The 112949-nt window shown below is 70.5% G+C and carries 106 protein-coding genes, 3 pseudogenes and 2 riboswitches (2 of these 111 cut by a window edge); of the genes and pseudogenes, 59 read left to right on the top strand and 50 right to left on the bottom strand.

Annotated elements, in window-relative coordinates; translation table 11 throughout:
* A protein-coding gene (locus ACX28W_RS08010; RefSeq protein ID WP_458998052.1) for an arsenate reductase family protein crosses the window boundary here: on the bottom strand, window positions 1-196 show its 5' portion. 164 nt of this gene lie to the left of the window's left edge; 196 of the gene's 360 nt are visible here — the first part of the coding sequence; its start codon is at window positions 194-196; its stop codon lies off the left edge, out of view.
* A gap of 222 nt (window positions 197-418) precedes the next feature.
* Between ACX28W_RS08010 and ACX28W_RS08015 the strand changes: the two genes are divergently transcribed.
* From ACX28W_RS08015 to ACX28W_RS08030, 4 genes and pseudogenes are all read left to right on the top strand, one after another.
* On the top strand, window positions 419-727 hold the full coding sequence (locus tag ACX28W_RS08015; protein ID WP_362081702.1) for a hypothetical protein: 309 nt from the start codon (window positions 419-421) through the stop codon (window positions 725-727).
* Window positions 670-879: pseudogene (locus ACX28W_RS08020) on the top strand (cobyrinate a,c-diamide synthase); the annotation flags it as partial. The gene ACX28W_RS08015 and the pseudogene ACX28W_RS08020, both read left to right, overlap by 58 nt.
* 160 nt (window positions 880-1039) lie before the next feature.
* Window positions 1040-1585 carry a hypothetical protein gene (locus ACX28W_RS08025; protein ID WP_458998053.1) on the top strand — a complete coding sequence of 182 codons (546 nt, stop codon included), beginning with the start codon at window positions 1040-1042 and terminating at the stop codon, window positions 1583-1585.
* A gap of 5 nt (window positions 1586-1590) precedes the next feature.
* Window positions 1591-2973: a DUF2252 domain-containing protein gene (locus tag ACX28W_RS08030; protein ID WP_458998054.1), complete on the top strand. Its 1383-nt coding sequence runs from the start codon at window positions 1591-1593 to the stop codon at window positions 2971-2973.
* 49 nt (window positions 2974-3022) lie between these two features.
* Here the strand turns inward: ACX28W_RS08030 and ACX28W_RS08035 are convergent, their stop codons facing one another.
* On the bottom strand, window positions 3023-4663 hold the full coding sequence (locus ACX28W_RS08035; protein WP_458998222.1) for an alpha/beta fold hydrolase: 1641 nt from the start codon (window positions 4661-4663) through the stop codon (window positions 3023-3025).
* Window positions 4664-5034: 371 nt separating this feature from the next.
* Here ACX28W_RS08035 and ACX28W_RS08040 point away from each other — a divergent pair, with 371 nt between their 5' ends.
* A complete protein-coding gene (locus tag ACX28W_RS08040) occupies window positions 5035-5322 on the top strand; it encodes a hypothetical protein (protein WP_458998055.1) in 288 nt (95 codons plus the stop codon).
* A 53-nt stretch (window positions 5323-5375) separates the two neighbouring features.
* On the opposite strand, the gene pspAB is transcribed toward ACX28W_RS08040, so the two are convergent.
* From pspAB to glnA, 3 genes are all read right to left on the bottom strand, one after another.
* Window positions 5376-5969 (bottom strand): PspA-associated protein PspAB, encoded by a 594-nt coding sequence (gene pspAB, locus ACX28W_RS08045; protein WP_458998056.1) that lies wholly within the window; start codon window positions 5967-5969, stop codon window positions 5376-5378.
* Between the two features lie 2 nt (window positions 5970-5971).
* Complete coding sequence (gene htpX, locus ACX28W_RS08050) at window positions 5972-6892, bottom strand: zinc metalloprotease HtpX (RefSeq protein WP_458998223.1); 921 nt, start codon at window positions 6890-6892, stop codon at window positions 5972-5974.
* 190 nt (window positions 6893-7082) lie between these two features.
* The gene (glnA, locus tag ACX28W_RS08055; protein ID WP_362087752.1) at window positions 7083-8492 is read right to left on the bottom strand and encodes a type I glutamate--ammonia ligase; all 1410 of its coding nucleotides are present in this window, start codon (window positions 8490-8492) and stop codon (window positions 7083-7085) included.
* Window positions 8493-8691: 199 nt separating this feature from the next.
* Between glnA and ACX28W_RS08060 the strand changes: the two genes are divergently transcribed.
* Complete coding sequence (locus tag ACX28W_RS08060) at window positions 8692-9159, top strand: RDD family protein (RefSeq protein WP_458998057.1); 468 nt, start codon at window positions 8692-8694, stop codon at window positions 9157-9159.
* An 88-nt stretch (window positions 9160-9247) separates the two neighbouring features.
* Here the strand turns inward: ACX28W_RS08060 and ACX28W_RS08065 are convergent, their stop codons facing one another.
* The 4 genes from ACX28W_RS08065 to lipB all read right to left on the bottom strand — a co-directional run bounded on the left by ACX28W_RS08065 (window position 9248) and on the right by lipB (window position 12754).
* Window positions 9248-9952, bottom strand: a complete 705-nt coding sequence (locus ACX28W_RS08065; protein ID WP_362087746.1) for a DUF4191 domain-containing protein — start codon at window positions 9950-9952, stop codon at window positions 9248-9250.
* Window positions 9953-10039: 87 nt separating this feature from the next.
* The gene (locus ACX28W_RS08070) at window positions 10040-10237 is read right to left on the bottom strand and encodes an SCO2195 family GlnR-regulated protein (protein WP_458998058.1); all 198 of its coding nucleotides are present in this window, start codon (window positions 10235-10237) and stop codon (window positions 10040-10042) included.
* A gap of 325 nt (window positions 10238-10562) precedes the next feature.
* The gene (lipA, locus tag ACX28W_RS08075) at window positions 10563-11528 is read right to left on the bottom strand and encodes a lipoyl synthase (protein ID WP_362087741.1); all 966 of its coding nucleotides are present in this window, start codon (window positions 11526-11528) and stop codon (window positions 10563-10565) included.
* 422 nt (window positions 11529-11950) lie between these two features.
* Window positions 11951-12754, bottom strand: coding sequence for a lipoyl(octanoyl) transferase LipB (gene lipB, locus ACX28W_RS08080; protein ID WP_458998059.1), 804 nt, complete (start codon window positions 12752-12754; stop codon window positions 11951-11953).
* A 274-nt stretch (window positions 12755-13028) separates the two neighbouring features.
* Between lipB and ACX28W_RS08085 the strand changes: the two genes are divergently transcribed.
* Window positions 13029-14468, top strand: a complete 1440-nt coding sequence (locus ACX28W_RS08085) for a regulator (protein WP_458998060.1) — start codon at window positions 13029-13031, stop codon at window positions 14466-14468.
* Window positions 14469-14471: 3 nt separating this feature from the next.
* Here ACX28W_RS08085 and ACX28W_RS08090 read toward each other — a convergent pair whose 3' ends face one another.
* On the bottom strand, window positions 14472-15923 hold the full coding sequence (locus tag ACX28W_RS08090) for an NAD(P)/FAD-dependent oxidoreductase (protein ID WP_458998061.1): 1452 nt from the start codon (window positions 15921-15923) through the stop codon (window positions 14472-14474).
* 256 nt (window positions 15924-16179) lie between these two features.
* Window positions 16180-17028, bottom strand: coding sequence for a peptidoglycan recognition protein family protein (locus tag ACX28W_RS08095; protein ID WP_458998062.1), 849 nt, complete (start codon window positions 17026-17028; stop codon window positions 16180-16182).
* 187 nt (window positions 17029-17215) lie between these two features.
* Between ACX28W_RS08095 and ACX28W_RS08100 the strand changes: the two genes are divergently transcribed.
* Window positions 17216-18400, top strand: coding sequence for a MarP family serine protease (locus ACX28W_RS08100; RefSeq protein WP_458998063.1), 1185 nt, complete (start codon window positions 17216-17218; stop codon window positions 18398-18400).
* Between the two features lie 53 nt (window positions 18401-18453).
* On the opposite strand, the gene ACX28W_RS08105 is transcribed toward ACX28W_RS08100, so the two are convergent.
* Window positions 18454-18942: a GNAT family N-acetyltransferase gene (locus tag ACX28W_RS08105; protein ID WP_458998064.1), complete on the bottom strand. Its 489-nt coding sequence runs from the start codon at window positions 18940-18942 to the stop codon at window positions 18454-18456.
* A gap of 71 nt (window positions 18943-19013) precedes the next feature.
* Between ACX28W_RS08105 and ACX28W_RS08110 the strand changes: the two genes are divergently transcribed.
* Window positions 19014-19931 carry a TIGR01777 family oxidoreductase gene (locus ACX28W_RS08110; protein ID WP_458998065.1) on the top strand — a complete coding sequence of 306 codons (918 nt, stop codon included), beginning with the start codon at window positions 19014-19016 and terminating at the stop codon, window positions 19929-19931.
* A 136-nt stretch (window positions 19932-20067) separates the two neighbouring features.
* A complete protein-coding gene (locus tag ACX28W_RS08115) occupies window positions 20068-20289 on the top strand; it encodes a hypothetical protein (RefSeq protein ID WP_458998066.1) in 222 nt (73 codons plus the stop codon).
* On the opposite strand, the gene ACX28W_RS08120 is transcribed toward ACX28W_RS08115, so the two are convergent.
* The 10 genes from ACX28W_RS08120 to ACX28W_RS08165 form a co-directional block, all read right to left on the bottom strand.
* The gene (locus ACX28W_RS08120) at window positions 20256-20774 is read right to left on the bottom strand and encodes a DUF4240 domain-containing protein (protein ID WP_458998224.1); all 519 of its coding nucleotides are present in this window, start codon (window positions 20772-20774) and stop codon (window positions 20256-20258) included. The two genes, ACX28W_RS08115 and ACX28W_RS08120, sit on opposite strands and share 34 nt — an antisense overlap.
* 168 nt (window positions 20775-20942) lie before the next feature.
* Entirely contained in the window at window positions 20943-21932 is a 990-nt protein-coding gene (locus ACX28W_RS08125; protein ID WP_458998067.1) for a helix-turn-helix transcriptional regulator, read from the bottom strand.
* A 79-nt stretch (window positions 21933-22011) separates the two neighbouring features.
* Complete coding sequence (aceE, locus tag ACX28W_RS08130) at window positions 22012-24714, bottom strand: pyruvate dehydrogenase (acetyl-transferring), homodimeric type (protein WP_458998068.1); 2703 nt, start codon at window positions 24712-24714, stop codon at window positions 22012-22014.
* A gap of 307 nt (window positions 24715-25021) precedes the next feature.
* Entirely contained in the window at window positions 25022-25645 is a 624-nt protein-coding gene (locus ACX28W_RS08135; RefSeq protein WP_458998069.1) for a GntR family transcriptional regulator, read from the bottom strand.
* Between the two features lie 430 nt (window positions 25646-26075).
* On the bottom strand, window positions 26076-27866 hold the full coding sequence (sucB, locus tag ACX28W_RS08140; protein ID WP_458998070.1) for a 2-oxoglutarate dehydrogenase, E2 component, dihydrolipoamide succinyltransferase: 1791 nt from the start codon (window positions 27864-27866) through the stop codon (window positions 26076-26078).
* Window positions 27867-27992: 126 nt separating this feature from the next.
* Window positions 27993-29381, bottom strand: a complete 1389-nt coding sequence (gene lpdA, locus ACX28W_RS08145; RefSeq protein ID WP_458998071.1) for a dihydrolipoyl dehydrogenase — start codon at window positions 29379-29381, stop codon at window positions 27993-27995.
* A 319-nt stretch (window positions 29382-29700) separates the two neighbouring features.
* On the bottom strand, window positions 29701-31230 hold the full coding sequence (locus tag ACX28W_RS08150; RefSeq protein ID WP_458998072.1) for a leucyl aminopeptidase: 1530 nt from the start codon (window positions 31228-31230) through the stop codon (window positions 29701-29703).
* Window positions 31231-31492: 262 nt separating this feature from the next.
* Complete coding sequence (locus tag ACX28W_RS08155) at window positions 31493-32284, bottom strand: adenosylcobinamide-GDP ribazoletransferase (protein ID WP_458998073.1); 792 nt, start codon at window positions 32282-32284, stop codon at window positions 31493-31495.
* Window positions 32285-32316: 32 nt separating this feature from the next.
* On the bottom strand, window positions 32317-32961 hold the full coding sequence (locus tag ACX28W_RS08160) for a response regulator transcription factor (protein WP_458998074.1): 645 nt from the start codon (window positions 32959-32961) through the stop codon (window positions 32317-32319).
* A complete protein-coding gene (locus tag ACX28W_RS08165; protein WP_458998075.1) occupies window positions 32949-34904 on the bottom strand; it encodes a sensor histidine kinase in 1956 nt (651 codons plus the stop codon). The genes ACX28W_RS08160 and ACX28W_RS08165 overlap by 13 nt, the downstream gene beginning before the upstream one ends.
* Window positions 34905-35093: 189 nt before the next feature.
* Between ACX28W_RS08165 and ACX28W_RS08170 the strand changes: the two genes are divergently transcribed.
* The 3 genes from ACX28W_RS08170 (at window position 35094) to ACX28W_RS08180 (ending at window position 37720) form a co-directional block, all read left to right on the top strand.
* Entirely contained in the window at window positions 35094-35654 is a 561-nt protein-coding gene (locus ACX28W_RS08170) for an LGFP repeat-containing protein (RefSeq protein WP_458998076.1), read from the top strand.
* A 128-nt stretch (window positions 35655-35782) separates the two neighbouring features.
* A complete protein-coding gene (locus ACX28W_RS08175) occupies window positions 35783-36787 on the top strand; it encodes a DUF6777 domain-containing protein (RefSeq protein ID WP_458998225.1) in 1005 nt (334 codons plus the stop codon).
* A 165-nt stretch (window positions 36788-36952) separates the two neighbouring features.
* Window positions 36953-37720, top strand: coding sequence for a hypothetical protein (locus ACX28W_RS08180; protein ID WP_458998077.1), 768 nt, complete (start codon window positions 36953-36955; stop codon window positions 37718-37720).
* On the opposite strand, the pseudogene ACX28W_RS08185 reads toward ACX28W_RS08180, so the two are convergent.
* A pseudogene (locus ACX28W_RS08185) lies at window positions 37657-38174 on the bottom strand (hypothetical protein). The gene ACX28W_RS08180 and the pseudogene ACX28W_RS08185 overlap by 64 nt on opposite strands.
* A gap of 154 nt (window positions 38175-38328) precedes the next feature.
* Entirely contained in the window at window positions 38329-39438 is a 1110-nt protein-coding gene (cobT, locus tag ACX28W_RS08190) for a nicotinate-nucleotide--dimethylbenzimidazole phosphoribosyltransferase (protein WP_458998078.1), read from the bottom strand.
* 113 nt (window positions 39439-39551) lie between these two features.
* Between cobT and ACX28W_RS08195 the strand changes: the two genes are divergently transcribed.
* Entirely contained in the window at window positions 39552-40625 is a 1074-nt protein-coding gene (locus ACX28W_RS08195) for a class I SAM-dependent methyltransferase (RefSeq protein ID WP_458998079.1), read from the top strand.
* Between the two features lie 7 nt (window positions 40626-40632).
* Here the strand turns inward: ACX28W_RS08195 and ACX28W_RS08200 are convergent, their stop codons facing one another.
* Window positions 40633-41832, bottom strand: coding sequence for a bifunctional adenosylcobinamide kinase/adenosylcobinamide-phosphate guanylyltransferase (locus ACX28W_RS08200; RefSeq protein WP_458998080.1), 1200 nt, complete (start codon window positions 41830-41832; stop codon window positions 40633-40635).
* A 113-nt stretch (window positions 41833-41945) separates the two neighbouring features.
* On the opposite strand from ACX28W_RS08200, the gene ACX28W_RS08205 reads away from it, so the two are divergent.
* A complete protein-coding gene (locus tag ACX28W_RS08205) occupies window positions 41946-42158 on the top strand; it encodes a hypothetical protein (protein WP_099500908.1) in 213 nt (70 codons plus the stop codon).
* 67 nt (window positions 42159-42225) lie between these two features.
* Here the strand turns inward: ACX28W_RS08205 and ACX28W_RS08210 are convergent, their stop codons facing one another.
* Together ACX28W_RS08210 and ACX28W_RS08215 are read right to left on the bottom strand one after the other, a co-directional pair.
* Window positions 42226-42927 carry a class I SAM-dependent methyltransferase gene (locus tag ACX28W_RS08210; RefSeq protein WP_458998081.1) on the bottom strand — a complete coding sequence of 234 codons (702 nt, stop codon included), beginning with the start codon at window positions 42925-42927 and terminating at the stop codon, window positions 42226-42228.
* 83 nt (window positions 42928-43010) lie between these two features.
* Window positions 43011-43637, bottom strand: coding sequence for a DUF3043 domain-containing protein (locus ACX28W_RS08215; RefSeq protein WP_458998226.1), 627 nt, complete (start codon window positions 43635-43637; stop codon window positions 43011-43013).
* Between the two features lie 259 nt (window positions 43638-43896).
* On the opposite strand from ACX28W_RS08215, the gene ACX28W_RS08220 reads away from it, so the two are divergent.
* The 4 genes from ACX28W_RS08220 (at window position 43897) to ACX28W_RS08235 (ending at window position 47165) form a co-directional block, all read left to right on the top strand.
* Window positions 43897-44694 carry a PspA/IM30 family protein gene (locus ACX28W_RS08220; protein ID WP_458998082.1) on the top strand — a complete coding sequence of 266 codons (798 nt, stop codon included), beginning with the start codon at window positions 43897-43899 and terminating at the stop codon, window positions 44692-44694.
* Between the two features lie 30 nt (window positions 44695-44724).
* A complete protein-coding gene (gene pspAA, locus ACX28W_RS08225) occupies window positions 44725-45003 on the top strand; it encodes a PspA-associated protein PspAA (RefSeq protein WP_458998083.1) in 279 nt (92 codons plus the stop codon).
* 261 nt (window positions 45004-45264) lie between these two features.
* Complete coding sequence (locus ACX28W_RS08230) at window positions 45265-46485, top strand: sensor histidine kinase (RefSeq protein WP_458998084.1); 1221 nt, start codon at window positions 45265-45267, stop codon at window positions 46483-46485.
* Window positions 46482-47165, top strand: coding sequence for a response regulator (locus tag ACX28W_RS08235; protein WP_458998085.1), 684 nt, complete (start codon window positions 46482-46484; stop codon window positions 47163-47165). Before ACX28W_RS08230 ends, ACX28W_RS08235 begins: the two co-directional genes overlap by 4 nt.
* 88 nt (window positions 47166-47253) lie before the next feature.
* Here ACX28W_RS08235 and nadA read toward each other — a convergent pair whose 3' ends face one another.
* On the bottom strand, window positions 47254-48438 hold the full coding sequence (gene nadA, locus ACX28W_RS08240; RefSeq protein ID WP_458998086.1) for a quinolinate synthase NadA: 1185 nt from the start codon (window positions 48436-48438) through the stop codon (window positions 47254-47256).
* Between the two features lie 330 nt (window positions 48439-48768).
* On the opposite strand from nadA, the gene ACX28W_RS08245 reads away from it, so the two are divergent.
* Entirely contained in the window at window positions 48769-49125 is a 357-nt protein-coding gene (locus ACX28W_RS08245; protein WP_458998087.1) for a HesB/IscA family protein, read from the top strand.
* Between the two features lie 100 nt (window positions 49126-49225).
* Here the strand turns inward: ACX28W_RS08245 and ACX28W_RS08250 are convergent, their stop codons facing one another.
* Window positions 49226-50773, bottom strand: a complete 1548-nt coding sequence (locus ACX28W_RS08250; protein ID WP_458998088.1) for a hypothetical protein — start codon at window positions 50771-50773, stop codon at window positions 49226-49228.
* A 137-nt stretch (window positions 50774-50910) separates the two neighbouring features.
* Complete coding sequence (locus tag ACX28W_RS08255; RefSeq protein WP_458998089.1) at window positions 50911-51120, bottom strand: hypothetical protein; 210 nt, start codon at window positions 51118-51120, stop codon at window positions 50911-50913.
* Between the two features lie 134 nt (window positions 51121-51254).
* Between ACX28W_RS08255 and ACX28W_RS08260 the strand changes: the two genes are divergently transcribed.
* Window positions 51255-52229 (top strand): carbohydrate kinase family protein, encoded by a 975-nt coding sequence (locus tag ACX28W_RS08260; protein WP_458998090.1) that lies wholly within the window; start codon window positions 51255-51257, stop codon window positions 52227-52229.
* A gap of 33 nt (window positions 52230-52262) precedes the next feature.
* Here the strand turns inward: ACX28W_RS08260 and ACX28W_RS08265 are convergent, their stop codons facing one another.
* Complete coding sequence (locus ACX28W_RS08265) at window positions 52263-53639, bottom strand: aminotransferase class V-fold PLP-dependent enzyme (RefSeq protein WP_458998091.1); 1377 nt, start codon at window positions 53637-53639, stop codon at window positions 52263-52265.
* Between the two features lie 271 nt (window positions 53640-53910).
* Here ACX28W_RS08265 and ctaC point away from each other — a divergent pair, with 271 nt between their 5' ends.
* The 4 genes from ctaC (at window position 53911) to ACX28W_RS08285 (ending at window position 58436) form a co-directional block, all read left to right on the top strand.
* Window positions 53911-54903 carry an aa3-type cytochrome oxidase subunit II gene (ctaC, locus tag ACX28W_RS08270; protein ID WP_458998092.1) on the top strand — a complete coding sequence of 331 codons (993 nt, stop codon included), beginning with the start codon at window positions 53911-53913 and terminating at the stop codon, window positions 54901-54903.
* Entirely contained in the window at window positions 54900-56636 is a 1737-nt protein-coding gene (ctaD, locus tag ACX28W_RS08275; protein WP_458998093.1) for an aa3-type cytochrome oxidase subunit I, read from the top strand. Before ctaC ends, ctaD begins: the two co-directional genes overlap by 4 nt.
* Window positions 56633-57031 carry a cytochrome c oxidase subunit 4 gene (locus ACX28W_RS08280; protein WP_458998094.1) on the top strand — a complete coding sequence of 133 codons (399 nt, stop codon included), beginning with the start codon at window positions 56633-56635 and terminating at the stop codon, window positions 57029-57031. Before ctaD ends, ACX28W_RS08280 begins: the two co-directional genes overlap by 4 nt.
* 145 nt (window positions 57032-57176) lie before the next feature.
* Window positions 57177-58436: a L,D-transpeptidase gene (locus tag ACX28W_RS08285; protein ID WP_458998095.1), complete on the top strand. Its 1260-nt coding sequence runs from the start codon at window positions 57177-57179 to the stop codon at window positions 58434-58436.
* A 122-nt stretch (window positions 58437-58558) separates the two neighbouring features.
* On the opposite strand, the gene ACX28W_RS08290 is transcribed toward ACX28W_RS08285, so the two are convergent.
* The gene (locus tag ACX28W_RS08290) at window positions 58559-58960 is read right to left on the bottom strand and encodes a response regulator (RefSeq protein ID WP_458998096.1); all 402 of its coding nucleotides are present in this window, start codon (window positions 58958-58960) and stop codon (window positions 58559-58561) included.
* Window positions 58961-59153: 193 nt separating this feature from the next.
* Here ACX28W_RS08290 and ctaE point away from each other — a divergent pair, with 193 nt between their 5' ends.
* The 6 genes from ctaE to ACX28W_RS08320 all read left to right on the top strand — a co-directional run bounded on the left by ctaE (window position 59154) and on the right by ACX28W_RS08320 (window position 66408).
* Window positions 59154-59774 carry an aa3-type cytochrome oxidase subunit III gene (gene ctaE / locus ACX28W_RS08295; protein WP_458998097.1) on the top strand — a complete coding sequence of 207 codons (621 nt, stop codon included), beginning with the start codon at window positions 59154-59156 and terminating at the stop codon, window positions 59772-59774.
* Between the two features lie 64 nt (window positions 59775-59838).
* Window positions 59839-60648, top strand: a complete 810-nt coding sequence (qcrC, locus tag ACX28W_RS08300) for a cytochrome bc1 complex diheme cytochrome c subunit (protein WP_458998098.1) — start codon at window positions 59839-59841, stop codon at window positions 60646-60648.
* Window positions 60645-61709 (top strand): cytochrome bc1 complex Rieske iron-sulfur subunit, encoded by a 1065-nt coding sequence (gene qcrA / locus ACX28W_RS08305; RefSeq protein ID WP_458998099.1) that lies wholly within the window; start codon window positions 60645-60647, stop codon window positions 61707-61709. Before qcrC ends, qcrA begins: the two co-directional genes overlap by 4 nt.
* Window positions 61706-63349 carry a cytochrome bc1 complex cytochrome b subunit gene (gene qcrB, locus ACX28W_RS08310; RefSeq protein ID WP_458998100.1) on the top strand — a complete coding sequence of 548 codons (1644 nt, stop codon included), beginning with the start codon at window positions 61706-61708 and terminating at the stop codon, window positions 63347-63349. The genes qcrA and qcrB overlap by 4 nt, the downstream gene beginning before the upstream one ends.
* Before the next feature lie 158 nt (window positions 63350-63507).
* Window positions 63508-64572 (top strand): anthranilate phosphoribosyltransferase, encoded by a 1065-nt coding sequence (trpD, locus tag ACX28W_RS08315; RefSeq protein WP_362066979.1) that lies wholly within the window; start codon window positions 63508-63510, stop codon window positions 64570-64572.
* A gap of 172 nt (window positions 64573-64744) precedes the next feature.
* A riboswitch (SAM riboswitch) is annotated at window positions 64745-64861 on the top strand.
* A 185-nt stretch (window positions 64862-65046) separates the two neighbouring features.
* Window positions 65047-66408: an aminotransferase class V-fold PLP-dependent enzyme gene (locus ACX28W_RS08320; RefSeq protein ID WP_458998101.1), complete on the top strand. Its 1362-nt coding sequence runs from the start codon at window positions 65047-65049 to the stop codon at window positions 66406-66408.
* Window positions 66409-66713: 305 nt separating this feature from the next.
* Here ACX28W_RS08320 and ACX28W_RS08325 read toward each other — a convergent pair whose 3' ends face one another.
* Together ACX28W_RS08325 and ACX28W_RS08330 are read right to left on the bottom strand one after the other, a co-directional pair.
* The gene (locus tag ACX28W_RS08325) at window positions 66714-66995 is read right to left on the bottom strand and encodes an Lrp/AsnC family transcriptional regulator (RefSeq protein WP_362066975.1); all 282 of its coding nucleotides are present in this window, start codon (window positions 66993-66995) and stop codon (window positions 66714-66716) included.
* A complete protein-coding gene (locus ACX28W_RS08330) occupies window positions 66992-67723 on the bottom strand; it encodes a rhomboid family intramembrane serine protease (RefSeq protein ID WP_458998102.1) in 732 nt (243 codons plus the stop codon). The genes ACX28W_RS08325 and ACX28W_RS08330 overlap by 4 nt, the downstream gene beginning before the upstream one ends.
* Before the next feature lie 154 nt (window positions 67724-67877).
* On the opposite strand from ACX28W_RS08330, the gene ACX28W_RS08335 reads away from it, so the two are divergent.
* From ACX28W_RS08335 to ACX28W_RS08355, 5 genes are all read left to right on the top strand, one after another.
* Window positions 67878-68117 (top strand): hypothetical protein, encoded by a 240-nt coding sequence (locus ACX28W_RS08335; protein WP_054231545.1) that lies wholly within the window; start codon window positions 67878-67880, stop codon window positions 68115-68117.
* Between the two features lie 34 nt (window positions 68118-68151).
* A complete protein-coding gene (locus ACX28W_RS08340) occupies window positions 68152-69501 on the top strand; it encodes an NYN domain-containing protein (protein WP_458998103.1) in 1350 nt (449 codons plus the stop codon).
* A 361-nt stretch (window positions 69502-69862) separates the two neighbouring features.
* Complete coding sequence (locus ACX28W_RS08345) at window positions 69863-70897, top strand: C40 family peptidase (protein ID WP_458998104.1); 1035 nt, start codon at window positions 69863-69865, stop codon at window positions 70895-70897.
* Between the two features lie 269 nt (window positions 70898-71166).
* Complete coding sequence (locus ACX28W_RS08350) at window positions 71167-72198, top strand: C40 family peptidase (protein ID WP_458998105.1); 1032 nt, start codon at window positions 71167-71169, stop codon at window positions 72196-72198.
* Window positions 72199-72238: 40 nt separating this feature from the next.
* A complete protein-coding gene (locus tag ACX28W_RS08355; RefSeq protein WP_458998106.1) occupies window positions 72239-73441 on the top strand; it encodes a hypothetical protein in 1203 nt (400 codons plus the stop codon).
* A 69-nt stretch (window positions 73442-73510) separates the two neighbouring features.
* On the opposite strand, the gene ACX28W_RS08360 is transcribed toward ACX28W_RS08355, so the two are convergent.
* Window positions 73511-74743 carry a glycosyltransferase 87 family protein gene (locus tag ACX28W_RS08360; RefSeq protein ID WP_458998107.1) on the bottom strand — a complete coding sequence of 411 codons (1233 nt, stop codon included), beginning with the start codon at window positions 74741-74743 and terminating at the stop codon, window positions 73511-73513.
* A 163-nt stretch (window positions 74744-74906) separates the two neighbouring features.
* Between ACX28W_RS08360 and ACX28W_RS08365 the strand changes: the two genes are divergently transcribed.
* A complete protein-coding gene (locus ACX28W_RS08365) occupies window positions 74907-76049 on the top strand; it encodes a glycosyltransferase family 4 protein (protein WP_458998108.1) in 1143 nt (380 codons plus the stop codon).
* Window positions 76050-76315: 266 nt separating this feature from the next.
* Window positions 76316-77005: pseudogene (locus ACX28W_RS08370) on the top strand (GMC oxidoreductase); the annotation flags it as partial.
* A gap of 239 nt (window positions 77006-77244) precedes the next feature.
* Here ACX28W_RS08370 and ACX28W_RS08375 read toward each other — a convergent pair.
* On the bottom strand, window positions 77245-79041 hold the full coding sequence (locus ACX28W_RS08375) for an AMP-dependent synthetase/ligase (RefSeq protein ID WP_458998109.1): 1797 nt from the start codon (window positions 79039-79041) through the stop codon (window positions 77245-77247).
* A 295-nt stretch (window positions 79042-79336) separates the two neighbouring features.
* Here ACX28W_RS08375 and ACX28W_RS08380 point away from each other — a divergent pair, with 295 nt between their 5' ends.
* The 6 genes from ACX28W_RS08380 to ACX28W_RS08405 all read left to right on the top strand — a co-directional run bounded on the left by ACX28W_RS08380 (window position 79337) and on the right by ACX28W_RS08405 (window position 84876).
* Window positions 79337-80134 carry a metallophosphoesterase family protein gene (locus tag ACX28W_RS08380; protein ID WP_458998110.1) on the top strand — a complete coding sequence of 266 codons (798 nt, stop codon included), beginning with the start codon at window positions 79337-79339 and terminating at the stop codon, window positions 80132-80134.
* 107 nt (window positions 80135-80241) lie between these two features.
* Entirely contained in the window at window positions 80242-80682 is a 441-nt protein-coding gene (locus tag ACX28W_RS08385; protein WP_458998111.1) for an SRPBCC family protein, read from the top strand.
* 131 nt (window positions 80683-80813) lie between these two features.
* Window positions 80814-81983: an ArsA family ATPase gene (locus ACX28W_RS08390; protein WP_458998112.1), complete on the top strand. Its 1170-nt coding sequence runs from the start codon at window positions 80814-80816 to the stop codon at window positions 81981-81983.
* A 103-nt stretch (window positions 81984-82086) separates the two neighbouring features.
* Entirely contained in the window at window positions 82087-82557 is a 471-nt protein-coding gene (locus ACX28W_RS08395; protein ID WP_458998113.1) for a DUF5304 domain-containing protein, read from the top strand.
* A gap of 54 nt (window positions 82558-82611) precedes the next feature.
* Window positions 82612-83565: an ROK family glucokinase gene (locus ACX28W_RS08400; protein ID WP_458998114.1), complete on the top strand. Its 954-nt coding sequence runs from the start codon at window positions 82612-82614 to the stop codon at window positions 83563-83565.
* Window positions 83566-84075: 510 nt separating this feature from the next.
* A complete protein-coding gene (locus ACX28W_RS08405) occupies window positions 84076-84876 on the top strand; it encodes an endonuclease/exonuclease/phosphatase family protein (RefSeq protein WP_458998115.1) in 801 nt (266 codons plus the stop codon).
* Window positions 84877-84983: 107 nt separating this feature from the next.
* Here ACX28W_RS08405 and ACX28W_RS08410 read toward each other — a convergent pair whose 3' ends face one another.
* Together ACX28W_RS08410 and ACX28W_RS08415 are read right to left on the bottom strand one after the other, a co-directional pair.
* Window positions 84984-85607 carry a hypothetical protein gene (locus ACX28W_RS08410; protein WP_458998116.1) on the bottom strand — a complete coding sequence of 208 codons (624 nt, stop codon included), beginning with the start codon at window positions 85605-85607 and terminating at the stop codon, window positions 84984-84986.
* Complete coding sequence (locus ACX28W_RS08415; protein ID WP_458998117.1) at window positions 85600-86418, bottom strand: alpha/beta hydrolase; 819 nt, start codon at window positions 86416-86418, stop codon at window positions 85600-85602. The genes ACX28W_RS08410 and ACX28W_RS08415 overlap by 8 nt, the downstream gene beginning before the upstream one ends.
* A 249-nt stretch (window positions 86419-86667) precedes the next feature.
* Here ACX28W_RS08415 and ACX28W_RS08420 point away from each other — a divergent pair, with 249 nt between their 5' ends.
* From ACX28W_RS08420 to ACX28W_RS08440, 5 genes are all read left to right on the top strand, one after another.
* Window positions 86668-87405, top strand: a complete 738-nt coding sequence (locus ACX28W_RS08420) for a lysophospholipid acyltransferase family protein (protein ID WP_458998118.1) — start codon at window positions 86668-86670, stop codon at window positions 87403-87405.
* Window positions 87406-87438: 33 nt separating this feature from the next.
* Window positions 87439-88665, top strand: a complete 1227-nt coding sequence (macS, locus tag ACX28W_RS08425) for a MacS family sensor histidine kinase (protein WP_458998119.1) — start codon at window positions 87439-87441, stop codon at window positions 88663-88665.
* Between the two features lie 53 nt (window positions 88666-88718).
* On the top strand, window positions 88719-89366 hold the full coding sequence (locus ACX28W_RS08430) for a response regulator (protein WP_458998227.1): 648 nt from the start codon (window positions 88719-88721) through the stop codon (window positions 89364-89366).
* A gap of 165 nt (window positions 89367-89531) precedes the next feature.
* Complete coding sequence (locus ACX28W_RS08435; RefSeq protein WP_458998120.1) at window positions 89532-90560, top strand: 6-phosphofructokinase; 1029 nt, start codon at window positions 89532-89534, stop codon at window positions 90558-90560.
* A 453-nt stretch (window positions 90561-91013) separates the two neighbouring features.
* Window positions 91014-92009 carry a 2-hydroxyacid dehydrogenase gene (locus ACX28W_RS08440; RefSeq protein WP_458998121.1) on the top strand — a complete coding sequence of 332 codons (996 nt, stop codon included), beginning with the start codon at window positions 91014-91016 and terminating at the stop codon, window positions 92007-92009.
* Here the strand turns inward: ACX28W_RS08440 and ACX28W_RS08445 are convergent.
* Both ACX28W_RS08445 and ACX28W_RS08450 read right to left on the bottom strand, forming a co-directional pair.
* The gene (locus ACX28W_RS08445) at window positions 91961-93841 is read right to left on the bottom strand and encodes an anthranilate synthase family protein (RefSeq protein WP_458998122.1); all 1881 of its coding nucleotides are present in this window, start codon (window positions 93839-93841) and stop codon (window positions 91961-91963) included. The genes ACX28W_RS08440 and ACX28W_RS08445 overlap by 49 nt on opposite strands.
* 118 nt (window positions 93842-93959) lie before the next feature.
* Complete coding sequence (locus tag ACX28W_RS08450) at window positions 93960-94016, bottom strand: trp operon leader peptide (protein ID WP_071528813.1); 57 nt, start codon at window positions 94014-94016, stop codon at window positions 93960-93962.
* Window positions 94017-94193: 177 nt separating this feature from the next.
* Between ACX28W_RS08450 and ACX28W_RS08455 the strand changes: the two genes are divergently transcribed.
* The 3 genes from ACX28W_RS08455 to ACX28W_RS08465 all read left to right on the top strand — a co-directional run bounded on the left by ACX28W_RS08455 (window position 94194) and on the right by ACX28W_RS08465 (window position 97254).
* Entirely contained in the window at window positions 94194-95345 is a 1152-nt protein-coding gene (locus ACX28W_RS08455; protein ID WP_458998123.1) for a glycoside hydrolase domain-containing protein, read from the top strand.
* 143 nt (window positions 95346-95488) lie between these two features.
* Window positions 95489-96841, top strand: a complete 1353-nt coding sequence (locus ACX28W_RS08460; protein ID WP_362066926.1) for a class II 3-deoxy-7-phosphoheptulonate synthase — start codon at window positions 95489-95491, stop codon at window positions 96839-96841.
* A 131-nt stretch (window positions 96842-96972) separates the two neighbouring features.
* Window positions 96973-97254 carry a (2Fe-2S)-binding protein gene (locus tag ACX28W_RS08465; RefSeq protein WP_458998124.1) on the top strand — a complete coding sequence of 94 codons (282 nt, stop codon included), beginning with the start codon at window positions 96973-96975 and terminating at the stop codon, window positions 97252-97254.
* Window positions 97255-97444: 190 nt separating this feature from the next.
* Here the strand turns inward: ACX28W_RS08465 and bfr are convergent, their stop codons facing one another.
* On the bottom strand, window positions 97445-97924 hold the full coding sequence (gene bfr / locus ACX28W_RS08470) for a bacterioferritin (protein ID WP_458998125.1): 480 nt from the start codon (window positions 97922-97924) through the stop codon (window positions 97445-97447).
* Between the two features lie 156 nt (window positions 97925-98080).
* On the opposite strand from bfr, the gene ACX28W_RS08475 reads away from it, so the two are divergent.
* A complete protein-coding gene (locus ACX28W_RS08475) occupies window positions 98081-98713 on the top strand; it encodes a sulfite oxidase-like oxidoreductase (protein ID WP_458998126.1) in 633 nt (210 codons plus the stop codon).
* A gap of 22 nt (window positions 98714-98735) precedes the next feature.
* On the opposite strand, the gene ACX28W_RS08480 is transcribed toward ACX28W_RS08475, so the two are convergent.
* The 6 genes from ACX28W_RS08480 to thiO all read right to left on the bottom strand — a co-directional run bounded on the left by ACX28W_RS08480 (window position 98736) and on the right by thiO (window position 104643).
* The gene (locus ACX28W_RS08480; RefSeq protein ID WP_458998127.1) at window positions 98736-99266 is read right to left on the bottom strand and encodes a DUF4396 domain-containing protein; all 531 of its coding nucleotides are present in this window, start codon (window positions 99264-99266) and stop codon (window positions 98736-98738) included.
* Window positions 99267-99339: 73 nt separating this feature from the next.
* Window positions 99340-100209 carry a deoxyribonuclease IV gene (locus tag ACX28W_RS08485; protein WP_458998128.1) on the bottom strand — a complete coding sequence of 290 codons (870 nt, stop codon included), beginning with the start codon at window positions 100207-100209 and terminating at the stop codon, window positions 99340-99342.
* Between the two features lie 68 nt (window positions 100210-100277).
* Window positions 100278-102248, bottom strand: a complete 1971-nt coding sequence (gene pknB, locus ACX28W_RS08490; protein WP_458998129.1) for a Stk1 family PASTA domain-containing Ser/Thr kinase — start codon at window positions 102246-102248, stop codon at window positions 100278-100280.
* Window positions 102249-102472: 224 nt separating this feature from the next.
* Window positions 102473-103267, bottom strand: coding sequence for a thiazole synthase (locus ACX28W_RS08495; RefSeq protein WP_458998130.1), 795 nt, complete (start codon window positions 103265-103267; stop codon window positions 102473-102475).
* A 3-nt stretch (window positions 103268-103270) separates the two neighbouring features.
* On the bottom strand, window positions 103271-103471 hold the full coding sequence (gene thiS / locus ACX28W_RS08500) for a sulfur carrier protein ThiS (RefSeq protein ID WP_458998131.1): 201 nt from the start codon (window positions 103469-103471) through the stop codon (window positions 103271-103273).
* Window positions 103468-104643, bottom strand: a complete 1176-nt coding sequence (gene thiO, locus ACX28W_RS08505) for a glycine oxidase ThiO (RefSeq protein WP_458998132.1) — start codon at window positions 104641-104643, stop codon at window positions 103468-103470. Before thiO ends, thiS begins: the two co-directional genes overlap by 4 nt.
* A riboswitch (TPP riboswitch) is annotated at window positions 104641-104752 on the bottom strand. Its footprint overlaps the gene before it by 3 nt.
* A gap of 93 nt (window positions 104753-104845) precedes the next feature.
* Here thiO and ACX28W_RS08510 point away from each other — a divergent pair.
* The 6 genes from ACX28W_RS08510 (at window position 104846) to ACX28W_RS08535 (ending at window position 109809) form a co-directional block, all read left to right on the top strand.
* Complete coding sequence (locus ACX28W_RS08510; RefSeq protein WP_458998133.1) at window positions 104846-105244, top strand: hypothetical protein; 399 nt, start codon at window positions 104846-104848, stop codon at window positions 105242-105244.
* 32 nt (window positions 105245-105276) lie between these two features.
* A complete protein-coding gene (locus tag ACX28W_RS08515) occupies window positions 105277-106503 on the top strand; it encodes an NAD(P)/FAD-dependent oxidoreductase (protein ID WP_458998134.1) in 1227 nt (408 codons plus the stop codon).
* Between the two features lie 101 nt (window positions 106504-106604).
* Window positions 106605-106976 (top strand): Rv2175c family DNA-binding protein, encoded by a 372-nt coding sequence (locus ACX28W_RS08520; protein ID WP_458998135.1) that lies wholly within the window; start codon window positions 106605-106607, stop codon window positions 106974-106976.
* Between the two features lie 92 nt (window positions 106977-107068).
* Window positions 107069-107725, top strand: coding sequence for a thiamine phosphate synthase (thiE, locus tag ACX28W_RS08525; RefSeq protein ID WP_458998136.1), 657 nt, complete (start codon window positions 107069-107071; stop codon window positions 107723-107725).
* A 123-nt stretch (window positions 107726-107848) separates the two neighbouring features.
* Window positions 107849-108772, top strand: coding sequence for a methylenetetrahydrofolate reductase [NAD(P)H] (gene metF / locus ACX28W_RS08530; protein ID WP_458998137.1), 924 nt, complete (start codon window positions 107849-107851; stop codon window positions 108770-108772).
* A 56-nt stretch (window positions 108773-108828) separates the two neighbouring features.
* Window positions 108829-109809, top strand: coding sequence for an SCO2102 family sporulation regulator (locus ACX28W_RS08535; RefSeq protein WP_458998138.1), 981 nt, complete (start codon window positions 108829-108831; stop codon window positions 109807-109809).
* Window positions 109810-109848: 39 nt separating this feature from the next.
* Here the strand turns inward: ACX28W_RS08535 and ACX28W_RS08540 are convergent, their stop codons facing one another.
* The 3 genes from ACX28W_RS08540 to ACX28W_RS08550 all read right to left on the bottom strand — a co-directional run.
* Entirely contained in the window at window positions 109849-111345 is a 1497-nt protein-coding gene (locus ACX28W_RS08540) for a phytoene desaturase family protein (RefSeq protein WP_458998139.1), read from the bottom strand.
* Between the two features lie 44 nt (window positions 111346-111389).
* Window positions 111390-112004 carry a DUF4126 domain-containing protein gene (locus ACX28W_RS08545; RefSeq protein WP_458998140.1) on the bottom strand — a complete coding sequence of 205 codons (615 nt, stop codon included), beginning with the start codon at window positions 112002-112004 and terminating at the stop codon, window positions 111390-111392.
* 414 nt (window positions 112005-112418) lie between these two features.
* Window positions 112419-112949, bottom strand: the 3' portion of a protein-coding gene (locus ACX28W_RS08550) for a TetR/AcrR family transcriptional regulator (protein WP_458998141.1). 99 nt of this gene lie beyond the right edge of the window; 531 of the gene's 630 nt are visible here — the last part of the coding sequence; its start codon lies beyond the right edge, outside the window; it ends in the stop codon at window positions 112419-112421.

Consider the following 112949-nt stretch of genomic DNA (forward strand, 5'->3'; position numbering starts at 1 on the left):
GGTCTTGGGCGACGGCCTCCTGGGTCCGGGTGATGTCCCAGGGCTCGAGCCCCAGCCGGTCCAGCACGTCCCGGATCTCGTCCTCGGTCGGTACGTCCTCCAGGTAGCGGCGCACGGTGTAGTCAGCGCCTTCCGCGTCGAGCAGGCTGATGGCGCCGCGGCACTTCGAACAGGCCGGATTGATCCAGATCTCCATGCCTCACATGGTACGAGCCCGAGTGGTGTTGTTCGAATTCCTGCCGTCTCATGCGCACCTCGCGAACCAGGTGTGACGCAGTGGCAATTCCCTTTCCCACCTGGACGTTTGGTGGGACTTCGGGCTCCCTGGATGTCAGTGGCAGCCAGTAAACTGGAAGCAGTGTTCGAGGGTGTCGCCGGGAGGTCCGGACGGTGCCCTGACCGCGACAGGAGGATGCCCGTGCCCGCTGCCGCACTGAAGCCGCTGCCTACCCAGTCCACGTCGAAGAGGGCGGTCCTGATGGACCTGCCGTACGAGCCCGTGGAGAAGCGCCCGCTGCCGCCGGGGCGTGCGCGTGAGTGGTACGTCACGCACAACCGTCGGCTCAAGGCGATGCGCCTCGCGATCGCTCTGCTCGACTCCGGTGTCTATGTGCCGAATCAGGCCCGCAACGAGAAGATACGCAGCACCGCGGAACTCATCGGTGTCCATCCGCCGTCGGACACCACGTGCCACATGGTGCGGGCGTTGATGCGTTACTCGCGCTGAGCGCGGGGTCGGTGCCGGGGGCGGCGGGGGCGGGTTTCTTCGCCCCCGCCGCCCCTACCCGTCCCATCCCGTTCCTGGGGGCTGCCGCCCCCAGACCCCCGCTTCGGCCTGGACGGCCTCGTCCTCAAACGCCGGACGGGCTGAGATGTCGGGCGGAGCCCCCAAGGCCCGCCCTCCCGGCCTCACCCGATTGCCGCAGCCGGAATGCGCCCTCCCCGTGGACGGCCTTGACTTGAGACAACCGCAGTTGATGCGACCGCTGCCGACGCCACCGCGAGGTGCGGAATCCGCAGGAGCAAGCCGGGAGACGTGATGGCGAGGCACGGGATACGAGGGCTGAGCATACGACGGCTGAGCGTACGAGGACCGATCCTGGGGGCGGCCACCGCCGCCGTCCTGGCCGCGTCGCTCACCGGCTGCACGGACGACACCAGCACCCCCTCCGACGCCGCCTCCCAGGCCGCCTCCGCCGCCTCCTCCCTCGCTTCCGAGGCCGCGGAGGCCCTGGCCTCCGCCACCGCCGAGGCCGGCCGCAGGCTCGACGAGTTCAAGAACGGACTGGACGCCAAGGACGAGGTGCGGCTCGGCGACCGAGTGGGCACCGACTCCGACGGCCGCTCCACCGTCGACGTCACCGTCACCAACCCCACGTCCTCGCCCAAGACGTACGTCGTCCAGGTCGACTTCCGCGACCGGAGCGGCAACCTCCTCGACGTCGCCGTCGTCACGGTGGACGACGTCGCCGCGGGCGCCACGAAGAACGCCACCGCCCGCAGCACCCACCAACTCACCGGAGACGGTGACGGTGACAATGACGGCGCGATCACGGCCGACGTCGCCCGTGCCGTGCGGAACTGACCACCGTGGCCCAGCACAGCGCCCCCGCCACCAACGACCGGGCCACCGACCGGGCCACCAACGACCGGGCCGCCCGCGGCAGGGCGGCCCGCAAACGCGTCTCCCGTTCCGATCACGCCACCTGGATCCCCGCCGTCGACCGCCCCGATCCCGTCGCCGTCCTGGAACGGCAGGCCAGGGACCGGCTGCAGGAACTGCTGCCGATCCGGTACGGGCGGATGACCGCGTCGCCGTTCGCCTTCCTGCGCGGAGGCGCCGCCGTCATGGCCGCCGACCTCGCGGCCTCACCCCACACCGGCCTCATGGTGCAACTGTGCGGAGATGCCCACCTCCTCAACTTCGGCCTGTACGCGTCTTTGGAGCGTGCCCTGCTCTTCGACCTCAACGACTTCGACGAGACGTATCCGGGCCCCTTCGAGTGGGACGTCAAACGGCTCGCGGCCAGCGTCGCGGTGGCCGCTCGCGAGAACGGGCACAGGGAGACGCGGGTGCACCGCGCGGCCGAGGCCGCGGCCGCCGAGTACCGCAAGGGCATGCGGCGGCTCGCTGGGCGGGGCGAACTGGCCGTCTGGTACGAGCGCATCGACGCCGACCGACTGCTCCCGCTGGTCCGCTCCGCCCGTAACCGGCGGCGCGTCGAGTCGAGCCTCACGCACGCCCGCCGCCGCACCAGCCTGCACGCGCTGGGCAACCTCACCGAGACCGTCGACGGACGGCGTCGCATCGTTCAGGATCCGCCCCTGCTCGAACCGGCCGGAGCCCCCGACATGGCGGCACTGCGCAAGATCTTCAGCGACTACCGCTCCACCCTCACCGAGGAACGCCGCCTCCTCCTCGACCGCTACCGTTTCGTGGACGCCGCCCGCAAGGCCGTCGGCGTCGGCAGCGTAGGCACCCGCTGTTTCGTCGTGCTGCTCGCCGGACGGGACACGGACGACCTGCTGTTTCTGCAGATCAAGGAAGCCACCAGGTCCGTACTCGAAGAACATCTGCCCAGCGGTCCGTACGTCCACCCCGGCCACCGTGTCGTCGCGGGTCAGCGGCTGTTGCAGGCGGCGAGCGACGTTTTCCTCGGCTGGATGACCGGCCCGCAGGGACGCGCCTTCTACTGGCGGCAGCTGCGCGACATGAAGGGCTCCGCGGACGTCGCCGGCATGACCCCGGACAGCCTCCTCGAATACGCCCGCCTGTGCGGCGCCGCCCTGGCCCGCGCCCACGCCCGCTCCGGCGACCGGATCGCCATCGCCGCGTACCTGGGCGGCACCGACACCTTCGAACGCGCCGTCGCCGACTTCGCCCTGCGCTACGCCGACCAGAACGCGAAGGACCACGCGGTACTGGTCGCGGCGGTGGCCGCGGGCGTGGTCACGGCGGCCCCCGGACTCTGAGGCCCGCACGGCCCCAGTAAGCCGGTGGGCGCCGCGCGGCCCCGTGTCCTCAGCCGTACAGGTCCAACAGCCCGGCCACGTACGCCGTGAGCCGTTCGCCCAGCACGTCGGGGGTCAGCTCCGCGCGCCCCAGCTCCCGCCACGGCACCGCGAGCTTCTCGGCGTCGGGGGAGTAGGCCAGGGCGTCCAGCAGGCGCCAGAACAAGTGGCTGTCGTCGTCGGCCGGTCGGCGTCCCCCGTGCGCCTCGTACCGCTCGCGGAATCCCAGCCCGTACGCCTCTCCGTGCAGCAGCGCCAGGGCCGTGGAGCAGTGGGCGACATCCAGATCCGCCGGCCCCCACGAGGTCTCCACCCAGTCGACGACCCCGCTGATCCGCAGGGTGTCGCCCGCGCCGCTGAACAGCACGTTCCCGGGGTGGAAGTCCCGGTGCAGGAAGCATCCTTCGTACGCGGGAGGTTCGCGCCGGATCACGTCCACGGCCCGGTCCCACAGGGCACCCGCCGGTGTGCGGACGCGCTCGGGCGACGTCCACGGCTGGTAGACGCGCGGCCGATTCTCCGGAACCACCGCGTGAATGCGGACGAGCTGACGCGCCAGCAGGTCGATCCGCCGCTCCAGATCGTCCTCGTCGACCCGCACCGAACCCGGCAGCAAGGACATCAACAGCGAGGGATGGTCGCAGTGTTCGGCGTCGGCGTCGACGGCGTACAGCTCGGGCGCGGGCACGTCCTGATACGGGGCGAGCAGGGTGAGAACGGACGCCTCGCGGGCCAGCAGCCCCGGAGCGTGCCGCCGGAAGAAGGGCTTCACGAACGACCGCAGCACCAGCCCCGTACCGTCGTCGAGGGTGAGCCGGCGCATCTGTGAGCTCCAGCCGCCGCGCAGCGCGACGCTCTCCCGTACACTCCCGCCGCCGTCCGGCAGCCGCTTGGCCACCCAGCCCCGGGTCGCGGCCCATCCCCGCTCGGCCAGCCCCACGAGCACGGCGTCCACGAACCGCTGCCGGTCGGCGGCGTGATCGCGGAACCACAGGCCCACCATGTGGTCGGCGTCCGGGAGTTCGAGCAGGGTGAACTGGGCGTGGGTGGTGAGCGCGTCCGTCACGGCCTCGGTGACGGCGGGCGGGATCACGGCGTCGGTGCCGGGTACGGCGAGCACCGCACGGCCGTCGTACTCGCGCAGCACGTCGAGCGCGGGAGCGTCCCGCCAGCTGTCCGGCGTACGGATGATCTCGCTGAAGCGACTGTCGCCCTCGCCGAACGGAACCGGCCAGGCCGCCGCGTCGTACACCGCGGGCGCGCACAGCCCCAACGCCACCACCCGCTGCCCGTAGTGCCCCGCGAGATCGGCCACCGTCTGGCCGCTCATGCTGAACCCGACGAGGATCAGCGGACCGCCTGCGGGCACCTGGGCGTCGATGACGGCGACGGCCTGCTCGAAGCGTCCGCGCAGGCTCAACTCCCGTAGCTCGCCCGAGCTTTCACCGTGTCCGGAGAAGTCGAAGGCGAGGCCTCGGCAGCCGCGCGCGACGAACTCCTCGAGCAGCGGGACCAGCCGCTCCTTGCTGCCGTTGCCGGCACCGTGCAGCAGGACGGCGGTGGCCGGGGCCTCATGGTCATCACCGCCACCACCGCCGCTGACACAGCTCAGTCGTTCGCCGTCGTGGTCGTGCGTGAAGGAGGAGAGCATCCCCCATTCACGCACAGCCGTCCGGTCGGTCGCTCAGGAGGCGGAGTATCGCTTTCGATCTTCGCCCGCGAGGCCGCTGCCGCGTCGCGCAGCGCGTCCTCCTGCCCCTGGCTCGGCGAGGTCCGCACCGACTGGTAGCCATGCCGGAGGGGGCGCAGTCCGGAGAAATTCGGATGCGGGCGTTCTCCTCCCGTCCTTACGCTGGACAGGCGTCCCGAAGCCGCTGGACATCGCTTCCCGCCGGACAGGCATCAGGTGGCGGACTCAGGGCTACTCTCTACGCACCGACGGACGGGCACCCACCCCCCAGTGCCCCGTCGGCACATCCACCCATCCAGACCCAGTCATCCACGCACACAAGGAGTCCCGTCATGGGCACCTTGATCATTTCCGCGACCGCGATCCTGGTCGTCCTGGGCTTCTCGAACCACGTCCTGTGGCTCGCGGCGATCGCCCTGCTCTTCCTGTACGTCCGCCACGGCCGCACCGGAAGCGCGGCGAGCTCATCCGCGGCCCCCTCGGGCACGTCCGGTTCGCCGGCCCGTACGGACTCCAGCTACCGCGCGTACCGTCAGCGCCGTGACCAGCAGGCCAAGTGGGAGCGCCGCTACCGCCGCGAGCGTCCGCTGGAGGCCCGCCGCCAGAATCGCAAGCAGTAAGTAGTACCCCTGCAACAGCGGTACCCGGCACAACAGCGGTACCCGGCCCCGGATCACAGGCCCGGGGCGCCCCAGACGGGGAACCACCGGCTCAGGTCCTGCTCGATCCGCAGATCGTCGGCGAGCGCGGCCTTGATCTGCAATTCGAGCGCGTTGTCGCGCCGCCGGCCCGCACCGGCCGACGGCGCGAAGGGGTAGAAGGTCCCGCGCTTGTAGAGATAGACGAGCCCGAGCCGCCGCTGCCCGGCGGCCTCGCCCTTCTCGAAACCCACCACCGAACAGAGCAGCTGCGGCCCGAACCCGCTGCTCTCCAGCGCGCTGTTGACCGCGTGCAGATCGCTGACCAGTGCGGGCAGATCGTCGGGCGCACGCCGCGATACCAGCCACGAGTACCCGTACTCGTCCTGGGTGAGCTCCACCGGCGAATCGATGCGTGCCGCGTCCGCGTCGAGCAGTTCCCGCACGTCCCGGTGCGTCTGGGCGAAGGCCGCGCCCTCGACGGTGGCGAAGCACACCGCTCCCGTCCCGGTCGGAGTGAACCCGGTGGCGGCCTGCAGGGCCACGGCCGCCGACGGCAGCCCGAAGAGCTGGTCGAGATCGGGTGCGACGGCCTTGGTGCGTCCGAGCAGAATGTCCAGGATCCCCATGCTCAGGTGGCCTTTCCGGGCTTCGCCGCCTCGCCCAACTCGGCCGAGATACGCCCCAGCTGCTCGAGCCGCTGCTCCAGGCTCGGGTGGGTGGAGAAGAGCTTCGCGAACCCCGGCTCGGCGCCGAGGGCGGGCGTGAAGTAGAAGGCGTTGAACGCCTGCGCCGTCCGCAGATCCTTGGTCGGAATCCGCGCGATGTCCCCGGAGACCTTCGTCAGCGCGGACGCGAGCGCCGAGGGCCGTCCGGTGAGCAGGGCCGCGGCCCGGTCGGCGGCCAGTTCGCGGTATCGGGACAGGGCCCGGATGAGCAGGAAGCTGATCGCGTACACGGCCGCGGAGACGGCCAGCACCGTCACGAAGACCACCGCGGTGTTCTGGTCCCTGCGCCCTCCGCCGAGGAGCTGCGAGTAGAAGGCGAACCGCACGATCAGCCCGGCGATCACCCCGAGGAACGAGGCCACGGTGATCACGGCGACATCCTTGTGCGCCACGTGCGACAGCTCGTGCGCGAGGACACCTTCGAGCTCGTCCGGCTCCAGCCGCCGCAGCAGCCCGGACGTCACACACAGCACCGCGTGATCGGCGTTCCGCCCGGTCGCGAACGCGTTCGGCATGTCCAGATCGGAGACGGCCACGAGCGGCTTCGGCATGTCGGCCACGGCACACAGCCGGTCGACGACCCCGTGCAGCTGCGGATACTCCTCCCGCTCCACGATCCGCCCGCGCATCGCGTACAGCGCGATCCGGTCCGAGAACCAGTACTGCGCGCCGAGCATCCCGGCCGCGACGACCACGACCAGCACCCAGGACTTCAGCAACACGATCAACGCGGCGACGAACGCCACGTACAGCAATCCGAGCAGAAACATCGTGATCGTCATCCGCACGGTCAGCCGTCGATCGCTCCGGAACCGGCTCTGCATCATGCATCACCCCGCACTCAGGCACTCGTCCCGATTCCATTGTGCGCCCGCGCTGCCCCATGAACGGGCCCCGAACGGCTCCACAGGGAGCAAAGAACCGCCCGGACAAAGAACCGCTGCAACGACGGAGCCCCGCCACCACCCGAAGGCGATGACGGGGCTCCGTACGAAAGACGAAAGCCGGGTCGGCTCACACGTCGTAGTACAGCTCGAACTCGTGCGGGTGCGGACGCAGCTGGAGCGGCGCGATCTCGTTCGTGCGCTTGTAGTCGATCCACGTCTCGATCAGGTCGGACGTGAAGACGTCGCCCGCGAGCAGGAACTCGTGGTCGGCCTCGAGGCGGTCCAGGACGGCCGGGAGCGAGGTCGGGACCTGCGCGACGCCCGCGTGCTCCTCGGGAGCCAGCTCGTAGAGGTCCTTGTCGATGGGCTCGGCCGGCTCGACCTTGTTCTTGATGCCGTCGAGGCCCGCGAGGAGGAGCGCCGAGAAGGCGAGGTACGGGTTGCCGGAGGAGTCGGGCGCGCGGAACTCGACGCGCTTGGCCTTCGGGTTCGAGCCCGTGATCGGGATACGCATCGCAGCGGAACGGTTGCGCTGCGAGTAGACCAGGTTGACCGGAGCCTCGAAGCCGGGAACCAGACGGTGGTACGAGTTCACCGTCGGGTTCGTGAAGGCGAGGAGGGAGGGGGCGTGCTTGAGGATGCCGCCGATGTAGTAGCGGGCGGTGTCCGAGAGGCCCGCGTAGCCCGCCTCGTCGTAGAACAGCGGGTCGCCGTTGCTCCACAGCGACTGGTGGACGTGCATGCCCGAGCCGTTGTCACCGAAGATCGGCTTCGGCATGAAGGTCGCGGTCTTGCCGTTGCGCCAGGCGACGTTCTTCACGATGTACTTGAAGAGCTGGAGGTCGTCGGCCGCGGCGAGCAGCGTGTTGAACTTGTAGTTGATCTCGGCCTGACCGGCGGTGCCCACCTCGTGGTGCTGGCGCTCGACCTGGAGGCCGGACTTGGCCAGTTCCAGGGAGATCTCGGCACGCAGGTCGGCGAAGTGGTCGACCGGCGGGGTCGGGAAGTAGCCGCCCTTGTAGCGGACCTTGTAGCCGCGGTTGTCCTCCAGCGCACCGGTGTTCCAGGCGCCCGCCTCGGAGTCGATGTGGTAGAAGGCCTCGTTCGACTTGGTGTCGAAGCGCACGCTGTCGAAGACGTAGAACTCGGCCTCGGGACCGAAGTACGCGGTGTCGGCGATACCGGTCGACGCGAGGTAGGCCTCGGCCTTCTTCGCCACGTTGCGCGGGTCACGGGAGTACTGCTCGCCCGTGATCGGGTCGTGGATGAAGAAGTTGATGTTGACCGTCTTGTCGCGGCGGAAGGGGTCGACACGCGCGGTGGACAGGTCGGCGCGGAGGGCCATGTCGGACTCGTGGATGGCCTGGAAGCCGCGGATCGAGGAGCCGTCGAAGGCGAGCTCCTCGGTGGGGTCGAAGATCTCCGCCGGCAGCGTGAAGTGCTGCATCACACCCGGCAGGTCGCAGAAGCGGACGTCGATGAACTTGACGTCCTCGTCCGCGATGAACTTCTTGGCTTCGTCGGCGTTCTGGAACATCCAGCTCCTCCTACTCCCGCCCACAGTGGACCGGGGTGGTAGTTCGTTCGTGCGGCCAGTGCGGTGGCACACGCTGATCCCGACACTAGGGACGGGTGATTTCTCAAGCGTGACCCATTTGTTTCGCCCAAGTTAACCGAACCTGTTCGGCCGGGCCCCTCCTGTCCGTATGCCAAAACGGGCGCAGTACGGTGGACGGGTGGACAACAGGCAAGCAATCGGATCGTGGCTCTCCGGACCCCGCGCGGCCTTGGAGGACGCGGGCGCCGACCTCGGATACCGGGGCGAGCAGCTCGGACTGCCGGAGCACGGCCCCGGCTCCATCGCCCGCCCGGGACGCCGCCTAGGCGCCCTCGCCGTCGACTGGGCCCTGTGCCTGTTGATCGCATACGGGCTGCTCACCGACGGCTACGACGCGGCGACCGGCAACTGGGCCCTGCTCGTCTTCCTCGTCCTCGGCATCCTCACCGTCGGCACGGTCGGCTTCACCCCCGGCAAGCGCCTGTTCGGCCTGCGGATCGTCCCCGAGGGCGGCGGCCGGCTGAACCCCCTGCGCGCCGTGCTGCGCACGCTGCTGCTGTGCGTCGCCGTCCCGGCGCTGATCTGGGACCGCGACGGCCGAGGACTCCACGACCGGCTGGCGCGCACCATCGAGGTGCGGATCTAGCACTTCCCGTACGACGATCCAGTGCTTCTCGTACGACGAAGGGGGCGCCCGGAGAGATCCGGGCGCCCCCTTGCGTGTCGGAGGGATATCAGCGGGCCTTCGGCCCGCCACCGCGTGGCATCCGCATGCCCTTGGGCATCGGACCCTTGGGAAGCGGCATATTGCTCATCAGGTCGCCCATCGCACGCAACCGGTCGTTGGTCGTGGTGACCTGCGGGCCGCTGAGCACGCGCGGCAGCTTCAGCATCGTCGTGCGGAGCTTCTTGAGCTCCACCTGACCCTCACCGGTGCCCACGAGCACGTCGTGCACCGGCACATCGGCGACGATCCGCGCCATCTTCTTCTTCTCGGCGGCCAGCAGGCTCTTCACCCGGTTCGGGTTGCCCTCGGCCACCAGCACGATGCCGGCCTTACCGACCGCGCGGTGCACCACGTCCTGGCTGCGGTTCATCGCCACCGCCGGAGTCGTGGTCCAGCCCCGCCCGATGTTGTCCAGCACGGCCGCGGCTGCGCCCGGCTGGCCCTCCATCTGCCCGAAGGCGGCTCGCTCGGCCCTGCGCCCGAAGACGATCGCCGACGCGAGGAAGGCGAGTAGCAGACCGAGAATGCCCAGGTAGTACGGGTGGTCGATCAAGAGGCCGATCGCGAGGAAGACACCGAAGGTGACGATTCCGACTGCCGCGAGTACAAGACCGATCTTGGAGTCGGCCTTGCGAGTCATCTTGTAGGTCAGAGCGATCTGCTTGAGTCGCCCGGGGTTCGCAGCGTCCGCTGCAGTTTCCTTCCTCGCCATGCCACGAAGTCTACGTGGCCCGACAAGCGCCGACGACGGCAGTGTCCGGGCGGACGGCGGCAGTGCCCGCCCAGGGACCGGCGACGGTCACGAACGCGTCGCCACGGCCTCCAGCACGCGCTGCGCCTCGACCCGGTCCTTGGCGCGGCGGCGGTCCTCCAGGACGGAGGTCCAGGCGTTGCGGCGAGCGGTGCGCTGACCGCCGCTCATGAGCAGCGATTCGACGGCACGGAGTGCATCGGTGAGCGACGGGATGGCGGTGGCGCGTACGGGCGCGGCCTGCATGATGGAGGTCCCCCCTAGGGATGGCGGCTCTGGATGGGGTTGTACGTGGCGTAAGACCAGGGTCACTGATTGGTGTTACCAGGGCATGACCGACCGGTCAAACACCAATGAAGCCTTGACGCAGCAGGCCCCGTCCTTGACGCGGCCCTGACGGGCGCCCCAGCTGCGGGGACGGGTGGGACCGCATCGAACGAGCCAGTGTTGAGGGGGAGTTGCTTGTGCGCCGATTCACACACGAGAGGTGGCACTGAGTGCCACCTCTCGGGTTGTACGGTGTGTCGGTCCGATGGGGCCGAACGGGTCATAGGGCGTGCTGTACGTCGCCTCAGACCGCCTGCGAGGCGACGTAGGCGCCCCGCTTCTCGATCGCCATCTGGTAGAGCCGGCCGGCCCGGTAGGAGGAGCGGACCAGCGGGCCCGACATGACGCCGGAGAAGCCGATCTGCTCGGCCTCGTCCTTCAGCTCCACGAACTCGTGCGGCTTGACCCAGCGCTCCACGGGGTGGTGGCGCACGGAGGGACGCAGGTACTGCGTGATGGTGACCAGCTCGCAGCCCGCCTCGTGCAGCTGGCGCAGCGCCTCGCTGACCTCCTCGCGGGTCTCGCCCATGCCGAGGATCAGGTTCGACTTCGTGACCAGACCGTAGTCACGGGCCTCGGTGATGACCTTCAGTGAGCGCTCGTAGCGGAAGCCCGGGCGGATGCGCTTGAAGATCCTCGGGACCGTCTCGACGTTGTGCGCGAAGACCTCGGGGCGGGAGGAGAAGACCTCGGCGAGCTGGGCGGGCTCGGCGTTGAAGTCGGGTGCGAGCAGCTCGACCTTGGTGCGGCCGCTCTCGCGGTTCGCGGTCTGTGCGTGGATCTGGCGGACCGTCTCGGCGTACAGCCAGGCGCCGCCGTCCTCCAGGTCGTCGCGGGCGACGCCGGTGATGGTCGCGTAGTTCAGGTCCATCGTGACGACGGACTCGCCGACGCGGCGGGGCTCGTCGCGGTCGAGTGCCTCGGGCTTGCCGGTGTCGATCTGGCAGAAGTCGCAGCGCCTCGTGCACTGGTCGCCGCCGATGAGGAACGTGGCCTCGCGGTCTTCCCAGCACTCGTAGATGTTGGGACAGCCGGCCTCCTGGCAGACCGTGTGCAGGCCCTCGCTCTTCACGAGGTTCTGCATCTTCGTGTACTCGGGACCCATTTTCGCCCGGGTCTTGATCCACTCGGGCTTGCGCTCGATGGGGGTCTGGGCGTTCCGGACCTCCAGGCGCAGCATCTTGCGTCCGTCGGGTGCGACTGCGGACACATCGGCTCCCTGTAGCTTCGATTCTTCGGCGTACACCAGGGTACGCCCGTGCGGTTCTCGGCCCCCGGGGTGGGCAACCTTGCGGACCGCGGGTGCATTCCCGGGGTTTCCTCGCCCCCGCCGCCCCTACCCTCCCCCAAGCTCTCGGCTTCGCTCGAGCAGGGGGGACCCCCATCGTCCCCTGGGAGCTCCGCCCCCAGACCCCCGTTCGGCCTGGACGGCCTCGTCCTCAAACGCCGGACGGGCTAAAAACCTTCAAGCGCCGCCCGGCATCATCCAGCCCGTCCGGCGTTTGAGGACGAGCCCTTCGGGCGAAGCGGGGGTCCAGGGGGCGCAGCGCCCCTGGCGGGGGTCTGGGGGCGCAGGCCCCAGGTAGGGATGGGACGGGTAGGGGCGGCGGGGGCGAGAAACCGGTCGGCCCGCTACGCCGACGCCCGCTCCACCACCCGCGGCGCCAGCTCCGCGTTCTCCAGCACATCTCGCAGGTGCCGCTCGGCAACGGGCAGCACCTCGCCGATGGTGAGGTCGCGTCCCAGCTCGTACGCCAGCGACGTCACCCCCGCGTCACGGATCCCACACGGGATGATCTTGTCGAAGGAGGACGTGTCGGGATTCACATTCAGGGCGAACCCGTGCATGGTGACCCCCTTGGCGACACGGATGCCCATCGCGCAGATCTTGCGGTCCTCGCGCCGCTGCCCGGCGTTGGAGGGCGCGTACTCCGGACCGTTGAGCCGCGGGTCGAACTCCTCGTCGGTCAGCCGCGGGTCGAAGTCGAGGGAGAGTCCGCCGAGCGAGGGGCGCGGGCGCTGGTCCACCGGGTCGCCGAGGACCCAGACGCCCGCCCGGCCCTCCACCCGGCTGGTCTCGACGCCGAACTCCGCGCAGACGCGGATCATCGCCTCCTCGAGGCGGCGCAGATGCGCCACCACGTCGACCGGGCGCGGGAGCTTCTGGATCGGGTAGCCCACGAGCTGGCCAGGGCCGTGCCAGGTGATCTTGCCGCCGCGGTCCACGTCCACGACGGGGGTGCCGTCGAGTGGGCGCTCGCTGTCCGCCGTGCGCCGGCCCGCCGTGTAGACGGGCGGGTGCTCGAGGAGGAGACAGGTGTCGGGGATCTCGTCCAGGAAGCGGGCAGCGTGCACACGGCGCTGCTCGTCCCAGGCCTCCTGGTACTCGACGGCCTCGGCACCGAATCCCATGCGGACGAACCGCAACTCACTCACGGCAAGCGCCTCCCTAGCAACCCGCTCCAGAAACCGTTGTCCGGTACGCGAAAGAACCTTTCGTCAGGTACGTAACGCGCCCACGCCACTGTACGTCCGGGCTCTGCCCGTCAGCCCAGGGGCCAATCCTCACACGATCGGATGAATAGACACCAAAGTGTGCGATCACGTGCTCACGCTCCGCTACATTCGCGCAGTCCATGAGGCCATAAGGGCTGCTCACAGGCAATCCGGGCACGAAGTGGGGCCCGGAAGGCAGGAGACCGCACCGCAGATGACGGAACGACCCGCGCAGCGCACTCCCAACCGCCAGCTCGCCGCGCTCATCACAGAAGCGGGGTTCTCCAACGCAGGTCTCGCCCGTCGCGTTGACCAGCTCGGGCTCGAACACGGCCTCGATCTGAGATACGACAAGACATCGGTGACCCGGTGGCTGCGCGGGCAGCAGCCACGAGGGACCACCCCCGCACTCATCGCCGAGGTGTTCACCCGCCGCCTCGGCCGCCGGCTCAGCGCCCAGGACCTCGGGCTCGACGCGTGCGCGCCGGTCTACGCGGGCCTCGAGTTCGCCGCGACCCCCGAGGAGGCCGTCGACATCGTCAGCGGGCTGTGGCGCAAGGACTCCGGCAGCCACGCCGAGCTGCGCAAGATCGCCTTCACCCCGGCGGGACTCGTCGTCCCCAGCCGGGACTGGCTGATCGGAAGGGCCGACGACCGAGTCGGCCGCGGCGACCCGACGAGCGCCCGCATCCCCGCACCGGGACGGCCCGCTGTCCCCCGCCAGCGCCACCAGACCGAGCGCGGCCCCGGCCAACGGGTCACCGGCGGCGACATCGCCGCACTGCGCTCCGTCGGCGAACTCTTCCGCTCCCTCGACCACGCCTACGGCGGCGGCCACGCCCGCCAGGCCCTCGTCCGCTACCTGGAGCACGAGGCCGAGCCGATGCTGCGCGGCGCGTACGGCGAGCAGACCGGGCGGCGCCTGTTCGCCGCCGCGGCCGACCTCACCCGGCTGGCCGGCTGGACCTCGTACGACATCGCCGCGCACGGGCTCGCGCAGCGCTACTTCGTCCAGGCGCTGCGGCTGTCGCAGGCGGCCGGGGACCGGGCGTACGGCAGTTATGTCCTGGTGACGATGAGTCGGCAGGCGGTCTACCTCGGCCACGGGCGCGAGGCCGTGCAGCTCGCCCGGGTCGCACAGCAGGGCGTCGGCTCGGCCGCGCCGCCCGTGGTGCAGGCACTGCTGCACTCCGTCGAGGCGCGCGGGCACGGGGTACTGGGGGAAGTGCGGGCCTGCACGGCATCACTGGTTCGCGCCGAGCGGGCCCTCGAATCCGCCCGGCCGGGGGATGAAGTCCCGTACTGGGCGCGGTTCTTCGACGAGTCGCAGCTCGCCGACGAGTTCGGGCACTGTCACCGGGACCTGCAGCAGTACCGGGCCGCGGCGCAGCACGCCGAGCGCTCGCTGCAGTTGCGGGCACCCGGGTTCGCGCGCAGTCGGCTGTTCTGCCGGGTGGTGCTCGCCTCGGCACGGCTCGGGCTCGGGGAGCTCGACCAGGCATGCCAGTTGGGCGCGGAGGCCGCGGGGCAGGCGATGGAGATGCGGTCGGTCCGGGCCATCGAGTACGTACGGGACTTCGAGCGGCGGCTCGAGCCGTACCGGGACGCGGCACCCGCGCGCGGGTACCGGGATCGGGTGGCGGCACTGGGCTGATCCTCAGGCCGCCGTCTCCAGGGTCTCCTCCGCGGTGGCCGGCCAGGCACCCAGGTCCATGAGAAGGGCGCGGGCGGCCCGGCGGCCCGAGTACAGGGCGCCCTGGACCGTACTGGTGTCGCGGTGGTCCCCGCAGACGTACAGGCCCGCCAGGAGGCGCACCGGGCGGCTCAGGTCGGCCGGCGGGGGCATCGCGGGGACCGCGTCGGGGGTGTGATGGACCGCGAGGAGCTCCCAGCGGGTCGTCGACGTCCCGTAGAGACGGGCCAGCTGGGTGCGGACCGCCGCGTCCAGATGGGCGGCGGCCGGGGGAGTGCCCAGCACGGTCGAGGAGATGAGGGCGCGTCCGGCCGGGGCGCGGGACGGGTCGACCTGGCTGGTGACCGCGGTGTGCGCCACCGGGCCGCTCCGGTCGGAGTCCAGGATCAGGGCCGGGTCGGTCAGCGGGGGCTCGTCCGTGGTGTGGTGCAGGACCGTCACCGGGTGGAACGCCGGGACGCGCAGACCGGGCAGCAGCCGGGCGGCGGCGCGGGCTCCGGTGGCGAGCAGGACGGCCCGGCAGGTGAGTTCGCCGTGGTCCTTCGTCGTCACCCTGGTCGTGGAGACCGCGGTGACCTGGACGCCCGTGTGGACGGTGCCCGGGGGAAGGGCGGCCGCGAGGAGTTCCGGCAGGGTGTCCGCGCCCCCCTCCGGCAGACACAGACGGCCCGACGCGAAGGCGTGCAGGGCGAGGTCCGCGCAGCGGCTGGAGGTGTCCAGGGCCGGGTCGCAGAGAAGCGCGGCGAGCAGCGGGCGCAGGAAGCCGTCGACCGCGCGGGGCGGCAGGCCCCGGGTGGTCAGTGCCTGTGCGGCGGAGAGGTCCGGGCGGGCGAGCAGACGCTCCGGCGGAGTGGCGGCGAGGCGGGCGAGAGCGGTGGCCAGACGGGTCTGGTCGAGGGAACCGCCGAGAGGTCCGGGCCTTCCCGGGACCCGTCCGGGCCTTCCCGGGACCCGTCCGGGCCTTCCCGGGGCCCGGCTCTGGCTCCGGGGTGGCCGTCCCGGGTCCCGGGACGGCCGGGCGGAGCCCAGGGGCAGGGGAAGGCGGGGGGCGCTTGCGAGGGCGCGTGCGGCGGTGAGTGCGCCCCTTGCGCGCCGGGGGGTGGTGGGGGCGCCGGCGCGGTGGTGGCGGCCGTCGCTGTGCAGCAGTACGCCCGGGGAGAACGGGCGCAGGGCCAGGGCGTCCAGGCCCGGAGTGCGGCGCAGCTCCGGGTACGAGGTGACGAGGAGCCGGCCTACGCGGTCGAGCCGGAAGCCGTCCACCTTCTCTGTCGACATGCGGCCGCCCACGGTGGGGGCGGCCTCCAGAACCGTGGTCGTGAGGCCTGCCCTCGTCAGGTGCTGGGCGGCCGCGAGTCCCGCGACTCCGGCCCCGACGATGACGACGTCCACGTCCGCTTGGCATACGGGCTTCAGCACGTGCCCCTCCTCGAGGTTTGCGCGGCCGGTGGGAACGTCATGCCCCCGACAGGCCTCTGGAATGCCCGAGTTCGGGTCGAGGGTAGGTGCGGTGGGCGTGGGGGGAAGCCGCGCGGGGGCCGTGCACGGGCGCATGGGGGAGCGGGCCGTGCGCCGGGAGGGGTCCGGGGCGGAGCCCCGGAAGGATGATGGGGGTCCCTCGAGCGGAGCCGAGAGCTTGGGGGAGGGTAGGGGCCGCGGTGGCGAGAAGCGTGGGTCACCGGCCTTGCAGCCGCGCCGCCAGTTGCCGGATCTCCGGAAGACGGGCCGTCAGCGCCGCGCCGGGACAGCTGGTCATGAAGCCGGCGTTGTGCCCGGCCAGAGTGGGCAGCACCGCCGCGGTCCCGGCGCTGTAACGACTGAGGCTGTTACTGGAGACGAGCCGGACGGTGGCCCGTGGATCGACATCCGACAGCCCCAGCTTCCACGCGGCGACCGCGGCGATCGCCTCGGTCATCGCACGCGGCACCGGCGTACCCGACGTAAACGTCCCGATGGCCGCGATCCCCGTGGTGCGGTGGTTGAAGCCCTGAGTGTGGGCACCGGTGACGGCCCGGTCGGCCCCGCCCGCGCGCCCCTCGTAGATGTTGCCGCAGCGGTCGACGAGGAAGTTGTAACCGATGTCGTCCCAGTTCCGGGCGCCGATCTGACCGGCGTAGAGGGAGCGGATGATGCGGGGCACGTCGGTGCAGGCGTACCCGTTGGGCGAGTCGGTGTGGTGCACGAAGACCGCGACGACCCGGTCGTCGTAGCGGGCGGGCGGCTGCGGGCGCGCGCTCTCGGCGTCCAGCCAGCGCGCCCGCGGCACAATGGCCGGCCGCACCGCGGGGTGCACGATCGCGGGCCGGGCGACGACCGCGCGGTCGGGACGGACCGTCGGCCGGTCCACCCCGGCCGCGCACAGCACCAGCGCGAGAGCGGCGAACAGACCGGGCACACAGCCGAGCGCGATCAGAGCGGAACGCGGCAGCTGCCCCCCTCTTGGGGGCAGCGCACGACGGACCGCACGGCGCACTCGCTCCGCATCCCAGGTCCATGCCCCCCGCGCCTTCCGGAAGACACGCATGCGCTCACCCTGACCCGGTTCCGTTCCATCCGCGATGTGTGCTGTGCCACCTGGTGGAACCATCGTCCTGGTCCGGGACGTTTTTATGGATCCACGCACGCGTTGCCGCTTCCCGGCCGCACGCGCGCGTGCCTGATCACTGGGCCCGCCCCACGCGTACTAGGGGGCCCGAGAGAAAGGCGGCTCCGTGGACCTGCTCGACATCCTGCTGTTGCTGGTGATCCTGGCCTACGCGGCGTCCGGCTACCGGCGCGGGCTGGTCGCCGGCTGTGTCTCGCTGGCCGGTTTCGTGGGCGGTGCCGTCATCGGCGTATGGGTACTGCCGTGGATGATGGACCTGGTGAGGGCGGGGACGCCGGAGGCGACCGTGACGGCCGTGCTGACGGTGCTCGTGCCCGCCGTGGTGGGCCACGAGCTGATGGGACGCCTCGCGCTGAAGCTGCGCCGCGAGCTGGACCGCGGGCCGCTGCGGGTGGCGGACGGGATCGGCGGGGCCGCGGCGAACACGGTGGCCGTCCTGCTGGTGGCCTGGGTGGCGGCGAGCGTCCTGGGCGCGTCCTCGTCCGCCGTGATCACGCAGTCGATCCGCAACTCGGCGCTGCTGGGCGCCGTGCAGAACGCGATGCCGGAGACCACGCCCACCTGGTTCTCGCGGGCCACCTCGGCGCTGACGGAGGCGGGCTTCCCACAGGTCTTCAACCCGTTCGAGAACGAGCCGACGGCGGGCGTCGCGAAGCCCTCCGGCGACAGCGTGACGGCGGCCGCGACGAACGCCGCCAAGCTGAGCACGGTGAAGATCGAGGGCATCGCGGGCAACCAGGGCCGCGAGGGCAGCGGGTTCGCGTACACGGCGGAGCATGTGATGACCAACGCCCATGTGGTGGCGGGCATCGACCGTCCCACCGTGCGCGTGGGCGGCGTGGGCCGCGCGTACGAGGCGCGGGTGGTGCTCTTCGACCCGCAGAAGGACGTCGCGGTCCTGTACGTCCCGGACCTCAAGGCGCCGATCCTCCGCTTCGACAACAGCGCCTCGCGCGGCGACTCGGCGGTCGTCGCGGGCTATCCGCAGGACGGCGGCCTCGACCTCCAGGCGGCCACGGTCGCGAGCAAGATCAACGCGCGCGGCCAGAACATCTACAACACGGACAACGCCACCCGGGAGATCTACTCGATCCGCTCCACCGTCCGGCCCGGCAACTCCGGCGGCCCCCTCCTCACCACCGACGGCAGGGTCTACGGCGTCGTCTTCGCCCGCTCCACCTCGGACATCGAAACGGGGTACGTCCTGACGGCGGACGAGGTCGCGGACGAAGCCCAGCGTGCGGCGAGCGCGACAGCGCCGGTGGACACGGGGGACTTGGTGACGTCCTAGAGGTCCTGGGGCGTCCAGGATGTCCAGGGCATCCTGGACGGAAACGCTCCCGGTCAGAGGCTGCGGCCCATGAATACGTCGTCCACGTACGCGCCGTCCAGCAGGAACTCCTCGGGCAGGATGCCCTCCACCACGAACCCCTCGGACTCGTACAGCTTCCGCGCCGGGGTGTTGTGGCCGAGGACGCGCAGCGCGATCCGCCGGGCGCCCTGCCGCCGGGCCTCGTCCTGAACGCCCCGCAGCAGCGCCCGCCCGACGCCGAGGCCGCGCACCTCCTCGGCGACCGCGAGTCCCTGGATCTGCCGGACATGGGAGTTGCAGGCGAGGGGGGTCGGGTAACCGAGCCGGATGTAGCCGACCACGGTGTCGTCGATCTCGGCCACGAGATGGTTCCCCGGCCCGAACCGGTCGCTGTAGAAGGGTTCGTACGGCGGTTGCGGGCGCGGCTGCACGGCGTGCAGCGTGGACCAGGTGGAGCGGTCCAGTCGGCCGAGCGCGTCTTCGTCGCCGAGGGTGGCGAGGCGTATGTGCGGTGCGTGCATGACAGTCACTGTACGACCGGCCTACGGACTCCCGACCCGTGTTTTTCCGGGTCGCGCGGCAGGATGGACCCATGAACGACTCACCGCTTGCCCCGGGTTCCCGCATGGCGATCGCCGGCGCGTCCGGCCTGATCGGTTCGGCGCTGGCGCGCTCCCTGACCGCGGACGGACACGAGGTGGTCCGCCTCGTCCGCCGCGCCCCCCGCGCGAAGAACGAGGTCCGGTGGGATCCCGAGGCGCACCGGATCGACACCGCGGGGCTCTCCGGATGTGTGGCGGTGGTCAATCTCGCGGGGGCGGGGGTCGCTTCGCGGCGCTGGACGGAGGCGTACAAGCGGAAGATCCGCGACAGCCGGGTGCTCGGGACCGCCACGCTCGCCGAGGCGGTGGCGTCCCTCGACGAGCCGCCTCGTGTCTTCGTCAACGGCAGCGCGATCGGCTTCTACGGCGAGACGGGCGAGCGGGCGGTGGACGAGTCGGCGCCGCCCGGGGACGGATTCCTTCCCTCCTTGTGCGTGGAGTGGGAAGAGGCGGCGGCCGCGGCGCAGGAGGCGGGCGTCCGTACGGTCTTCCCCCGTACGGGGCTGGTGGTGGCCCGTGAGGGCGGGGCCTGGGGGAAGCTGTTCCCGCTCTTCAAGGCCGGCCTCGGTGGTCGGATGGGGGACGGTCGTCAGTACTGGAGTTTCATCTCCCTGCACGACGAGGTGGCCGCGATCCGGCACCTCATCGACACGGAGTCGCTGTCCGGGCCGGTCAATCTGACGGCGCCGGGTCCTCTGACCAACCGTGAGATCACGGAGGCGATGGGCCGTGTCCTGCACCGCCCCACCGTCTTCACCGCGCCGACCCCGCTGCTCCGCCTCGCCCTCGGTGACATGTCCGGCGACATCCTGGGCAGCCAACGCGTCCTGCCCGCACGCCTCCTCGACTCCGGCTTCACCTTCGCCTTCCCGTCGATCGACGAGGCGCTGACGGCGGCCTTGCGCTGACCGGGGGGCTCTCCACCCCGACCGCGTCCACAGAAACCCCACAGGCGAGTCAAGGGACCCTCAGATCCCCGCTCCCTAACCTCTTCCTCGTAAGACCGACCGGTCTGAGTCGCACAGCCGACTGGAGGTGGGGAACATGAGCAACAAGACGAAGAAGACGGCCCGTTGGGCCAACGCCCTGCGCAGCCCGTGGACCGTGGCCTGCGCCGTCGTGACGGTCGTCATAGGACCGGCCGCGGTCACGGCCTCGGCGCTGGACCGGGCGAACGCGGCACCCCCGTACCACCAGTACGAGGCACTGCCCCCGTACGCCGTCACCGCACCTCAACCCCTGAAGCGCTCCCACAGCTTGGGATAGCGCTCCGCGAGGACGGACTCGTTCTCGAAGTCGAGCGGGACGCCCTCGGGCTCGGGAGGCGCCGGCGGAATCCCCAGATCGGGCGCGACGACGCCGGTGAGCTGCTCGTACGCCTCGTCCGCGGCGTACCCCAGCTCCTCGCCATCGCCGTCGAGGTCTTCGTCGAAGTCGAGGAGCAGGTCGGCGAGCGAGTCGGGGTCGTGCACCGCGCCCTCGAACACCTCCCGCCCCTGGCCGATCAGCCAGCACCGGAAGAAGTCGAACGCGTCGTCGCTCGCCCCGTCGAGCAGCACCCACGCCGCGCCCCACAGATCCCAGCGGTACGCGCGGTTGTAGCGGGCCTCGAAGTGACGGGCGAAGTCGAGGACCTCGTCCGGGTCCAACTGGACGAGCCGGTCGACGAGCAGGTCGGCGTGATCCTCGGGGTCGCCCTCGACGGCCTCGCGGGTCGTGTCCACCAACTCCCAGAACTCCGTCTCGTCCATCACGGGTCAAGCATCGGGCCTGAGGGGGAGGGACGCACGTGGAGTGCCGCAGATTGTTATGCGCGCACATGCCGACGGTAAAACCGCCACATGCGGGGCGCTTTCGGAAGCCACCGGTTCGGAGGTCGGCGGTTCGGAGCCACCGGTCCGGAGCCACCGGTCCGGAGGTCACCCGTACAGCGCCGCCAGCCGAGCCGCGTCCCCCGCGAAACGCGCACGCAACGCAGCCGGGGCCAGCACCTCCACCTCCGGCCCCAGTCCCGTCAGCTGCGTATGGGCGACCTCCTCGGACTCGACGGGGAGGGTGACGGTCACCCGGCCCCGCCCGTCGGGGGCACCGCACCCGCCCAGCGCCTCCCTCGCGGACGCGGGGTCGACGACGTACGGGAGTCTCCGCACGCCCTCGGGAGACAGCCGTACGACGACCTCCGCCCGCAGGAGGGACCGCGCGAACCGCTCGGCCCGCTCCGCCCAGAACCCGGGCAGGTCGAACCCCTCCTCCCGGGTGAAACGCTCCGCAGCGGCGGCCACCTTCGTGAACCGGTCGATCCGGTAGACCCGGTATATCCGAGAGGCCCCGTCGGTCCCCGGCTCGGGCACCCGCGCGCAGAGGTACCAGACACCCGCCTTCAGCACGAGTCCGTACGGCTCCAGCTCCCGCTCCACGTCCGCGTCGCCGCGCCGATAGCGCGCGATGATCCGCCGGTCGTCCCACACCGCGTCCGCGACCGCGGGCAGCAGCTCGGGCGTCCCGGGCTCGTCGAACCAGGCGGGCGCGTCCAGATGGAACCGCTGAGCCGCCGTCCGCGAGGCGTCCCGCAGGGAGGGCAGGAGGGCCGCGGACACCTTCAGGCGAGCTGCCGACGCCGTGTCCGCCAGGCCCATCTCGCGCAGCGCCCCCGGCACCCCGCTCAGAAACAGTGCCTCCGCCTCGCTCCGCGCCAGCCCCGTCAGCCGGGTCCGATAGCCGTCGATCAGCCGATAGCCGCCGGCCCGCCCCCGGTCCGCGTACACCGGAATCCCCGCCTCCGACAGCGCCTGCGCGTCCCGGGTGATCGTCCGCTCGGACACCTCAAGCTCCCGCGCCAGCTCGGCGGCGGTCATCGACGGCCGGGACTGGAGCAGCAGCACCATCTTGATCAGGCGGGCAGCGCGCATACGTCTCATGATGCCGGGCCCCACTGACAGCGAAGGGGCGCGGCAGTCGCCGCGCCCCTTCACCTGAAAGCCGTACTGCCTACAGCCCGTAGCGCTCCCGCGCCTCCTTGACCGCCGAGGCCTTGACCTCACCGCGGCGCGCGAGCTGCGCCAGTGCCGCGACGACGATCGACTGCGCGTCGACGCCGAAGTGACGGCGGGCCGCCTCACGGGTGTCGGACAGACCGAAGCCGTCGGCACCGAGCGAGGAGTAGTCCTGCTCGACCCACTGTGCGATCTGGTCCGGGACCTGGCGCATGTAGTCGGAGACCGCGAGCACCGGGCCCTCGGCGCCGTGCAGCGCCTGGCGGACGAACGGCACCCGCTCCTCGCCGCGCAGCAGCGCCGCGTCGGCCTCCAGAGCGTCACGCCGCAGCTCGGTCCAGGACGTCGCCGACCACACGTCCGCCGCCACGCCCCACTCCTCGGCGAGCAGCTTCTGGGCCTGAAGGACCCAGTGGATCGCCGTGCCGGAGCCCAGCAGCTGGATGCGCGCGGCGTTGGCGGCCGGGGTCAGCCCCGCCGACTCCGCCGTGTTGAAGCGGTACAGGCCCTTGACGATGCCCTCGTCGATACCGAGGCCGGCCGGCTTGGCGGGCTGCGGCATCGGCTCGTTGTAGACCGTCAGGTAGTAGAAGACGTTCGGGTCCTCGCCCGGGGCCGCCTCGCCGTACATCCGGCGCAGACCGTCCTTGACGATCGCGCCGATCTCGTACGCGAACGCCGGGTCGTACGACAGTGCCGCCGGGTTGGTCGCGGCGATGACCGGGGAGTGGCCGTCGGCGTGCTGCAGACCCTCGCCCGTCAGCGTCGTACGGCCGGCCGTGGCGCCGACCAGGAAGCCGCGGCCGAGCTGGTCGCCCAGCTGCCACATCTGGTCGGCCGTGCGCTGCCAGCCGAACATCGAGTAGAAGATGTAGAAGGGGATCATCGCTTCGCCGTGCGTGCTGTACGCGGTGGACGCGGCGATGAAGTCCGCCATGGAACCGGCCTCGGTGATCCCCTCGTTGAGGATCTGGCCGTCCTTGGCCTCCTTGTAGTACATCAGCTGGTCGCGGTCGACCGGTTCGTACGTCTGGCCCTTGGGCGAGTAGATGCCCAGGGACGGGAAGAGGCTCTCCATGCCGAAGGTGCGCGCCTCGTCGGGGACGATCGGCACCCAGCGCTTGCCGGTCTGCTTGTCGCGGACCAGGTCCTTGAGGAGACGGACGAACGCCATCGTCGTCGCCATGTTCTGCGTGCCGGAGCCCTTGTCGAAGGACGCGAACGTCTTGTCGGCGGGGGCGGGCAGCGGGGCGAGGGCGTGCGTACGGCGGGCCGGGGCCGGACCGCCGAGGGCCGCGCGGCGCTCCTGGAGGTAACGGACCTCGGGAGCGTCGGCGCCCGGGTGGCCGTAGGGGACCACGCCGTCGACGAACTGGCTGTCGGAGATGGGCAGTTCGAGCAGGTCACGCATATGCTTGAACTCGTCCACCGACAGCTTCTTCATCTGGTGGTTGGCGTTCTTGGACGCGAAGCCCTGGCCGAGCGTGAAGCCCTTGACCGTCTGCGCCAGGATCACCGTCGGCGCGCCCTTGTGGGCCAGGGCGGCGCGGTAGGCGGCGTACACCTTGCGGGACTCGTGACCACCGCGGGAGAGGTGGAAGCACTCGAGGATCTTGTCGTCGCTCAGCAGCTTCGCCAGCTCGACGAGCGCGGGGTCCTTGCCGAAGAAGTCCTGGCGGATGTAGGCGGCGTCGCGGGTCTGGTACGTCTGCACCTGGGCGTCCGGGACCTCGCGGAGGCGACGGACGAGCGCGCCGGTGGTGTCGAGCTGGAACAGCTCGTCCCACGCCGAACCCCACAGGGACTTGACGACGTTCCAGCCGGCGCCGCGGAACTGGGCCTCCAGCTCCTGCACGATCTTGAAGTTGGCGCGGACCGGGCCGTCGAGGCGCTGCAGGTTGCAGTTGATGACGAAGGTCAGGTTGTCCAGACCCTCGCGGGAGGCCAGTGCGAGTGCCGCCGTCGACTCCGGCTCGTCCATCTCGCCGTCGCCGAGGAACGCCCACACGTGGGACTGGGAGACGTCCTTGATGCCGCGGCTGGTGAGATAGCGGTTGAAGCGGGCCTGGTAGATGGCGGAGAGCGGGCCGAGGCCCATCGACACCGTCGGGAACTCCCACAGCCAGGGCAGGCGCCGCGGGTGCGGGTAGGAGGGCAGGCCGTTGCCGCCGGCCTCCTGACGGAAGTTGTCGAGGTGCTGCTCGGTCAGCCGGCCGTCGAGGAAGGCGCGGGCGTAGATGCCGGGGGAGGCGTGGCCCTGGATGTAGAGCTGGTCGCCGGACCCGTCACCCTCCTTGCCCTTGAAGAAGTGGTTGAAGCCGGTCTCGTAGAGCCAGGCGGCGGAGGCGAAGGTGGCGATGTGGCCGCCCACGCCGTGTTTCGCGCCCCGGGTCACCATCGCGGCCGCGTTCCAGCGGTTCCACGCGGTGATCCGGGCCTCCATCGCCTCGTCGCCGTCCACGACGGGCTCGGCGGCGGTGGGGATGGTGTTGACGTAGTCGGTCTCAAGCAGCTTGGGCAGCGCGAGACCGTTGCCCTCGGCGCGCTCCAGTGTGCGGCGCATCAGGTACGCGGCACGGTGCGGCCCGGCCGCCTTGGTGACGGCGTCCAGGGAGGACTGCCATTCGGCGGTCTCCTCGGGGTCGCGGTCCGGGAGCTGGTCGAGCTCGCTCGGCTGGATTGCGGTGGGGTCGGTCATTGCGCCGCCTTCCGGATGCGGAGGGGGGTTCCCTCATCGGCAAGGGGTTTTCGGGGGTGCCCTTGGTCTTTGGCAGGACAGGGCGGCGGGCTTTGGTGGAAGCCCGCCGATCACTGTAACTCCCTGATCGATGATCGATCAAAGGCTTGAGCGGCAAAATCTCTTGATCGCGAGAAAGTAGGCACGGGGTGCCTCTCCCGCAGGCACCGGGTGCCTTGAAATCCAAGGGAAATCGAAGAGTTTCCGCAGGTGAGCGCAGGTGAGCGCAGGTAAGCGTATGCGAGCTCACAGGGTCACAGGACCCGTGTCACGGCCGCGGCGCGCAGCCCAGCACATGCGCCTTGACCAGCTCGGCGATCAGCGGATCCCGGCGCCGGAAGGCGTCCACGAGTGCCTCGTGCTCCTCGGCGTACGACTGCTGGACCGTGCCCAGCCAGCGGATCGACAGGGCCGTGAAGACCTCGATGCCCAGGCCCTCCCAGGTGTGCAGGAGGACGGAGTTGCCCGCGGCGCGGACGAGTTCGCGGTGGAAGGCGACGGTGTGGCGCACCTGGCCGGTCCCGTCCGCCAGCCGGTCGGCCTCGTACAGCGCCGTGACGTGCGGTTCCAGGGCCGAGCAGTCCTGGGCGAGCCGATCGGCCGCCAGCTCGGCCGCGATCGCCTCGAGACCGGCCCGTACCGGATAGCTCTCCTCCAGGTCGGCGGCCGTCAGGTTGCGCACCCGTACGCCCTTGTTGGGCGCCGACTCGATCAGCCGCAGCGACTCCAGCTCGCGCAGCGCCTCCCGCACCGGGGTCTGGCTGACCTCCAGCTCGGTCGCGATCCGGCGCTCCACGATCCGCTCGCCCGGCTTCCAGCGCCCGCTGACGATCCCCTCCACGATGTGCTCGCGGATCTGTTCGCGCAGCGAGTGGACGACGGGCGCGGTCATGAAGGCTCCTTTGGGAGGGCGCTGTCGGGCGACGGGCGGTACCCGAGGGCGTTTGACCTTTAGACAATAAGGCCGCGTCCCTGCCGGGGAGAGGCGCACGGGGGCGCTTTCGCGCAGGTGAGACGAGACTTACACGCTGTCAGAACGGCTGCGGCTGTAAAGACCCGTATCGGGTGCGGCCCGGAGGCGTCACGAGCGACGTGGCGGCCGCCCGGGCCATGATCCGTGACGGCGAGGGGGCCTCGACGCCACGTACGACGTCCTCAGGGCGTACCGGACACAGCGCCTCACGCCCGCGGCCAAGCTGTCGATCCCGACCGTGTGGGTGGAGACGCTGCTGGGCTGGTCGGACAAGACGCTGAAGCAGCGGTAGAAACGCGGCGCCCCCGCCCGGAAGGTTCCGGACGGGGGCGCCGCACAAGCGGTCGGGTTACAGGCCGAGCTCGACCTCGAACTCGCCCGCCTCCAGGATCGCCTTGACCGAGGTCAGGTAACGGGCCGCGTCGGCGCCGTCCACCAGACGGTGGTCGTAGGACAGCGTCAGGTACGTCATGTCGCGGACGCCGATGACCGTACCCTCCTCCGTCTCGATGACGGCCGGACGCTTGACCGTGGCGCCGATGCCCAGGATCGCGACCTGGTTCGGCGGCACGATGATCGTGTCGAAGAGCGCGCCGCGCGAGCCGGTGTTGGAGATGGTGAAGGTCGCGCCGGACAGCTCGTCCGGGGTGATCTTGTTCGCCCGGACCTTGCCCGCCAGCTCGGCGGTGGCCTTGGCGATGCCGGCGATGTTCAGGTCGCCCGCGTGCTTGATGACCGGGGTCATCAGGCCCTTCTCGGAGTCCACCGCGATACCGATGTTCTCGGTGTCGAAGTAGGTGATCGTGCCCTCTTCGACGTTGATCCGGGCGTTGACGGCCGGGTGGGCCTTCAGCGCCTGGGCCGCCGCCTTCACGAAGAACGGCATCGGGGAGAGCTTGACGCCCTCGCGGGCCGCGAAGGAGTCCTTCGCCTTCCCGCGGAGCTTCATCAGGCGGGTGACGTCGACCTCGACGACCGAGGACAGCTGGGCCTGCTCGTGCAGGGCCTTCACCATGTTGTCGCCGATGACCTTGCGGATGCGGGGCATCTTGACGGTCTGGCCGCGCAGCGGGGAGACCTCCAGGACCGGGGCCTTCTTGGCAGTCGGAGCGGCGGCAGCGGCCGGAGCCGGAGCGGCAGCGGCGGCCTTCGCGGCCTCGGCGGCGGCGAGGACGTCCTGCTTGCGGATACGGCCGCCGACGCCGGTTCCCTTGACGGTGGCCAGGTCGACGCCGCTCTCGGAGGCGAGCTTGCGCACCAGCGGGGTCACGTACGCGCCCTCGTCGGTGGCCTGCGCGGCGACGGGCGCCGGGGCGACGGGGGCCGGGGCGACGGGGGCGGGCGCGACCGGAGCGGCCGGGGCCGCGGGCTGGACCGGGGCCGGGGCGGCGGCGGCCGGGGCGGCCGGAGCAGCGGGGGCCGGAGCCGGAGCGGCGGGAGCCACCGGCGCGGGCGCCGGAGCAGGAGCCGCGGGGGCGGCCGGGGCCGGGGCGGCGGCAGCGGGAGCCGGGGCGGCGGCCGGAGCCGAGCCCGGGGCGCCGACGACGGCCAGCTTCGCGCCGACCTCCGCGGTCTCGTCCTCGCCGACCACGATCTCCAGCAGGACGCCGGCGACCGGCGACGGGATCTCGGTGTCGACCTTGTCCGTGGAGACCTCGAGCAGCGGCTCGTCCTCCGCGACCTCCTCGCCGACCTCCTTCAGCCAGCGGGTGACGGTGCCCTCGGTGACCGACTCGCCCAGTGCGGGCAGTACGACGTCGGTACCGGTGGCGCCACCGGCCGGAGCGGCGGGGGCGGGGGCCGGGGCGGCCGGAGCCGCGGGGGCCTCGGCGACCGGAGCCGGAGCGGCCACAGCGGCCACGGGCTCGGCGGCCGGAGCCGGGGCGGCGACGGGCGCGCCCGTGCCGTCGTCGATGACGGCCAGCTCGGCGCCGACCTCGACCGTCTCGTCCTCGGCGACCTTGATGGAGGCGAGCACACCGGCGGCGGGGGAGGGGATCTCGGTGTCGACCTTGTCGGTCGACACCTCCAGCAGCGGCTCGTCGGCCTCTACGCGCTCGCCCTCGGCCTTCAGCCAGCGGGTGACAGTGCCCTCGGTGACGCTCTCACCGAGCGCCGGAAGGGTTACGGAAACCGGCATGGTTTCTGTTGCTCCTTACGAAATGGTGCGGAAGTCTGTGGTCGTCGCGCCCAGAAGCGACGCGGTGACTGAGGTACAGCCGGTGGCCGGCGTACGGCCGATGGCTGACGTCCAGCCGGTGGCTGATCAGTCGTGCGAGTGCAGCGGCTTGCCCGCGAGGGCCAGGTGGGCCTCGCCGAGCGCCTCGCTCTGCGTCGGGTGAGCGTGGATGAGCTGGGCGACCTCGGCCGGCAGCGCCTCCCAGTTGTAGATCAGCTGGGCTTCGCCGACCTGCTCGCCCATGCGGTCGCCGACCATGTGGACGCCGACCACGGCACCGTCCTTCACCTGGACGAGCTTGATCTCGCCCGCGGTGTTGAGGATCTTGCTCTTGCCGTTGCCCGCGAGGTTGTACTTCAGAGCGACGACCTTGTCCGCGCCGTAGATCTCCTTGGCCCTGGCCTCGGTGATGCCCACGGAGGCGACCTCGGGGTGGCAGTACGTCACCCGGGGCACGCCGTCGTAGTCGATCGGAACGCTCTTCAGACCGGCCAGGCGCTCCGCTACCAGGATGCCCTCGGCGAAGCCGACGTGCGCGAGCTGGAGCGTCGGGACCAGGTCACCGACGGCGGAGATGGTGGGCACGTTGGTGCGCATGTACTCGTCGACCAGGACATAGCCGCGGTCCATCGCGACGCCCTGCTCCTCGTAACCGAGACCGGCCGAGACCGGGCCGCGGCCGACGGCGACGAGCAGGACCTCGGCCTCGAACTCCTTGCCGTCGGCGAGGGTGACCTTGACACCGTTCTGGGTGTACTCGGCCTTCGAGAAGAAGGTGCCCAGGTTGAACTTGATGCCGCGCTTGCGGAACGCGCGCTCAAGAAGCTTGGAGGAGTTCTCGTCCTCGACCGGGACGAGGTGCTTGAGGCCCTCGATCACCGTCACGTCGGTACCGAAGGACTTCCACGCCGAGGCGAACTCGACGCCGATGACGCCTCCGCCGAGCACGATCGCGGACTGCGGGACGCGGTCCAGGACCAGGGCGTGGTCCGAGGAGATGATGCGGTTGCCGTCGATCTCCAGGCCCGGCAGCGACTTCGGCACGGAGCCGGTCGCGAGCAGCACGTGGCGGCCCTGGATGCGCTGGCCGTTGACGTCGACGGAGGTCGGGGAGGACAGTCGGCCCTCACCCTCGATGTACGTCACCTTGCGGGACGCGATGAGACCCTGCAGACCCTTGTACAGGCCGGAGATGACGCCGTCCTTGTACTTGTGGACGGCGGGTACGTCGATGCCCTCGAAGGTGGCCTTGACACCGAACTGCTCGCTCTCGCGGGCTTGGTCGGCGATCTCACCGGCGTGCAGCAGAGCCTTGGTGGGGATGCATCCCCGGTGCAGACAGGTGCCGCCGACCTTGTCCTTCTCGATCAGGGCGACGTCCAGGCCCAGCTGCGCTCCGCGCAGCGCCGCGGCGTAACCGCCACTGCCACCGCCGAGGATCACTAGGTCGAAAACGGTGCTGGCGTCGTTCGCCACGTCACGTCCTCCATGCATGTGCGCCGTACGCCGGTCTGCAGTGACCGGGCGGCGGCTGGTCTCCGGCCGCTCTTTCTTCGGCCCTGTGGTGGGGGCCCTGTCCTGCCGAGAACCCATCTTCGCACCTGTCGAGGGCGTTCGAGACGCCGGGCCGGTGTGTGACACGTCCCACCGCGACGCCCGGAGGGAAAAAACGACCCCGGGTGCTTGCACACCCGGGGTCGTGAAGTGCCCCGACAGGGGCGTGGGGCTGTGACGTCATACGGCTCCGCCGCGAGGCCCGCCCTCCGGACGGACGACGGGAAGGTGACGACAGGACCTAGCCGAGATCCCCCGCCGCAGTGAGCTCAGCCAGCCGCACCAACGTCCGCACCGCCGACCCCGTCCCGCCCTTCGGCGTGTAACCGAACGGCCCCGACTCATTGAACGCGGGCCCGGCGATGTCCAGATGCGCCCACGTGATCCCCTCGCCGACGAACTCCCGCAGGAACAGCCCCGCGACCAGCCCGCCGCCCATCCGCTCACCCATGTTGGCGATGTCGGCGGTGGGCGAGTCCATCCCCTTGCGCAGGTGCTCCGGCAGCGGCATCGGCCAGGACTCCTCACCGACCTCCTCCGCGGCCTCCACGATCGACGCACGGAACGCGTCGTCGTTGGCCATCACACCGAACGTGCGGTTGCCGAGCGCCAGCACCATCGCCCCGGTCAGCGTCGCCACGTCGATGATCGCGTCCGGCTTCTCCTCGGACGCCTTCCACAGCGCGTCGGCGAGGACGAGGCGGCCCTCGGCGTCGGTGTTGAGGACCTCGACGGTCTTGCCGCTGTACATGTGCAGCACGTCACCGGGGCGGGTCGCGGTACCGGAGGGCATGTTCTCGGCCAGCGCGAGCCAGCCGGTGACGTTGACCTCCAGGCCGAGGCGCGCGGCGGCGACCACGGCGGCGAAGACCGCGGCCGCGCCGCTCATGTCGCACTTCATCGTCTCGTTGTGCCCGGCCGGCTTGAGGGAGATGCCGCCCGAGTCGTAGGTGATGCCCTTGCCGACGAAGGCGAGGTGCTTCGTCGCCTTCGCGGAGGTGTACGACAGCTTCACCAGGCGGGGACCGGCGGCCGAGCCGGCGCCGACGCCGAGGATGCCGCCGAAGCCGCCCTTCGCGAGGGCCTTCTCGTCGAGCACCTGCACCTTGATGCCGTGCTCCTTGCCGGCCGCGGTGACGACGGCCGCGAAGGACTCGGGGTTCAGGTCGTTCGGCGGGGTGTTGATGAGGTCGCGGGCGCGGTTGAGCTCCTCGGTCACGGCGGTGGCGCGTGCGATCGCCGCCTTGTACACCGCGTCGCGGGGCTTGCCGCCGAGCAGCGTGACCTCGGCGAGCGGGGCCTTGCCGTTCTTGGCGTTGCTGCCGTTCCTGCCGTTCTCCTTGTACGCGTCGAAGGCGTACGCGCCCAGGGCGGCGCCCTCGGCGAGGGCGCCCGCGTCGGCGGCGTCCGTGAGCGGCAGGGCGAGGACGGCCTTCTTGGCACCGGCGAGCGCGCGGGCCGCGGCACCGGCCGCGCGGCGCAGCGCCTCGGCGCCGTACGTGTCGTCCTTCTCCGGGACCGCTCCCAGGCCGACGGCCACGACGACGGGTGCCTTGAAGCCGGACGGCGCGGGCAGCTTCGTCACCTCGCCCTCGGCGCCGGATGCGCCGAGGGTCTCCAGGATTGCGGCGAGTGCGCCGTCGTACGCCTTGTCCACGGCCTCGGCGCCCGGTGCGACGACGGGGCCCTTGGCGCCCTTAGCGACACCGACGACGATCGCGTCGGCGCGCAGGCCGGACGCCGCGGCGGTGCTGAGAGTCAGAGCAGTCACGGTGGTGAGATCTCGCTTCCATTGAAGTCGCTGTGGCCGAGTAGGGATGGGTCGACCGGGCCCTGACGAATGACCCTAATCCGGCCTTGGGCAGTGGTCTTTACCTGGGCAGGCAAGTCTGCGTAACGAGCCTACGCGCGCTGCCGGGTTTCACTCATTCCGGCGGGCGTTCACCGGCCGGTGGTGTGATGGCCACTTCTCACCCCTCACTCCCGGTGCCTTCAGTCACACTCATCGTCTCAAGGGGTGCGGGCGATGGTTCTCAGCCCAGTGACAGAACCACCAGCGCGGTCGTCGCGGCCGTCTCGGCAAGGCCCCCGAACACGTCGCCCGTGACGCCGCCGAAACGCCGCGTGCAGTGGCGGAGGAGCAGTTCGGCGACCGCGCAGGCGGCGAGGACCGCCACAGCGGCGCGCACCAGGTCGTACGTCCCCAGGAGCGCGCCCGCGCCCGCCGCGCCGACCACGACGGCCGCCGTCACCAGCAGCGCGCCGCGTACCGCGACCGTGCCCGCCACCGCCGCACCCAGGCCCTCGGGGCGGGCCGCGGGCACCCCGGTGCGCGCCGCGAGGGTGAGGGCGAGGCGGGCCGCGGTCGCGGAGACGACGGCCGCGAGGGCACCCCGGGCCCACGAGGAGTCGTACGCCTGCGAAAGCGCGGCCACTTGGGCGAGCAGCACGAAGAGCAGGGTGATCACGCCGAACGGGCCGATGTCGGACTGCTTCATGATGCGCAGCGCGTCCTCGGCGGGCTTGCCGCTGCCGAGGCCGTCCGCGGTGTCGGCGAGCCCGTCCAGGTGCAGGCCACGAGTGAGCGCGGCCGGCACGGCGGCGGTCGCGACGGCGGCGAGCAGCGGCCCCGCGCCCATCGCCAGCAACACCAGGCCCACGAGGGCCGCGCCCGCCCCGACCACCAGCCCGGCCAAGGGAGCGCACAGCATCCCGCCGCGCGCCGCCTCACGATCCCAACGGGTCACCCTGACGGGAAGCACGGTGAGAGTGCCGAAGGCGAAGCGAAGGCCGTGGGGGAGCGGGGCGAGAGGGGTCCTGGGCACCGGCGCAGGTTACCCGGGGCGGTCGCCTCTGGCTATCGGCGGTCTCGGGCGGTGAGGTAGGCGAGGACCGCCAGGACACGGCGGTTGTGTTCGGCGCTTGTGGTGAGTCCCAGTTTCGCCATGATCGAGGCGACGTGGGTCTCCACGGTTCGTTCGGTCAGCCACAGCCGCCGCGCGATGCCCAGGTTGGTGTGGCCTTCCGCCATCAGGGTCAACACTTCCAGCTCGCGTGGGGTCAGTGAGGCCAGAGGGTCGCGGTGGGCGCCGATCATGCGGGAGACGACTTCGGGATCGAGGGCGGAGCCGCCCGCGGCGACGCGGAGCAGGGCGTCCAGGAAGTCGTCCACGTCGAAGACGCGGTCCTTGAGGAGGTAGCCGAAACGGCCCTGGGCGACGAGTTCCACGGCGTTGCGGGTCTCGATGTGCTGGGAGAGCAGCACGATGCCGAGGTGGGGAAAGGAATCCCGGATCCGCCGGGCGGCGCGGGCTCCGTCATCAGTGAGGTCCGGTGGCATCCGGATGTCGATGACGGCCAGGTCGGGGCGGTTCTCGGTGACGGCGGTGACGAGAGCCGGCGCGTCGGCGGCACGGGCGACGATGTCGTGGCCCGCGTCCGCGAGCAGCCGTGCCAGGCCCTCCCGGAACAGGGCCGAGTCCTCGCCGATCACGATACGCATGGCAGCACCGCCTCCACGGTCGTACCGCCGCCGGGGGTGCTGGTGACGTGCAGCAGTCCGCCGAGAGCGGCGACCCGGTCCTTGAGCCCTGACAGCCCCGATCCCCTGCCCAGGTCGGCGCCACCACGCCCGTCGTCCCGGATGGTCACGTACAGCGCCCCGTTGCCGTCCTCGCCGACGACCACTCCGACACTGGTGGCCTCGGCATGCTTGACGGCGTTGGTGACGGCCTCGCTGGCGACGTAGTACGCGGTGGTGGCGACGTCGTCCGGGAGCGGGCGCCCGTCGAGCCGCCAGTCGAGCCGCACCGGGGCGCGTATCGCCAGCGCCTCCAGCGCGGGGCCCAGCCCGTCGTCGAGGGAGCTCGGCCGTAGACCGTGCGCGAGTTCGCGCAATTCCGCTACCGCTGTGCCCAGTTCGGCCACGGCCTGATCGAGAAGCCCGTCGACGTCGACGCTGCCGTCGTCGAGATGGCGCTGTGCCAGCCGCAGCGCCATGCCGAGGCTGACCAGCCGGGACTGGGCGCCGTCGTGCAAGTCCCGCTCCAGGCGGCGTCGTTCGCGGTATCCGGCCCTCAGCAGCCGGCTGCGGCTGGCCTCCACATCACTGAGCGCCTGGCTGAGTTCGAGCCGCAGTCGCACGGTTTCGACGAGGAACGCGCTGGCGGTGGCGACCTCGCGCGGGCAGGGCCCGTCGATGATCCCGATGGGGCGCCTGGCGAGTCGTACCTCGGCGCCCCGGGTCACGGGTGTCCCCGCCGTGTCGTGGAACTCCGTGCCGCCCGGCAGCAGATACCCGACCCGCAGCCGCGGTTCGCGCAGCGCCTCCCGCAGCACCTCCTCCAGTTGCTCGGGCCGCGCCCGTCCCGCGTGCACCTCGCGCTCCAACTCGGCGACCGCAGCCAGCGCCCGCTCCCGTACGGGATAGAAACGCCGGTCCACCCACCGGCGTACCCGGTTCTTCACCGGTACGAGGACGATGGCGACCAGCGCCGTCACCGCGGCCGCCGCTACCGCGCTGCCCCGCCCCAGCGCCAGGCCACCGGTGAACGATGCGGCGCTGTAGACCGCGAGCAGTCCGGCGGTCAACAGGCCCCAGGCCACCACGGCGCTGGTGGCGCGGTCCACGTCGTAGAGATCGTGGCGCAGGATCGCGAGCGCGGTGAGTGAGGGCACCCCGAGACTGAGTGCGGCCAGGCCCACCCAGATCAGTGCGGTGAGCTCGCCGAACAGCAGGTAGTTGACCCAGCACAGCAGCAGCGTGCCGGGGAGTGCGACGACCCCCAGCGCGAACCACTTCAGCTGCGCCCGCTCGACCGGGCCCGCTGTGCGGTAGCGGTGCCGCATCACCAGCGCCGAACAGACGAGCAGTGCCATGAGCAGCCCGAGCAGCGGCAGCAGAAGACTCCAGATGACGGACTCGGGCAGCGTGGGCAACGGATGCCCGTACTCCTCGAACGGAGGGTCGTACGAGGTCGGGTCGAGGGCGGCCACGACGATGAAGAGGCAGGCGACGATCAGCACCCCGTACAGCACCACCCGCGGGAAGCGCCCCGGGGGCAGCCGGCCGCCGGGGAAGAACAGCATCAGCAGCAGGACCGGTAGGTACCAGAGCGTCCACAGGCCCGCGGACAGCTGGTGAACCGTCTCGGCACCCGGCAGGGGGCGGGAGCGGTCCACCGAAGCATAGGTGTCGAGGAGGGTTTCCAGCGGTGGTACGAAGCCGACGAGGGTGAGCAGGAATCCCACCAGGTTGGCGGGGCGGCGGTGGGAGACGAAGACGCCGAGGCCGGTGGAGAGCGCGCCGGCGATCACGGCCGCGAGCAGCCCGAACAGGACCGCGGCCGAGACGGCCGGCGCGACGGCCGTCAGAGCGCAGTCCGCCACGATCACCACGGCGGTGAGCAGGGCGGTGGTCAGGGAGAGGCGACGAGGCCAGGGCATGGACCAACGGTAGAGGCGGAGCGGAGCCCTCGGTATCCGTACTGACACGCAGAGTGGTTCCCGTGTCAGCTCCGATGCGGTGGCCCCGGCCGCTCGGGGACAGTCCAGGGACGGACATCCGCCGCGGATTCACCGGACGCGTGAACCGCCGGACGGATCTCGAACCGGACCCTCACCTGGGAGACCACCATGCGTACTGTCACCGCCCGCCGCTCTCTCGCAGCCGCGGCCGTCGCCGTAGCCGCCGCGTTGACCGGCACGGTTCCCGCCGCCGCGGACTTCTCGGCGGCGGGCGAGTGCAAGCCCGTCAGCCGCAACGAGTACATCGCCGACCGCTGGGACGACCTCGGAGGCGCGAACGGCTGGCTCGGATGCCCGGTCGCCACCACGAAGAACGTCACCGTGGGTGGAGTGTGGAAGGGCAAGCGCCAGACCTTTGAGAACGGCCAGATCACCTGGTCGCCCAGCCAGGGCACTCAGATGGTCATCGCCGCCTGGGAATGGCGCGGCTACGCCTTCGCCGACTGGGGGACGACCGCCCCGTACAGCTACGACCGGTTCCTCCTGCGCCACTACAGCTCCTACGAGCCCCGGGGCGAGCAGCGCGAACTGCGCGGTGGCACCTCGGGCCGTGCCTGGGTGCAGAAGCACACCAGCGGGAGCTACCGCTTCATCGTCGAGGGCTGCGACAAGGGCACCTTCGGGTTGACGTGCCGGCAGGGCTGGACGCTGTCGGCCAGCACCCGCTGAATCCCGCTGATTCCGCTGAATCAAGATCACAACCTCGGAGGAGGGGCAAGCGCATGGGACACATACGGGGGACCGGGCGGCCGGGATGGACCGCACGTGGCGGAGGGACCAGGCGTGCGAGGCGCGCGGTGGTCGGCTTGGCGGCGATCGTCATCACTGTCGCTCTCGGCCTGACGAGCACCGCGTGCGGGGCGGTGCTCGGCAAGGTCGCCGTCAAGGCGATCGCCCGCGGTGCGCCGGCCGCCGCACCCTTCTTCGAGGATGCCGCCAGGCTGGCCATGGATGTTCCGATCAGCGAGGCGCTGGCCCTTGGCGGCGGTACGAAGAAGGGCGACGAGGCGGGGCTCTACGGCGGAACACGAAAGCAGTGGAGCTGTTCCAAGGGCACGCTCATCGAGTTCCTCAAGGCCCCGGCCAACCGTCAGAAGGCTCTGGAATGGGCCAAGGTCCAGGGCCTCGGCGATGTCGACCGGATCGAGGGCTTCATCAAGAAGCTGACGCCGGTCCTGCTGCGCAACGACACGCTGGTGAAGAACCACGACTACAAGAAGGGTAGGGCGATCCCCTTCGACGCCCTTCTGGAAGCGGGCATCGCCGTCCTGGTGGACCTGAACGGGAAGCCGGTCGTGCAATGCGGTTGTGGTAATCCGCTGGGGGCCTTCGAGCACGATGTCGACCGCGCCGACGTGAAGTTCAAGGACAAGAACAAGAAATGGACGTCGTACGACCCTGGCAAGGTCGTCAAGGTCGAGCCCACGGAGGACAGGGACGAGGTCGAGCGCTACGAACTCGTCGACGTCGACAAGAAGGACGCGGGACTCGAACGGCGTGCCGGAACCGATGGCGCGCAAGACGAAGCTCTGCCCGACGACCCGAGCGACGGGAACGGTCAAGGGACACCGTCGCCGACCGGGACACCGTCGCCGACCGATTCCCTGTCCCCGACCGATTCCCTGTCCCCGACCGGCTCCCTGTCCCCGACCGGCTCACTCTCCCCCTCACCGTCACTTTCGCCGAGCGATGGTTCGGCGGGGATGGCGACCGGTGCACCCGTCACAGGCGGGACCGATGCCGGTACAACGGAAGGTGGCCTCCTCGGCGGTGCCGACGGAAATCAAGCCGGAGCAAGCTGAGTTGACATGCCACAGGCCGCCAAGGCGGCAGCGGGGCCGTACGCTCCAGGCGCCCGGGCGGGGGACTGTTGCTCTCCCCGCCCGGGCGCCGCGGCGCGCTACCGGTATGGCGGCCATGGGCAAGGCCACGAATGGACTTGGATGAACTTGGATAAAGTTCGCAATATGGGTCATTGGCTGGAGCGGAACGTCGTGGAGCCGGGAAAGTTGCCGCTCCTGCTGGCGCTCGCCTCCTTCGTGCTGACCTTCGTGATCACCCGGGTCGTCGTCCGGCTCATCCGCGCCGGCAAGGGACCGTTCGGCAACGTCAAGGCGGGTGGGCTGCACATCCACCACGTGGTCCCCGGTGTCGTCCTGACCGTGGTCGGCGGCTTCGGCGCGGTGGCCAGTGCCCGGCACGGATTCGGCGCGGCCGCGTTCGCCGTGCTGTTCGGGATGGGCGCGGGCCTGGTGCTCGACGAGTTCGCGCTGATCCTGCACCTCGACGATGTGTACTGGTCCGAGGAGGGCCGCAAGAGCGTCGAGGTGGTCCTGGTCACGGCGGCGCTGGTCGGGCTCGTACTGGGCGGCTTCCTGCCGTTCGGCGTCAACGACCTCACTGAGGAGGAGCTCCAGAACCGCGGCGGGGTGATCCTGAGCGTGGCCTTGAACTTCGTCTTCTCGCTGCTCGCCCTGAGCAAGGGCAAGGGCCGCATCGCGATCTTCGGTGTGATCGTCCCGTTCGTGGCCCTGATCGGCATGATCCGGCTGGCCCGCCCCGGCTCGCCGTGGGCCAGGCGCTTCTACCGCCGCCGGCCGCGCGCCCGTGCCAAGTCGATCCTGCGTGCCTACCACCACGACCTCCGCTGGTCGGGCCCGAGCCGCAGGATTCAGGACTGGATCGGCGGCAAACCGGACCCGGAGCCCGTCCGGTCCCTGCCCGGACGCCGCTGACGCCGCGCGGAGATCCCGCACAGCACGACGACCGCGGCGATCGCCGCGATCACCACCCCCGCCGTCCGGTACGCCCGACAGCGCCACGCGACGAAGACGGCGAGGCCGACCACGGCCGGCGTCGCGGCGTACGCGATGACGAGCATCCGCCACCGGCCCGGACAGATCTCGGCGATCCCGAACACGACGAGGATCTGGAGCAGCGCGCCCCGCACCGGCAGATCCAGGGCCGGTACGAAGAGGGAGACCAGGGCGAGCCGCAGCGGCTCTTCCGCCCGTACGGCGCCGATGTTCTGCACGAACCGGAAGCGTTCTGGTTCTGCACCACCTGGAGGAGGGCGGTCAGGACGACGGCCCCGAGGGTCACCGGAATCGCCCGCCAACGCCGTTCGGCGAGTGCCTCGCGCACGGTGACGTACAGCGGTCCCCATTCGGCGCGGGCGAGGCGGCTCATCCTCCGGTCCTCGTCTTCCCCGCGACTCGATCTGCCACCACCGCGAGAAGAAGCTGAGCAACGACCGCCACAGCCGCAGCACCGGTCCGGCGCCGAGGCGTGCCCGCTCGGCCGGGGCGGCGGATTTCGGCGGTACCGAATCAGCCCTACGCGATTACTCGCTCTGCTCCGGATCCTCGGCCGCCTCCGGGTCCTCGGACGCTTCCGCGGCCTCCGGTGCAGGCTGCTCCGGAAGCTCGGCGGCCAGTGCGGCCGCGGCCTGGACCAGCGGCAGCGCGAGCAGGGCGCCCGCGCCCTCGCCGACGGTGACCCCGTGGTCGAGGAGGGGCTCGAGGGCCATCCGGTCCAAGGCCTTGGCCTGGGCCGGCTCCCCGCTGTTCTGCCCGGCCAGCCACCAGTCCGGCGCCCGGAAGGCGACCCGCTGCCCGACGAGGGCGCACGCGGCCGAGACGACCCCGTCGAGGATGACCGGCATCTTCCGCACGGCGCTCTGCAACAGGAACCCGGTCATCGCGGCGAGATCAGCCCCGCCGACCGCCGCGAGCAGCTGCAGCTGATCCCCGAGCACGGGCCGGGCCCGCCGCAGCGCGTCCCGTACGGCGGCGCACTTGCGCATCCACGCGAGGTCGTCGATGGCCCGCCCGCCCCGCCCGGTGACGACCGACGCGTCGGTTCCGCACAGCGCGGCGATCAGCACGGCCGCCGCGGTGGTGCCGCCGACGCTCACATCGCCGAGCACCACCAGATCCGTACCGGAGTCCGCCTCCTCGTCCGCGACGGCGACCCCCGCCAGGAAGGCGGCCTCCGCCTCCTCGAGAGTCAGCGCGTCCTCGACGTCGATCCGCCCCGAACCGCGCCGCACCCGATGCCGTACGACCTCGTCGGGCAGCCCCTGTGGGTCGCAGTCCAGCGCCATGTCGACCACACGCACCGGCACGCCCAGCCGGCGGGCCAGGATCGACGCCGGGCTCGCGCCCTCCAGGACCTCCCGCACCAGCTGTTCGGCGCTGCCCGCGGGCCGCGCCGACACGCCGAGTTCGGCGACCCCGTGGTCGCCCGCGAACAGCACCACACGCGGGTGCTCGATCTGCCGTACCGGCACCGCGGACTGCGCCGCCGCCAGCCACTCACCCAGGTCGTCGAGGCGGCCCAGCGCCCCGGGCGGCACGATCTGGCGCTCCCGGCGCGCCTCGGCGTCGCGGCGTACGCCTCCGTCGGGGCGCTCGATCAGATCGGTGAAGTCGTCGAGATTAAGCGAGCTCATTCGCCGAACAGTACCGGCCCCGATCGAACACGTCCGCGCCACGTCGTTGCACCCCGGATCGCCATTCGATACGTACCGTTTGTATCGGATTGTCGTATGGCCGAGGAGCGCCCATGCCCCCCACGCCCACCCCCCACTCGCCCACCGCACGCCGCGCCGCCTACGCGGCCGAACTCGCCCAGGGCACCGACCGGTTCCACGAACCGCGCCGCGAGGACTGCCCCTGGTGCGGTTCGAAGCGGCTGCGCACCCGGCTGCGTACGCCGGATCTGGTGCAGCGCAAGCCCGGTACGTTCGTTGTCGACGAGTGCGCGGACTGCGCTCACGCCTTCCAGAACCCGAGGCTCACGGCGGAGGGGCTGGCCTTCTACCACCGGGAGTTCCACGAGGACGCCCACGACGGCTTCGCCGTACGGCTCCTCGGCGCCCGCGGACACCGTGGCCGCCATCGCGCCGCCGCCCGCGCGCTGCTGCCGTACGCCGACCCGGAGAGCTGGCTCGACGTAGGCACCGGGCACGGGCACTTCCCTGCCGTCGCCAAGGAGGTCCACCCGTACACGGCCTTCGACGGGCTCGACCCCACCCGGCGGGTCGAGCGGGCGCGGGCGGCCGGGCGGGTCGAGGAGGCGCACCGCGGCCGGCTCACCGACGCCCGCACCGCCGGGCGCCTGCGCGCCCGCTACGACGTCGTCAGCATGTTCCACCACCTGGAACACACCCCCGATCCGCGCGAGGAACTCCGCGCCGCCATGGCGGTCCTGCGGCCCGGCGGGCACCTGCTCGTCGAAGTCCCGGACCCCGACTGCGCGTTCGGCGCGCTGCTGGGCAAGTGGTGGGTGTCGTACGGCCAGCCGCGCCACCTCCACCTCATGCCGCTGCCCAACCTGCTGGACGAACTGGAGTCCCTCGGCTGCGAGATCGTCGCGACGGACCGCCGCGAACCACACATCCCGTACGACCTCGCGGGCGCCCTCGCCCTGGCGCTCGGCCGCCTCCTGCCCGACCTCGACGCGCCCTGGCGTTCCACCCCGCCGACCACTCTCCGGCGCAAGCTGCACACGGTCCTGACCGGGGCGTCCACCCCGCTGCTGGCGTCGGCCTCGGCCCTCGACCACACCCTCGCGCCCTTCCTCCGCCGCACCCGCTTCTCGAACGCGTACCGGGTCATCGCCCGGCGGGGGGCATGAGACGGCGTCAGCCCCGCAGCGGCAGCGCCTGCCCCGCCACCACCAGCAGCACGTGTTCGCACTCGGCCGCGAAAGCCGCGTTCAGGCGGCCGAGTTCGTCGCGGTAGCGGCGGCCGGAGGCGGTGGCGGGGACGATGCCGGAGCCCACCTCGTTCGAGACGGCGACGAGGGTGCGGCGGGTGCCGCGGACGGCGGAGGTGAGTTCCTCGACGCGGGCACGCAGCGCGCGTTCACCGCCGCCGGCCCACTCCGCGTCGTCCCAGGCGTTCACGGAGTCCATCGCGTCCGTCAGCCACAGGGAGAGGCAGTCGATGAGGAGCGGAGGGCCGCCCTCCGCCAGCAGCGGGACCAGGTCGCAGGTCTCGGCGGTACGCCAGGAGCCGGGTCGCCGCTCACGATGGAGGCTCACCCGGGCCGCCCACTCGTTGTCCCCGTTGCGCGTACCGCCCGTCGCCACGTACAGCACCTCGGGGAAGGCCTCGAGCCGACGCTCCGCCTCCACCGACTTGCCCGAGCGCGCCCCGCCGAGCACGAGCGTGCGGCGCGGCACGTCCGGTACGTCCTCGTACACGCCCACGTCCAGCGTCATCCCGTCCGGCACCGCCCGCGCGCCCGCCGCCGCGAGGCGCCGCCGCAGTTCGGGGCCCGGCGGCACATCGTGGTCGAGGTGCACCGCGATCACGTCCGTCGTCGGCCCGACGGCCCCGACGGCGCGCAGCTTCGCCAGGGCGTCCGGCCGCCCCACCACATCGGCGAGCACCATGTCGTACGAGCCGCCGCGCGCGTCAAGCCCGGCGGGCGCCGCGCCCGGCGGGAGATACAGCAGCCGCCGCCCGTCCGGCCCGGTCACCGCGTACCCCGTACCCGGCGCGTCCAACGGTGTCGCCCGCACCCGGTGCCCGGTCAGCAGCGCCAACTCGCTGCCGTCCGGAACCCGCCCGGGCTGCGGCAGCCCCGCCGGCACCTCCACCGCGGGCCCGTCGTGCGGATGCGACAGCAGCACCTGCCGTACGCCGCCCAGCGAGCGTCCGGCGCGCGCGGCCGCGAACGCGGCGCCGGGCGTGAGGTCGAGCAGCAGCGTGCCGTCCACGAGCAACGCGGTCGCCGCCCGCGCGTCCTCGCCGAGCGCGCTCGCGCAGGCCGCGCAGGGACAGTCGGGGCGGGGCAGGCCCTCGGGGGCGCCGGTGCCGAGCAGAGTCAGTTCCACGGGGTTGATTTTTCCGTGTCCCCGCAGGTCTTGCGCGTCCGACTAGGCTTCGGGCAGGAGTCGGATCTTGTCCGGCTTCCGCTGTGCAGTGTGCTCACACCCTGGAGGCGTACATGGCGGCATGGACGTGGCGGTTCGAGAAGTCCGACGGGACAGAGGTCCAACCGGCGGTGCAGCCCGAGGAGTTCACCACGCAGGGGGACGCGGAGTCCTGGATCGGCGAGGTGTGGAAGGACCTTCTGGAGGGCGGTGCGGACCAGGTGTTCCTCTTCGAGGACAGCACACAGATCTATGGGCCGATGAGTCTGCACGCCGAGCCGGAGTAGGCCGGTAGGGGAGTGCCGGGGTTGCCGGGACCGTCCCCGGCAGCCCGACCTTCCCGGGATCGCCGCCTCAGCCGCGCACTCCGCAAAGATGCAGCAGCGCCGCCACCTGACGGTACGGATCCGTCCGCCCGGCGCGCTCCTCCGCGGCCAGCAGAGTCTCCACGTCCTCGGGGACGGGCGCCCCGTCGGGCGCGGTGTCCGTGAACACCCGCACGCCGTACCAGGCGTGCAACGGCGCCCCGATCCCCTCGAGGGCCGACGTCAGTGTGGCGAGCCGGTCGGCGCGGACGGCGAGGCCGAGCCGATTGACGTAGGCGTCGGTGTCGAACGCGGCCAGCGTCGACGTCCAGTCCCCCGACAGCCCGGGCCGCATGGCCAGCGCGTCGGCGTTGCGCACCAGCAGCGAGAGCAGCCCGCCCGGGGCCAGCATCCGGGCCAGGCCCGCGAGCAGCGCGTCCGGCAGCTCGACGTACATCAGTACGCCGTGGCACAGCACCACGTCGAAGCTGCCGGGCAGAAAGTGGACACCGGTCTCGCGGCCGTCGCCCTCGATGAACCGCACCCGGCCCTGGATGCCCTCGGGCTCGGCGGCCAGCGCCTCCCGGGCCACGGCGAGCATCTTCGCGTCCTGCTCGAGCCCGGTCACCTGATGACCGGCCCGAGCCAGCCGCAGCGCCTGCGTGCCCTGTCCCATCCCGACGTCGAGCACCCGCAGCCGCTGCCCCACCGGGAACCGCCCGGCTATCTGCTCGTCGAGCTGCCGGGCCACCAGCTCCTGTCGTACGACATCACGCAGCCCGCCCAGCTTGCTCAGCCAGGCATCCGCCGCGCCCCCGGAGAAAGACGTCGCGCTCAGGGCCGCTCTCCGCGCTTGACCTGCGGCTTCGGCAGCCTGAGGCGACGCATCTGGAGGGTGCGCATCAGCGCGTAGGCGACCGCGCCCTTCTTGGGCAGGTCGGGGAAGCGCGCGTTCAGCTGCTTCTTCAGGCGGATCGCGAGACCGATCGAGTCGACCACGATCATCACGATCACGACGAGCCACAGCAGCAGCGCGACGTTCTGCAGCGAGCCCACCCGCACCATGCTCAGGACGAGGATGATCACGGCCATCGGCAGGAAGTATTCCGCGATGCAGAAGCGCGAGTCCACAAAGTCGCGCGCGAACTTCCGCACCTGTCCCTTGTCGCGGGCGGGCAGATAACGCTCGTCCCCGCTGGCCAGCGCCTGACGCTGGCGCTCCATCTGGGCACGGCGATCGTCGCGCTGCCGCTTGGCCGCCTCCTTGCGCGTCGTCGGCGTATTGGCGACGCTACGACGCTGGGTCTGGGCCTCACTGCGCTTGGGAGTGGGGCGGCCCTTGGGGGCCTGCGGGTCACGGGTCTGCTTGGAGTCGGTCACCGGCGCCTTGTCGGCGGGGGCCTTCTCTTCCTTGGCACGGCTACGGAACACAAAACACAAGGGTACGTGGTGCCGCGGCATGGACGTCATGCGAGTGGGGAACGATCCGGCAACACCGTACGTCTGTAGTGGGACAGAGGGGACGTTGCGCACGGGGGGAGACGGGGGCAGACCCCGAGGCCCACCTACTCCCTACGCCGGAGCACCGCCGTCCGCAGTCGTCCTTGGGGATGAGCGCATCCGTCCCCGAACAGTGCGGTAATGGATGCAGGGCCCGTACTGTGGGTTCTGTTGCAGTACCTGGGAGCTGGAGTCCGTCAGAAGGGGGCGCGCGAAGCCCATGAGCGGTGTCATGAAGCGTATGGGGATGATCTTCCGCGCGAAGGCGAACAAGGCCCTTGACCGGGCCGAGGACCCGCGCGAGACCCTCGATTACTCGTACCAGAAGCAGCTGGAGCTGCTCCAGAAGGTGCGCCGCGGCGTCGCGGATGTGGCGACCAGCCGCAAGCGCCTCGAACTGCAGCTCAACCAGCTCCAGAACCAGTCCTCCAAGCTGGAGGACCAGGGCCGCAAGGCGCTCGCGCTCGGCCGCGAGGACCTGGCCCGCGAGGCCCTGTCCCGCCGGGCCGCCCTCCAGCAGCAGGTCACCGACCTGGAGACGCAGCACCAGACCCTCCAGGGCGAGGAGGAGAAGCTCACCCTCGCGGCCCAGCGGCTCCAGGCCAAGGTCGACGCCTTCCGCACCAAGAAGGAGACCATCAAGGCCACGTACACCGCGGCCCAGGCGCAGACCCGGATCGGGGAGGCCTTCTCGGGCATCTCCGAGGAGATGGGCGACGTCGGCATGGCCATCCAGCGTGCGGAGGACAAGACCGCGCAGCTCCAGGCCCGCGCCGGCGCCATCGACGAACTGCTCGCCTCCGGGGCCCTCGACGACCAGTCCGGCATGGCCAAGGACGACATCCAGGCCGAGCTGGACCGGCTCTCCGGTGGTACGGATGTAGAGCTGGAGCTGCAGCGCATGAAGGCCGAGCTGGCCGGTGGCTCCTCGTCGCAGCAGGCGATCGAGGGCGGCACGGGCCAGTCCCAGTCCTCGTCACAGCAGCCCCAGGACACCCCGCGCTTCGACAAGCAGTAACCACCGGGTCCCAGGCCTGAGGAGGGCGACATGATCGTACGGATCATGGGGGAGGGGCAGGTGAGGCTGGACGACAGCCACCTCACCGAACTGAACAAGCTCGACGACGAGCTGCTCGCGGAAGTGGAGGGCGGCGACGAGGCGGGCTTCCGTCGCACCCTTGCCGCGCTTCTGGACTCCGTCCGCCATCTCGGCGCCCCGCTGCCCGACGACGCGCTCGAACCCTCGGAACTGATCCTCCCGTCCCCGGACGCGACCCTCGAAGAGGTCCGCGAGATGCTGAGCGACGACGGCTTGATCCCCGGCTGACGATCCCCCCGTCCCAGGCCTCTCAGCCCGTCATGGGGGTCCCCCCTGCTCGAGCGAAGCCGAGAGCTTGGGGGAGTTTGAGGACGAGGCCGTCCAGGCCGAACGGGGGTCTGGGGGCGGCAGCCCCCAGGGATGATGGGGGTCCCCCCCTGCTCGAGCGAAGCCGAGAGCTTGGGGGAGGGTAGGGGCGGCGAGGGCGAAGAACCCACACCCCGGTGGCCCCCGTTCCGCCCCCTGCAAGGGCCCCGTACCGTAATCGAAGTGAGCACCCTAGAACGCACGAGGTGCAGACTCCGCGCCCACCCCATGGTCCTGGACGCCGCACTGGCAACCGCTGTGCTGGCCTGCATGATGGCCAGCTCCGTCATCGACCCGCACGGGGAGCAGGGCACGACCTGGGGCGTCCGCACCCCGAACGCCCTCAGCCTCACCTTGATGGTGCTCGGCGCCGCGGCCCTCGTCTTCCGCCGCCGCGCCCCCATGGCGGTCCTCGCCGCGACGGGCGCCCTCTCCGTCCTGGAACTGGTGGCGAGCGACCCCAGGGCCCCGGTGGTGATGTCCGCCGTCGTCGCCCTCTACACCGTCGCGTCGATCAAGGACCGCCCGACCACCTGGCGGGTCGGCCTGCTCACGATGACGGTGCTGACGGCGTGCGCGATGCTCGTCGGCCCGCTGCCCTGGTACGCGCAGGAAAACCTCGCCATCTTCGCCTGGACGGGCATGGCCGCCGCCGCGGGCGACGCCGTCCGCAGCCGCCGCGCCTTCGTGCACGCCATCCGCGAACGCGCCGAGCGCGCGGAACGCACCCGTGAGGAGGAGGCGCGCCGCCGCGTCGCCGAGGAACGGCTGCGCATCGCCCGCGATCTGCACGACGTCGTCGCCCACCACATCGCCCTCGTCAACGTGCAGGCCGGAGTCGCCGCGCACGTCATGGACAAGCGACCCGACCAGGCGAAGGAGGCACTGGCGCACGTCCGCGAGGCCAGCCGCTCGGCGCTCAACGAACTCCGCGCCACCGTGGGCCTGCTGAGGCAGAGCGGCGACCCGGAGGCGCCCACCGAGCCCGCCCCCGGCCTGGCCCGCCTCGACGAACTCGCCGACACCTTCCGCAACGCGGGACTTCCCGTCGAGGTCGCCCGCGCCGACCACGGCACCAGCCTCCCCGCCGCCGTCGATCTGGCCGCGTACCGCGTCATCCAGGAAGCACTCACCAATGTGCGCAAACACGCGGGCCCGGAGGCGAAGGCCGAGGTCAGCGTCGTACGCGTAGGCCCGAACGTGGAAGTGACCGTCCTCGACAACGGACCGGGACACGACGACGGACCGGAAGAGGGCGGTGGGCACGGGCTGCTCGGGATGCGCGAGCGGGTCACCGCGCTCGGCGGCAGCTGCACGACCGGTCCCCGGTACGGAGGCGGCTTCCGGGTCCATGCGATCCTTCCGGTCAAGAACCGCACGCCTGCCCTGGGAGGCTCCGCATGACCATCCGTGTCCTGCTCGTCGACGACCAGGCGCTGTTGCGCAGTGCGTTCCGCGTCCTCGTCGACTCCGAGCCCGACATGGAGGTCGTGGGCGAGGCGTCCGACGGCGCGGAGGCTGTGCGGCTCACCCGGGACACACGCGCCGACGTGGTGCTGATGGACATCCGGATGCCCGGCACCGACGGGCTCGCCGCCACCCGGCTGATCAGCGCCGATCCCGGGCTCACACACGTACGGGTGGTCATGCTGACGACCTTCGAGGTCGATGAGTACGTGGTCCAGTCGCTGCGCGCCGGCGCGTCCGGGTTCCTGGGGAAGGGGGCCGAGCCCGAGGAACTCCTCAACGCCATCCGGATCGCGGCGGGCGGCGAGGCGCTGCTGTCCCCGGCGGCCACCAAGGGCCTGATCGCCAAGTTCCTCGCGCAGGGCACCGGTGCGGACGAGGCGCGGGACCCCGCCCGCGCCGAACGGCTCGACGCGCTCACCGGACGCGAGCGCGAGGTCCTCGTCCAGGTCGCCGGAGGCCACTCCAACGACGAGATCGCCGAACGCCTCGAAGTCAGCCCGCTCACCGTGAAAACACACGTCAACCGCGCCATGGCCAAGCTCGGCGCCCGCGACCGGGCGCAACTCGTCGTCATCGCGTACGAGTCCGGGCTGGTACGTCCAAGGGTGGAATGACAGGTGCCGGACTCGGCAAGGCGAACGCGGTCGAGGGGCACCTCGTACACCCGGGGTGCCCCTCGACCACGTACGAGCAGCGCGCGCGTTACGGCAGCGCCAGCATCCGCTCCAGCGCCAGCTTCGCGAACGCCTCCGTCTCCTTGTCCACCTCGATGCGGTTGACGAGGTTGCCCTCGGCCAGGGACTCCAGGGTCCAGACGAGGTGGGGGAGGTCGATGCGGTTCATGGTCGAGCAGAAGCAGACCGTCTTGTCGAGGAAGACGATCTCCTTGCCCTCGGGAGCGAAACGGTTCGCCAGCCGGCGGACCAGGTTCAGCTCGGTGCCGATGGCCCACTTGGAGCCGGCCGGAGCCGCCTCCAGGGCCTTGATGATGTACTCCGTGGAGCCGACGTAGTCCGCCGCGGCCACGACCTCGTTCTTGCACTCCGGGTGGACGAGGACGTTCACGCCGGGGATGCGCTCCCGGACGTCGTTCACCGAGTCCAGGCTGAAGCGGCCGTGGACCGAGCAGTGACCCCGCCACAGGATCATCTTCGCGTCGCGCAGCTGCTCGGTGGTGAGGCCGCCGTTCGGCTTGTGGGGGTTGTAGAGGACGCAGTCCTCCAGCGTCATCCCCATGTCACGGACGGCGGTGTTGCGGCCCAGGTGCTGGTCGGGGAGGAAGAGGACCTTCTCGCCCTGCTCGAACGCCCACTCCAGGGCCCGCTGGGCGTTGGAGGAGGTGCAGATCGTGCCGCCGTGCTTGCCCGTGAACGCCTTGATGTCCGCGGAGGAGTTCATGTACGAGACGGGCACGACCTGCTCGGCCACCCCGGCCTCGGTCAGCACGTCCCAGCACTCGGCGACCTGCTCGGCCGTCGCCATGTCGGCCATCGAGCAGCCGGCCGCGAGATCGGGCAGGACGACCTTCTGGTCGTCGCTCGTCAGGATGTCCGCGGACTCCGCCATGAAGTGCACGCCGCAGAAGACGATGTACTCGGCCTCGGGGCGCGCGGCCGCGTCGCGGGCCAGCTTGAAGGAGTCACCCGTGACGTCTGCGAACTGGATGACTTCGTCGCGCTGGTAGTGGTGGCCGAGCACGAAGACCTTGTCCCCGAGCTTCTCCTTGGCCGCACGGGCGCGCTCCACCAGGTCCGGGTCGGACGGCGAGGGCAGGTCGCCGGGACACTCGACGCCCCGCTCGCTCCTCGGGTCGGCCTCGCGGCCGAGCAGCAGCAGGGCGAGGGGCGTCGGCTGTACGTCGAGCTCCTGGGTCTGGGCGGTGGTCACGACACGCACCCTTTCTGTTCTGCGGCTCGCCGGACCGCGGGAGCGATCCGGCGGGTCATGCCGGGACAAGCCTTTTCGTCGAAATGACGCTATCTATCATAACCGCTTCACGTCATGTTGACGATGCGCATAGCGTCGATGTGACGTGAATCCCGGGCTGTCGGGCTGTCGGGCTGTCCACAGGGCGCTGTTCGCTCTCCTGCGCATGTGCGAGCATGAAGAGGACAGAAGACAGAACGGAAAGGCAGACTCTCGGCCCGGAATGAATCCGCGGCCCCGGCGGTTGCACCTGTCGGCAAGCAGTCTCCGTACAACCCGGGAGAGAAGCAGATGTCCGTATCGGACGAGACCACTACCGTGAACGACGGCATCATCCTGTCCGACGCCGCCGCCTCCAAGGTCAAGGCCCTGCTCGACCAGGAAGGCCGCGACGATCTGGCGCTGCGCGTCGCCGTTCAGCCCGGCGGCTGCTCCGGCCTGCGGTACCAGCTCTTCTTCGACGAGCGCTCCCTCGACGGCGATGTCGTCAAGGACTTCGGCGGCGTCAAGGTCGTCACCGACCGCATGAGCGCTCCGTACCTGGGCGGCGCGTCCATCGACTTCGTGGACACCATCGAGAAGCAGGGCTTCACGATCGACAACCCGAACGCGACGGGCTCCTGCGCCTGCGGTGACTCCTTCAGCTAAGCCCCCGGCCCCCGGCCGAACACTACGTACGAAGGCGGCGTCCCCCTCCGACAGGGACGCCGCCTTCGCGTATCAGCAGTCGCGGCCGCCTTCGCCATCGCTACCGCGCCTGGGGAGTCTCCGGCGACGCGCCCGGCACCTTCCCCTCCGGGATCGCCCTGCCGTCCGTCCCCACCACCTCGCGGTCGCCGAGTGGCTCGTCCAGGTGCACTGTCTTCTCGTAGAACTTCGCGATCAGGATGCAGTACTTGCCCTTCCACGGCGTCTCGGTCACGGTCACCGTCACCTTGTCCGCGCTCTCGCTCGCCTTCGCCGAGTAGTCCGCGCACACCCCGCCCGTGAAGCTCACGGTCAGATCCTTGCCGTCGGCCGTGTAGCCCTGCACCTCGACGTCCCGGGACGTCGGTGCCGCGGTCGGCTCATCGCTCGGCCCGCTCGGCCGCGGGCTGGGCGTCACCGTGGGTTCCGGTGACGTCAGATATGCCGGTTCGACCGCCGGATGCGTCACGGTGACGTCGGCGTCCGCGCCCGTCGGCCGTACCTCGAACAGCCAGGACGGCACCAGCGTCCGGTGCCCGGCCACGAAGTGCGACGCCAGCCCGAAGGTCGCCTTCTCGACGGCCACCGACTGCCGCTCGGGCACCACCGTCGACGCCGCGCACGGCGTCTCGTCGCGCTCCTTCAGCGGTACGGCGCTGGCGCAGCCGCCGGGCCCCTTGCGCGCGTCGCCCGAAGCCACCCCGGACGCCGACCCGTTCATCAGATCCAGCGTCTCCTGCGCGCCGATCACGGGGTACGTGTCCCCCTTCGCCGGCGTCTTCAACTGGCCGCTGCCGCCCAGCACTTGACCGTCCGCGCCGACCTGGACACCGGTGGTCCAGCCGGAGGTGGGCAGCCCGCCGACCTCCGGGTCGGCGTTCACCAGCCTTATGGCGCCCATGAGTTGGCTCGCGTCCAGCTTCGCGTCGTCCTGGCCCAGCGCCTTCAGGACGGGGGCGGCGGCCTTCTTCGCCGCGGCCTCGCTCACCGCGCGACCACTTGCGGAGCCGGGGGTGCTCGGGGAGCCGGGGGTGCATACGGCGCCCTTGCAGTTGTCGGTCCCGGGCGCGTACCGGCCGAACGTCCAGCTGCCGGGGGCCTGCCGGTTCACCTGCAGGCTCGGCCCGGAGCCGTCCTTGTCGGTACCGACCTTCCAGGTCTCGCCGGTGAGCTTCGGCGTCCCGGTGATGTCGAGGGCCTTCGCGAGGCGGGCCACCTCGGCCGCTGTGACCTTGCCCTCCGCCGCGTAGACGGGCGCCGAGTCCGGGCCGCCGGGCAGCTTGCCGTCGGCGCGGTAGACGGTGCCGTAGGGATTCGGCTCGCCGGGCGCGATGCCGCCCGTACCGCCCGTGTCACCCGTACTGCCGTCCGGGTAGCCCTCGAGGGCGAGCGCCGGGGGAGTGCCGTCGCCGCCGGGGGTCCGGGAGCCGCCGTTTCCCCCGCCGTCGGAAGCGGTCGTGGCGAAGTACGCTCCGCCGCCCCCGACGAGCAGAACCGCGGCCGCGACCGAGGCGACGGCCACCGGGGAATACCGTCGGCGTGGCTTCGCCGTCTCGGCACCCTCCTCGGGGGGGTCGGTCGCTTCGTTGTCGGGTCGCTCGGTGCTCACCGCATCGCTCCTTCGGCTCCGCTGCTGCTGGAGGGTCGTACACCGCATCCCCTATACGGGGGACAGCGATGGGACGCAGCGAGGGAGCGCGCGGTTCCCTGTGGGCGCCGACTCGGACGCCCCTTTCCGGGTCCCGCTCAGTCGCCGTAGTCGGACATCGCGTCCAGGAGGCGGGCGGAGGTGGGAGGCACGGTCACCCCGTGAATGAGCGAAGGGGAAACCGGGAGGGGCGTGACCGGGTCCGGAGCCGCCCAGTGCCGGGCCATCCGGGCGCCGTCGCCACGCAGTGACGCCAGATCGCCATCGAGGTCTTGCGAAGCCGAGCCGTGGACCTTGAGGTTCGTCATACTGGCACCGTAAGCACGGTGGGCGCCATGAAGAAAGATCTACTATCGGGTAGTTTCCACCGCTTCAATGGGCCCGTGTCCACCGGGTAGCGTGAACTGTCAATCCCCTCCCCTCGCAGGAGCGTGTCCTCGCCGTGCGTATCGCAGTCACCGGCTCCATCGCCACCGACCACCTCATGACCTTCCCCGGCCGGTTCGCCGACCAGCTCGTCGCGGACCAGTTGCACACGGTCTCGCTGTCCTTCCTGGTCGACAACCTCGACGTACGCCGGGGCGGAGTCGGCGCGAACATCGCCTTCGGCATGGGGCAGCTCGGCACCGCGCCGATCCTGGTCGGGGCCGCGGGCGCCGACTTCGACGAGTACCGGGCGTGGCTGGACCGCCACGGCGTCGACACCGGCTCCGTGCGCATCTCCGAGGTGCTGCACACCGCCCGCTTCGTGTGCACCACGGACGCCGACCACAACCAGATCGGCTCCTTCTACACGGGCGCGATGAGCGAGGCCCGCCTGATCGAGCTCAAGGCCGTGGCGGACCGGGTCGGCGGGCTCGACCTCGTCCTCATCGGCGCGGACGACCCCGAGGCGATGCTGCGCCACACCGAGGAGTGCCGGTCCCGCCAGATCCCCTTCGCGGCCGACTTCTCGCAGCAGATCGCCCGAATGGGTGGCGACGAGATCCGGATACTGCTGGACGGGGCGACCTACCTCTTCTCGAACGAGTACGAGAAGGGGCTCATCGAGTCCAAGACCGGCTGGAGCGACGCCGAGATCCTCTCCAAGGTCGGCCACCGGGTGACCACCCTCGGCGCGCAGGGCGTGCGCATCGAGCGGGACGGCGAGGACCCGATCGAGGTCGGCTGCCCCGAGGAGGAGCGCAAGGCCGACCCGACGGGCGTCGGCGACGCGTTCCGCGCGGGCTTCCTGTCCGGGCTGGCCTGGGGCGTCTCCCTGGAGCGCGCCGCCCAGGTCGGCTGCATGCTCGCCACGCTGGTCATCGAGACGGTCGGCACCCAGGAGTACCAGCTGCGCCGGGTCCACTTCATGGAGCGCTTCACCAAGGCGTACGGCGACGAAGCGGCGGCGGAGGTCCAGGCCTACCTGGCCTGACCGGGACACTCGGCCCAGCCAGGCCCTGTCGGCCTAGGCCACCCGGCGGACCACATACACCGAGCCGTGGTCCGTCGGCTCCTCCCCGATGTACTCCTGCCCGCGCATCTCGCACCACGCCGGAATGTCCAGCCGGGCCGCCTCGTCGTCCGAGAGAACGCGGACGAGGCCGCCCACGGGCACATCACCGATGACCTTGGCCAGCTCGATCACCGGGATCGGGCACCGCTTGCCGAGGGCGTCCACGACGAGGGCGTCGTCCCGTACGGTCGCCGCGGGCGCCGGCGCCCCCAGCTTCTCCCGTACCGCCGAGACCGCGACCGGCAGCACCGACAGGAAACGGTCGACATCCTCGGACGGCGTACCCGGCGGCAGCGACACCCGGACGTTGCCCTCGGTCAGCACACCCATCGCCTTCAGGACATGGCTGGGGGTCAGCGTGCTGCTCGTACAGGAGGAGCCGGAGGAGACCGAGAAGCCCGCGCGGTCGAGTTCGTGCAGCAGTGTCTCTCCGTCGACATAGAGACAGGAGAAGGTGACGATCCCCGGCAGCCGCCGCTCCGCGTCGCCGACCACCTCCACGTCCGACACCAGCTGCGGGACCCGTACCCGGATCCGGTCCGTCAGTTCCCGCAGCCGTACCTCCTCCGCGGCCGCCTCCGCGCGTACGGCGCGCAGCGAGGCCGCCGCCGCCACGACGGCGGGGATGTTCTCGAAGCCGGCCGCCCGGCCCGACTCCCGCTCGTCCACCGGCCCGTGGGGCGCGAACCGCACCCCCTTGCGCACGACCAGCAGCCCGACCCCCGAAGGCCCGCCCCATTTATGGGCGCTCGCCGTCAGCAAGGACCAGTCGCCCTCGACGCGCCCCCAGCCCAGCGACTGCGCCGCGTCCACCAGCAGCGGCACCCCCGCCGCCCGGCACGCCTGAGCGACCGCCGCCACCGGCTGCTGGGTGCCCACCTCGTGGTTGGCGGACTGGAGACAGGCGAGCGCGGTGTCGGGGCGCAGGGCGGTGGCGTACGAGGAAGGGGACACCATGCCCGTACGGTCGACCGGGACCTGGGTCACCGTGCCGCCCGCCGCCTCGTGAACGTCTGCTGCATGGAGCACCGACGAGTGTTCGACGGCTGACACGATCAGGTGAGGTCCAACGCGTCGGCGGCCCGCGAGGGCGCCCTCGATCCCGGAGTGGACCGCCCGGGTACCGGACGAGGTGAACGCCAGTTCGTCGGGGCGGCAGCCCACCGCGTCGGCTGCCGCCTCGCGCGCCGCGTCGAGCAGCAACCGGGCCCGCCTCCCCTCGCGGTAGAGCCGGGCGGGGTCGGCCCACCCCTCGTCGAGCGAGGCCTGCAGGGCCTGTCGGGCCACGGGGTGCAGCGGAGCCGCGGACGCGGCGTCGAAGTAGGACACGTCACCACGCTAACTCCTGCTCCGGAGGGGGTGTCAGAAGGCGTCCGGAGCGGGGCATTCCGGGGGTCCAAGGGCGCTCATCAGAACAAACAGCACTCCTTCGGGGAGTCGGACGGCGCGTTGGGCACCCTCCCCGCGCGACCCCAAATAGCGTCCAGTAGGGTTTGGTCCGCATAAACATCCAAACCCCTGCCCGTGTGCCAGGGCGGCGAGCGACCAGCGAGTAGGCCGTAGCCAACCAGCGCGGGCGAGACTCTCGGGAAGGCGCTACGTGAGTCCCAACGGCTCCGACCTCCCCCGCTGCCTGAAGGGCGCGGGCGGTACCCCCACGCCGCGGCGCCCGATGCGGCGGAAGCTGCTGCAGGCACTGACTGCGGGCCTGGTCCTGGCGACCGCCACCGGTTGCACATACAAGGACTTCCCCCGCCTTGGTATGCCCACCCCGACCACGGAAGAGGCTCCGCGGATCCTCTCCCTCTGGCAGGGCTCGTGGGCGGCCGCGCTCGCCACGGGCGTGCTGGTCTGGGGCCTGATCCTGTGGAGCGTCATCTTCCACCGGCGCAGCCGCACCAAGGTCGAAGTCCCTCCGCAGACCCGGTACAACATGCCCATCGAGGCGTTGTACACCGTGGTCCCGCTCATCATCGTCTCGGTGCTGTTCTACTTCACCGCCCGCGACGAGACGAAGCTCCTCAGCCTCGACAAGAAGCCCGACGTCACGGTCAACGTGGTCGGCTTCCAGTGGAGCTGGGGCTTCAACTACATCGAGGACGTCCCCGGTTCCACCGGGAACGCCCAGACCGACAAGAACCTGGCCGCCATTCCGGACCGGTTCAAGAAGGACTTCCCGGCGAACGCCGGCGGTGTCTACGACGTCGGCACGCCCAGCACGCGGAATCCGCAGACGGGCAACCCCGGTCCGACCCTCTGGCTCCCCGAGGGCAAGACGGTCCGCTTCGTCCTCACTTCACGTGACGTCATCCACTCCTTCTGGGTGGTGCCGTTCCTGATGAAGCAGGACGTCATTCCGGGGCACACCAACTCCTTCCAGGTGACCCCCAACAAGGAGGGCACCTTCCTGGGCAAGTGCGCCGAGCTGTGCGGCGTCGACCACTCCCGGATGCTCTTCAACGTGAAGGTCGTCTCCCCCGAGCGCTACGAGGCTCACCTCAAGGAGCTCGCGGCGAAGGGACAGACCGGTTACGTCCCGGCCGGCATTGAGCAGACGGGCCACGAGAAGAACCGGGAGACGAACAACCTGTGAGCATCCTCAACGAACCTCAGGGTGCCGGGGCAGCTGAAGACTCGTACGAGAACGAGCTGCCGGTACGGCGCAAGCAGCCCGGCAACGTCGTGATCAAGTGGCTCACCACCACCGACCACAAGACGATCGGCACGCTGTATCTGGTCACGTCGTTCGCGTTCTTCTGCATCGGCGGCGTCATGGCGCTGTTCATGCGCGCCGAACTGGCCCGTCCCGGCACGCAGATCATGTCGAACGAGCAGTTCAACCAGGCGTTCACGATGCACGGCACGATCATGCTGCTGATGTTCGCGACGCCGCTGTTCGCGGGTTTCACGAACTGGATCATGCCGCTGCAGATCGGCGCGCCCGACGTGGCGTTCCCGCGGCTGAACATGTTCGCCTACTGGCTCTACCTGTTCGGCTCGCTCATCGCGGTCGGCGGCTTCCTCACCCCGCAGGGTGCGGCCGACTTCGGCTGGTTCGCCTACAGCCCGCTGTCGGACGCGGTCCGCTCGCCGGGCGTCGGCGCCGACATGTGGATCATGGGTCTGGCCCTCTCCGGCTTCGGCACGATCCTCGGTGCGGTCAACTTCATCACCACGATCATCTGCATGCGCGCTCCCGGTATGACGATGTTCCGCATGCCGATCTTCGTGTGGAACGTGCTGCTCACCGCGGTCCTGGTGCTGCTGGCGTTCCCGGTACTGGCCGCCGCGCTGTTCGCCCTGGAGGCGGACCGTAAATTCGGTGCCCATATCTTCGATGCCGCAAACGGCGGAGCATTGCTCTGGCAACACCTCTTCTGGTTCTTCGGCCATCCAGAGGTGTACATCATCGCTCTACCATTCTTCGGAATCATTTCCGAGGTCATCCCGGTGTTCTCCCGCAAGCCGATGTTCGGCTACATGGGTCTCATCGGCGCCACCATCGCCATTGCCGGTCTGTCCGTGACCGTGTGGGCGCACCACATGTACGTCACCGGTGGCGTGCTACTCCCGTTCTTCTCCTTCATGACGTTCCTCATCGCCGTGCCGACAGGCGTGAAGTTCTTCAACTGGATCGGAACGATGTGGAAGGGCTCGTTGTCCTTCGAGACACCGATGCTCTGGGCGGTCGGATTCCTGATCACCTTCACCTTCGGTGGTCTGACCGGTGTCATCCTGGCCTCGCCGCCGATGGACTTCCACGTCTCGGACTCGTACTTCGTGGTGGCGCACTTCCACTACGTGATCTTCGGCACGGTCGTGTTCGCGATGTTCTCCGGCTTCCACTTCTGGTGGCCGAAGTTCACCGGCAAGATGCTCGACGAGCGGCTCGGCAAGATCACCTTCTGGACGCTGTTCGTGGGCTTCCACGGTACGTTCCTGGTGCAGCACTGGCTGGGTGTCGAGGGCATGCCGCGTCGCTACGCGGACTACCTCGCCGCCGACGGCTTCACCGCGCTGAACACGATCTCGACGATCAGCTCGTTCCTGCTCGGCCTGTCGATCCTGCCGTTCTTCTACAACGTGTGGAAGACCGCCAAGTACGGCAAGAAGGTCGAGGTCGACGACCCGTGGGGTTACGGTCGTTCGCTCGAGTGGGCCACGTCCTGCCCGCCGCCGCGGCACAACTTCCTCACCCTGCCCCGGATCCGTTCCGAATCCCCGGCCTTCGATCTGCATCACCCGGAGATCGCCGCTCTCGACCAGCTTGAGAACCACGGTCACGGTGGCAAGGCCCTCGCTGGTGGCAAGGAGGCCGGCAAGTGAAGGTCCAAGGCAAGATGTTCCTCTGGCTCGCCGCCTTCATCCTCGTCATGGCGATCGTCTATGGCGTGTGGTCGAAGGAGCCGGCCGGCACCACCGCGCTCTTCCTGGCCTTCGGCCTGAGCGTGATGATCGGCTACTACCTGGCCTTCACGGCCCGGCGTGTCGACGCGCTCGCGCAGGACGACAAGGAGGCCGACGTCGCGGACGAGGCCGGCGAGGTGGGCTTCTTCAGCCCGCACAGCTGGCAGCCGCTCTCGCTCGGCGTCGGTTGCGCGCTCGGCTTCATGGGCGTCGTCTTCGGCTGGTGGCTGCTGTACTTCTCGCTGCCGCTCTTCCTGATCGGCCTGTGGGGCTGGGTCTTCGAGTACTACCACGGTGACAACCGCACGCAGTAGTACGCGGCCCTGTAGCACGCGCTGAACGCCCGGGAACCCGGACACTCCGTAAGGAGGGTCCGGGTTCCCTCGTTCGGCGCACATCCCGTCCCTCGCACGGCTCACTCGCCGCGCCGTAACCGACGGGGGTTCATAGCGTGAAACCATGAACCACTCCCCGCGAATCCGTACGGTCGTCAGCTGCGCCACGCTGGTGGTCGCCTTCGGCGCGGCCGCCACCGCCTGCGGCTCTGACGGCCATCCCCTTTCGGCCAGGCCGTACGACGCGGCGGGTCACATCTCCTTCACCGGCCCCGACGAGAGCCAGAAGGTCGACCCCGACAAGCCCCTGGAGATCACCGCCACGGGTGACGACGGGCGCATCACCGATGTGACGGCCACCGACACGTCGGGGCGGTACGTGGCGGGCGAGCTCTCCGCCGACGGCAGCCGCTGGCACAGCACCTCACCGCTGGCCGCGGGCGCCCACTACACGGTGCGGGTGAGCACGGAGGACGCGGACGGCGCCACCGGCCGCCAGATCATCGTCTTCGACACCAGCACGCCCAAGGCGAAGAAGGCCCTCGGTGTGACCTTCGGGCCCGAGGCGGGCGAATACGGCGTCGGCCAGCCTGTCACCGCCGTACTCAGCGCCCCCATCAAGGACAAAGCCGCCCGCGCGGTCGTGGAGGGCGCCCTCAGGATCGACTCGGAGCCCGCCGTGGAGGGCGCCTGGCACTGGGTCGACGACAAGACGCTGCACTACCGCCCCAAGGAGTACTGGCCCACCCGGGCCACCATCCAGGCGCACAGCAACCTGAAGGGCCTCAAGGTCACCGAACGCCTCTGGGGCGGCGAGTCGAAGCCCCTGCAGCTCACCACCGGCAACCGCCTCATCGCCGTCACGGACGCCGCCGCGCACTCCATGACGGTCTACGAGAACGACCAGGTGATCAAGCAGATCCCGGTCACCACCGGCAAGCCCGGTTTCGAGACCCGCAACGGCGTCAAGGTGGTGCTCGGCAAGGAGTACTTCGTACGCATGCGCGGGACCAGCATCGGTATCGCGGAGGGCACTTCGGACTCGTACGACCTGCCCGTGTACTACGCGACCCGCGTGACCTGGAGCGGCGAGTACGTGCACGCGGCGCCCTGGTCGGTCGGCCAGCAGGGGTTGGCGAACGTCAGCCACGGCTGCACCGGGATGAGTACCGCCAACGCCAAGTGGTTCTTCGAGCACGTGCGCGAGGGCGACATCGTGAAGGTCGAGAACTCCAAGGGCAAGATCATGGACCTGTTCGGCAACGGCTTCGGCGACTGGAACCTCGACTGGCAGAACTGGCTCAGCGGCAGCGCCCTGATGGAGCGAGGCCCTGAGAGCCCGTCCGCGGCGGACAGTGCCCGGCTGCGCCCCGAGCCGGTGTGAAGCGGGGGGCGCGGGGAGCGCCCCCTCAGGGACGCGGAGCTGTGACACGTGCGGCTCCGCCGCGTGGGCGCGACAAGCCCCCACGACCCGCGGGCGCGCAACGCACCCGCCGCCTCGAGCCCTCACGCGCCCAAGAGGGCCTTACGCCGCAACAGAGAGGCCAGGGCGGACGCGAACTCGACCGGGTCCACCGGCAGCGTCACGGCGGCATCCGCACGGCTCCACGTGGCCAGCCAGGCATCCTGCGGGCGCCCCATGAGCACAAGGACGGGCGGGCAGTTGAAGATCTCGTCCTTGAGCTGCCGACAGACACCCATTCCGCCCATCGGGACGGCCTCGCCGTCCAGCACGCAGACGTCGATCCCGCCCTTGTCCATCTCCGTCAGGACCGCCGCGTGCGTGGCGCACTCGATGAACTCGACGGCGGGGACGTCCGGAGCCGGCCGGCGCCCGGTGGCGAGCCGCACCTGCTCCCGGGTGTGGGAGTTGTCGCTGTAGACCAGCACCGTGGCGGTCGGCTGCATTGTTCCTCCACGCATCTAAGAAGCACAGCTTTGGTCGGGAACTCCGGGTACCGATGGCGCGGATGCTACCCCTTCAAACACGTCGTCAACACCGGTTCGGACAGGGCTTCGATGGGCCATACGGGCTGGACACACCCCACGAACACCCCGAACGGCACCCCCGGGCGTGAGGGCGGGATAAGCGACCGACATAATGTCGGTCGTGGCGACAGCAACGACAGTAGAAACCGGGCACGCGCACCCGTCGGTCAATCGACCGAACCTCACCAGCGTCGGAACCATCATCTGGCTGAGTTCCGAGCTGATGTTCTTCGCGGCCCTCTTCGCGATGTACTTCACCCTGCGATCGGTGACCGGGCCGGAACACTGGAAGGAGATGGCGGACCATCTCAACTTCCCGTTCTCGGCGACGAACACCACGATCCTGGTGCTCTCCTCCCTGACCTGCCAGCTCGGCGTATTCGCCGCCGAGCGCGGGGACGTGAAGAAGCTCCGGATGTGGTTCATCGTCACCTTCGTGATGGGTGCGATCTTCATCGGCGGTCAGGTCTTCGAGTACACCGAACTGGTCAAGAAGGACGGGCTCTCGCTCTCCTCCGACCCGTACGGCTCGGTGTTCTACCTGACCACCGGCTTCCACGGCCTGCACGTGACGGGCGGGCTCATCGCCTTCCTGTTTGTCCTCGGCCGCACCTACGCGGCCAAGAGGTTCACTCACGAGCAGGCGACCGCCGCCATCGTCGTGTCCTACTACTGGCACTTCGTCGATGTCGTCTGGATCGGCCTCTTCGCCACGATCTACATGATCAAGTAATCGGGCCCACCGCCCGAAACATCCAGAAGCATCGACGCAGAAGATCCTGACACCGGGGTAATCCGTGAAAAAGCTCTCCGCACGACGACGCCATCCGCTGGCGGCGGTCGTCGTCCTACTCCTCGCGCTGGCGGCCACCGGGGGGCTGTACGCCGCGTTCGCACCCGCGAGCAAGGCGCAGGCCGATGAAACCGCCCAGTCCCTAGCCATCGACGAGGGCAAGAAGCTCTACGCCGTCGGCTGCGCAAGCTGCCACGGAACCGGCGGTCAGGGGTCCTCCGACGGGCCGAGCCTGGTGGGTGTGGGCGCCGCGGCGGTCGACTTCCAGGTCGGCACCGGCCGTATGCCGGCCCAGCAGCCGGGCGTGCAGGTCCCGAAGAAGAAGGTCATCTACTCGCAGGCCGAGATCGACCAGCTCGCGGCGTTCATCGCCTCGCTCGGTGCCGGTCCCACGATCCCGACCGAGAGCCAGGTCAGCCCCGAGGGCGCGGACATCGCCAAGGGCGGCGAACTCTTCCGCACCAACTGCGCGCAGTGCCACAACTTCACCGGCAAGGGTGGCGCGCTCACGGACGGCAAGTTCGCGCCGAGCCTTGAGGGTGTCGACCCGAAGCACATCTACGAGGCCATGCAGACCGGCCCGCAGAACATGCCGTCCTTCCCCGACACCACGCTGACGGAGAAGAACAAGAAGGACATCATCGCGTACCTCGACGCGGTCAACAGTGACGACACCGTGGAGCCCGGTGGCCTGAGCCTGGGTGGCCTCGGGCCGGTCAGTGAAGGCCTGTTCAGCTGGATCTTCGGTCTGGGCACCCTGGTCGCCGTCGCCGTCTGGGTCGCCGCTCGGACCGCAAAGGCCAAGAAGTCATGAGTAGCCAAGACAATCCCCAAGAGAACCTGCCCGCTGAGCAGGCCGACGAGCACGGTCACGGCGCGGTAGCCGTCACGGACGAGACGAACCCGTTCGCGGACCCGGGCCTGCCGCCCCATGAGCACCGCATCCAGGACATCGACGAGCGGGCCGCCAAGCGGTCCGAGCGTGTCGTCGCCTTCCTGTTCACGGTGTCCATGCTGGCCACGGTCGGCTTCATCGCCTCGTACGTGGCGATCCCGGCCGACAAGTCGATCTACGTCTTCCCGATCGGCCACATCAGCGCGATGAACTTCGCGCTGGGCACGACCCTCGGCGTGGCGCTCTTCGCGATCGGCGCGGGCGCGGTCCACTGGGCCCGCACCCTGATGTCCGACGTGGAGATTGCTGACGAGCGTCATCCGATCGAGGCGCCGGAGGAGGTCAGGACCAAGGTCCTGGCCGACTTCAAGCAGGGCGCCAAGGAGTCCGCGCTCGGCCGGCGCAAGCTGATCCGCAACACGATGTTCGGCGCGCTGGCCCTGTTCCCGCTCTCCGGCGTCGTGCTGCTGCGCGACCTCGGCCCGCTGCCCGGGACCACGCTGCGGCACACGATGTGGCGCAAGGGACTGCAGCTCGTCAACATGAACACGAACGAGCCGCTGCGTCCCTCGGACGTCGCCGTCGGTTCGCTCACCTTCGTCAAGCCCGAGGGCCTGGAAGAGCACGACGAGGACTTCCAGAAGGAGATCGCGAAGGCGGCCGTGATGATCGTCCGGATCCAGCCGGACAACATCAAGGACAAGCAGGAACTCGCGTGGGGCTACGAGGGAATCGTGGCCTACTCGAAGATCTGCACCCACGTCGGTTGCCCGATCTCCCTGTACGAGCAGCAGACGCACCACGTCCTGTGCCCGTGCCACCAGTCCACCTTCGACCTCTCCGACGGGGCCCGAGTGATCTTCGGCCCGGCCGGTCACGCCCTGCCGCAGCTGCGCATCGGTGTGAACGAAGAGGGCTACCTCGAGGCGCTCGGCGACTTCGATGAGCCCGTCGGTCCTGCCTTCTGGGAGCGCGGATGAGCACTACGCCCAACCCCGACGACGCGCGTTCTTCGCGCGACAAGGCGCCCGCCGGTGAGCGGGTCGCCGACTGGGCCGACGGCCGCCTGGGGATCTACTCCCTGGCCAAGGCCAACATGCGCAAGATCTTCCCCGACCACTGGTCGTTCATGCTGGGTGAGGTCTGCCTCTACACCTTCATCATCATCATCCTCACGGGTGTGTATCTGACGCTGTTCTTCCACCCGTCGATGAACGAGGTGGAGTACCACGGCAGCTACGTCCCGCTGCAGGGTCAGCTGATGTCCGAGGCGTTCAACTCGACCATGCACATCTCCTTCGATGTGCGCGGTGGTCTGCTGATCCGGCAGATCCACCACTGGGCGGCGCTGATCTTCCTCGCCGGCATGTTCGTGCACATGATGCGCGTGTTCTTCACGGGTGCGTTCCGCAAGCCCCGTGAGGTCAACTGGCTGTTCGGCTTCCTGCTGTTCGTCCTGGGCATGTTCACCGGCTTCACCGGTTACTCACTCCCGGACGACCTGCTCTCCGGCACCGGTGTCCGCTTCATGGAGGGCGCGGTCCTGTCCGTGCCGATCGTGGGCACGTACCTCTCGTTCTTCATGTTCGGCGGCGAGTTCCCGGGCGGCGACTTCGTGGCCCGTTTCTTCTCGGTGCACGTCCTGCTGCTGCCGGGCATCATGCTCGGCCTGGTGGTCGCCCACCTGATCCTGGTCTTCTACCACAAGCACACGCAGTTCGCGGGTCCCGGAAAGAGCAACAAGAACGTCGTCGGCATGCCGCTGCTGCCGGTCTACATGGCCAAGGCCGGAGGCTTCTTCTTCCTGGTCTTCGGTGTCATCGCGGTCATCGCGGCGATCGCCTCGATCAACCCGATCTGGACCATGGGCCCCTACCGTCCGGACCAGGTGTCCACCGGCGCGCAGCCCGACTGGTACATGGGCTTCTCCGAGGGCCTGATCCGTGTCATGCCGGGCTGGGAGATCAACTTCTGGGGTCACACGCTCGTCCTGGGTGTGTTCATCCCGCTGATGGTCTTCCCGCTGGTCCTGGTCGCGATCGCGGTCTACCCGTTCATCGAGTCCTGGGTCACCGGCGACAAGCGCGAGCACCACATCCTGGACCGCCCGCGCAACGTCCCGACCCGGACCGCGTTCGGTGCGGCCTGGATCAGCTGGTACTTCGTCCTGCTCGTCGTTGGTGGAAACGACATCTGGGCGACGCACTTCCATCTGTCGATCAACTCGATCACCTGGTTCTCGCGCATCGGATTCTTTGTGGTGCCGGTGCTGGTGTTCCTCGCCACCAAGCGGATCTGCCTCGGCCTCCAGCGCCGCGACAGGGACAAGGTGCTGCACGGCCGCGAGTCGGGCATCATCAAGCGCCTGCCGCACGGTGAGTTCATCGAGGTGCACGAGCCGCTCGGCCCGGAAGCGCTGCACACGCTCACCGCGCACGAGCAGTACCGGCCCGCCGAGATCGGCCCGACGGTCGACGAGAACGGTGTCGAGCGCAAGGTGAAGGGCACGCAGAGGCTGCGCGCCAAGCTCAGCAAGGGCTTCTACGGGGAGAACAACCAGATCCCCAAGCCCACGGTCGAGGAGTACGAGGAGATCACGAGCGGCCACGGCCACCACTGATCCCCTGACCGATCCTCATCGATCACCACGATCGCCACGGCAAGAGCCCTCGTCCATTGCATGGACGGGGGCTCTTTGCCGCCTCCGGGCCTGGATAGGGTGTTCTCATCTACAGGTGTCCCTGTCCAGGACGGACGGGACGGACCCAGGAGCGGCTTATGAGCGCTGTGAACCCCGCTGGAGGCAATACCGCGGCGGGCCGTTCCTGGCCCGAGGTACTGAACGGACTGCTCGACGGCCGTGACCAGAGCGCGGACAACACGGCCTGGGCGATGGACCGCATCATGCGCGGCGAGGCGACGGACGCGCAGATCGCCGGTTTCGTGGTGGCGCTGCGGGCCAAGGGCGAGACGGTCGAGGAGATCTCCGGTCTGGTCCGGGCGATGTACGACCACGCGAACGTGATCGAGGTGCCGGGGGAGACCGTCGACATCGTCGGCACGGGTGGCGACGGCGCGAAGACCGTCAACATCTCCACGATGTCGGCGATCGTGGTGGCAGGAACGGGTGCCAAGGTCGTCAAGCACGGCAACCGGGCCGCGTCCTCGGCGTCCGGTGCCTCGGACGTCCTGGAGAAGCTCGGCGTCAATCTGGAGCTGCCGCTGAAGCGGGTGGCCGAGGTGGCCGAGGAGGCCGGGATCACCTTCTGCTTCGCGGTCAAGTTCCACCCGGCGCTGCGTCATGTGGCGGCGGCGCGGGGGCAGTTGGGGATCCGGACGGTCTTCAACGCCCTCGGCCCGCTGACGAACCCGGCGCGCGTACGGGCGCAGGCGGTCGGCGTCGCGGATCCGCGCATGGCGCCGATCGTGGCCGGCGTGTTCGCCGAGCGCGGCAACTCCTCGCTGGTCTTCCGCGGTGACGACGGCCTGGACGAGCTGACCACCACGTCGACGTCGAAGGTGTGGGTCGTCCGTGACGGCAAGGTCCAGGAGGAGCGCTTCGACCCCCGTGACGTCGGCCTCGACCTCGTCCCCGTGGAGGCCCTGCGGGGCGCTGACGCCTCGTACAACGCCGATGTCGCCCGTCGGCTGCTGAACGGTGAGACGGGGCCCGTGCGGGACGCTGTGCTGCTGAACTCGGCGGCGGCGCTGGTCGCCCTCTCGCCGGGCGAGGCGCCGCTTGCGGAGCAGCTGCGCGTCGGGATGGCGAAGGCGGCGGAGGCGATCGATTCCGGGGCGGCGAAGGCGGCGCTGGAGCGGTGGGTGGCGGCCAGCAACGCGTAGCGCCCGCGGCGGCGGGGGGTGGGGTTTGTTCGCCCCCGCCGCCCCTACCCTCCCCCAAGCTCTCGGCTTCGCTCGAGCAGGGGGATCCCCATCCTCCTTGGGGGCTCCGCCCCGTCCCGGTATCCGGACATGGGGGTTGCGCCCGGGAGGGCGTGTGGCAAGATGCTGCGCAGGTCATGAGCGACAGCCATCAGGCCCCGGCCGGCTGTCCGGCAACCCTCCGTCCGTGGCGGGGTGCCCCGGGTGAAGACCAGGCCGTAGGCAGCGAGGTCTACGGCAAGCGCGGACCCCTCGCACTCTTTGAGTGGACACCAGGGGTCCTGGTCGTTCGAGGGAGCCCTCTGTGAGCAAGCGAATGCGATAGGGCTCGAGCCCCGCCTCCGCGTACCCCTTTTTCGCCTTTTCCTGTGCTGTGGACGCCCCGCCCGGGCTGTCCGGCACAGCGATTCCGCCTGCCTCTCACAGGAGCTCGCCATGTCTGTCTCCGTCATTGCCGCCGACCAGTCCGTTTGTGCCCCGCTGCCCGTTCTGGGGCGGGATGTCACCGTCCCGCTGGTCACCGGCGGCGAGGTCACCTACGCCGCGCTCGACTACGCCGCCAGCGCTCCGGCCCTGCAGCGGGTGTGGGACGACGTGGCCGCGTACGCCCCGTACTACGGCAGCGTGCACCGCGGCGCCGGATACCTGTCCCAGCTGTCCACCGACCTCTTCGAGAACGCCCGCACGACCGTCGCGGAGTTCCTGGACTGCCGGGAGGGCGATCAGGTCGTCTTCACCCGGTCGACCACCGACTCGCTCAACCTGCTGGCCGCCACCCTTCCGGCCGACTGCCAGGTCTTCGTCTTCGAGACCGAGCACCACGCCTCGCTGCTGCCGTGGAAGGACGCGCGGGTGACGTACCTCGACGCGCCCCGCACCCCGCGGCAGGCCGTGGCCACCCTGGAGGGTGCCCTCGCCGACCGCGACCCCCACGGTCCGGCCCTCGTCTGTGTGACCGGCGCCTCGAACGTCACCGGTGAGCTGTGGCCCGTGCGTGAGCTCGCCGCCGCGGCGCACGCGCACGGCGCCCGGATCGTCCTCGACGCCGCCCAGCTCGCTCCGCACCACCCCGTGTCGGTACGGGACCTCGACGTCGACTGGGTCGCCTTCTCCGGGCACAAGCTGTACGCGCCGTTCGGCTCCGGCGTCCTCGCGGGCCGCTCCGACTGGCTGCGTGAGGCCGAGCCGTACCTCGCCGGTGGCGGCGCCAGCCGCAAGGTCACGCGGCGTACGGACGGCGGGGTGGATGTGGAGTGGCACGAGAGCGCGGCCCGGCACGAGGCCGGCTCACCGAACGTCATCGGCGCCTACTCGATCGCCTCCGCCTGCAAGGCGCTCACCGAGGCGGGCTTCGACACGCTCGTCGCCCGTGAGCAGCAGCTCATCGCGGCCGTCCGCGCGGGGCTCGCCGAGGTTCCCGAGGTGCGTGTCCTGTCCCTCTTCGGTGACGACGCCCCGCGGGTCGGCGTCATCTCCTTCGTCGTGGAGGGCTGGAACAGCTCGCACTTCGCGGCGGCGCTCTCCGCGGAGTACGGCATCGGGGTGCGCGACGGACTCTTCTGCGCCCATCCGCTGGTGCGCACGCTCCTCGGCAGCGACCCGGGGACCCAGGGGGAGTGCGGCGCGCCCGAGGCCGCGCCGGGGGAGAAGTCCCTCAACGCGATCCGTGTCAGCTTCGGGGCGGGTACGCCCGATGAGCACGTGGAGCGTTTCGTACGGGCCGTGAGGGAGTTGGTCCGGGACGGTGCGAAGTGGAACTACCGCACGGAAGACGGCCGTTGCGTGCCCGCCGTTTGAGGTGACCGCGGGTGGTTGGGGGGCTTGGGTGGTGAGTTCGCCCCCGCCGCCCCTACCCTCCCCCAAGCTCTCGACTTCGCTCGAGCAGGGGGGACCCCCATCATCCCCGAGGGCTCCGCCCCCGGACCCCCCGGCGGTGGTTCTTTTGCTGCGGGACGGTGGGGGCTCGGCGCGCAGTTCCCCGCGCCCCTGGGTGTCTCAGCCCGTCCGGCGTTTGAGGACGAGGCCGTTCAGGCCGAACGGGGGTCTGGGGGCGGAGCCCCCAGGTAGGGATGGGACGGGTAGGGGCGGTGGGGGCGAGGAACCTAACCGTCCAGCCCGATCGCGAACGCCGCCTCCAGGTCGTGCTGGGAGTACGTGCGGAACGCGACGTGCGTGTCCGTCGCCTCGACGCCGGGAATCTTGCTGATCTTGCCGGGGATGACGTCGGCGAGATCGTCGTGAGCCTTCACCCGGACCATGGCGATCAGATCGTAGGTACCGGTGACGGAGAAGACCTCGCTGACACTGTCCAGCGCGGCGATCGACTCGGCGATCTCGGGGATCCGGTCCACGCTGGTCTTGATGAGCACGATCGCGGTGATCACGGCTGGTTTTCTCCCTCGGGGGCCGCGGCTGGGGTTTTCACTCTAGTCGCACGCCCGTAGCGCACCCACGCGTAGCCGAAGCCCAGGGAGAAGCCCACCAGGTGCGCCAGGTACGCCACCCCCGGGCCCTGGGCCGCCTGGCCCGCCGCCAGCCACTGCAGGGTCACCCAGAAGGGCAGTACGACCCAGGCGGGGAAGCGCAGCGGCAGGAAGAAGAGGAACGGGAAGAGACTGGTCACCCGGGCCCTGGGGAACAGGTACAGGAACGCGCCGAGGACCGCGGAGATCGCCCCCGAGGCACCGACCAGACTCTGCTCGGAGTCGGAATGGGCGATCGCGTAGCCCAGCAGGGCGAGGTAGCCGCAGCCCACGTAGAAGAGGGCGAACTCGAAGTGGCCCATGCGTTCCTCGGCCATCGCTCCGAAGACGTAGAAGAAGAGCATGTTCCCCAGGAGGTGGAGCCAGCTGCCGTGGATGAACAGGGCTGTCGCGGGGGTGAGCGCGGCGTTCGGGATTCCGCTGAGGAGTTCGGCGGGCACCACGCCCCAGCGCCGGAAATAGGTTCGCTGGGCGACCAGCAGTTCGTCCCCTGTGCCGTACGTCGGATTGAATCCCGAAGCCGGGCCGATCAGGAAGATCAGGCAGCACACGACGATCAGCCCGTACGTCACCGGCGCGGACTGACCCCGCGCCGCCCTGCCGACCGTCGTACTCCACTTGCTGATCATGCAACAGAGCATGACGTAACAGGACCTATGCGCACAGAGTGCCTCGCCGCTGTGGACGGCCGAGCGTCGAGTACCCGCCAGGCCGTAGGGTTACGAGCCACACGCACCAGGGAGACTGGCGCTGGACGGACACTAGAAGGAAAGCGACTGCCACATGACGGTTCCCCTGCCGACCGCCGAGACTCGCTGGCGCTGCACGCTCTGCGGCAACCTCACGCGATTCGACGTGACCCGCTCGTCCAAGGTCGTCGAGTATGTGCACCTCGACCTGGCTGGTGAGCCGAACGTCGAGGAGCGCAAGGTGGTCAGTGAGACCATCGAGTCGGTGCGTTGCCGCTGGTGCAATGCGGTGGATCAGGTGGAACTGGTGGACAGGCCGGGCGCCGGCTCCTGAGGGAGCGGGCCCCGCACAGACATTGGGGTGACGGATGGCGGAGACCACAGGCGGGGAGCCGGACGACGGCGCCGCTGAGGTGCTCGACCGTCCGCTGCCCGACGGCGTGCGACGTCGTGTCGTACAGATCGTGTCGGACGGGTTCGGTGGGTTGACCGTCGCCGAACTGCCTGCCCCTTTGCGGCAGTACGCCCGGTTCACCCCGAGTCGGCGGGCGAAGTTCGCCGGCAATGCCATGGCGACGGCGCTGGAGAGCGAACCGCTGTTCAGGCAGCGCATCGCCGAGAAGCTGAGAGAGGCCCAGCCGGAGCTCGTCGGTGCTCTCGACTCGGGTGCGCCGCCCCCTGCCGCGGATCCGCTGGACGTGGCGGCCGCGGCCTATGTGCTGCGCCCCATGGGCTGGGTGAAGCTGGTCACCGCGGCGGGCGAGGAGGCCCTGCGCGCGGACGCGGAGCGCGCCGACGAGGAGAGCCGCGCCGAGCTGGAGCGGCTGCGCGCGGAGCTCGCTGCGGCGCGGGGGCAGACCAAGGCCGAAACCGAACGGCTGCGTACGGAGCTGGAGTCGGCGCGCAAGGAAGCCGAATCGCTTCACCGCAAGCTGCGCGGCGCGCTCAGCGACGTCAAGCGGGGGGAGGCGGCCGTACGCAAGCTGCAGGGCGAGATGGACACCGTACGGGCGGAGGGGCAGGCCCAGGTGTCCACCGCCGAGAGCGAGACCCGGCGGCTCAAGGCGCGGCTCGCCGAGGCCGAGGCGGCCCTGGAGGCCACCCGCAAGGCGGCGCGCGAGGGGCGCAGTGTCGAGGACATGCGGGTACGGCTGCTGCTCGACACCGTGCTGGACGCCGCCCAGGGGCTGCGGCGTGAACTCGCCCTGCCGCCCGTGTCGGTGCGGCCCGCCGAGACCGTGGATGCGGTCGAACCGGGACGAATGACACCGAAGGACATCGCCGCCCGCGCGCTGTCCGAAAACGATCCCGCGATCCTCGACCAGTTGCTCGCGCTGCCGCAGGCCCATCTGGTCGTCGACGGTTACAACGTCACCAAGACCGGTTATCCGCAGATGCCGCTGGAGAAGCAGCGGCTGAGGCTGCTCGGGCAGCTCTCGCAGCTCGCCGCGCAGACCGGCGCCGAGGTCACCTGTGTCTTCGACGGGGCCGAGCTGGCCGCGCCGGTGCTGCTCGCGCCGCCGCGCGGGGTGCGGGTGCTGTTCTCCAAGCCGGGTGTCACGGCGGACGAGTTGATCCGTCAGCTGGTGCGTGCCGAGCCGCCGGGGCGGCCGGTCATCGTCGCCTCCACCGACCGCGAGGTGGCCGACGGGATCGCCAAGGCGGGTGCCCGGCCGGTGGCTTCGGCGGTCCTTCTCAAGCGCTTTTCGCGGGGCTAGCCCAGCGCATTTCGTGGGCTGGTCCAGCGCTTCTCGCGCGGCCGGCGACGGAGTCGGCGATCTGTCACCTACGCCCCATAGGGAACGTAAATCCCATGCGCAACTTCCGGGCGTGATGCCCGAATTCGCGAGATCTTCACGCGACGTAGCGTCAATCTCGTATCACTGCATGTGAGTTGTGTGTAAAGAATGCGCTGCGTGACAAACATTTTTGTGGTTTGGATTTGAACTGATCACAGGAAGGTCACTAGGGTCTGGGCTCGAACCTCCACTCGGGTGATCGCTCATTGGGAGTGACGGTGGAGGGACACCGCCCGTCGGCGTATCGGCAGGCGGCTGAAGGAAGAAGGAGCTCGCCTTCGTGGCGTCCCACCGTCGACCCAAGCAGCCGAGCCGCACCCGTGTGACCGTGCTCACCACCGCCGCAGCCGCAGCCGTTGCCCTCAGCGCCAACGCCGCCAACGCCGCGCCCAGCGAGAAGCCGAGCAAGGACGAGGTCAAGGCCAAGGTCGACAAGCTCTACGAGGACGCCGAGAAGGCGACCGAGAAGCTCAACGGCGCCGAGGAGAAGCAGGACAAGCTCGAGAAGCAGATCGACGATCTGCAGGACAACGTGGCCCGCGGCCAGGACGAGCTCAACGCCCTGCGCGACGGCCTCGGTTCGATGGCCAGCGCCCAGTACCGCACCGGCGGCATCGACCCTTCCGTGGCGCTCTTCCTCTCCTCCGACCCGGACGACTACCTCGACAAGGCGTCCGCGATGGACCAGTTGAGCAGTCAGCAGGTCGAGGCGCTGAAGAAGGTCCAGGAGAAGCAGCGTTCGCTCGCCCAGCAGCGCCAGGAAGCCTCCGAGAAGCTCGATGACCTCGCCGACACCCGCACCGAGCTGGCCAAGCAGAAGAAGGCGGTCCAGGGCAAGCTCGCCTCCGCGCAGAAGCTCCTCAACTCCCTGACGGCCGCGGAGAAGGCGGCCCTCGACGCGGAGGAGGACCGCGCCAGTCGCGACAGTCAGCGCAGCGCCCTCAGCGGCTCCACCAAGCCCGCCTCCGGCCGGGCCTCGTCCGCCTACGCCGCCGCGCAGAGCGTGATCGGCTCCCCGTACGTCTACGGCGCCTCCGGCCCCAGCTCCTTCGACTGCTCGGGTCTCACCTCCTGGGCCTACGCCCAGGCCGGCATGGCCATCCCCCGCACCTCGCAGGCGCAGGCCAACGCCGGTACGCGCATCTACAGCCAGAGCGACCTGCAGGTCGGCGACCTGGTCATCTTCTACGGCGACCAGCACCACGTCGGCTTCTACGCGGGCAACGGCCAGGTGCTGCACGCCCCGCGCACCGGCACGGTCGTGCGCTACGAGTCGATCAACAACATGCCGTTCCAGTTCGGCGTCCGCATCTGACGCGCACCTCGTCAGACGCACACCTCAAGACGTACACCTCGTCGGAGGGACCCTTCGCCCTCGTCGGAGGCACCCCTGCTGCGCCGCCCAAACGGGCGAATTGCAGCAACTCCCGCTGACCCCGCGCCCCGCCCATGACCTGCGTCATAGGCGGGGTGTCACTTTGTGTGCCCGCGGAGGCCTTTGGTCGCCACGTAGTCGCACAGCTACTGTCTGCCGCGTTTCCCCCAACTCCGGGGGATCGTCAGCGGAAGGGAGAGCGGCTACTCGTGGGGTCCCATCGCCGCCGTGCACCGTCCGGGTTCGACCGGGGCGTCAGCACCGCGGGAATCGCCGGCGTCGCTGGCACCGTACTGTCCGTCGCGGCCGCCGCCCTCGGGGCCGTACCGGCCGCCCCGGCACCGCAGGACGACACCCGGGCCGAGGTGGACCGCCTGTACACGCAGGCGGAGAAGGCCACCGAGGCGTTCAACAAGGCCGACGAACGCGCCGACTCGCTGCGCGGAGAGGTGAGCAGGGCGCGGGACCGGATCGCCCGGCAGCAGGAGCGCATCAACACCATGCGGCACGCGATGGGTTCGCTCGCCGGGGCCCAGTACCGGTCGGGCGGCCTCGACCCCTCCCTCGCGCTGATCTTCGCCGACGACCCCGGCGACTACCTCGACAAGGCCGCCGCGCTCGACCGGATCACCGCCCACCAGGCCGACGAGCTCAAGGACCTCCAGTTCGCCATGCGTGACCTCGCCCAGGAGCGGGAAGAGGCGACCGCCAAGCTCGCCGAGCTGGAGAAGAGCACCAAGGCCGTCGCCCGGCACAAGCGCACCGTCGAGCAGAAACTGGCCAGGGCGCGGCAGTTGCTCAACGCGCTGCCGGACGCGGAGCGCGCCGCCTATGACCGTGCCTCCCGCTCCGGCCGCCTGGACATCCCCGACCTCGGCAGCGGCGCGCCCGCCTCGGGACGTGCGGCCGCTGCCGTCGCCGCGGCCCGCTCCGCGCTCGGCCGCCCGTACGTGTGGGGCGGGAGCGGGCCGACCGGCTTCGACTGTTCGGGCCTCACGCAGTGGTCGTACGGGCAGGCCGGGGTCGGCCTGCCGCGCACCTCGCAGGGGCAGCGCAGCGCCGGACAGCAGGTGCCGCTCTCCCAGGCGCGGCCCGGCGACCTGGTCACCTACCGGTCCGACGCGAGTCACGTCGCGATGTACATGGGCAACGGCCAGGTGATCCACGCGCCCTATCCGGGCGCACCCGTGCGCTACGACCCGGTGGGCATGATGCCGGTCGCGTCGGTCACCAGAGTCTGAGGGTCGGTCCGAGGGTCCCCCTCCCCGTACGATCGGGAACGTGGCTGGTCGAAGGCGTGCGTGGGGTTCCCTGGTGCTGCTGCTCGCCGTGCTGCTCGCCGTGCTGGTCGGCTGCGGCGGGCAGCCGGAGTCGGACCGTGCTGCCGCCGAGGTGCAGCGGGTGCTGGACCGGCGGGCGGCCGCGGTCCTCGACCGGGACGAGTCGGCGTACCGGGCCACCGGAGAACCGTCGGGCCGGGCCGCGGAGTTCACGCGGCTGCGCGCCGTCCCGCTCGCGGCCTGGTCGTACCGCCTGACGGATCTGCACCGCTCCGGCGACCGGGCCACCGCCGACGCCGAGCTGCGCTACCGCATCGAGGGCTACGACAAGGCGCCCGTCACGGCCGCCCGCACCCTGCGCCTGAGCCGCAGCGGCGGGACCTGGCGCGTCACCTCCGACGAACCCGCCAAGAAGACCGGCGAACAGTTGTGGGAGCAGGGGGCGGTCAAGGTCGTACGGGGCGAGCACAGCCTCGTCCTGGGGGTCGGGCAGTCGGGCGAGCGGCTGCGCGCGTACGCCGGTCTCGCGGACCGTGCCGTGCCCGCCGTGTCCAAGGCGTGGGGCACGGACTGGTCGGGACACGTCGTCGTGCTCGTACCGCAGTCGCTGGAGGGCATGGCGGAGCTGCTCGGCGCCCCCGCGTCCGGGTACCGGGGGATCGCGGCGGTCACCACCGGCGAGGCGGGAGGCTCGGCGAAGGCGCCCGCGGACCGGATCATCGTCAACCCCGACGCGTACGGCATCCTCGGCGACTTCGGCCAACAGGTCGTGCTCACCCACGAGACGACGCATGTCGCCACCCGCACCCACACCAACCCCGCCACCCCTTTGTGGCTGTCCGAGGGCTACGCGGACTGGGTCGGCTATCGCGGCAGCGGGCGTACGGCCGCACAGGTGGCGTCGGAGCTGGAGGGCGCCGTGCGGGACGGGCGGGTGCCGGCCGCGTTGCCGGACGACGAGGACTTCGGGTTCACCGGGGACGCGGGGCGGCTGGCGCAGGCGTACGAGAGCGGCTGGATGGCGTGCCGGATGATCGCCGACCGCTGGGGCGAGGCCCGGCTGAACGACTTCTACCGCGCCGTCGGCGACCACGAGAAGCGGGCCGGGGCCGTCGAGGGCGCGTTGCGGGACGTGCTGCACACGACGCCGGAGGAGTTCACCGAGCAGTGGCGGGCGTATCTGAGGACTCAGCTCGAGAGCTGATCGAGCCGGGCGATCGCCTCGGGCCGCTCGTGTACGCCCTGTCGGGATGTTCCTGGCCCGTGCCCGGCGTCAGGAGGAGGTCAGTGTCTCGTTGGTGCGGGTGGTCTGCGTGGGCAGGGTCGGGGCCGGGTTCGACACCGTGCCCCGCCACAGTTCCAGGGCGCCGAGCAGCGCGGCGATCACCAGTAGGCCATTGCGTGCGAAGAGCAGGGTGATGCCCAGCCAGTCGCTGGCCACGACGTGCGAGAACCAGAGCGGGAACTCCAGCACGGTCGCGAGGCACGCGGCCAGCACCAGGCCGACGGGCAGGGTCATCCGGCTGCCGCGGAAGCACAGGCAGACGGCGCCGATCCCGACCAGCCACACCATGTACTGCGGGCTGATGACCCGGCTGGTGGCCGTGAACATCAGCACCGCCACGAACGCGGCGTCGGCGAGCGTGTGCGACCGTGGCCGCTTGGCGCGCAGCCGCCACAGCAGCAGCCAGCCGAAGGCGGCCGCGGTGAGGGTCAGGGCCGCCGCGCTCACCACTTCCACGGACGGGCCGAGGAATTCCACCGAACCGTAGTTGAGCAGCACCTGCCCGTCCCAGCCGAAGTGCCGGGCCACATGGAAGACGAGGGAGCCCAGGGACTCCACCTCGGTGCCGCGGTCGCGCTGGAAGGTCAGGAAGGAGAAGGCGCCGGGCATCGCCACCGCGAACAGCAGCGCGAGCCCTCCGGCGGCGACCGCCGCCGCGGTCCACGCACGGTGCTTCACGGCCCCCACGAGCAGCAGCACCGGCCACACCTTCAGCAGCGCCCCGAAGCCCGCCAGTGCCCCCATCGCGCGCGGATGGCGGGCCCCCGCGAGGAGAGCGGCGACCGCCACGGCCGTCACCATCACGTCGTAGCGGGCGTAGACGGTCGGTCCGAGCAGGGGGACCCCGATCGCCCACACCCAGGCGCCGCGGGGAGTCCTGCCGGGGCGCAGGCCGGCGTACTGGAGCAGCGAGAACACCAGCAGGTCGGCGAGGAAGGCCAGTACGAAGAAGGCCGACGCGTAGTCGAGGAAGGGCAGCAGCGCGGGGGAGAGGATCGGGAGCGCGGCGGCCGGTGGGTACTGCCAGGTGACGTCGTCGAGGGGGAAGGTGCCGGTGCGCAGGATCTCGTACCAGCCCTGGTAGATCACGGAGACGTCGCTCGTGACGTCCGGGCCGGGGAAGACGTACACCTTGAAGACGAAGAGCAGCAGCATCAGCCTGGTCAGGCCCCAGGTTCCGAGCAGCGCGTACGGGAACCTCTCCCCCCTTGTGCCCGTCATGCCCACGTAGCCCATTTCATCCGGTTCTTGCGCGGTTTATTTCACTTTATTTCGCTGAGACATGATGACGCGCCGGACTGTGCGGGAGCCATGAAGCGCGGCCGTGCGCGGCTGTGGGCGCCGGGTGGGTGCCGGTTCGGCGGTTTCGGTACTGTCGAACACGATGCACAAGACCCTGATCGTGACCAACGACTTCCCGCCCCGGCCCGGCGGCATCCAGGCGTTCCTGCACAACATGGCGCTGCGCCTGGACCCCGAGCAGCTCGTCGTCTACGCCTCCACCTGGAAGCGCGGCCCCGAGGGCGCCGAGGCGACGGCCGCCTTCGACGCCGAACAGCCCTTCGTCGTCGTACGGGACCGTACGACGATGCTGCTGCCGACGCCCGGCGCCACCCGGCGCGCGGTCGGGCTGCTGCGCGAACACGGCTGTACGTCGGTGTGGTTCGGGGCCGCGGCCCCACTCGGCCTGATGGCACCCGCGCTGCGCAGGGCGGGCGCGCGGCGGATCGTGGCCACCACGCACGGGCACGAGGCGGGGTGGGCGCAGCTGCCCGCCGCGCGCGGGCTGCTGCGTCGTATCGGCGAGTCCACGGACACGATCACGTATCTCGGCGAGTACACCCGCTCGCGGATCGCCGCCGCGCTGACCCCGCGGGCAGCCTCGCGCATGGTCCAGTTGCCGCCGGGCGTCGACGAGCAGACCTTCCACCCCGGCTCGGGCGGCGACGTGGTCCGCGCCCGGCTCGGCCTGACGAACCGCCCGGTGGTCGTCTGCGTCTCCCGCCTGGTCCCGCGCAAGGGCCAGGACACCCTCATCCGCGCCATGCCGCGCATCCTCGCCAAGGAGCCCGACGCGGTGCTGCTGATCGTCGGCGGCGGGCCGTACGAGAGGGAGCTGCGCATGCTGGCGTACGACACCGGAGTCGCCGAAGCGGTCCGCTTCACCGGGGCGGTGCCCTGGTCGGAGCTGCCGGCCCACTACGGCGCGGGTGACGTCTTCGCGATGCCCTGCCGGACCCGCCGGGGCGGCCTCGACGTCGAAGGTCTCGGCATCGTCTACCTCGAGGCGTCCGCGACCGGTCTGCCGGTCGTCGCAGGCGACTCGGGCGGCGCGCCGGACGCCGTCCTCGACGGCGAAACGGGCTGGGTGGTCCGGGGCGGCTCCGCCGAGGACACCGCCGACCGCGTCATCACCCTCCTCGGCGACTCCGAGCTACGTCGCAGGATGGGGGAGCGGGGGCGCGAGTGGGTCGAGGAGAAGTGGCGCTGGGACCTACTGGCAGAGCGACTGAAAGAGCTTCTGTAGGTGCGCGTGGGGGGCAGGGACGTAGGCAGCCGCGGGCCGTAGCCGGCTGATCACGCAGTTCCCCGCGCCCCTGAAGGGGCACGCAGCCCCCCATGTCGAGAGGAGCGCGGGCTGTGACACAAGCAGCTCCGCGCGCGGGCGCGACCAGTCACGGACGGCCCGCCCCCTTCGCGCGTACCGCACCCTCCCGCGCGGCGGAGCCGCATATGTCAAGCCCCGCGCCCCTGTTGATTTCGGGGGTGGTGCGGCGGGTGGAGCACTGCGCACCATCGGCGACCTGTCGCGCCGGCGTCAACACGGTCGACCCCACCTGGTTCGAGTCCACGGAGTGGGGCCAATTCGCCCGGGTCTCCCGCAAACACGCCCAGAACACCGGCCTGAAGACCACCTTCGTACCGAATGTCTACGACTTCGCCCACATGCAGCGCGAGGCGGCCGGCACCGCCACCATCCACACCCTGGAGCGGGTCCGGGAGACGGGCGCGCTGCCCGCCCTGGACGCGAGCGTCGGCACCGGCTGGGGGACCAACGGCAAGGTGATGACGGGCCGCGCCAACCACCCCGCCAACCCCGTCTTCGCCGAAATCGCCCCGCTGCCCACCGGATTGGAGCACTGGAGCAGCCTCTATCTGGCGATCACCAAGAACCCGCAGCGCGCGTCCTCCACCTACGACGCGGCGACCGACTCCGCGAAGCTCGGCTGGACCGCGGCGCAGAGCGCGATGTCGGTGAGCATGGCCAAGACCTTCGCCGACGACTTCACGTACCACCCCCTGGGCGGCTGCGTGCTGGGCAAAGCGACGGACAACTACGGCCGGGTGAAGGGGCATTCGCACCTGTACGTCACCGACGGCTCGCTCGTGCCCGGGTCGATCGGCGTGAACCCGTTCGTGACGATCACCGCGCTCGCGGAACGCACCATGGCGCGGGTCCTCGTCGAGGACACCGCGCCATGAAGGCTTTCAGCGGGGTCTAGGGGCTGTCCGGCGGATCATGCCGCAGACGCGGGGTCTGGTGCGCCGATCTGCGGCGTTGTCGTCGGTTGCCGACTCCCTCACTCTCGACTTCGCTCGAGCGGGGGGACCCCCATCGCGTCGACGCTCTCCTCCGCCTTGCAGCTGGACGCACCAAGCCCCGCTCACCTGCGCTGGTTTGGCGCCGTTCCTTTCCTGCGACCTGATCCGCCGGACAGCCCCTAGCCCCGGTAGATCGCCTCGATCTCGTCCGCGTAGTCCTTCGCCACCACATTGCGCTTGAGCTTCAGGGACGGCGTGAGGTGGCCCGTCTCCTCGGTGAACTGGGAGGACAGAATGCGGAACTTCCGCACCGATTCCGCCTTCGACACCGCGGCGTTGCCATCGTCGACAGCGTCCTGGATCGCGCGCAGCAGATCCGGGTCCTCGCGCAGCGACGCCGCGGTGGAGCCCGCCGGCTTGCCGTGCTCCGCGGACCAACGGCCCAGGAACTCCTCGTCCACGGTGACCAGCGCGCCGACGAACGGCCGCCCGTCGCCGACCACCATGCACTCCGCGACCAGCGCGTGCGCGCGGATGCGGTCCTCGATCACGGCCGGGGCGACGTTCTTGCCGCCCGCGGTGACGATGATCTCCTTCTTGCGGCCGGTGATGCGGAGGTAGCCGTCCTCGTCGAGGGTGCCGATGTCACCCGTGTGGAACCAGCCGTCGGCCAGCGCCTCGGCCGTCGCGGCCTCGTTGTTCCAGTACTCCTTGAACAGGTGCTCGCCGTGCAGCAGCACCTCGCCGTCGTCGGCGATGCGGACCACCGAGCCGGGCAGCGGCTGGCCGACCGTGCCGATCTTCTGCCGGTCCCAGGGGTTGAACGCGGTGGCGGCGCAGGACTCGGTCAGGCCGTAGCCCTCCAGGACCGTGAAGCCGATGCCGCGAAAGAAGTGGCCCAGCCGCTCGCCGAGCGGGGCGCCGCCGGAGATGGCGTACTCGCCGCGGCCACCGAGCACCGCGCGCAGCTTGCTGTAGACGAGTTTGTCGAACGTCTTGTATTTGATCTTCAGGCCGAGGGACGGGCCCGAGGGCGTGTCCAGGGCGCGGCTGTACGCGATCGCCGTGTCCGCCGCCTTGTCGAAGATCTTGCCCTTGCCGTCGGCCTGCGCCTTGGCGCGCGCCGAGTTGTAGACCTTCTCGAAGACACGCGGCACACCGAGGATCAGCGTCGGCCGGAAAGCGGCCAGCTCGTCGGTGAGGTTCTTGATGTCCGGTACGGTGCCCAGCTTGATCGGCGCCATCATCGGCGCGACCTGCACCAGACGCCCGAAGACGTGCGCGAGCGGAAGGAAGAGGAGCACCGAACACTCGCCCGTACGGAACAGCGGGCGCAGCCGCTCCACGATGTTGCCGCACTCGGCGAAGAAGCTGCGGTGGGTGAGGACGCACCCCTTCGGGCGGCCGGTCGTGCCGCTCGTGTAGACGATGGTCGCCGGGTCGTCGGCCTTGGCGAGCGAGCTGCGCTCCTCGGCGGCGGCGTCGCTGACGTCCTTGCCGAGCCGCCCCAGCTCCTCCACCCCACCGGCCTCGATCTGCCAGAGGTGCTTGAGGGCGGGCAGCCGGTCGCGCACCGACTCGACGGAGGCCGCGTGCGTGTCCAGCTCGACGATGCAGGCAGTCGCGCCCGAGTCGCCGAGTATCCACTGCACCTGCTCGGCCGAGCTGGTCTCGTACACCGGCACGGTGACCGCGCCGGCGCTCCAGATCGCGAAGTCGAGCAGCGTCCACTCGTAGCGGGTACGGGACATCAGACCGACCCGGTCACCGGGCTGCACGCCCGACGCGATCAGACCCTTGGCCGCGGCCCGCACCTCGGCGAGGAAGACGGTGGCGGTGACGTCCGTCCAAGCGCCGCCCACCTTGCGAGCGATGACGGCAACGTCGGGATGCTGCGCGGCGTTTCTACGGACGATGTCGGTCAGATTTCCGTCCGCAGGGACCTCGTACAAAGCCGGAAGGCTGAACTCGCGCAAGACTGCTGCTCCTCATAGGGCGCCGGCGCCACGACGGTGTGTGATGCGACGGTGCGGTCCAAGGCTTGGGCAGTACTCAGAAAGACCATTGTTGAAATCCTGAGTACGACTGGACTGCCCGGACGTTACCCACCGGTACGCCTCTTTCGATAGGGGGTGCCAGTGAGATGTTCCCTGCGTCACACAGGTTGGCGTTCCTTCGCGCACAGTAGTCCACGCTCTTCTTGACTTGCCAGTAACCGCAGGTCCGACCGCCTCTATTCACGTTTGCCGCACACGCCTACGCTTGATCGACATGGCACCTACACGAGGCGGAAACCCTGGCACGCGCGTTCATGTGGTCAGTGACGTGCATGGCAACGCGCGTGACCTGGCCCGGGCCGGGGACGGCGCGGACGCCCTGATCTGCCTCGGTGACCTCGTGCTCTTCCTCGACTACGCCGACCACTCGCGCGGCATCTTTCCCGACCTGTTCGGCGTGGCGAACGCGGACCGCATCGTCGAGCTGCGCACCGCCCGCCGCTTCGCGGAGGCGAGGGAGTTCGGGGCGCGGCTGTGGGCCGGGGTCGGCATGGACCATGCCGTGGCCATCGAGCAGGCGGTACGCAAGCAGTACGCCGAGCTGTTCGCCGTGTTCCCGACGCCGACGTACGCGACGTACGGCAATGTCGACATACCGCCTCTGTGGCCGGAGTACGCCGGACCCGGTACCACGGTCCTCGACGGCGAGCGGGTCGAGATCGGCGGCCGGGTCTTCGGCTTCGTCGGGGGAGGCCTGCGGACCCCCATGCGCACGCCCTACGAGATCGACGACGAGGAGTACGCGGCGAAGATCGAGGCGGTCGGCGAGGTCGACGTGCTCTGCACGCACATCCCGCCGGAGGTGCCCGAGCTGGTGTACGACACGGTGGCGCGCCGCTTCGAGCGCGGGTCCCGCGCCCTGCTGGACGCGATCCGCCGTACCCGCCCCCGCTACTCCCTCTTCGGGCACGTTCACCAGCCGCTCGCCCGGCGGATGCGGATCGGCGCGACCGAGTGCGTCAACGTCGGACACTTCGCGGGCAGCGGCACGCCGTGGGTCCTGGAATGGTGAACCCCAGGTGGGGTGGCAAGGGTGGGACGGGCGCGCGGTAGCCTTCACGCTGCACACACGTGCGCACCACCCTCCCTCACCGGACCGCATCTGGAGGAGCCACCGCGATGGCGGAACACACCAGCTCGAGCATCACGATCGAGGCGGCACCGGCTGACGTCATGGCGGTCATCGCCGACTTCGCCCGCTACCCGGACTGGACCGGAGAGGTGAAGGAGGCGGAGGTCCTCGTCACGGACGAGCGGGGCCGCGCCGAGCAGGTGCGCCTCGTCATGGACGCCGGCGCCATCAAGGACGACCAGACCCTGGGCTACACCTGGACCGGCGACCACGAGGTCTCCTGGACCCTGGTCAAGTCCCAGATGCTGCGCTCCCTCGACGGCTCGTACCTCCTGAAGTCGGCGGGCAACGGCGCCACCGAGGTCACCTACCAGCTGACCGTCGACGTCAAGATCCCCATGCTGGGCATGATCAAGCGCAAGGCGGAGAAGGTCATCATCGACCGGGCGCTGGCGGGCTTGAAGAAGCGGGTGGAGGAAACCCACTAGGGCAGCTTCCGGCCCGTCCGGCCTTTGCGGATGCGGCCCTTCGGGCCGACAGGGGAGTCTGGGGGCGCAGCCCCCAGGGACGGGAAGGGCAAGGGCGGCGGGGGCGTTCAACGCAGGTAGCGTTCACCCCCATGCGCACCATCCTGATCACCGGCCCCGGCGGCACCGGCCGTACCACGGTCGCAGCCGCCACCGCGCTGAAGGCCGCCCGCCAGGGGACCCGCACCCTGGTGCTCACCGCCGACCGCACCGACACCCTCGGTGCCGTCCTCGGCGTACGCACCGGCGCGGAGCCCATCGAAGCCGCACCGAACCTCACCACCTGGCGCCCCGACGCCGCGGCCCGCTTCCGCGACGACCTCACCGCCTTCCAGGAACGCGCGACCACCGCCCTCGATCTGCTCGGCGCCTCCCGCCTTGACGCCGAGGAACTCACCCCCCTCCCCGGCGCCGAGGAGCTCGCCCTGCTGCGCGCCCTGCGCGACGCGGCCACCTCCGACACGTACGACCTGCTGGTCGTGGACCTCCCCCCGACTCCGCAGGCGCTCGCCCTCCTCGCCCTGCCCGAGGAACTCCGCCGCTATCTGCGCCGCCTGCTCCCGCCGGAGCGCCAGGCGGCCCGCGCCCTGCGTCCCGTCCTCGGCCGCCTCGCGGGCCTCCCGATGCCCGCCGAGTGGCTGTACGAGACGGCCGCCCGCTGGGACCTCGAGCTGGCCGCCGTGGCGGCGGTCGTCGAGGACCGTGCCACGACCGTACGGCTGGTCGCCGAACCCGGCCCGGCCGGCACCGACGCCGTGCGCACCGCCACCACCGCCCTCGCCCTGCGTGGCCTGCGCGCCGACGCCCTGGTCGCGAGCCGCGTCCTGCCCGACGTCACGAGCGACACCTGGCTCGCCGCCCTCGCCGCCCAGCAGCGCAAGACCCTGGACGAGTGGCAGGAGACGTACGCCGTCCACGAGGTCCCGCACCTCGGCCGCGACCCGCGCGGCACCGACGACCTCGTCGCGCTTCCCGTGCCCGCCGTCAACCCGATGCCCACCCCGGTCGAGTGGCCTGTCGTCGACCACCTCGCCGACGAAGGGGTGCTCGTCTGGCACATCCCGCTGCCCGGCGCGATACGCGAGGAGCTGGACCTGATCCGGCGCGGCGACGAACTGGTCCTCACCGTGGGGCAGTTCCGCCGGATCGTGCCGCTGCCGTCCGCCCTGCGCCGCTGCACCGTGGCCGGCGCGGCGCTGCGCGAGGGCGAGCTGCGGGTCCGTTTCACGCCGGACCCGGGTCTGTGGCCGCGCGCGAAGTGACCTGGCCCCGTGTACTCGGCCCCATTTGTGGCCGAGTACACGGTGAACCGCATACCCCCGTTCGGGTAACGTCGGAGGGAAGAACCGTAGGCAGGAGTCCGCCATGAGCGAAGAGCGCCCGACGTCCGACGCCGCTCCGCAGGAGGCGGTCGACGAAGCGCGTGCGACCGACGCCGATGCCTGGGCCAAGGCGTGTGCCGAAGACCTTGCGGCGGAGCAGGCCCGCCGCCGCGCCCAGTACGGACCGCCGCCGGGCTCGGCCACCGAGGAGCTGCGCAAGCTCGTCGACGCCCTCGCCGACAAGCTGTCCGGGCTCCAGTCGCCGCTGTTCGGCGCGGTCGCCTCGGGCACGGCCCAGCAGATGGTCAGCCAGGTCGTGCGGCAGGCCAAGGCGGCCGTCGAGCCGGTCATAGAGCGCAACCCGGATGTTTTCGACCACCTCGCAGCCGCGGGCTCCGAGCTGCTCGCCGCCTACCGCTCGGCCGTCGAGGCACAGGAGCGGCGCTGGACGACCCGGGACCCGGGCCCTCGCGACGAGGGCACCGGTCCGGGGGAGCGGATTGACTTGGACTAAAGGCCCCTCGGGTACGGTTGGCCGTAGCGGGGCTCGACCGAAACTGAGGGATTCATGGGACTCACCATCGGCGTCGATATCGGCGGCACGAAGATCGCGGCCGGTGTGGTCGACGAGGAAGGCAACATCCTCTCGACCCACAAGGTGCCGACCCCGACCACTCCGCAGGCCATCATCGACGCCATCGCCGCCGCCGTGGAGGGCGCGCGCGCGGGTCACGACATCGTCGGCGTGGGCATCGGCGCCGCGGGATACGTGAACCGCCAGCGCTCGACGGTCTACTTCGCGCCGAACATCGACTGGCGCCAGGAGCCGCTCAAGGCCGAGGTCGAGGGGCGCGTGGGACTGCCGGTCGTCGTCGAGAACGACGCGAACGCGGCGGCGTGGGGCGAGTACAAGTTCGGCGCGGGCAAGGGCCACCGGAACGTCATCTGCATCACCCTCGGTACGGGCCTCGGCGGCGGCATCATCATCGGCAACAAGCTGCGCCGCGGGCACTTCGGCGTGGCCGCCGAGTTCGGCCACATCCGGATGGTGCCGGACGGCCTGCTGTGCGGCTGCGGCTCGCAGGGCTGCTGGGAGCAGTACGCCTCCGGGCGCGCCCTCGTCCGCTACGCCAAGCAGCGGGCCAACGCGACCCCCGAGCACGCCGACATACTGCTCGCGCTGGGCGACGGCACGCCCGACGGCATCGAGGGCAAGCACATCTCTGTGGCCGCACGGCAGGGCGACCCGGTGGCGGTGGACTCCTACCGCGAGCTGGCCCGCTGGGCCGGCGCGGGCCTCGCCGACCTGGCCTCGCTCTTCGACCCGTCCGCCTTCATCGTCGGCGGCGGCCTCTCGGACGAGGGCGAGCTGGTCCTCGACCCCATCCGTAAGTCGTACAAACGCTGGCTCGTCGGTGGCAACTGGCGGCCCGTGGCCGATGTCATCGCCGCCCAGCTCGGCAACAAGGCGGGCCTGGTCGGCGCGGCGGACCTGGCCCGGGAGCCCGACCCGATCATGTGACCCCCACGTCCTGCCACACACCAACGCCCGCCGCGCCTCTTTCCGGGGCCCGGCGGGCGCTGCCGTGCGGTGCCCCTGCGGGGGCTGGCGGGGGTCGGTGTGCGGTGCCTGTCCCTGCGGGGTCTGGCGGGAGTGGGTGTGCGGTGCCTGTCCGTGCCGGGTCTGGCGGGGGTCGGTGTGCGGTGCCTGTCCGTGCCGGGTCTGGCGGGGGTCGGTGTGCGGTGCCTGTGCCTGCCGGGGCTGGCGGGAGTCGGCGTACGGTGCCTGTCCCTGCCGGGGATCGGCGGGTCTCCGTGCGGTGTCCCTTACGGGGATTCGGTGGGTGTTTCGTACAGCGCTCCGACGGCCGGTGATCGGCGGGCGTTGCGTACAGCGCCCCGACAGGGGCGCGGGGCTGTGACATATGCGGCTCCGCCGCGTGGGCGCGACCAGCCACAACGAACCCGCACCCACCGAACCATCCGCGGAATTCCGGCGCCCACAACGAACCGCTCCCGTATCTTGATCGCCATGCCGACCAGCCCCTCCGCCAGTCCGCTGCCCAGCCCCCGCACCGAACCCGACGGCTCCGCCGTCATCCGGGTTCTCAGCTACAACATCCGCTCGATGCGCGACGACACCGACGCACTCGCCCGGGTGATCGGCGCCTGCGCCCCCGACCTGGTCCTCGTCCAGGAGGCCCCGCGGTTCTTCCGCTGGCGCAAGAAGCTGGCCCGGCTGGCCGCCGCGTCCGGGCAGGTGATCCTGTCGGGCGGCGCGACATCCTCCGGCCCGGCCCTGCTCTGCTCCCTGCGGGCCACCGTCGAACACACCGAGGATGTCCTCCTGCCCCTCACCCCCGGCCTGCACCGCCGCGGCTTCTCCACCGCCGTCGTGCGCTTCGGAGGCGCCCGCCTCGGCGTCCTGAGCTGCCACCTCTCGCTCCAGAACGACGAGCGTGACGAGCAGGGCGGGCTGCTCCTCGACCGCCTCGCCGCCCTCGGCACCCCGCACGCCGTCGTCGGCGGCGACCTCAACGAACGCCCCGGCGGCCGGACCTTCAAGCGCCTCGCCGCCGAGCTCCAGGACTGCTGGGCCACCGCTCCCTGGGGCGGGGAGCACACCTCGACGCCCGCCGCCCCCCACCAGCGCATCGACGCGATCTTCGCCACGCGGGGCATCGAAGTCCTGGGCTGCGGGGTGCCTCCCCCACTCTCGGCTCCGCTCGAGCGGGGGGACTCCCATGGCCAGGCCGGTGTGACGGAGGCAGACTTGAGGGCTGCGTCGGATCACTTGCCCGTGCTGGCGGCATTGCGCGTACCTGTGGCCTGAGCCCGGTCCGCCGGCCCGCCCAGAGGCGCTGCCGCGTCCGCCCTGACGCCGAGGGCCCGCCCGGAGTGCTTCCGGGCGGGCCCTCGTACGACGTGGGAAGGGGGCCGTCAGACCACCGCGCCCCGCCCCGGATCGTCCCCGTCCTCGTCGTCGGGCCTCATACGTGCCACCAGTGTGACGAAGCCGCCCAGGAACCCGCCGATGCCGACGGTGGCGAGCCACCAGGTCATGTCCCAGCCGAGGAGAACGGCCAGCAGGAGCAGGACCGGTCCGCCGATGACCGCGAGCCAGGCGAACTTGGCTGTGGTGTCGGCCGCGGGCAGCGGGGGCGGCTCGGGCGGGACGAAGTGGCCCTCGTCGCCCTCGTCGAGGTCGTCCTCGGAGGGCTCGGGTGCCTGATAGTCGCGCGGGCCGCCGACGCCGGGAGCGAAGGCGACGGAGCTGCCCAGGGGCTTCGCCGCAGCGGGCTGGTCCCCGGCCTTGTCACCCGGCTCGGGCTTGTCCGCGCCGTCGGGGGCGTCGTTCGGCGTCGGGTCGAGGAGCGCCAGGTCCTCGACCGACTTGAACGGCTTCGCGCCGGGCGGGTCCGGCGGCTCCTCGCCGTACCCCGCGACGATCGACTGCCAGACGGCGTCCTCGTCGAACGGCACACTCTGCTCTTCACCGAGAGGCTCGCCGACGGGTACGCCCTTCTCGTCGGGCTCGCCGCGCTCCGCGTCGTGCTCAGCCACCAGTGGCCGTCCCTTCCTGCTGACCCGCCTGACCGACCTGACCCGCGCCGGACTCCTTGCCGACACTGGGTGCGAGCCGGCCGAGGAACGCGTAGCTCTCCGCGAAGATCCGGTCCGCGTCATGGTCCAACGTCGCTACGTGGTAGCTCTGTTCCAGCAGGATCTCCGTCACGTCCGTGGACGACACCCGGCCGAGGACGCGGGCCGAGTCCGCAGGCGGCACCACATGGTCCTGGGGGCTGCGCAGCAACAGCATCGGCTGGGTGACCTGGGGCAGCTCGCCGTCGACCATCCGGAAGAAGTTCCGCAGGGAGTGTGCGGAGTGCAGGGGCACCCGGTCGTAGCCCAGCTCCGTGGCGCCCTCCTTGGCTATGTCGCTCGCGATGCCGGGCGCCGTGCGCACGACATGGCGGAGCACCGGGAGGGCGTGCGCCGACGCCCCGTGCACCTTGATCGACGGGTTGACGACGACGATCCCGCTCACCGCGTCCCCGTGCTTCGCGGCGAGCCGCAGGGTCAGCGCGCCGCCCATGGAGAGGCCGAAGACGAACACCTGCGCGCAGCGGTCCCGCAGGGCGCGCAACTCGCGGTCCACCTCCGCGTACCAGTCCTGCCAGCCGGTGAGCTGCATGTCCTCCCAGCGCGTGCCGTGCCCGGGCAGCAGGGGCAGCGCGACGGTCAGACCGCGCTCGGCGAGATACTCGGCCCAGGGGCGCAGCGACTGCGGGGAACCGGTGAAACCGTGGCAGAGGAGGACGCCGACCTCTCCGCCCTCGTGGCGGAACGGCTCGGCTCCAGGCAGGACCGGCACCTTCGGTCTCCTGTTCATCAGGTGGGCGGACAAGGAACGGACAAGCGGGCGGACAAGCGGGCCTACGAGCGGGGCAAGGCGGCACAAGCAAGGCGGTGGAAAGCCGTGGGAAGCCGCCCCGAAGGTTCGAGGCGTACTTCACCGTACGCGACCGCACTGACACCGACCAGGGTCGTCGGGGCCTTTGGCACTGCTCCGGGTTAAGGTCTGAGCGACGACACAGGAGGCATTCGGTTGATCTACGGCGCAATGAAGTTTTCCATCGGAGGGCCGCTGAAGCTCGCCTTCAGGCCCTGGGTGGAAGGCCTCGAGAACATACCCGCCGAGGGCCCCGCCATCCTGGCAAGCAATCATCTGTCGTTCTCGGACTCGTTCTTCCTGCCCGCGGTCCTCGACCGCAAGGTGACCTTCATCGCGAAGGCCGAGTACTTCACGACGCCCGGCATCAAGGGCCGGATGACCGCCGCGTTCTTCAAGGGCGTCGGCCAGCTCCCGGTGGACCGCTCCGGCGCGCGCGGTGCGGGCGAGGCGGCCATCAAGAGCGGCATCGACGTCATCGAGCGCGGTGAACTGTTCGGTATCTATCCGGAGGGCACCCGTTCGCCCGACGGGCGCCTCTACCGCGGCAAGCCGGGTGGCCTCGCGCGCGTGGCGCTCGCCACCGGCGCCCCGGTCATCCCGGTCGCCATGATCGACACCGAGAAGATCCAGCCGCCGGGCAAGGTGATGCCCAAGCTGATGCGCCCGGGCATCCGCATCGGCAAGCCGATCGACTTCAGCCGCTACCACGGCATGGAGCACGACCGCTTCGTGCTGCGCGCGGTCACCGACGAGGTCATGTACGAAATCATGAAGCTCTCCGGCCAGGAGTACGTCGACATCTACGCGACCGCCGCCAAACGGCAGATCGCGGACGAGGCGAAGGCCGAGAAGCAGGCGCTGAAGGAAGCCGCGAAGGCGGCCCACGAGGAACGGTCGAGCTCTTAGACGCGTCCGTTCGGGGTGGTGGGGGTGGGGGACATGACCAAGCGCGAGAGAGTCATCAGGATGTCGGTCGAGCAGCCGCTGTGGCGTGCGCTCACCGCGTATCGCGTACTGACGATGCTGTACGCGATCGGGCTGTTCGTCAGCGCGCACGGCGAGTTCGTCCGCCCCTGGGTCGCCGTCGCGTACTACGTCGTCCTGTTCGGCTGGACGGTGGCCACCCTGCCCAGGGTCGCGAACGCGGCGAGCTGCACCAAGCGCTTCCTCGCCCTCGACCTCACCGTCGCGCTCACCGGCATCCTGCTCACCCCCGTCGCGGACGCGCACGACCGGATAGTGGCGGGTGGCCCGACGCTCCCGTCGATATGGACCGCGGGTGCCGTGCTGGCGTTCGCCGTCAAGGGCGGCTGGCGCTGGGCGGCCTTCGCCTCCACGCTCGTCGCGGTCGCCAACGTCGTCGAGCGCGGCGCCCCGACCCGCGACACCGTCCACAACGTGATCCTCGTCTGGGTCGCCTCCATCGCCATCGGATACGTCGTCGAGGTCGCCCGTGCCTCCGAGCGCACCCTCGCCCGTGCCCTGGAGATCGAGGCCGCGACCCGCGAGCGCGAGCGCCTCGCCCGCGACATCCACGACGGCGTCCTGCAGGTCCTCGCCATGGTGCAGCGGCGCGGTTCCACGCTCGGCGGCGAGGCCGCGGAGCTGGGCCGGATGGCCGGCGAGCAGGAAGTGGCGCTGCGCACGCTGGTCTCGGGCGGCATGGTCCCCGTCTCGCGGGTCTCCGAGGACGCCGCGCTCGGAGCGGTCGTACGAGCTGTCGACGAGCCGGACGACGAGGGCCCCGTCGACCTGCGCGCGCTGCTCGCCCCGTACGTCACCGCGCGCGTGACTCTCTCCGAGCCCGGCGCCCCGGTGCCGCTCGCCCCGGCCGCCGCCAGGGAGTTGGCCGGCGCTGTCGGTGCCGCCCTGGACAATGTCCGCAAGCATGTCGGCGAGAGCGCCCGGGCCTGGATCCTGGTCGAGGACGAGCCGGAAGCGGTGATCGTGACCGTCCGCGACGAGGGCCCGGGCATCCCGGAGGGACGGCTCGACCAGGCGGAGGGGGAGGGGCGGCTCGGCGTGGCCCTGTCGATCCGCGGCCGGCTGCGCGACATCGGCGGCGCGGCCGAACTGATCTCGGTCCCGGGCCAGGGCACGGAGGTCGAGTTGACGGTACCGAAGATTGCGCGATCGAAGGTCGCACGGGGGAAGGCGGAGCAGTGATGACGGACATGGCGGGGACGGAGAAGCGCGTGGGCGAGGACCCGATCAAGGTCATGGTGGTGGATGACCACCCCATGTGGCGCGACGCCGTCGCCCGCGACCTGGCCGCGTCCGGCTTCGACGTGGTCGCCACCGCGGGCGACGGCGAGCAGGCGGTGCGCCGCGCCCGGGCCGCCGCGCCCGACGTCCTCGTGCTCGACCTGAACCTGCCCGCCAAACCCGGCGTCCAGGTCTGCAAGGAACTGGTCGGCGCCAACCCGGCGTTGCGCGTCCTCGTCCTGTCGGCCAGCGGTGAGCACGCCGATGTGCTGGAAGCGGTGAAGTCCGGTGCCACCGGCTATCTGCTCAAGTCGGCGTCCACGGAGGAGCTGACCGACGCGGTGCGCCGTACGGCCGTCGGCGACCCGGTGTTCACACCGGGCCTCGCGGGTCTGGTCCTCGGCGAATACCGCCGACTCGCCTCCGAGCCCGTGCCCGCCGCGGGTGCCGACGAGCCCAAGGCCCCGCAGCTCACCGACCGCGAGACCGAGGTGCTGCGCCTGGTTGCCAAGGGCCTGAGCTACAAGCAGATCGCCGAGCGCCTCGTCATCTCCCACCGCACGGTTCAGAACCATGTGCAGAACACCCTGGGCAAGCTGCAACTCCACAACCGCGTGGAGTTGGTGCGCTATGCCATAGAGCGCGGCCTGGACGAGGCGTAAACCTCACGGACCGAGGCGTAAACCTGACGCCTACCCACCTTCGAGTGAAAGAGACTGATCAACACCCGCACAATTCACCGGAATTGCCGTTCCGCCCCATGCCGGAGTGACCTGGATCACTATTAGCGTGAGTCCCATCAGGCAACCGCGGCGAAGGGATTTTCCATGCGGGTCGGAGTATTGACCGGAGGCGGCGACTGCCCCGGACTCAACGCCGTCATCCGAGGCGTCGTCCGCAAGGGCGTACAGGAGTACGGCTACGACTTCGTCGGCTTCCGGGACGGCTGGCGCGGGCCGCTCGACAACGACACCGTCCGGCTCGACATCCCCGCCGTGCGCGGCATCCTGCCCCGCGGCGGCACCATCCTCGGCTCCTCGCGCACGAATCCCCTGAAGCAGGAGAACGGCATCCGCCGGATCAAGGAGAACCTCGCCAAGCAGGAGGTCGAGGCGCTCATCGCGATCGGCGGCGAGGACACCCTGGGCGTCGCCGCGCGTCTGGCCGACGAGTACGGCATCCATGTCGTCGGCGTACCGAAGACCATCGACAACGACCTCTCCGCCACCGACTACACCTTCGGCTTCGACACGGCCGTGGGCATCGCGACGGAGGCGATCGACCGCCTGCACACCACCGCGGAGTCGCATATGCGGGTCCTCGTGGTGGAGGTGATGGGCCGGCATGCGGGCTGGATCGCCATCCACTCCGGGCTCGCGGGCGGCGCGAACGTCATCCTCATCCCCGAGCAGCGCTTCGACGTCGAGCAGGTCTGTGCGTGGGTGACCTCGCGCTTCAAGGCCTCGTACGCCCCGATCGTGGTCGTCGCCGAAGGGGCGATGCCCAAGGACGGCGACGTGGTCCTCAAGGACGGCTCGCTCGACTCCTTCGGCCACGTCCGCCTCTCCGGCGTCGGGGAGTGGCTGGCCAAGGAGATCGAGAAGCGCACCGGCAAGGAGGCCCGCACCACGGTTCTCGGTCACGTCCAGCGCGGTGGTACGCCCAGCGCCTTCGACCGCTGGCTCGCCACCCGCTTCGGGCTGCACGCCATCGACGCTGTCCGCGACGGCGACTTCGGCAAGATGGTCGCCCTGCGCGGCACGGACATCGTCCGTGTCCCGATCTCGGAGGCCACAGCCAAACTGAAGACGGTCGACCCAAAGCTGTACGAGGAGGTAGGCGTCTTCTTCGGCTGACCCACGCCGGCCCGGGGGCCTGCCGGCCCCCGGGCCGCCGCGCCTGTGGCTGCTGTCCATGTCCACGCGCGACACGCTCACCGCGTCCCGGGCCCGCCTCGATGCGGCCTTCGTGCCCGGCCGCGCTGATCGCGCTGATCGCGCTGGTTGCCGCGACCGTCGCCCGGCGCAGGGCCGCGCCCTGGCCGAGCGGCTGCGCCGGTGGCTATGAACGGGAAGGATGGCGAAAGCACCGCGAAGAGCCCAGTGAAACCCCGTGAAGCTCCCAGCCAAGCCCCGCGTAACCCCGTAAGGCCCCCGCAACCCCTATAAAGCCCCGCGCACCTCCTGTAAGCCCCGCCCACCCCCTATAGCCCCCGCACCCCCTCTAAAGCCCCCGCACCCCCTGTAAGCCCTCGCACCCGCGATGCCCCCGCACCCCCGTAATGCCCCCGCACCCCCCGGGAGGGCCCCGTGGAAATCCTCGCCTTCGGTGTCCAGTCCGACGAGAGGCCCCTGCTCGAGAAGGCCTTCGCGGGCCATCACGAGGTCCGCTGCCTCGACGTCTTCCTGACGGAGGACACCGCTCCCATCGCGGCCGGATACGAGGCCGTCTCCACCAGCGTCAACTGCGGACTGGGCCACCGGGTGCTCCAGACCCTCGCGACCGGCGGAACCCAGCTGATCGCCCAGCGCTCCACCGGCTTCAACAACATCGACCTCGAGGTCGCCGAGCGCCTCGGCATGACGGTCGCCCGGGTCTCGTACTACTCGCCGTACTCGGTCGCCGAGTTCGCCTGGACGCTCGGCATGGCCGTCAACCGCCGTATCGTGCGCGCCGCCACCCGCACCCGCGACTTCGACTTCCGCCTCGACGGGCTGATGGGCCGTGACATGCACGGCCGCACGGCCGGGATCCTCGGCACCGGCAAGATCGGCGAGGCGTTCGCCCGGATCGCCCGCGGCTTCGGTATGAACCTGCTCGGCTGGGACGTCGCGGAGAACCCCACCTGCCTCGACCTCGGTATGAAGTACGTTCCCAAGGAGGAGCTCCTCGCCGAGTCTGACCTGGTCACCCTGCACGTGCCACTGATGCCGGAAACCCAGCGCCTGATCGACGCCGCCGCGCTGCGCGCGATGAAGGACGACGCGATCCTGGTGAACTCCAGCCGCGGCGGCCTGATCGACACCCAGGCCCTCGTCACCGAACTGCGCGAGGGCCGCTTCACAGGCGTCGGCCTCGACGTGTACGAGGCGGAGGCGGGGCTCTTCTTCCTCGACAAGTCCCTGGAGGCCGTCGAGGACGACACCCTCGCCCGCCTCGTCACGTTCCCGAACGTCCTGGTCACCTCCCATCAGGCGTACTACACCGCCGACGCCGTCGGCCAGATCATCGACACCACGGTGCGCAACGTCCTCGACTACACGGCGGGCCGCCGCTCGGAGAACGTGCTGGTGCCCACCAGCTGACCGATCAGCTCCCGTACGACGGCGGTCCCGTTCAGCGTCAGCACCGACTCGGGGTGGAACTGCACCCCCGCGAACCCGGGCCCGCGCAGCGCGTGCACCTCTCCGCTGTCACTGCGGCTCACCTCGACGTCATGGGCAGCCAGCTCCGCCGCGCCCTCGGCATCACAGCGCGCCACGAAGCTGTTGTAGAACCCGACCGTCTCGGCCCGGCCGAAGAGATCGACCTCCGTCTGCGTGCCCTGGTACGGCACTTCCTTCCGTACGATCTCCAGGCCCAGCTCCGCCGCGATCAGCTCGTGGCCGAGGCAGACGCCGAACACGCCGTGCCGGTGCCCCTGGACGACCTCCGACGTGAGCGCCCGCAGGAACCGCATCTTGGGATCGGCCACGTCCGACGGGTCACCCGGACCCGGGCCCAGCACGACCGGCCCCCGGTGCGCGAGAACCGCCTCCCGCAGCCCCGGCTCGTCATACCGCCGCACGGTCACCTCCAGCCCCGACGACCGCAGCACATGCGCCAGCATCGCCGTGAAGGTGTCCTCCCCGTCCACGACGAGCGCGTGCCCCTGAAGCGCCTCGGACCGCTCCTGCATCCGCAGCCAGAACGGCGCGAGCGAGTCCCGCCGCCCGTCCAGCGCCGCCCGCACCCGCGGATCGTCGGCCAGCTTCGCCCGTACGCCCTCGGCGCGCGGCCTCTTCTCCACGACCCCCAGCGCCGCCAGCACCCCCGCCGCCTTCGCATGCGTCTCGGCGACCTCGCCCGCCGGATCCGATCCCCGTACGAGCGTGGCGCCGACCGGTACCCGCAGCCGACCGCCCGCGTCGATGTCGGCGGTCCGGATCAGGATGGGGGAGTCGAGGGTCTGGGCCCCGCCCGCATCGCGCCCGATCAGGGCCAGCGCCCCCGCGTAATAGCCCCGCCCGCCGACCTCGTGCCGCTCGATCACCCGGCACGCGTTCTGCACCGGTGACCCGGTGACGGTCGCCGCGAACATGGTTTCGCGCAGGACGTCCCGGACATCCAGCGAGGACCGCCCCCGCAACTCGTACTCGGTGTGCGCGAGATGGGCCATCTCCTTCAGCCGCGGCCCGATGACGACACCGCCCATGTCGCCGACCGTGCACATCATCTTGAGCTCCTCGTCGACGACCATCGAGAGCTCCTCGATCTCCTTGCCGTCGGAGAGGAAGCCGAGCAGGCCGTCCACGGAGGGTCCCTCGGCCGGATAGCGGTACGTCCCGCTGATCGGGTTCATCACGACGGTCCCGCCGGACATCCGCACATGCACCTCGGGGCTCGCCCCCACCAGCGTGCGCTCCCCCGTGTGCACCACGAACGTCCAGTACGCGCCGCGCTCCCCGACAAGCAGCCGACGAAACAGAGCAAGGGCGTCGGCCCTCCCGAACCCCGGGATCTCCCCCTCGTACGTACGCCGGATGACGAAGTTCGCGCCCTCGCCGCGTCCGATCTCCTCGCGCAGCACGCGCCCGACGATGTCGGCGTACTCCTCGTCGGCGACGTCGAAGCCGCCGCCCTCGACCCGCACATCGTGCGTCGGCAGCTCCGACAGCGCCTGCTCCAGCGGCAGTTCGTACCTCTCTTCGGGGATCAGCGCCGCGAGCGGGGTGCCGTCGTCGCGGACGTCGAAACCGCGTTCCCGGATCTGCCGGTACGGGATGAGCGCGAGGCCTTCGTCGGGGAGGTCGGCGAGACGGTCGAAGGTGCCGACCGGGCCGAGCAGCAGTTCCACGGTCTCGTGGTCGTGGCCCGGAGTGCGGCGGCGCAGCAGGGCGAACGGACGGGGATCGTCCAGCAGGTCGAGCAGGTTCATCGGTCTGTTCCTTCTCACTCAGAGAGCTCATGGGGAGAGGCGCTGGGAGAGGAACGACCCCGGGAAACACCGAAGGCCGCCCCTCGGGCGGCCTTCGCGAAGTCTTGCGTACGCGCAGTCAGTGGGCCGCCGGATGAGCGGTCCACCACCAGTTCTGGGTCGAGTGCGCGAACATGCGCCGCACCTTACCCGACGTCGAGGGTCGGGCAACAGCGTGAACCGATCGCGCGCGACGTTCGGACTGCCCGGTCACCGGCCATGGATGGCATGGCAATCAAGCCCGACCGAGGAGTGAGCCATCCACGCAGTCCGTTCATCCCAGCTCCGCCGCGGAGGCGTCCGCGCGCTCACGGTGTTCGCCGCGGCAGCGGCCCTCGCCGCAGGCCCGCTCGGCGCCGCCCGCGCCACCGAAACCGACGACACGACCACGGTCAGCTACCGCGGCCACGACTTCACCGTCCCCGACTCCTGGCAGATCGTCGACCTGGAGAAACATCCCGACGTCTGCGTCCGGTTCGACCGGCACGCGGTGTACTTCGGCACGCCCGGCGACCGGCAGGACTGTCCGGCGGGAGCCGCAGGACATACCGAAGCGCTGCTGATCCAGCCCACCGCCGCCGTGCGGAGCACCGCCACCGAGAACCGCACCGCCCGCACCTACCGGGTCACCGCCGACCGGATCGCCGTGACCGCCGCGTACGGGCAGGACCGTAAGCGGATCCGGGACATCCTGCGCGGCGCCGGTCTGCCCGTCGCCGCCGCGCAGGCCGAGCCGACCGCCGGGGCGCCCGCCGCGGCGCCCCTCCCCGTCGACGCGACGTCCTTCCGGGGCGAGGGCTTCGACGCCTGCACCGCGCCGGGCCAGTCGGCGATGGACGCCTGGCGGGACGACTCCGACTACGGAGCCGTCGGTGTCTACATCGGCGGGATCAACCGCGCCTGCGCCCAGCCCAGACTCACCGCCGGATGGCTGCGGACGCAGTACACCAACGGCTGGCGGTTCTTCCCGCTGTACGTCGGCCGGCAACCCTCCGCCGACGGGGGCAGCTGCACGGGGAGCTGCGTGCCGATCACCAACCCCGTGCCGGAGGGCATCGCAGCCGCCGACGACGCGGCCCGGCAGGCGGCCGCGCTGGGCTTCGACAAGGGCACGGTGATCTACAACGACCTGGAGCACTACGACCCCGACCCCACCGTGACCAGCCAGGTGCTGTCCTACCTCGACGCGTACACCGAGCGCCTGCACACACTGGGCTACCGCTCCGGCGCGTACGGCAGCACCTCGTCCCTGGTCACCGACGTGGTGACCAACCGCAGTCGCATCACCCTGCCCGACGTGATCCACTTCGCCCGCTGGAACGGCCTGCCGACGACCGCCGATCCGACGATTCCCGCGAGCCTGTGGGCCAACCACCAGCGCGTTCACCAGTACGAGGGCGACACGACCGAGACCCACGGCGGCGTGACGATCTCCATCGACCGGGACCGGCTCGACGTGGATTAGCAGGTGGATCAGCAACATGCCTGCTCCGGGCGGCCGCGCGGACCCCTCGCGGGGACGCCCGGAGCACTCCCGATCGAGCGCTGCCCGTCTCAATTGATGGGCATGGGGGTGGACGCCCGACATGACCCCGTAATGTTGTACGGGTGACCGTGAACGCTAAGTCCAGTGCGAGCGCTGGCAACACCTGGCGAGACCTGCCCGCGGCGCAGCAGCCCGAGTACCCCGATGCCGAGGCTCTGCGCGATGTGATCGCGGACCTCGAGTCGTATCCGCCGCTCGTCTTCGCGGGCGAGTGCGACCAGCTGCGCGCCCGGATGGCGTCCGTCGCCAAGGGAGAGGCGTTCCTTCTCCAGGGCGGCGACTGCGCCGAGGCCTTCGATGCGGTGTCGGCCGACCACATCCGGAACAAGCTCAAGACCCTGCTCCAGATGGGCGCCGTGCTCACGTACGCCGCCTCGGTGCCGGTCGTGAAGGTCGGCCGCATCGCCGGCCAGTACTCCAAGCCGCGCTCCAAGGGCACCGAGACCCGCGACGGCGTGACCCTGCCGACCTACCGCGGTGACTCGGTCAACGGCTTCGACTTCAACGAGAAGGCCCGTATCCCGGACCCCGAGCGCCTGAAGCGGATGTACAACGCCTCCGCCTCCACGCTCAACCTGGTCCGCGCCTTCACCACCGGCGGCTACGCCGACCTGCGCCAGGTGCACGCCTGGAACCAGGACTTCGTGAAGTCGTCCCCGTCCGGCCAGCGCTACGAGCAGCTCGCGCGTGAGATCGACAACGCGATGAACTTCATGCGCGCCTGCGGGACGGACCCGGAGGAGTTCAAGACCGTCGAGTTCTACGCCTCCCACGAGGCGCTGCTCCTCGACTACGAGTCGGCGCTGACCCGCGTCGACTCGCGTACGGGCCACCTGTACGACGTCTCGGGCCACATGGTGTGGATCGGTGAGCGCACCCGTCAGCTGGACGGCGCGCACATCGAGTTCGCCTCGAAGATCCGCAACCCGATCGGGATCAAGCTGGGCCCGACGACGACGGCCGAGGAGGCGCTGCAGTACATCGAGCGTCTCGACCCGGACCGCGAGCCGGGCCGCCTGACCTTCATCGTGCGGATGGGCGCGGACAAGGTCCGCGACAAGCTGCCCGAGCTGGTCGAGAAGGTCTCCGCCTCCGGCGCGACCGTGGCCTGGGTGACCGACCCGATGCACGGCAACACCTTCGAGGCGGCCTCGGGTCACAAGACCCGCCGCTTCGACGACGTGCTCGACGAGGTCAAGGGCTTCTTCGAGGTCCACAAGGGTCTGGGCACGCACCCGGGCGGCATCCATGTCGAGCTCACCGGTGACGACGTCACCGAGTGCGTGGGTGGCGGCGACGAGATCTTCGTCGACGACCTGCACCAGCGCTACGAGACGGCCTGCGACCCGCGTCTGAACCGCAGCCAGTCCCTTGACCTGGCCTTCCTGGTCGCCGAGATGTACCGGGACCAGTAGCCGTCCACTGGCTGGTGCGCCTGTTACGGGCGCGTGTAGTGGGGCGCGGATCACATACGATCCGCGCCCCTCTCCACTTTTATGGACCCTGTGAGACGGGTAAGGTTAGGTTAGCCTCACCGATTAAGGGGATGGCACGACCTGATGAATCCCGCCGGGAGGTGAACCGCGTGTACGTCTGCAACTGCTTCGGTGTGACCGAGGCGCAGGTGAAGAAGCACGCGGAGGGCGGTGCCTGTACCCCCCGGCAGATAGCGTCGGCATGCAAGGCGGGCACGGACTGTGGTTCGTGCGTCCGCCGGATTCAGGCCCTGCTGGGCCGGGGCGCGTGCCCGCGCCGTGAGCTCGCGGACGAGGGTAGGCCGGTTCTCTCGCAGGTCCCGATGTCCGCGTCGTTGGACGAGGCCGCTTAGGGCCTGTCCGGCGGCAGGCCGGAGGGAAGCAGCGGCGCCTTGTCAGCGCAGGCGACCGGGGTCTGGTGCGTCGAGCTGCAAGGCGGAGGAGGGCGTCGACGCGGAGCGTCGGCAACCGACGACAACGCCGCAGATCGGCGTGCCAGACCCCGCGTCTCCGGCATGATCCGCCGGACAGGCCCTGAGCCGTTCAGCTGTCCGGCTGCTCGATCTGCTGCGCGATGTAGAGCGACTCGCCGAGCTTCTCCACCAGCTCGAGCTGCGTGTCCAGATAGTCGATGTGGTGCTCCTCGTCCGCGAGGATCGACTCGAAGATGTTCGCGGACGTGATGTCGCCCTTGGCGCGCATCACCTCGATCCCGCGCTTGAGGCGGTCGATCGCCTCGACTTCCACCTGCCGGTCGGCCTGGAACATCTCGGTGAGTGTCTGCCCCACACGGACGTGGAAAAGCCGCTGATAGTTCGGCAGGCCGTCCAGCATGAGGATGCGCTCGGTGATCTTGTCCGCGTGCTTCATCTCATCGATGGATTCCGCGCGCGTGTACTTGGCGAGTTTCGTCCAGCCCTTGTTGTCCTGGATGCGGTAGTGCAGCCAGTACTGGTTGATCGCCGTCAATTCGCCGGTGAGCTGTTCGTTCAGAAACTCGAGGACCTCGGGGTCGCCCTGCATCGCAGAGGCTCCTTCCAGGCGGGAACTGGGCAGGTTGCGCCGCATCCTCGCACCGGCGCCTCGGAGACGTCCAGTAAGTGCACGCTTAGTAGGAGTTGCCCCGAATAGGGCCGAAGCTGGTCAGGGGCACTGTCCCGGGTCTGTCAGGATGGAGTCATGGGTCAGCCGGTGGAGCACAGAACTGGAGAAGCGGCACAGCCGGAGCTTCCGCCGGGGCAGCGACTGCAGCGCGGCTGGCCGGTCACTCACTACGGCCCCGTACCCAAGTTCCGCTCCGAACGCTGGGACTTCAGGGTCTTCGGCGCCACCGCCGACGGCGAGAAGCACTGCTGGAGCCACGAGGAGTTCACGGCCCTGCCGTACGCCACGGTCGTGGCCGATCTGCACTGTGTCACGAAGTTCAGCATGATCGGGGCCGAATGGGGCGGCATCCCGGCGCGTACGATCCTGGAAATCGCCCCGCCCGCGCCCGCCGTCACTCATGTCATGGTCTGGGCCGAGTACGGATTCAGCTCGAATCTGCGCCTCGACGACTTCGCCTCCGACCGCACGATCTTCGCCACCCACAAGGACGGCGAACTGCTCACCGCGGAGCACGGCTTCCCGCTTCGCCTCGTCGTCCCCCACCTCTACGCCTGGAAGGGGCCCAAGTGGGTCCGCGGTGTGGAGTACATGACGGCCGACCGTCGCGGCTTCTGGGAGGAGCGCGGCTATCACAACATCGGCGACCCGTGGCGCGAGCAGCGCTACTCGTACCAGGAGGAGCCCGGGGACGGCCCCGAGCTCTGACTCTCTAGCGTACGAGCGCCGGTCAGTGGTGGTACCGGTGCACCACGGCGTGGCCCTTGCCGCGGCCGATGGTCCACTTGTTGACCGGGGTGGTGACCACGAAGGCGACCGCCAGCGAGATGGCGAGTGCGCTCCAGAACAGCGGGTCGCCGAGGTTCGCGTCCATCGCCCCCGGCCATAGCGTGATCACGCCGTTGTCGACCAGCTCCATCACGGCGATGGAGAGGGTGTCGGCGGCGAGTGCCACCCGGATCGCGGTCCTCAGGCCGACGCCCGCCCTCAGCACTCCGCGCAGCGTCAGCGCGTAGCCGAAGAAGAAGGCGAGCGTGATCGCCAGGATCAGGGTCGGCACGTTGCCCCAGCCGAGGGCGGTGCCGATCACCATGCCGAGCACCTCGCCGATGGCGCAGCCGGTGAGGCAGTGGAGGGTGGCCTGGACGGCCATGGACCAGCTCGCGGTCGGGTGTTCCTGGTGGTGCGTGTGCGTCTCGTGATGCGCGTGTTCCTCGTGGCGCGCCTGCTCCTCGTGGTGCGCGTGTTCTTCGTGCCGCATGGCAGCCCCCAGCGTCGGACGACGGTTCCTGCACCGAGCCAGAACCATATACCCCCTAGGGGTATTCCCGAGGTCAGTCGTCCCTGAGTTTCTTCAGCCGTTCCACGTCCGCCGCGTGTCCCTCCTTCCCGCCCGGCGTTTCGATGATCAGAGGTACGCCCTCGGTGGCGGGGTGGGTCATCAGCGCGCGGAACGGATCCTCGCCTATGTGGCCGGAGCCGATGTTCTCGTGGCGGTCCTTGTGGGCGCCGACCACGTCCTTGGAGTCATTGGCGTGGATCAGCTTGAGCCGGCCCTCGCCGACGGTGTCGACCAGCAGATCGAGGGTCTGGTGCATGCCGCTCGGCCCGGTCAGGTCGTGGCCCGCCGCATAGATGTGGCAGGTGTCGAGGCAGACGCCCAGCTTCGGGTGGGCGTCCAGCGCGTCGAAGTACGGCCCGAAGTCCCAGGTGCGGGAGCAGAGGGAGGCACCCTGTCCCGCGGTCGACTCGAGCAGCAGGAACGGGTCGTCGTCGTGAGTCAGCTCGTCCAGCAGGGGCAGCAGATACTCACGTACCTGCTGGAGCGCGACGGACCGGTCCCGGCCACCGGTGGCGCTCCCGGTGTGCACGACCACGCCCAGGGCACCGATCTCCCGCCCGCGCCGCAAGGAATGCCGCAGCGACTGCACCGACTTCTCGACCGTCGCCTCGGTGTGCGAGCCGAAGTTGATCAGATACGGGGCATGGACGTACGCGGGGATCGACTCGGCGGCGCAGGCGGCGCGGAACTCCTCGTCCTGCCTTGGGTTTCCGGCGGGCGTCGCCCAGCCGCGCGGGTTGGCGACGAACACCTGGACGGTCTCGGCCCGGAGGTCGCGCGCGTAGGTCAGGCCGACGGAGTTGAGGCCGCCGGCCACGGGAACATGGCCGCCGACGGGATTGCGGAGCTGCTTGCTGGTCACGCCCATCAGAGTGTCACGCGCTCCCGGGCGCCCCGTCGGCGGACCTCACGCCTGCCTCCCGCCCGGCCTCAGCGGATCTCGATGGTGATCGTCGACCCCTTGGGTGCCGTCTCACCGCCGTCCACCGACTGGCTCCTGACCGTGTCCCCGAAGAGTCCGAGCAGTCCGCGGTCCTCGTCGACCTCGAACCCGGCGTCCTCCAGAGTCTGCTTCGCGTCGTCCACGCTGTCACCCACCACGTCCGGGACCTCGACCATCTCGGGACCCTTGGAGATCGTCAGCGTCACGGTGTCGCCCTCGGCGGCCTGGCGGCCCGCGCCCGGCGACTGTTCGGCGACCAGACCCTTGTCGAACTCCGAGTTGACCTGCTTCGAGGCGATCTTCACCTTCAGACCCGCCTGCTCCAGCTCCGCCGTGGCGTCCTCGACGGACGCGCCCGTGACCTCCGCGACCTCCACCGGGCTGCCCTTGCTGACGGTGATCGCGACGGCCGACCCGGAACGCCGCGTGGTCCCCGCATCCGGGTCCGTGCTGATCACGAAGCCCCGGGGGACGTCCTCGCTGAACGTGCGGGTGACCATGCCGGGCGCCAGGCCCTCGTCTCTCAGCACGGCCTTCGCCTTGTCCAGCCGGTAGCCCTGCAGATCGGGCACCTTCACTGTCGCCGGGCCGGAAGAGATGACCAGCGCCACGGAGCCGTTGTCACGGAGCCTGGAGCCTGGCGCCGGGTCGCTGCTGATGACCGTGCCGCGCTTGACGGTGTCGCTGTTTCGCCGCGTGACCTTCCCTACGTCGAGACCGGCTCCCTCGATCCGCGACTTGGCCTGCGCCTCGGTCTGCGCCAGCAGCAGCGGGACCTTGGTGAACTGGCCGGAGTTGATGTACCAGACGCCCGCGCCGAGGCCGAACACCAGCAGGATCGCGGCGACGATCGCGACCATCCCGCGCCGAGGTGCGGGCATTCCGCTCCGGGGGCGCGAGGCGCGCCGCGACGCCGGGGGCGGCCCGGACTCGAACCGGCTGGTGTGCTCGAACCGGCTGGTCCGGTTGAGTACGGCGGCGTCGTTCTCGTCGTCCTCGTTGACCGGCAGCAGCCGCGGCAGGGACAGCGAGCGCGGGATCACACTCGTACGGTCCTCGGCGTTGTCGTGGCCCGCGGCGAGCGCCCGGGGCGGCACGGCGTCGAGCTGTTCGGCGGTGAGCCCGGCCCGTGCCTGAAGGACCTGGCCGAGGAGCGCCACCGCGTCGTACGGGCGCACCTCGGGGTTGCGGGCGGTCGCCGAGGCGACCAGCTCGTCCAGGGCGAAGGCCAGCCCCGGCACGGCGGCCGACGGAGCCGGTACGTCCTCGTGGAGGTGCTGGTAGAGCACCTGGGCGGGGGAGTCCCCGGAGTGCGGCTTGTCGCCGGTGAGCATCTCGTAGAGAACGACGCCGCACGCGTAGACGTCGACCCGGGTGTCGGCGGTGCCGTGCTCGATCTGCTCCGGAGCGAGATACGACACGGTGCCGAGAACGGCCCCCGTCGTGTTCGTGACGGTGTCCACGGCGCGCACCAGTCCGAAGTCCGCCACCTTGACCCTGCCGTCGTCCCCTATCAGAACGTTCTCCGGCTTCATGTCGCGGTGCACGAACCCGGCGCGGTGCGCGGCGCCGAGGGCGGCCAGCACCGGCTCCAGGATGTCCAGCGCGGCCCGCGGTTGCAGGGCCCCGCGCTCGCGCAGCACGTCGCGCAGGGTGCACCCGGCGACGTACTCCATGGCCAGATAGACGTACGACCCGTCCGCGCCCTGGTCGAAGACCTGCACCACATTGGGGTGCGCGAGCCGGGCCACCGACTTGGCCTCCCGGATGAACCGCTCGACGAACGAGCCGTCGGCGGCCAGTGTCGGGTGCATCACCTTGAGCGCGAGCACGCGGTCGAGGCGGGTGTCCAGGGCCCGATAGACCGTGGCCATCCCGCCGACCGCGATCCGTGCGTCGACGCGATAGCGGCCGTCGAGCACGCGCCCGACAAGCGGGTCCTGAAGGGTCGTATCCACGCAGGCGAGTGTACGAGCCGCCACTGTCAACACCGCCCACTCGGCCTCTACCGGCCCGGGACTGCAGCGGACCTGTGACGCACCTCGCCCCCGTCCACGACAACGCACCCCGCACCCCGCACCCGACGACGGTGAGCCGCCCCCACGGGCGACGCCCACCTTCCAATCGACTGGACTGGAAACGGGCGGTGCGCGGGCGGGAGAAAAAACCGCAGCGCCGGGGGCTAGAAGGCAGGCCGCTCGGGATCCAACCGCGCCACGCCCTCCTCAGGAGACGAGGCCAGGGCAAATCGCCGCCGAGGAATCCGCCCCGCACGCCGCGCAAGCCGTCCCGCGTCCACCGCATGCTTCATGGCCTCCGCCATCAACACCGGTTCCTGCGCCCGCGTCACGGCCGAGGCGAGCATCACACCCGCACACCCGAGCTCCATCGCCAACGCCGCATCCGACGCCGTCCCGGCCCCCGCGTCCAAAATCACCGGCACGCGCGCGTGCTCCACGATCAGCTGGAAGTTGTGCGGGTTCCGGATCCCGAGGCCGGACCCGATGGGCGACCCGAGCGGCATGATCGCGGCGCACCCGACGTCCTCGAGCCTGCGTGCGAGCACGGGGTCGTCGTTCGTGTACGGCAGCACCGTGAACCCGTCGTCGACCAGCACCTCCGCCGCCTCCAGCAGCTCGATCGGATCGGGCAGCAACGTGCGCTCGTCGGCGATGACCTCCAGCTTGATCAGCTCGGTGCCGAGCGCCTCGCGCGCGAGCCGGGCGGTCAGTACGGCCTCTCCCGCGGTGAAACACCCCGCCGTGTTCGGCAGCACGCGAATGCCGAGCCGGTCGAGCACGGACAGCACCGACCCGTGCGCCGAAGGGTTCACGCGTCGCATCGCGACCGTCGTCAGCTCCGTGCCGGACGCCACGAGCGCGCGCTCCAGGACATCGAGGCTGGGCGCACCCCCCGTACCCATGATCAGACGGGACGAGAAGGGCGTACCCCCGATGACAAAGGGATCGTCGGCCATGGGTCAGCCTCCTTGGACGGCGGTGAGGACTTCGACGCGGTCTCCCTCGGAGAGGGACGTGGACGACCACTGCGCGCGCGGGACGACGGTTTCGTTGAGTGCGGCGGCGACACCGGACGGCGCCGCCGTCAGGGCGGCGACGAGCGTGTCGAGGGCGGTGTCGGCGGCGATCAGGCGCCGTTCTCCGTTGACGAAGATGTTCATGCGGGCTGCTCCGTGCGGACGGCGGCGGCGCTGAAACGCCCGACCGTGAAAGGGCGGGCCACGTCGGGGAGCTCCCCGGTGGTCAGGACGTGCGCCATCACGTCCCCGGTGATGGGCGTGAGCAGGACGCCGTTGCGGTAGTGGCCTGTGGCCAGCAGGAGCCCCTCGAGTCCGGTCGGCCCGAGCAGCGGCGCGTTGTCGGGCGAACCGGGGCGCAGCCCGGCGCGTGTCTCCGTGAGCGGCAGCTCGGTGATCCCGGGGACCAGCTCATGGGCGTCGCGCAGCAGCTCGTAGACCCCGCCCGCGGTCACCGTGGTGTCCCAGCCGAGCTCCTCACTCGTGGCGCCCACGACGAGCTCGCCATTCTCGCGCGGCACCAGATAGACCTGGCTCCCGCGCACGACGGCCCGCACGGTTCGGCTCAGGAAGGGCGCGTACCGCTGCGGCACGGTCAGCCGCAGCACCTGCCCCTTCACGGGACGCACGGGCGGCAGCACGTCGTCGGGGACGCCCTCGAGCTTCCCGCTGAGGCTTCCCGCGGCGAGCACCACCTGCCCCGCCGTCGGCCGGTCGCCGTCCGTGGTGACGACCCCGGCGGCCCGCTCCCGTACGACGGTCAGCCGCTCCGCCCACGCCCGGTGGAACCTCACTCCGGCCCGCTCGCACGCCGTGACCAGGGCCTTCGCGAGCCGCCGCGGGTCGATCTGGTGATCGCCGTCGACCCGGAGCCCACCGCGCACACCGGGCGCGAGCATCGGCTCCAGGCGGCGGCACTCGCGACCGCTGAGCCATTCCGAGTCGAGCCCCGACCGCTGTTGCAGGGTGTGCAGTTCGCGCAGATGGGCGCGGTCGTCGGCGTCCAGCGCGACCGCCAGCGTGCCGCACCGGCGGTAGCCGAGATCCTGGCCCGTCGCCTCGGTGAGCTCGGTCACGAAGTCGGGATAACGGCGCGCGGAGGTGAGGTTCAGGCCCAGCAGGGTCTGCTCGCCGTAATGCAGCTCGGTGACGGCGGCGAGCATTCCGGCCGCCACGCGCGCGGCTCCGCCGCCGGGCTCGGGGTCCACGACCGCGGTGGCGAACCCGCGCTGAGCGGCCCGCCAGGCCGTGACGAGACCGATGATTCCGCCCCCGATGACAAGGACGTCTGAGGTATGTGTACGTGTAGGCGACATGGGCGTCCAGCCCCTCCCTTCGCCGGCATGACCCGGATCAGGTTCGTACGGTCGGAGGCCGCCAGCCTCCCTCTCAGCCCGGTGCGTCCGGGCTCCCGCGAGTGGTCTTCTGTGCTGGGGTCCGGGGGTCGTCCCCCGGGAGATGCAGCACGTTGGCTACCCTAGCCCGCTGCCGTATGTCTCAGTAAGGGAGCCTCCGTCCATGGCCCGTTCGCTCGACGGACTCGTCCTCGCCCCGGTCGCCGATCAGGCGCCGGGACAGGTGGGTACCCGCACCCGGTTCGCCTATCACGAGCGGGACGGCGAGATCTGGGCCGAGTACGCGGGCGGGGATGTCGTGCGTGGCCATCTGGTGGGGACGCGGGAGGGCGACCGCCTCGACTTCCGGTATGTGCAGTTGAAGCGGGACGGCGCCACGTCCGCGGGGCACTGCGTGTCGCTCGTCGTGGAGCTTCCCGACGGGCGGCTGCGCCTGGAGGAGACATGGGAGTGGGAGTCTCAGGCGGGCAGTGGGACGAGCGTGGTGGAACAGGTGGAGCAGGCCGAACAGGCCGAACGTTCGACGGGCGACGTGGAACAGGTCACTGAGCACGTCCGCTGACTGACGGATTGTCAGTTGTCTATGGTGATCAGGTGAGCGAGCAGACGCAGACGCAGGGGCGTACGGCACGGCGGGTCGTCATCGTGGGCGCGGGCATGGCCGGCGTGCAGACCGCGGTGGCCCTGCGCGACCAGGGCTTCACCGGCGGCGTGACGCTGATCGGCGCCGAGCCCCACCAGCCGTACGACCGCCCGCCGTTGTCCAAGGCGGTGCTGCTCGGCAAGTCCGAGGGCTCCGCCTTCGACGTCGACTTCGAGGCACTGGGCATCGAACTGCGGCTCGGCTGCGAGGCGCTGGGCGTGCGCCCCGCGGACCATGAGCTGGATACCGAGGCGGGGCCGGTGCCGTACGACGTCCTGGTCCTCGCGACCGGTGCGGAACCGATCCAGCTGCCGGGCGCGCGGGGCGTACCTGGCGTCCATCTGCTGCGCACCCTGGACGACGCCGAGCGGCTGCGCCCCGTGCTCGCCCGGCAGCACGACATCGTGGTCGTCGGGGCGGGCTGGATCGGCGCGGAGTTCGCCACCGCGGCACGCGAGGCCGGGTGCGCGGTGACCGTCGTCGAGGCCGCCGACCGGCCGCTGGCCGGGGTACTGCCCGCCGAGGTGGCCGACCCCATGGCGGCCTGGTACGCCGACAGTGGGGTGTCGTTGCGTACCCACGCGCGCGTGGAGAGCGTCGAGCCCGGCGCGGTGATCCTGGACGACGGCTCCCGGGTGCCCGCCGACGCCGTGGTCGTCGGTATCGGCGCCCGCCCCGCCACCGCCTGGCTCGCCGACTCGGGCATCGAGTTCGGGGCTCACCGCGAGATCGTGGCCGACGCGCACCTGCGCACCTCCGTGCCGGACATCTACGCGGTGGGCGACTGCGCGTCCTTCCCCTCGGGACGGTACGAGGAGCGACTCCTCGTCCACCACTGGGACAACGCTCTGCAGGGCCCGCGCACGGTGGCGGCGAACATCATCGGCGAGGCGCCGGCGGCGTACGACCCGGTCCCGTACTTCTGGTCCGAGCAGTTCGGCCGCTTCGTCCAGTACGTCGGCCACCATGCGCTCGCCGACACGACGATCTGGCGCGGCGACCCGTCGGGCGCCGGCTGGACGGTCTGCTGGCTCCGCGAGGCCCGCCTCGTCGCCCTCCTTGCCGTCGGCCGCCCCAGGGACCTGGCTCAAGGGCGCCGCCTGATCGAGGCGGGTACGCCGATGAACCCGGAACTGCTCCCGGACCCGTCCCGCCCCCTGAAGGACGCGACGGCGTAGCGGCGCGGGCAATCGAAAACGCATGCGATCCGCGAGACTCGGAACCCGGCTCGGAGGGTGCTCGGGTACCGAGTGTCAGTCCGGGATGGCAGGCTTGTCCCGTGACCGAGATTGACGCAAAGATCGATGCTCTCGTCCCCGCCTGGCTCACCCTCCCCGACATCGCGGAAATGCTCGATGTCGAGGTGACCCGCGTCCGGCAGCTGGTCAAGGAGGGCCAGCTGATCGCCGTACGCCGTGGTGAGAACCGCGCGCTGCACGTCCCCGCCGCCTTCATCGACGGGGCCGAGCAAAAGGTCGTCAAGGGCCTGTCCGGCACCCTGACGCTCCTGCGGGACGACGGCTTCACCGACGAAGAGATGCTCGAGTGGCTCTTCACCCCCGACCCGACCCTGCCCGGCACCCCCGCGCAGGCTCTGAGCGAGAATCGCGGCACGGAGGTGAAGCGCCGCGCCCAGGCGCTCGCCGTCTGATCCGACAACCGTCCGGCGTACGGACCACGATCGGCCCCGGACCACCCCGGGCCGACGTGGTCCGTACGCACCGCACCACGGGGGACACACGCATGCCCGAGAACGCCGTCACCGCCCGCACCCGGCTCGCCGACGCCCGCGTCTACCTCTGCTCGGACGCCCGTAAGCGCCAGGGCGACCTGGCCGAGTTCCTGGACGCGGTCCTGGCGGGCGGCGTCGACATCGTGCAGCTGCGTGACAAGGGCATGGAGGCGGCCGAGGAGCTGGAGCACCTCCAGGTCTTCGCGGACGCCTGCGCCCGCCACGGCAAGCTCCTCGCGGTCAACGACCGTGCGGACGTCGCCCACGCGGCCCGCGCCGACGTCCTGCACCTGGGCCAGGGCGACCTCCCGGTCCCCGCGGCCCGCGCCGTTCTCGGCGACGAGGTCCTGATAGGCCGCTCCACACATGCCGAGTCCGAGGCCGCGGCCGCCGCCGTCCAGGAGGGTGTGGACTACTTCTGCACCGGCCCCTGCTGGCCCACCCCCACCAAGCCCGGCCGCCACGCACCCGGCCTCGACCTGGTGCGTCACACTGCCGCGCTGGGCACGGACCGGCCCTGGTTCGCCATCGGCGGCATCGACCTCGGCAATCTCGACGAGGTGCTGGAGGCGGGCGCGCGCCGTGTCGTCGTCGTACGGGCGATCACCGAGGCGGACGATCCGGGAGCGGCGGCGGGAGAATTCGCGAAGCGACTGCGTCACGCATAGCTCCGCACGGCCGTCCGGATCAGTTGTCCGACGGTTGTCCGAGGGGTGGACAACAAATCGACATATCGGACAATTCTCTCCAGTTCGGTTGGGTGACCGGCGCCCCCTGGCTAACCTGCGGGTATGGCCCTCGGATCTGCTTCCACCAGGACTGACCGCGCACGCACCGTGCGCGACATGCTCGCGACCGGCAAGACGACGTATTCGTTCGAGTTCTACGCGCCGAAGACCCCCAAGGGCCAGCGGAGCCTGTGGAACGCGCTCCGCCGGGTCGAGGCCGTCGCGCCCGACTTCGTTTCCGTGACCTACGGAGCCGGTGGCTCCACGCGCGCGGGCACGGTCAAGGAGGCCGAACAGATCGTCGTCGACACGACGCTCACCCCGGTGGCCCACCTCACCGCGGTCAACCACTCCATCGCGGAACTGCGCAACATCATCGGCCAGTACGCGGACGCCGGTATCCGGAACATCCTCGCGGTCCGGGGCGACCCGCCCGGCGACCCCATGGGCGAGTGGGTGCCGCACCCCCGGGGCCTCACCTACGCGGCCGAACTCGTCCGTCTCATCAAGGAGTCGGGCGACTTCTGCGTCGGCGTCGCCGCCTTCCCGGAGATGCACCCCCGCTCCGCCGACTGGGACGTGGACGTGGCGCACTTCATCGACAAGTGCCGGGCCGGCGCGGACTATGCGATCACCCAGATGTTCTTCCAGCCCGATTCGTACCTGCGTCTGCGCGACCGCGTCGTGGCGGCCGGCTGTGCGACACCGGTGATTCCCGAAGTCATGCCGGTGACGAGTGTGAAGATGTTGGAACGACTTCCAAAGCTCAGCAACGCTGCGTTCCCGGACGCCCTGAAAGAGCGGATCCTCACAGCCAAAGACGATCCGGCGGCTGTACGCTCCATTGGCATCGAGTTCGCGACGGAGTTCTGCGCGAGGCTGCTGGACGAGGGAGTCCCCGGACTGCACTTCATTACGCTCAACAACTCCACGGCGACCCTGGAAATCTACGAGAATCTCGGCTTGCACCACCCGCAGCAGGCCTAGACCGGTCGCACCCACGTACGACACACTGCGTAGCGGCCACTGGGAGAGGGGCGTACATGGGCTGGACGGTCCTCTATATCGCTTTCGGCATCGTCGCGCTGTGGCTGCTCGGCGAGGTCCTGCTGCAGTACAAGGCGCGACTGCGCTGGCGGCTGCTCGCCTTCGTCGGCTTCCTCGGCGTGGTTCTCGGCGTGCTGATCCCCTCCGTGGTGGTCATCGGCCTGGGCGCGGCCGCCTTCGCGGTCGGCCAGACATACGTCACGCTGTCGTTCCGCCGCGGCTTCGCGTCCGGTTGGGCCGTGGGCAACCGTCAGGGCGCCGACAAGGCCATGGGCGGCAAGAGCAAGCGCCGCCGCGGTGAGCCGGACCGTCAGGACCCGACGCTGGAGGTCTCCGACCTCGAGGCGGCCGAGGGAACGGCCGAAGGGATGGCGGCAGGCGCCGCGTATCCGCAGGGCGACGACTACGCCCGCGAGGACGACGTGTTCTCGCCCGCGCAGTCCGACCGGTTCATGCCGCCCGGCTCCGGCGAGCCCACGGCCGCCGAGTCCACCGCTGTCTACGAGCCGCAGCCTCTGCCGGAGGACACCGGTTCCTACGGCATCTACAGCAACCCCGCCTACGCGGCCGCCGCGGACCAGTCCTACGCCACCGCGGCCCAGCCCCAGGACCAGCAGGCCTACGCGTACGACGGCTACTCCGGCTACGACCAGCAGCAGTACGCCTACGACAACGGCCAGCAGCAGTACGCCGCTTACTCCGACCCGTACATCGGCACGCAGACCTACAGCGGTGCCTCGTACGACACGACCTACGGTGGCGGCGAGCAGCAGTACACGCAGCAACAGGGGTACGGGCAGGACCAGTACGCCACCGGTGTCTACGGCGGCGAGACCCCGGCCGGTGGCGTCTGGGTCCCGCAGCAGCGCAGCACCGACGACCCGTACGGCGGCGAACTCCCCCCGGAGCAGCCGTATCCGTACGAGGGCAACGGCACGGGCAACGGCACCGGGTACGACGAGCAGTACCGCTACTAGGGCCGCCGCGGGCAGCCGCGGCTCAGGGCGCCGGAGGGCTCACTGAGAGCCCCGGAACTCCGGGCCCTCCACGATCAGTCCGGACACCAGGGCGCCCGACATACCCGCGTGCGGGAGGCCGCCGCCGGGGTGGGCCCAGCCGCCGACCGCGAACAGGCCGGGCATACGGGTGCTGTTCGACGGGTGCAGCAGACGGCCGTCGGCCGCGGCGAGCGCCGGGGCGGGGACCGCACCGCCGTCCGCGCCCGTAACCTCCGCGATGTCGGCCGGGGTGCGCACCTCATGCCACAGGAGACGGTCCCGCAGGTCCGGTATGGCGCGCTCGGCGACGCCGAGAACCCGCTCGACATCGGACCCGGACAAGTGCAGGCCCGACGGCACCGTGACGGTCAGCGTGACCGCCTCGTGCTCCCCGTCCGGCACCAGAGCGGGGTCGTCCGGGCGCGACACCGTCACGGTGGGCGCGGCCGGCAGCCCCGGACGCTCACCGAAGACCCGGTTCAACTCCTCCTCGCGGTCGGTCGCGTGCACCACCGTCCGATGCGCCGTCCCCTCGGGCCGCCCACCGCGCAGCGCCAGCAGCACGGTCAGCCGACTCGGCGCCCCGCGCTGCGGCGAGACCTCGCCACCGCCCCGCACCGCCGTCCCGGGGGCGACGAGACCGTCCAGCACGCCGGGAGCGACACCCGCGACGACGAAGTCGGCGTCGGTGACCGTCCCGTCGGCGAGCTCCACGCCTGCCGCCCGCCCGTCCTTCTCCACGATCCCCGTGATCCGGGCACCGAAGGAGAACTCGACCTTCCGGGCCAGACACCGCTCGTACACCGCGCGTGCCAACTCCCGCATGCCGCCGCGCACATACCAGGTGCCGAAGGCGTGCTCCATGTACGGCAGGACGGCCGCGCTCGCCGGAGCGACACGTGGATCGAGCCCGTGTGCGAGGGCGTGGCTCTCCAGGAGGGCCGTGAGGCGCACATCGCGCAACTCCCACGCGCCGAGCTCGGCGAGGGTGGTGGCCCGGCGGGTGCGCAGCAGCTTCTTGTGCGGCAGCGAGGGGTAGGGCTCACGCTCGGCGAGCACCGACCAGTTCGGCCACAGTGGCTCCTCCAGGAGGGGCCGGCGCGTGCGGTCCCAGGCCTCGCGTGCCCGCACCAGGAAGTCGCCCCACCGCTCGCCCGTACCCGCCCCGAGAGCCTCGTCGAGCGCGGCGACGACGCCCGCGCGCGAGGCGTTCGGCAGGGAGACCTCCGTGCCGTCCGCGAAGACATGGCGCGACGACGGGTCCACCTGGACCAGCTCGACGCACGCCTCCAGCGGCTCCTTGCCCGTCTTGACGAACACATCGCGGTAGACCGCGGGCAGCGTCAGCAGCCCCGGGCCCGTGTCGAACGCGAAGCCGCCGCGCTCGAAGCGGCGCACCGCACCGCCGTACGTCTCCGCACGCTCGTACACCACCACCCGGTGGCCCGCGACGGCCAGCCGGGCGGCGGCCGCCATCGCGCCCATCCCGGCGCCGATCACCGCAATCCGTCCCATGCCCGCGACTTTATCGGCCACCACTGACAGCCCGCCCGCGGTGGTCAGTCGGGCGGCCGCTCGACCCGCGCCGCAAGCCGCTTCTCCTCCCGGCGCTGCGCCCTGCGGCGCAGGAACCGCCGGATCCGCGAGACCAGGAAGAAGAGCAGGATCAGCCCGGCGACCAGCAGAACGGCCGCGATGATCGCCGCAGCCTCGGGGTGGAACATCGCGAAGGTGAGGATCCCGGCGACCCCGAGATCCTCGGCGGTGCTCATGATGATGTTGGTGAACGGCTCCGGCGAGGTGTTGATGGCCATCCGCGTGCCGGCCTTGACCGTGTGGCTCGCCAGCGCCGTCGAACCGCCGATCGCGCCCGCCGCCAGATCGGAGAGCGAAGCGCTCTGCCCGGCGAGCAGCGCCCCGACCCACGCACCCGCCGCCGGCCGGATCACGGTGTGCACCGAGTCCCACACCGAGTCCACGTACGGGATCTTGTCGGCGACCGCCTCGCAGAGGAAGAGAACGCCCGCTGTGACCAGGATCTCAGGGCGCTGCAGGGACTCGGGGACGTCGTCGCTCAGGCCGGTCGCGCCGAAGAGACCGAGGAGCAACACCACCGCGTACGCGTTGATGCCGCTGGCCCAGCCGCTGGTGAAGACCAGGGGGAGTACGGACACGGACGCGATCGTAACCAGTTGACGACGGTGCGTCCTGGGCATGAATGCGGACGGCTGAGTATCCGTACCTAGGGAGTGAGATGAGTACGCGCGCGGATGGGGCCCGACCTGCGCGAACGAGAGAGTGGAGGCACGGAAAGGGGCGCGGCTCCGGTACCGCCGACACGGGGCGGCGGAACGGTCCTCGCGCCCTTGACCGCTCCTTCCGCCGACACAGTCGGCGGGAGCGAGGCACGGGGGAACCCGGGGGACGACCGAACGGGGGCTCAAGGGGGAGCACGGGGGAGTACGGGGGAGTACGGGGGAAGTAACGGGGGAGCACGGCGAAGCGCCGGTTCGAGGTGGCCCGCGGGGGACGCGGCCAAAGCGAACCGGCGCTTTCGTGTGCGGTGCACTTCCGGCGGAGGGGGGGAGCTACCGGTTGCCGCTCACACGCCCCTGGAGCAGCCGCGACAGCGCCGCGTGGACGTCGTCCAGGGAACGTTGCGGCTGGAAGGCCTGCCAGTCCAGGGCGGCCACCAGGACCATGCCGACCAGTGCGGCCGCCGTCAGCGGAATGTCGATCTCGTCGCTGAGTTCGCCGTTGGCGACCCCGTCGCGCAGCACGCCCTCGACGACCGCGACCGCCTCCTGACGGACCACCAGGAGGGTGGACTGCCAGGCACGGTTGGTGCGCCACAGCTCGGCCACGTACAGCTGCGTGAAGGCAGGGTAGCGGTCGATGAAGACGAGCCCGGCCCGGATCATCGCGTCCAGCGCGTCGACCTTGGTTCCGCCGTCCCGTGCGGTCTTCTCCGCCGCCTCCCGCAGGGAGGCGGTGAGGAGTCCCACGCCGTGCCGCAGCAGCTCTTCGAAGAGGACGGACTTGCTCGCGAAGTTGTAGTAGACCGTGCCCTTGGCGACCCCGGCCCGCTCGGCGATCTCGTCCACTGTGGTGGCGGAGAA

The organism is Streptomyces sp. SD15, assembly GCF_054462255.1.

Bases quoted from the DNA above. Each gene is read 5' to 3' on its own strand.
- ACX28W_RS08195 (WP_458998079.1), top strand. From the start codon at position 39,552: ATGCCCCCCACGCCCACCCCCCACTCGCCCACCGCACGCCGCGCCGCC.
- htpX (WP_458998223.1), bottom strand. From the start codon at position 6,892: ATGCAGAGCCGGTTCCGGAGCGATCGACGGCTGACCGTGCGGATGACG.
- glnA (WP_362087752.1), bottom strand. From the start codon at position 8,492: ATGTTCCAGAACGCCGACGAAGCCAAGAAGTTCATCGCGGACGAGGAC.
- ACX28W_RS08360 (WP_458998107.1), bottom strand. From the start codon at position 74,743: ATGACGGGCACAAGGGGGGAGAGGTTCCCGTACGCGCTGCTCGGAACC.
- ACX28W_RS08400 (WP_458998114.1), top strand. From the start codon at position 82,612: ATGGGACTCACCATCGGCGTCGATATCGGCGGCACGAAGATCGCGGCC.
- ACX28W_RS08335 (WP_054231545.1), top strand. From the start codon at position 67,878: ATGACGGTTCCCCTGCCGACCGCCGAGACTCGCTGGCGCTGCACGCTC.
- ACX28W_RS08365 (WP_458998108.1), top strand. From the start codon at position 74,907: ATGCACAAGACCCTGATCGTGACCAACGACTTCCCGCCCCGGCCCGGC.
- ACX28W_RS08125 (WP_458998067.1), bottom strand. From the start codon at position 21,932: ATGCGCGCTGCCCGCCTGATCAAGATGGTGCTGCTGCTCCAGTCCCGG.
- ACX28W_RS08320 (WP_458998101.1), top strand. From the start codon at position 65,047: ATGTCTGTCTCCGTCATTGCCGCCGACCAGTCCGTTTGTGCCCCGCTG.
- qcrA (WP_458998099.1), top strand. From the start codon at position 60,645: ATGAGTAGCCAAGACAATCCCCAAGAGAACCTGCCCGCTGAGCAGGCC.
- ACX28W_RS08535 (WP_458998138.1), top strand. From the start codon at position 108,829: ATGGGCTGGACGGTCCTCTATATCGCTTTCGGCATCGTCGCGCTGTGG.
- ACX28W_RS08480 (WP_458998127.1), bottom strand. From the start codon at position 99,266: ATGCGGCACGAAGAACACGCGCACCACGAGGAGCAGGCGCGCCACGAG.
- ACX28W_RS08465 (WP_458998124.1), top strand. From the start codon at position 96,973: ATGGCACGACCTGATGAATCCCGCCGGGAGGTGAACCGCGTGTACGTC.
- ACX28W_RS08135 (WP_458998069.1), bottom strand. From the start codon at position 25,645: ATGACCGCGCCCGTCGTCCACTCGCTGCGCGAACAGATCCGCGAGCAC.
- ACX28W_RS08220 (WP_458998082.1), top strand. From the start codon at position 43,897: ATGAGCGGTGTCATGAAGCGTATGGGGATGATCTTCCGCGCGAAGGCG.
- sucB (WP_458998070.1), bottom strand. From the start codon at position 27,866: ATGCCGGTTTCCGTAACCCTTCCGGCGCTCGGTGAGAGCGTCACCGAG.
- ACX28W_RS08105 (WP_458998064.1), bottom strand. From the start codon at position 18,942: ATGCACGCACCGCACATACGCCTCGCCACCCTCGGCGACGAAGACGCG.
- ACX28W_RS08035 (WP_458998222.1), bottom strand. From the start codon at position 4,663: ATGCTCTCCTCCTTCACGCACGACCACGACGGCGAACGACTGAGCTGT.
- ACX28W_RS08065 (WP_362087746.1), bottom strand. From the start codon at position 9,952: ATGGCGAGGAAGGAAACTGCAGCGGACGCTGCGAACCCCGGGCGACTC.
- ACX28W_RS08540 (WP_458998139.1), bottom strand. From the start codon at position 111,345: ATGGGACGGATTGCGGTGATCGGCGCCGGGATGGGCGCGATGGCGGCC.
- ACX28W_RS08435 (WP_458998120.1), top strand. From the start codon at position 89,532: ATGCGGGTCGGAGTATTGACCGGAGGCGGCGACTGCCCCGGACTCAAC.
- ACX28W_RS08170 (WP_458998076.1), top strand. From the start codon at position 35,094: ATGCGTACTGTCACCGCCCGCCGCTCTCTCGCAGCCGCGGCCGTCGCC.
- ACX28W_RS08255 (WP_458998089.1), bottom strand. From the start codon at position 51,120: ATGACGAACCTCAAGGTCCACGGCTCGGCTTCGCAAGACCTCGATGGC.
- ACX28W_RS08330 (WP_458998102.1), bottom strand. From the start codon at position 67,723: ATGATCAGCAAGTGGAGTACGACGGTCGGCAGGGCGGCGCGGGGTCAG.
- ACX28W_RS08495 (WP_458998130.1), bottom strand. From the start codon at position 103,267: ATGGCCGACGATCCCTTTGTCATCGGGGGTACGCCCTTCTCGTCCCGT.
- ACX28W_RS08380 (WP_458998110.1), top strand. From the start codon at position 79,337: ATGGCACCTACACGAGGCGGAAACCCTGGCACGCGCGTTCATGTGGTC.
- ACX28W_RS08120 (WP_458998224.1), bottom strand. From the start codon at position 20,774: ATGGACGAGACGGAGTTCTGGGAGTTGGTGGACACGACCCGCGAGGCC.
- ACX28W_RS08165 (WP_458998075.1), bottom strand. From the start codon at position 34,904: ATGCCCTGGCCTCGTCGCCTCTCCCTGACCACCGCCCTGCTCACCGCC.
- ACX28W_RS08215 (WP_458998226.1), bottom strand. From the start codon at position 43,637: ATGCCGCGGCACCACGTACCCTTGTGTTTTGTGTTCCGTAGCCGTGCC.
- thiE (WP_458998136.1), top strand. From the start codon at position 107,069: ATGCCCGAGAACGCCGTCACCGCCCGCACCCGGCTCGCCGACGCCCGC.
- ACX28W_RS08340 (WP_458998103.1), top strand. From the start codon at position 68,152: ATGGCGGAGACCACAGGCGGGGAGCCGGACGACGGCGCCGCTGAGGTG.
- ACX28W_RS08070 (WP_458998058.1), bottom strand. From the start codon at position 10,237: ATGCAGGCCGCGCCCGTACGCGCCACCGCCATCCCGTCGCTCACCGAT.
- thiS (WP_458998131.1), bottom strand. From the start codon at position 103,471: ATGAACATCTTCGTCAACGGAGAACGGCGCCTGATCGCCGCCGACACC.
- ACX28W_RS08385 (WP_458998111.1), top strand. From the start codon at position 80,242: ATGGCGGAACACACCAGCTCGAGCATCACGATCGAGGCGGCACCGGCT.
- ctaE (WP_458998097.1), top strand. From the start codon at position 59,154: ATGTCGGTCGTGGCGACAGCAACGACAGTAGAAACCGGGCACGCGCAC.
- ACX28W_RS08095 (WP_458998062.1), bottom strand. From the start codon at position 17,028: ATGCGTGTCTTCCGGAAGGCGCGGGGGGCATGGACCTGGGATGCGGAG.
- ACX28W_RS08390 (WP_458998112.1), top strand. From the start codon at position 80,814: ATGCGCACCATCCTGATCACCGGCCCCGGCGGCACCGGCCGTACCACG.
- pspAB (WP_458998056.1), bottom strand. From the start codon at position 5,969: ATGGGGATCCTGGACATTCTGCTCGGACGCACCAAGGCCGTCGCACCC.
- ACX28W_RS08160 (WP_458998074.1), bottom strand. From the start codon at position 32,961: ATGCGTATCGTGATCGGCGAGGACTCGGCCCTGTTCCGGGAGGGCCTG.
- ACX28W_RS08420 (WP_458998118.1), top strand. From the start codon at position 86,668: ATGAAGTTTTCCATCGGAGGGCCGCTGAAGCTCGCCTTCAGGCCCTGG.
- ACX28W_RS08475 (WP_458998126.1), top strand. From the start codon at position 98,081: ATGGGTCAGCCGGTGGAGCACAGAACTGGAGAAGCGGCACAGCCGGAG.
- ACX28W_RS08110 (WP_458998065.1), top strand. From the start codon at position 19,014: ATGAACGACTCACCGCTTGCCCCGGGTTCCCGCATGGCGATCGCCGGC.
- ACX28W_RS08205 (WP_099500908.1), top strand. From the start codon at position 41,946: ATGGCGGCATGGACGTGGCGGTTCGAGAAGTCCGACGGGACAGAGGTC.
- ACX28W_RS08245 (WP_458998087.1), top strand. From the start codon at position 48,769: ATGTCCGTATCGGACGAGACCACTACCGTGAACGACGGCATCATCCTG.
- qcrB (WP_458998100.1), top strand. From the start codon at position 61,706: ATGAGCACTACGCCCAACCCCGACGACGCGCGTTCTTCGCGCGACAAG.
- macS (WP_458998119.1), top strand. From the start codon at position 87,439: ATGACCAAGCGCGAGAGAGTCATCAGGATGTCGGTCGAGCAGCCGCTG.
- ACX28W_RS08395 (WP_458998113.1), top strand. From the start codon at position 82,087: ATGAGCGAAGAGCGCCCGACGTCCGACGCCGCTCCGCAGGAGGCGGTC.
- ACX28W_RS08180 (WP_458998077.1), top strand. From the start codon at position 36,953: ATGGGTCATTGGCTGGAGCGGAACGTCGTGGAGCCGGGAAAGTTGCCG.
- ACX28W_RS08445 (WP_458998122.1), bottom strand. From the start codon at position 93,841: ATGAACCTGCTCGACCTGCTGGACGATCCCCGTCCGTTCGCCCTGCTG.
- ACX28W_RS08040 (WP_458998055.1), top strand. From the start codon at position 5,035: ATGGGCACCTTGATCATTTCCGCGACCGCGATCCTGGTCGTCCTGGGC.
- cobT (WP_458998078.1), bottom strand. From the start codon at position 39,438: ATGAGCTCGCTTAATCTCGACGACTTCACCGATCTGATCGAGCGCCCC.
- ACX28W_RS08285 (WP_458998095.1), top strand. From the start codon at position 57,177: ATGAACCACTCCCCGCGAATCCGTACGGTCGTCAGCTGCGCCACGCTG.
- ACX28W_RS08430 (WP_458998227.1), top strand. From the start codon at position 88,719: ATGGTGGTGGATGACCACCCCATGTGGCGCGACGCCGTCGCCCGCGAC.
- aceE (WP_458998068.1), bottom strand. From the start codon at position 24,714: ATGACCGACCCCACCGCAATCCAGCCGAGCGAGCTCGACCAGCTCCCG.
- ACX28W_RS08235 (WP_458998085.1), top strand. From the start codon at position 46,482: ATGACCATCCGTGTCCTGCTCGTCGACGACCAGGCGCTGTTGCGCAGT.
- ACX28W_RS08025 (WP_458998053.1), top strand. From the start codon at position 1,040: ATGGCGAGGCACGGGATACGAGGGCTGAGCATACGACGGCTGAGCGTA.
- metF (WP_458998137.1), top strand. From the start codon at position 107,849: ATGGCCCTCGGATCTGCTTCCACCAGGACTGACCGCGCACGCACCGTG.
- pspAA (WP_458998083.1), top strand. From the start codon at position 44,725: ATGATCGTACGGATCATGGGGGAGGGGCAGGTGAGGCTGGACGACAGC.
- ACX28W_RS08405 (WP_458998115.1), top strand. From the start codon at position 84,076: ATGCCGACCAGCCCCTCCGCCAGTCCGCTGCCCAGCCCCCGCACCGAA.
- ACX28W_RS08115 (WP_458998066.1), top strand. From the start codon at position 20,068: ATGAGCAACAAGACGAAGAAGACGGCCCGTTGGGCCAACGCCCTGCGC.
- ACX28W_RS08510 (WP_458998133.1), top strand. From the start codon at position 104,846: ATGGCCCGTTCGCTCGACGGACTCGTCCTCGCCCCGGTCGCCGATCAG.
- ACX28W_RS08290 (WP_458998096.1), bottom strand. From the start codon at position 58,960: ATGCAGCCGACCGCCACGGTGCTGGTCTACAGCGACAACTCCCACACC.
- ACX28W_RS08085 (WP_458998060.1), top strand. From the start codon at position 13,029: ATGACGGAACGACCCGCGCAGCGCACTCCCAACCGCCAGCTCGCCGCG.
- bfr (WP_458998125.1), bottom strand. From the start codon at position 97,924: ATGCAGGGCGACCCCGAGGTCCTCGAGTTTCTGAACGAACAGCTCACC.
- thiO (WP_458998132.1), bottom strand. From the start codon at position 104,643: ATGTCGCCTACACGTACACATACCTCAGACGTCCTTGTCATCGGGGGC.
- trpD (WP_362066979.1), top strand. From the start codon at position 63,508: ATGAGCGCTGTGAACCCCGCTGGAGGCAATACCGCGGCGGGCCGTTCC.